We start from the raw sequence: 102,508 nt of genomic DNA on the forward strand, positions 1-102,508 counted from the left end.
GAAGGCCACCCCCTTGCCGACCAGGGTCACGCGCGGCGCATCCGCCGGCCCCCAGGTCAGGTCGATGAGCCGTGGCGCCCGGGGCGAGGCGGCGCCCACCGCGTGGATCAGGGGATACTCCGTGGCGAGCGCCTCGCCCTGCGTGACGGTGACGGAGGCGCCGTGGCGCGCGCCGAGCGTCCGGGCCGCCGCCTCGATCTCGGCGGGGCCGAGATCGTTGGCCGGCGTGTTGACGAGATCGCGGCCCATCGCCACCGCGGCGGCGATCCGCTCCACCTCGGCCGCGTCGATGCCGGCCGGCGCCACGAGCCGGGCCTGGCTCCCGCCGCCGGAGCGGTAGCGGCCGAAGCGGTAGCTCCCCATCAGCCAGGCGAGCGCCGCCTCGGTGGGCTCGGGCGCGTCGTCCAGCCGGAACACGCCCTCCGGCAGCAGCCCCGGCAGCTTGCCGACGAGCAGCCGGTCGTGGGCCGCCGCCTCCGGATCGCCGAGGCCGAACAGAACCCGCGCGAGGCTGCCGTCGGGGCCGGGCAGCAGTGCGAGGCCGCCCGCCTTGGGCTTGAAGCCGATGGCCCGGGCGAAGCTCCGCTGGGTCGGTTCCAGGCCGGCTTCGACCTTTGCCCAGCTCCCGGTCGTGACCAGGCTCACCGGCACGGCCTGCGTGTCGCCGGGCAGGAGCCCGAGGGTCGTCGCCGGAATCTCGGCCTGGGTCATGTGCCTCTCGCATGCCGTCCCGACGGGCGGCTTAACCGGTGGTTAGGGTTAACGCTCTATCACCGGCCGGCCGGGAGCGTGAAGCGCGTGCCATCGCATCCAGGCCAGATGCCGGCGGAGCGTACCATGATGACGGCCCTGATCCGGGTCACACGATCCCAGGCCAATGCCGGTGGCCGCGCCGCTCTGGTGGCGGCCGTCGTCGCGCTGGGGCTTGCCGGCTGCAACACCCGCTCTCCGGAAACGACCGGCTCGATCGGCTCGCTCGGGGGCACACCGGCCGCCGCCGCGGTGCCCGCGCGACAGGACATCGACCGGCTGGCCGAGCGGTTCAACGCCGATCCCACCGACGGCCGCACGGCGATCGCCTATGCCCGCGCCCTGCGGGCCACCGATCAGATCAGCCAGGCCTCGGCGGTGCTGCAGCAGGCGGCCCTGCGCAACCCGCGCGACCGGGTCCTCCTCGGCGCCTACGGCAAGTCGCTGGTCGAGGCGGGCCGATTCCGCGAGGCGATCGACGTGCTCGCCAACGCGCATACGCCCGCCAATCCCGACTGGCGCATCCTGTCGGCACAGGGCTCGGCCTCCGCCCAGCTCGGCGAGCAGGAGCGTGCGCAGAGCTTCTACGAGGCCGCCCTCAAGATCCGGCCGAACGAGCCCTCGCTCCTGTCCAATCTCGGCCTGTCCTACGCGCTGTCGCGCAATCTCGATCTCGCGGAGCAGACACTCCGGCAGGCCGCCGACCAGCCCGGCGCCGACGCGCGGGTGCGGGCGAATCTCGCCATGGTCCTGGGCCTCAAAGGCCGCTTCGCCGATGCCGAGGCGGTCCTGCGCCGCGACATGAGCCCCGAGGAGGCGGCCACGAACGTCGCTTCCCTGCGCCGGCTCGCGGCCCAGCCCAATCGGCCCAAGTCGCTGTCCGGCCTGGGGGCGCCGGGCCAGGGGTGACGCGACGGCCCATCGGCCTGATACTTCGGTCCGATCTGCGCCGAAACCCGTGGCGGCCGGTCACCCCGCCGGTCCGGGCCCGCCCTCAGTGTTCGCGACCGACGATGCACCCGACGCAGAGGTCGCCTGACCCCATGCGCGGAACGGGACGGCGCACGCACCCGCTCACCGCCCTCGTGCCCGCTCCGCACCGTGCCCGACAGGAAAACGCACCTGTCACGACGACCCGGTAGCGGCCAGATTCGAAAAGTTCTATATCCCTCCCCGGCTGCGCCGCGCGGCATCACGGGCGTCCAAATCGCCCCCGCGCATCGTCCTGCCCGGGCACTCCCGGGGCGGCGCGCGCCCGTCGGGCGCTACACAGGCCGAACACGGATCTCGTAGCGCAGGTCTTGCCTGCGCGTGTTCGACAACCCGCAGCGAGGATAGAACCAGCCGTGCCCTCACTCGACAGCTTCAAGGCCCGCCAGACGCTCGAAGCCGGCGGCAAGACCTACACCTACTATTCCATTCCCGCGGCCGAGAAGAACGGCCTCGCCTCGGCCACCGCGCTGCCCTTCTCAATGAAGGTGATCCTGGAGAACCTGCTGCGCTGCGAGGACGACCGCTCGGTCAAGAAGGCCGACATCGCGGCCGCCGTCGGCTGGCTCGACCAGAAGGGCAAGGCCGAGGTCGAGATCGCGTTCCGCCCCGCCCGTGTGCTGATGCAGGACTTCACCGGCGTGCCGGCGGTGGTCGACCTCGCCGCCATGCGCGACGCCATGGTGGCGCTGGGCGGCGACCCGCAGAAGATCAACCCGCTGGTGCCGGTGGACCTCGTCATCGACCACTCGGTGATCGTCGACGAGTTCGGCACCCCGAAGGCGCTCGCCGACAACGTTGCCCTGGAATACTCGCGCAACGGCGAGCGCTACACCTTCCTGAAGTGGGGCCAGTCGGCCTTCGACAACTTCTCCGTGGTCCCGCCGGGCACCGGCATCTGCCACCAGGTGAACCTGGAATACCTCGCCCAGACCGTCTGGACGAAGTCCGAGGACGGGTCCGAGGTGGCCTATCCCGATTCGCTGGTCGGCACCGATTCGCACACCACCATGGTCAACGGCATGGCCGTGCTGGGTTGGGGCGTCGGCGGCATCGAGGCCGAGGCGGCCATGCTCGGCCAGCCGCTGTCGATGCTGATCCCCGAGGTCGTGGGCTTCAAGCTGTCGGGCAAGCTGCCCGAGGGCACCACCGCCACCGACCTCGTGCTCACCGTCACCCAGATGCTGCGCAAGAAGGGCGTGGTCGGCAAGTTCGTGGAGTTCTACGGCCCCGGCCTCGACGACATGGCGGTCGCCGACCGGGCCACGATCTCCAACATGGCTCCGGAATACGGCGCCACCTGCGGCTTCTTCCCGATCGACCAGAAGACCATCGACTTCCTGAAGGTCACCGGCCGCTCCGACGACCGGATCGCCCTGGTGGAGGCCTACGCCAAGGCGCAGGGCATGTGGCGCGACGCCCAGACCCCCGATCCGGTCTTCACCGACACGCTGGAACTCGACATGGGCGAGGTGCGGCCCTCGCTCGCCGGCCCGAAGCGCCCGCAGGACCGGGTGCTGCTCGACGGCGCCAAGCCGGGCTTCGCCGGCTCGATGGAGACCGAGTTCAAGAAGGCCGCCGACATCGCGCGCCGCTACCCCGTCGAGGGCACGAACTTCGACCTCGGGCACGGCGACGTGGTGATCGCGGCGATCACAAGCTGCACCAACACGTCGAATCCCTCGGTGATGATCGGCGCCGGGCTTCTGGCTCGCAATGCGGTGGCCAAGGGCCTGCGCTCCAAGCCGTGGGTGAAGACTTCGCTCGCGCCCGGATCGCAGGTGGTCGGTGAATATCTCGAAAAATCCGGCCTGCAGGACCCCCTCGATGCGCTCGGCTTCAACCTCGTGGGCTTCGGCTGCACGACCTGCATCGGCAATTCCGGCCCGCTGCCGGAGGCGATCTCCAAGGCCATCAACGACAATGACATCGTGGCCGCGGCGGTGCTCTCGGGCAACCGCAACTTCGAGGGCCGCGTGAACCCCGACGTGCGGGCGAACTACCTCGCTTCGCCGCCCCTCGTGGTCGCCTACGCGCTGGCCGGCTCGATGCAGATCGACATCACCACCGAGCCCCTCGGCCTGGGCTCGGACGGCAAGCCGGTCTACCTCAAGGACATCTGGCCGTCCTCGGCGGAGGTGCAGCAGTTCATCGAGGAGAACATCACCTCGGCGCTGTTCAAGTCCCGCTACGCGGACGTGTTCGGCGGCGACCAGAACTGGAAGGACGTCGAGGTCACCGAGGCCGAGACCTTCGCGTGGAACCCGGGCTCCACCTACGTGCAGAACCCGCCCTACTTCGTCGGCATGGAGAAGACCCCGAAGCCGGTCGAGGACATCGCGGATGCCCGGATCCTCGGCCTGTTCCTCGACTCGATCACCACCGACCACATCTCGCCCGCCGGCAACATCCGCGCGGCCTCGCCGGCCGGCGAGTACCTGCAGTCGCATCAGGTGCGCGTGCAGGACTTCAACCAGTACGGCACGCGGCGCGGCAACCACGAGGTGATGATGCGGGGCACCTTCGCCAACATCCGCATCAAGAACCAGATGGTGAAGGACGCCTCCGGCGGCGTGGTCGAGGGCGGGTGGACGCACTTCCAGCCCTCCGGCGAGAAGATGTTCATCTACGACGCGGCGATGAAATACGCCGAGCAGGGCACGCCGCTCGTCATCTTCGCCGGCAAAGAGTACGGCACCGGCTCGTCGCGCGACTGGGCGGCGAAGGGCACGAAGCTGCTGGGCGTCCGCGCCGTAGTGGCCGAGAGCTTCGAGCGCATCCACCGCTCGAACCTCGTCGGCATGGGCGTGGTGCCGCTGGTCTTCCAGGGCGACACGAGCTGGCAGTCGCTGGGCCTGAAGGGTGACGAGACCGTCACCATCAAGGGCCTCGCCGGCGAATTGAAGCCCCGCCAGACGCTCACCGCGGAGATCAAGTCCGCCGACGGTTCGGTGAAGCAGGTCCCGCTGACCTGCCGGATCGATACCCTCGACGAGCTGGAATACTTCCGCAACGGCGGCATCCTGCCCTACGTGCTGCGCTCGCTCGCGGCCTGACCATGCACCGGGCGGTCCTCGGGCCGCCCCCGCGACCGATGAGGCGGCGTCCCCCGGGCGCCGCCTTATTTGTTTCTCAGGGCGATCATTTCGCTTGCGCACAACCTTGTTTCGCGCGCGTGTCGCCCCATAACCGGGCTTCCGCATCCAGGATGGGACCCCGATGAAGCACCTCAGCAAGACCCTCGCCGCCGCCGGCCTGACCGCCCTCCTGTCGAGTGCGGCCTTCGCCGCGCAGGTCGAGCGCGTCCGCGGTACCGTCGACAAAGCCGATGGCAGCACGCTCACGATCAAGACCGACGACGGCAAGACCGAGACGGTGGATGTCGCGGGCGCCAAGTTCGCCTGGGTGGTCCCGTCGAGCCTCGATCAGATCAAGGACGGCGTCTTCATCGGCACCGCCACCAAGGGCGAGAACCCGATGACCGCCCTGGAGGTCGTCCTCTTCCCCGAGTCGATGCGCGGTACCGGCGAGGGCCATTACGGCTGGGATACGATCACCGATCAGACCGCCGGCGCCGGCGCCAAGGTGAAGAGCGCCATGACCAACGGCACCGTAAAGGCCGAGACGTCGGGCGCGCCCAAGGTGAAGAGCGCCATGACCAACGGCACCGTGAAGGCCGACAAGGCGGCCTCGGGCGGCGAGCGCACCCTGACGGTGAGCTACGGCAAGGACGGCTCCAAGGAGATCGTGGTGCCCTCCTCGGCGCCGATCGTCGCGTTCGAGCCCGCCGACAAGGCGATCCTGACGCCCGGCTCCAAGGTCTTCGCCGTGGTCGCCAAGGATGGCGCCAAGGCCGACGGCAAGCTCATCGCGGTCGGCAAGGACGGCCTGACCCCGCCCATGTAAGGCCGGACGGCCCGCCCGACGCACTCCGTCGCGCGGGCCGATCAAGGGCCTGGGGGCGACGTTCGATCTTCGCCTAGCAGCCGCGTCGCGGAGGCTTTCGGCCCGCCGGGAGGGGGCAATCGGTCCGGCCTCGACGCGCGGGGCGAAGGTCCATTCGCCGGGAAGGCGCATACAAACGGCGCGGGAACGGATTAAAATTGCTTCCTCAGCGTGCCACGCGCTGGTGCCGTGCACACAAATCGCGCATCTTCCGCCGCCGAGCGGCCCGTCAACGAGGCTGCGGCGGAGGAATCCAAGATGGGCGCTGGAGTGGCGGGCGCGATCGCGCCTGAGAGAATCCCGAATCTGTTGTCGCGCGAGCGGATCGTCGCCAAGCCGGGCTTCAACCGATGGTTGGTCCCGCCGGCGGCGCTGGCGATCCATCTCTGTATCGGGATGGCCTACGGCCTGTCGGTATTCTGGCTGCCGCTGACCCGGGCGCTCTCCGTGGGTCAGCCGGCTCCTGCCGCCTGCCCCGACATGGGCGTGATGACGGCCCTGTTCACGACGACCTGCGACTGGCGGGTGAGCGACCTCGTCACCGTGTTCTCCATCGGCATCGTCGTGCTCGGCCTCTCGGCCGCCCTGTTCGGCGGCTGGCTGGAACGGGCCGGCCCGCGCAAGGCCGGCATCGCGGCGGCCCTCTGCTGGGGCGGCGGCTTCCTGATCGGCGCCTTCGGCGTCTACGTCCACCAGCTCTGGCTGGTCTGGCTCGGCATGGGCCTGATCGGCGGCATCGGGCTGGGCCTCGGCTACATCTCGCCGGTGTCCACGTTGATCAAATGGTTCCCGGATCGCCGCGGCATGGCCACCGGCATGGCGATCATGGGCTTCGGCGGCGGCGCGATGATCGGCTCGCCCCTGGCGGACAGCCTGATCAAGAGCTTCCGGACCGCGGATTCGGCCGGTGTCTGGCAGACGCTCGCCGTGATGGGTGTCGGGTACATCCTGTTCATGCTGGGGGGCGCCTTCGGCTACCGGGTGCCCCCGGCCGGCTGGCGCCCGGACGGCTGGACCAACCCGACCGCCAAGAACGCCATGATCGCCTCGGGCCACGTCCATCTGCGCGACGCGCACAAGACCTTCCAGTTCTGGATGATCTGGCTCGTGCTGTTCCTCAACGTGTCCGCCGGCATCGGCGTGCTGGCGCTGGCCTCGCCGATGCTCCAGGAGATCTTCGGCGGCGAGCTGATCGGCCTGCCGGGCACCGGCTTCTCCGCCCTCGACGCCGGCCAGAAGGCGCAGGTCGCCGCCATCGCGGCGGGTTTCGTCGGCCTGCTCTCCCTGTTCAACATCCTGGGCCGGTTCTTCTGGGCCTCGATGTCGGACCGGATCGGCCGGAAGGGCACCTACGCGATCTTTTTCGCCCTGGGTGGCCTCCTGTATGCGGCCGCGCCCTGGGCCGCCGGCATCGGCTCGCAGGCGCTGTTCGTCGCGATCTTCTGCGTGATCCTGTCCATGTATGGCGGCGGCTTCGCGACGGTCCCGGCCTACCTCGCCGACGTGTTCGGCACGCAGTTCGTGGGCGCCATCCACGGGCGCCTGCTCACCGCGTGGTCGATGGCGGGCATCGTCGGGCCCTTCGTCATCACCAAGATCCGCGAGGCGCAGGTCGCGGCCGGCGTGCAGGGGGCGGACCTCTACGGCCGGACCATGTACGTGCTCGCGAGCTTCCTGGCGGTTGGGTTCCTCTGCAACCTGCTGGTCCGGCCGCTGGCGCAAAGGTGGTTCATGTCCGATTCCGAGCGGGCCTCCCTGGATGTCCGCTCGGGCGCCACGGCCTCCGGGCCGTCGGGCTCCTTCGGCATCGGCCGCGGCGGCTTCAGCCCCGGCGCCGCCCTGGCCTGGGCGGTGGTCGGCATCCCGATCGTCTGGGGCATCGGCATCACCCTGTCGAAGGCGTTCATCCTGTTCCGCTGAACCCGATCGCTCGGTTGTGGCAGGCACGGCGGGTCGCTAGGTTTCCGGCGCCTCGCCGTGCCGGGATGCCTTCGTCGTGATCGACAAGTTGGACTTCCTGCTCGCGCTCGCCCGCGAGCAGCATTTCGGGCACGCCGCCGAATCCTGCGGCGTGACCCAGCAGACCCTCTCGGCCGGCGTGAAGCAGCTGGAGAACCGCTTCGGCGTGCAGCTCGTGCTGCGCGGCTCCCGCTTCCAGGGCTTCACGCCCGAGGGCGAGCGGGTGCTGGAATGGGCACGGCGCATCGTGGCCGATGCCCGGGCCATGCACGAGGAGGTCACCGGCCTGCGCCGGGGCCTCACCGGACACCTGCGCATCGCCGCCATCCCCACGGCGCTGCCGATGATCGTCAACCTCACCACGCCCTACCGCGAGCGCCACCCGGACGTGCGGCTGACGGTCGAGTCCGCCACCTCGACCGACATCTTCTCCCTGATCGAGAACCTGGAGGCGGATGCCGGCCTGACCTACCTCGACAACGAGCCCCTTGGGCGGGTGGTCTCCGTGCCGCTCTACCGGGAGCGCTACCGCCTCGTCACGGCGATCGGCGGCCCCTTCGACGGCCGGTCCAGCGTCACCTGGGCCGAGACCGGCAGCCTGCCCCTCTGCCTGCTCACGCCGAACATGCAGAACCGGCGGATCATCGATCACCAGATCCGGGAGGCGGGTGTTGACCCCGCCGCAACGCTCGAATCGAACTCGATGATCGTGCTTTTGACCCATGTCCGCACCCTGCGCTGGGCCTCGATCATGCCGGAGATCCTGGTCGATGCGCTGGGGCCCATGGAGGGCGTGCGCACCATCCCGATCACCGCCCCGGACCTGGAGCACACGATCGGCCTCGTCGCTCCGCGGCGCGAGCCGTCCACACCGATGGTGACGGCCCTCGTAGCTATCGCGCGGTCCCTGGCGCGGACGCTCGATCCGGATCTGGCCGCGTCGGGGACCGCCTGAGCGATCGGCTCCGTGCCCGGACCGGGGCGGGGCGTTCCAGGAGCCATCGGCGGGTCGCGCCGAGGGCATGCACCGGCAGCGTCAGTACAAGCCAGATCGCCAGTACCGCCCCGGTGATGAGGATCGCCAGCAGGATCCGCTGCATCGAACCCGCCTTCCGCCCGCCAGGCTGGCCGAAACCGCGGGCCGGAAATCGGCCGGCGAATCGCGCAGCGTCCGGGACGAGTGAGGGTTAACGAGTCGTGCTGGCGTCAGGCTGTCGGCCGCTCGGGCGGCGGCCGGGCAGCTGCCGGGAACGCGCGCCATCGTCGCGCGAGGCGGTGCCGAACAGAAAAAGCCGCCCCGTCTCCGGAGCGGCTTCCCGTCGGCGGTCAGGCTGCGATGCAGCCAGCGACCTTACTTGATCTTGGTTTCCTTGAAATCGACGTGCTTGCGCGCGACCGGGTCGTACTTGCGCATCGTCAGCTTCTCGGTCTGCGTGCGGGAGTTCTTCTTGGTGACGTAGAAATAGCCCGTGTCGGCGGTGGAGACGAGCTTGATCTTGACGGTGACGGCCTTGGCCATGGCGCGGCGCTCCTGCAGGGTGCGGCATTCCGCGTGAGCGAAACGCAAATGGCCGGGAGAGCCCGGCCGAATACGGGCGGGTGAATGCCCGATCGGGCCCGGCAGGTCAAGAGCGTGTGCCCGATCGCTCCGTCGCGGCGAGCCAGCCGGCGAAGGCCAGGAACAGGGCGAGCAGCGCCAGGGCGAAGCCGTGCGGCGGCACGAGGTCGAGCCCGCCGCCGATCACCGGCGGACCCAGCATCAGACCGACATTGTAGAGCACCACGAAGGCCGCGTTGGCCCCCGCGAGATCGTTCGCGGGGGTACGGTCGCCGAGCATCGCGAGGCCGACCGTGTAGAGGGTGCCGGCAATCCCGCCCCAGACGAGGAGGAGCAGGCCGAACGCCACCGGGTTGCCGGCCGCGAATGGGATCAGGGCCGAGCCCGCGGCGCCCGCGAGGCCCGCGCCGAGCAGCACCGCGCCGCGGTCGAGACGGTCCGCGAGCCAGCCGAACGGGATCTGGAACAGCACGTTGCCCAGCGCGATCAGGCTGACGAGGCCGGCCGCTCCTTGCGCGTCGTAGCCGAGGCGCAGGCCGTAGAGGGGCAGGATGGCGAAGATGCCGGTCTCCACCGCGCCGTAGGCGAGGGCCGCCGCCAGGGCGCCGGGGGCGAGCCGGACGTATCCGAGGATGCCGCGGCCGGAGCCCGTCTCGATCGTCGGCGACAGCCCCCGGGCCAGAAGGATCGGCAACCCGCCGGCCAGCATGAGGACGGCTCCCGTCGCGTAGGGCGCCGGTCCCTCGGTCCCGACCAGCGCCAGCAGGAGCGGCCCGACCGCGAAGCCCGCCGCCAGGACGGTGGCGTAGATGCCCATCACGAGGCCGCGGCGCTCCGGCGGGGCGGCGGCGTTGATCCAGTACTCGGAGAGGACGAACAGCGCGCCGAGCGTCATCGAGAAGACGAAGCGCAGGGGGAACCACAGGGCGAGGCCCGGCAGGAGCGGGAACAGGGCGAGGCTGACCGCTCCGACGACGAGCGCCAGTCCCAGCAGAGGCGCGACGCCGATGCGCGCCGCGAGCCGCGGGACGAACGGCACGGTGCAGATGCTGGCGATGCCCGCCACCGCGGTGTTGAGCCCGATCAGCGTGCTCGACGCACCGCGCCGCTCCATCTCGATCGAGAGGAGCGGGATCGACAGGCTCAGGCCGATGCCGACGACGGTGACGCAGGTCACGGCCGCCGCGATCGCCGCCACCTCCTCCGACCTGATCCCGCGCGGCTGGTTCTGCTGCAAGCCGTCTGGACGGCTCACAAGGCCACCCGCTCGCGCCGCCCGTAGCGCTCGTAGTGGAAGGGAATCATCCGGTAGGGCGCGAAATCGGCAGCGATCTGAGCCTCCAGGTCGTCCAGGATCGCGCGGGTTATGTACGGCAGGTCGAGCTTGCGGGCGGCGTCGAGCCGGACCCAGGCCAGTTCGGTGAACTCGGCGTCGGCCTGAATCCGTCCCGGCTCCTCGGCCGCCACCCCGCGGCGGTCGATCGCGAAGAAGCGCGTGTCGAACCGGCGCACGCGCTTCGGCGGGGTGATCGCGCGGGCCACGAGATGGAGCGCTTCGAGATCGGGGAGGACGCCGTGGCGGCCGAAGCCCTCCCAGCCCGCCGGGGGATCCTCGGGAGCGCCGTGCTCGGTCGTGCCGAGCAGCAGGCCGGTCTCTTCGTAGGTCTCGCGGATCGCGGCGAGCGCCAGGGCCCGGCCGAGATGGTGCGGCGGCCGGGAGACCTGCCGGGTCAGCGCCGCCTCCGCGTAATCGGGAAGCGCCCCGGCCACCGGCATGTGGCGGTCGCCGAGTTCGATCCGGCCGCCCGGGAAGACGAACTTGCCCGGCATGAAGGCGAGGTTCGGGTTGCGACGGCCCATCAGGACCTTCGGGCCGCCCTTTCCGCGCCGGTCGATGACGATCATGGTCGCGGCGTCCCGCGGCCGCAGGCGCGCAGCGGCCGGCTTGCCCTCAGGAGCTGTGGCGATCTCGGGCTCCTGCTGCGGCAGCGGCAAGGTGCGTCTCCTCCGGCCCCGGGGCGGGGCGGCTCCGCGGTAGCGTGGCAAAGCCGTGCATGCCAAGGGCGTATTGCAGTCCGACGACGGCGCCCTTCACCGGCTGGAGCAAAACCAGCGCGAACAGGAGCGTGAAGATCGGCCAGACCCCCATCTCCGCCCAGAGAGGCACGTCGTAGGCGCTCTCGGTCTCCAGGATCAGGTAGCCGACGATGTGGGCGACGATGAAGATCACCACGTAGGGCGGCAGGTCGTCGGCCCTGTGGTGGTGCAGCTCCAGGCCGCACACGTCGCATTCCGGCCGCACCTTGAGGAAGCGGCCGAAGATCCGGCCCTGGCTGCAATGCGGGCAGCGTCCGACGAAGCCCCGGGCCAGCGCGGGGATCAGGCGGGTGCGGGCCGGGATCGCATCGGCGGTCATGGAATCGGTGTACATCGGCCGGGTCAGCGGCGCGAGCCGCGGTGGCGCGACCCGGTGTTGCGGATGCCGGGGGGGCGGCCGGGCGGCGCGGGCTTGAAGGGCCGGCCGCCGGATTTCTTGCCGGGCCCGGCGTTCCGGGCGCCGGAGCGGGTCCGCCCCTCGCTGAGCAGCTCGAAGCGCAGAGCCCCGGCCACCGGCGCGGCCTCGACGAGCCGGACCTCGACCCGATCGCCCAGGCGGAACGTCTCTCCGGTCCGCTCCCCCACCAGGGCGTGGCGGCCCTCCTCGTGGCGGAAATAGTCGGCGCCGAGCTGCGAGACCGGCACGAAGCCGTCCGCGCCGGTCTCGTCGAGCTTGATGAACAGGCCGGCCCGGGTGACGCCGGCGATCTGGCCCGCGAAAGTCGCGCCGACCTGGTCGGCGAGGTGGTGGGCGATCAGCCGGTCGATCGTCTCGCGCTCTGCCGCCATGGCGCGGCGCTCCGCAGCCGAGATCTGCTCGCCGATCTGCGCCAGCTCGCCGAGGGAGACGTCGCCCGCGAGCCCGTCCGAGCCGAGCCGGCAGGCGGTGATCAGCGCCCGGTGCACGATCAGGTCGGCGTAGCGCCGGATCGGCGAGGTGAAGTGCGCGTAGCGGCGCAGGTTCAGGCCGAAATGCCCGAGATTCTCGGGGGCGTAGACGGCCTGGGCCTGGCTGCGCAGGATCACCTCGTTGAGGAAGACCCCGTGCTCGGTCTCGGCCGCCGTGGCGAGGATCCGGTTGAACAGGGCGGGGCGCAGCGCCCCTTCCTTGGGCAGCTTGATGCCCACAGAGGCCAGGACCTCGCCCAGCGCCCGCATCTTCTCCAGGGCGGGCTCGTCGTGGACGCGGTAGATCAGCGGCTGGCGGGCGTGCTCCAGGGTCTCGGCGGCGGCGACGTTCGCCTGGATCATGAACTCCTCGATCAGCCGATGGGCGTCGAGGCGCTCCGGCACGATCACCCGGTCGACCGCGCCCTCGGGGCTCAGGAGAACCTTGCGCTCGGGCAGGTCGAGGGCGAGCGGCCCCCGGCGGTCACGGGCCGCGCGCAGGGCCGCATAGGCCGCCCAGAGGGGGCGGAGCGCCGTCTCCAGCAGCGGCCCGGTCGTGTCATCCGGCTGCCCGTCGATGGCTCGTTGCGCCTGCGCGTAGGCGAGCTTGGCCCGGGAGCGCATCATCACCCGGTGGAAGCCGTGGCGGCGCATCTCGCCGTCGGCGGCGATGACCATGCGCACGGCGAGCGCCGGCCGGTCCTCGCCCTCGCGCAGGGAACAGAGATCGTTCGAGATCCGCTCGGGCAGCATCGGCACGACCCGGTCGGGGAAATAGACCGAGTTGCCCCGCTCCAGCGCCTCGCGGTCGAGGCTGGAGCCGGGGCGGACATAGGCTGCCACGTCCGCGATGGCGACGGTGAGGATGAAGCCGCCGGCATTGGCCGGATCCGGATCGGCCTCGGCCATGACGGCGTCGTCGTGGTCCTTGGCGTCCGGCGGGTCGATGGTGAGGAGCGGGCGGTCGCGCCAATCCTCGCGGCCCTTCAGCGTGGCGGGCTCGGCGGCATCCGCCTCGGCCAGGGTCGTGTCGGCGAAGACGTGCGGGATGTTGTGAAGGTGCAGCGCGATCAGGCTGACGGCCTTCTCGGACCCGAGTGAGCCGAGCCGCTCGCGGACCCGGCCCCGCGGCAGGCCGAAGCGGGTCTCGCGCTCCAGGGAGACGCTGACGAGGTCGCCGTCGCGGGCCTGCCCTTCTTCGCCGGGCGGGATCAGGATCTCGCGCCCCTGCGAGCGCTTCTCGACGGGCACGATCCGGCCGCCTTGCGCGCCGGCCCGGTAGACGCCGATGATCTCGGCCTTGTTCTTCCCGATGACCTTGACGACCCGGCCGGTGTAGCCGCCCTCGGCGTCGCGCTCGACGCGGATCAGGGCGCGGTCGCCGATGCCCGGGGCCGGCCGGCTGCCCTTGCGGGGGCCGCGCGGCTGCGTCAGCACGATGGCCGGCGGCTTGCCCGTGCCGATCCATTCCACCGGTATCGCCAAGAAATCGCCGTGGCGGTCGCGGGAGCGGATGTCGGCCAGCACGACCGGCGGCAGATGGCCCGCCGGGGCGAGGCCGCCGCGGCCACGGTCGAGGGCGCCCTCCGCCTCGATCTCCTTGAGGATGCGCTTCAGGTCGATCTTGGCGGCCCCCTTGATGCCGAAGGCCTGGGCGATCTCCCGCTTGCCGACGCGTTCCTTCGACTCGGCCACGAAGGCGAGGATCTGCTCGCGGGTGGGGAGGGGCGGAGGAGCATCGGGCTCGGCCGCGGGGGCGGTGGTGCGTCGTGCCAAAAGGGGGATGCCGAACGGTTCTGCGGTAGACGGGACCCGCGTGCGGGCGCGGGACCGAGGCGTCGGTCCTGTAGGACTAACATGGGGGTCCCGCCCGCCCGCGGCAACGCCGCCCCGGCTTTCCTCAACAGGCGCGATCAGCCGGTCGAGGCGCTCGTCCGGATGCGTGCCACGGCTTGGTCCATGTCGAGGCCGGGTGCGAGCAACTCGTCCAGGGTGAAGGGACAGGCGCGCGGCAGGGTCAGGTTCACCCGTCCTTCCTGCGGCGCCAGCTCCGGCGTCTCGGCCTTCCGGATGGCGAGCGTCCAGGCGCCGTCCATCCGCAGGCTCTCCGGCTCGGGGGGATCGTCCGCGAGGGCCCTGAGCTTGGCGCGACCCGCATCGCGGCACGCGCGGCTCAGGCCGTCGTCGGAGAGAAGGGCGGCCTTGATCAGCTCGGCCAGGGCATCCCTGACTCGTTCGACGCTCGCGTTCATGGGTATCCGTCCCGAAGATCGCGGGTGCGTGGCAAGCCGGATGCCAGCGCGCGCGTCATCCCGTCGCCGATGGTCTCCCGCGCTCCGCCGGGTGTAGAAGGCGCGGATGATCCCGGTCCTGACCCGCCACACCGAGGCCGTGCCGCTCTATGTTGCCGCCTGCGCCGAGTTGCGCCTGCGCGGCTTCGAGGGCGATCTGACGCTGTCGGACGCCGACCGCACGGTCTTCTCCACCGACAACTCGATCTACCAAGTGGCGCCGGGGGCCGTGGCCTTTCCCCGCAGCCGCGACGATCTCGTGCGCATCGCCAAGCTCCTCGAGGATCCGCGCTTTTCCGAGATCGTGATCCGGCCCCGGGGCGGGGCGACCGGCACCAACGGCCAGTCGCTGGGCCACGGCCTCGTGGTCGACACCTCGCGGCATATGAACCGCATCCTGGAGATCGACGTCGCGAACCGCTTCGTCCGGGTCGAGCCGGGGGTTGTGAAGGACCAGCTCAACCGGGAGCTCGCCAAGCACGGCCTGTTCTTCGCGCCGGAACTCTCCACCTCGAACCGCGCCACGATCGGCGGCATGATCTCCACCGATGCCTGCGGGCAGGGCTCGTGCCTCTACGGCAAGACCCGGGACCACGTCCTGGCGCTGACCTGCGTGCTCACCGACGGCACGGTCTGGACCGCCGAGCCCCTCGACGCGGAAGGCCTCGAAGCCGCCAAGGGGCGCAACGACCGGGTCGGGGCGATCCACCGCACCATCGATGCCGTCGTCACCGCGAATGCGGCGCTCATCGCGGAGCGCTTTCCCAAGCTCAACCGCTGCCTCACCGGCTACGACCTCGCCCATCTGCGCGATCCGGCGGGGCGGTTCGACCTCAAGAGCGTGATCTGCGGCTCCGAAGGAACCCTGGCGCTGATCGCCGAGGCGCGGATCAACGTGCTGCCGATCCCGAAGGCCGCGGTGCTGGTCGCGCTGTCCTACGTCGATTTCGATGCGGCGCTCCGCGACGCGCAGGCGCTGCTGCCCTTCGGCGCCGCCTCGGTGGAGACCATCGACTCCACGGTGCTGGCGCTCGCCCGCAAGGATCCGATCTGGGCCGAGGTGCGGGCCTTCTTTCCCGACGATCCGGCCGGACGGCCGGTGGACGGCATCAATCTCGTGGAATTCGTCGGCGACGACGCGGCCTCCGTGGAGGCCGCCCTGGCGCGGCTCACCGGCCTGCTGGAGGCCGAGCGCGGCACCGACACCAAGCGCCTCGGCTTCACCATCGCCCGGGGCGACGCCATCGAGCGGCTCTGGACCATGCGCAAGAAGGCGGTGGGCCTCCTCGGCGCCGCCCAGGGCGATGCCCGCCCGATCCCCTTCGTGGAGGATACGGCCGTCCCGCCGGAACGGCTCGCCGATTTCATCGCGGAGTTCCGGGCGCTCCTCGACGGCAAGGGGCTGCGCTACGGCATGTTCGGCCACGTCGATGCCGGCGTGCTGCATGTCCGCCCGGCCATCGACCTGAAGGATCCGGACCAGAACGGCCTGATCCGCGAGGTCACGGAAGGCGTGGTCGCGCTCACCGCCAAGTATGGCGGCCTGCTCTGGGGCGAGCACGGCAAGGGCTTCCGGTCGGAGTTCGTGCCCGCGACCTTCGGGCCGCTGATGCCGGCGCTGGAGGCGGTCAAGCGCGCCTTCGATCCGGGCGACCGGATGAACCCGGGCAAGATCGCCTCGGCCAAGGGGGAGGGGCTGACCCGGATCGACGGCGTGCCGCGCCGGGGCGAGCAGGACCGCACCATCCCGGCGGCGGTCCGGCGGGGGTTCGACGAGGCGCTCCATTGCAACGGCAACGGCGCCTGCTTCTCGTTCGATGCCGACGAGGCCATGTGCCCGTCCTGGAAGGCGACGCGGGAACGCCGGCATTCGCCCAAGGGTCGCGCCTCGCTGATGCGCGAGTGGCTGCGCCGTGCGGCGGAGGCGGGGATCGACCCGGCCGCCGAGCTGGCGCGGCAGCGCGCCGGGTGGCTGCACGACGTGGCGGCGACCTTGCGGAGCGGTATCCGCCGCCGGTCGGAGGCCGACGATTTCTCCCACGCCGTCAAGGAGGCGATGGATGGCTGCCTCGCCTGCAAATCCTGCACGGGGTCCTGCCCGATCAAGGTCGATGTGCCGACCTTCCGGGCCAAGTTCCTGGCGCTCTATCACACGCGCTACGCCCGGCCGCTGAAGGATCACCTCGTGGCGGCGTTGGAACCGCTGCTGCCGCTGGCGGCCCGGATGCCGCGCCTGAGCAACGTCGTCCTGACCAATCCGGTGGCCCGGCTGCTTCTCGCCCGGGCCGGGCTGGTGGCGATCCCGGCCCTGTCGCCCGTCGCTCTCACGGAGCGGCTGGCGGATCTCGGGGTCGCCGTCGCGACGCCGGACGCCCTGGCCCGGCTGGATGCGCAGGAGCGGGCGCGGGCCGTGCTGGTGGTGCAGGACGCCTTCACCACTCATTTCGACGCGGACGTCGTGGCCGATAGCTGCGCACTCCTCATCGCCCTCGGCTTCCGGCCCTGGCTCGTGCCCTACCGGCCGAACGGCAAGCCGCTGCACGTGCACGGCTTCCTGGCGCGGTTTGCCGCCGTCGCCCGGTCCAATGCCGCGATGCTGCGCGATCTCGCCAGGCACGGCGTGCCCCTGGTCGGGATCGATCCGTCGATGACGCTGACCTACCGGTCCGAATACGCGCAGGCGCTGGGCGACGATCTCCCGAAGGTCCATCTCCTCCAGGAATGGCTGGCCGCCCGGCTCGACCGGATCGCGCCGGGCCAAGGCGGCCGCACGATGCGGCTGCTGCCCCATTGCACCGAGCGCACCAACGCTCCGGGCGCGGTGCGGGACTGGCAGGCCGTGTTCGCCCATCTCGGCCTGCGGCTCGAAGTGCCGGCCGCCGGCTGCTGCGGCATGGCGGGGACCTACGGGCACGAGGCGCGCCAGCGCGCCACCTCCGAGGCGATCTACGGCCTGAGCTGGGCCCGCCACGTGGCCGAGGCGCCCGGCTGCACCCTGCTGGCGGACGGATATTCCTGCCGGTCCCAAGCCACGCTGGTCGACGGCGTGCGGCTGCGACACCCGGCCCAGGCGCTCCTCGAGCATGTCCGTGCGGATGCCGGCGGCGCTGCGGCCTTCCATCCCGCCCGCGCCGCGGCTGCGGCGCCATGAGATCTGCCATGAACGTCGCTGTCGTCGGGGCCGGCGCTGTCGGCTGCTATTATGGGTTTCTCCTGGCGCAGGCCGGCCACGCGGTGACGCTGATCGGACGCCCCGCCCTGGTCGAGGCCGTGGGGGCGGCCGGGCTGGTGCTGGAGCGCGCGGCCGGGACGGCCTCGGTCCCCGTGCGGGCGACCGAGGCCGGCGACGGCGTGTCCGGCGCCGACCTCGTGCTGGTCTGCGTGAAGTCCGGCGATACCGAAGCGGCGGGTGCGATGATCGCAGGCCATCTCGATCCTGCCGCGACGATCCTCAGCCTCCAGAACGGCGTCGACAACGCGGAGCGGCTCGCCGCCGTGCTGGACCGGCCGGTCGTGCCGGTGGCGGTCTACGTCGCCACCGCGATGGCCGGCCCCGGCCATGTCCGGCACAACGGGCGCGGCGACCTGATCCTCGGCGCCTCGAAGACGAGCGACCGCATCGCCGCCGCTTTCACGGCAGCCGGCATCCCCACGACGGTCTCGGCGCGCGCGGTCGACGCGCTCTGGGCGAAACTGATCACGAACTGCGCCTACAACGCCCTCTCGGCCCTGACGCAGCGTCCCTACGGTCGCCTGCTCCAGGGCGAGGGCGTCGTCGCGGCGATCACGGATGTCGTTCGGGAATGCGTCGCCGTCGCCGAAGCCGACGGGGTGTCGGTGCCCCCCGACATCCTCGACACCGTGCTGGATCTCGGTGTCACCATGTCCGGGCAGCGTTCGTCCACCGCCCAGGACCTCGCCCGCGGCCGGGCCAGCGAGATCGACCACCTCAACGGTTTCGTCGTTCGCAAGGGCGCGGCGCTCGGCATTCCGACACCGGCGAACCGGTTGCTGCACACGCTGGTCAAGCTCGCCGAGCACAAGGACTGACATCGCTCTCCGGCGCCCGGACCGTCACCCCGAGCGCAGCGACGCGGCCCGGGGTGGCGCCACGTCGGAGAGTCCGGCGCCGCTGCATTGCTGCGCTGCCCTCGCGAAGACGAGGGCGGCCCGGTGCGCACAGGACGGTTACGCCCGTGCGGCGGCGTTGGCCTTGCGGGTCGCGGCGGCCTTCCTGGCGGAGGCGGAGCGTTCCGCGGCCGTCCGCCCGGCCGAGGCCTTGCCGCCGGATTCGCCGCCCTTGTGGGCGGCCGGATGTCCGGTGGCCTTGCCGCGGCCCGAGCCGCCCGGCTTCTTGCCGCCGCCGTCATCCTTGTTGACGGTGGCCCAGGCCCGGGCCTCCGCCTCGTTCTCCGGCACCCCGCGGGCCTCGTAGGACCCGGCGATGTGCTCGGCCTTGCGCTTCTGCTTGTCGGTGTACTTCGATTTGTCGCCCTGGGACATGGGCCGTCTCCCGAAGCTCAGCCCACCCCGGTCGGACCGTCGAGGATGGCGCGCACGCGGCGGACCAGCTCCGTGCGCCGGTAGGGCTTGTTCAGGAGATCAAACTCCGAGCCGCCGATATCGGTTCGCTCCAGGCTCGCCTCCGCGTAACCCGTGGCGAGCAGCACCTTGAGCTTGGGCTGGCGGCGGCGGGCTTCGCGGGCCAGCAGCACGCCGTTCATGCCGCCGGGCATGATCAGGTCGGTGAAGAGCAGATCGATGCGCTCGCTCGAATCCAGGATCTCCAGGGCCTCGCGGGCATTGCTCGCCACCAGCGTCGTGTAGCCGAAGTCCCGCAGGATGGTGCGGGCGAGTTCGGCCACGTCCTCGCGGTCGTCGACGATGAGGATCGTCTCGGAGCCCTGCCGATCAACGGACCGCAGCGAAACCTTGGCAGGGGCATTGACGTCGCCGTCGGTCGCGGGGAACGACAGGCGCACCGTCGTGCCCGCACCCACCGCCGACTCGATCTGCGCCGCGCCGCCCGACTGCTTGGCGAAGCCGTAGACCATCGACAGGCCGAGCCCCGTCCCCTTGCCCTCCTCCTTGGTGGTGAAGAACGGGTCCATCACCCGGGCGAGCACGGCCGGCGGGATGCCGGTACCCGTGTCCTTGATGGCGATGCTGACATAGCGCCCGTCGCGCAGCGGACCGAGCTCCCGGCCGCGGGCGGCGACCTCGCTGTTCTCCGTGGAGATCCGGACGGTGCCGCCCTCCGGCATCGCGTCGCGGGCGTTGATCAGGACGTTCAGGATCGCGACCTCGGCCTGGGTCGGATCGACCCGGCAGTTCCAGAGGTCCTCGGCAAGATCGAGTTCGACCTTCACGGCCTCGCCGACGGAGCGGGCGACCATCTCGCCCATCCCCTCGATCAGGGTGTTGAGATTGACGGCGCGCCCGTCCAGCCGCTGCTTGCGGGCGAAGGCCAGCAATTGCTGCGTCAGCGTCGTCGCGCGCTCCGCAGCCTGGCGGATGTTCTCGGTGGCGCGGCCGAGCCGGGCGCGGTCGGCATCGGGCTTCTCCAGCCCGGCCGCCAGGATGTCGACGTAGCCGACGATCACCTGGAGGAGATTGTTGAAGTCGTGCGCGATGCCGCCCGTGAGCTGGCCCAGCGCCTCCATCTTCTGAGCCTGACCCAGCGCTTCCTCTGCGTCGCGGCGGCGCGAGACGTCGAGCTGAGAACCGAAATAGTACACGAGCTCGCCGTCGGCATTGTAGACCGGCGAGACGAACAGGGCATTCCAGAAGGTCGAGCCGTTCTTGCGGTAGTTCAGGATCTCGGTGGCGAACTCGCGCTTCTCGGCGATCGCGGCCCGGACCTGCGCGACGCTCTCGCGGTCGGTTTCGGGGCCCTGAAGGAAGCGGCAGTTGCGCCCGATCAGCTCTTCCGGCGTGTAGCCCGTCATCGCCAGGAACGCCCGATTGGCGAAGATGATCGGGTTGTCGGGCTGGCGCGGATCGGTGACGATCATCGGCATGCGCGTCGTCTCGACCGCCGCGAAGAAGATATCGCTGCGGCGGTCGGTCAGGTCACTCGGCGCGCTGTCCCTGATCGGAGGGCTCGGCCCGGAGGGCGGTGTTTCTGGGGTCTCAGACATGCGCGGTGATGTTCAGCCTCCGGGACGTAAAAGCATTTTGCGCGCGCCCGATCACGAAAAGCGGACGGAACACTAGCGGTCGAGAGCGCGATGTCGACGGCCCGTCCTCAGAGGTGGTGTCGCACGGCGCGTCATGCCACTGCCGGCTGCGCCGAACCGGAGCGGGCAGTCACGGGTGCCGGGACGAGCCGGGTGGGTGCGGATTCCTGGCAGGCGCCGAGCACAGCCGAGAGCGCCTCGTTCAGCGATGTCACGAGGAAGTCTGCCGAGGTCGCCCGGCGCAGCCGTTCCAGGGTCGCCGGATCGCGCTCGCGCCAGAAGCCCACGAGGATGCGCACGCCCGGCACCGCCGCACGGGCCTGCCGGACGGTGAAGCGGATCTGCGAGAGGCTCACCGGCTCGAGATACGAGAAGCAGATCAGCGCGAGCCCTTCCGGATTGTCGGGACGCTCGCCGGCGCGGATCGCGGCCATCGAGAGAATCTGCGAGACCAGCCCGTGGCGGGCGAGGATCTGGCTCAGCATCAGCGTCGCCGCCTCGTCGAACGGGCCGCGGCTCGACACGCACAGCACCGGCGTCTCGCTGCGCCAGTTGGGGGCGAGATCCTCGCGCTCGAGGACGATGCCGGCCACTTGCCGGTCGGGCCCAATGGCGGCCAGCGCCGCCGCAGTCTCGGTATCGGGCCCGCGCCCGGAGCCTCGGCGGCTTCGCCGGGTCATCGGAGCGGTCCCGAGGCGGTCGACGACCGTGCGGATCGCCGCCCCGACCTCCGCCTGCCGCTCGCGGTCCAGGGTGCCGCGCGAGAGATCCTCCTGCGCGAGCAGCAGGCCGGCGAGGGCGACCTCGTCGTAGTAGGTGACCAGGGCGCGCTCCTTGAGGAACTGCCAGCCCTGGTCGATCGCCTCGACCGGATCGCCGGCCAGCATGCGCTGGTAGAAGATCTCGGGCGGCGACAAGGCTGGCTGATCGCCCAGCAGGACGTCGAGGTACCAGAGGCGCTCCACGTGCCGGCCGAGGACCACGAGGCACACGGTGAGCGGCGTGGCCAGGACGAGGCCGATCGGCCCCCACAGGAACGTCCAGATCGTCGCCGCGAGGATGACGGCGACCGGCGAGAGGCCGGTGGAGTGGCCGTAGAGGAGCGGCTCGACCACGTGGCCGCAGATCGGCTCCACCACCAGGAACAGGACCGCGGTGGCGATCACCATGCCCCAGCCGGGATCGACGGCGGCGGCGAGGATCAGCGGCAGAAGGGCGCTGATCGCCGCGCCGATATAGGGCACGAACCGCAGGATCGCCGCGAGGACACCGAACAGGGTCGGACTCGGGACGCCGATCATCCAGAGTCCGAAGCCGATGACGAGGCCGAAGGCGATGTTGAGGGCGAGCTGGGCCAGGAAGAAGCGGCTGAGCCGGCTCGTGGCATCGTCGATCGCCGCCGTGGTGCGGCGCAGGTCGCCCGAGCCGCCGGCGAGCCGGATCGCCCGGTTTCGCAGATCCTCCCGCTGGAGCAGGATGAAGATCGTGAAGATCAGGATCAGGCCCGTCGTGGCCAGCGGGTGCAGGATCGGGCCCGCGAAGGTCTGAAGCGTGTCGACCACGCTGGCGCGGGCGGGCGTGAGTTCCACGGTGAGGGGATGCGTGCGCGATCCCGGCTCGCCGCGGACCTCCGCGGCCGGGGGCGGCTGCAGGGTGGCGCTGAGGTCCTGCACCATGTCGACGATCCGCGACAGGGTGCCGGTCCCGGCCGTCGCCCCGCGCAGATCCTTGATCTTGGTACGCATCACCTGCGTGTAGCGCGGCAGGTCCGAGGCGAGCTGGGACGCCTCGCTGGCGATCAGGCTGCCGATCCCGAACAGGGCGCCGAAGACGATCACCACCACGAGGAGGACCGCCGGCGCACGCGGCACGCGCAGCCGCCGCAGGACCCGGACGGCCGGCACCAGCACGAAGCTGAGGAGGATCGCCAGCGTCACCGGTACGAGGATCTCGCGCCCGAGATACAGGGCCGCCAGCGTGGCGACCACGAGGAGGATCGAGGCCAAGGCCACGAAGACCGGCAGGCCCTGCCGCAGGCGCTGGGCAGTGACGGGATCCTCGCTCACGGACACGCTCCACTCACATCAGGTCTCGGGATCGCAATTCGCGCGTCCGCGGTCGGGTCAGCTCGCCGGGGCGGTCTCGCCCAGGGCGGTGCTGATCTGGCTGAGAAGCTTCGAGAAATCGACCGGCTTCGGGTGGTAGTCGTCGCAGCCGGCCTGGATCGCCTTGTCGCGGTCGCCCGACATGGCGTGGGCGGTGAGCGCGATGATCGGGATCGCCCGCGTGTCGGTGCCCGACTTCAGCGTCCGGGCGACGGACCAGCCGTCCAGGACCGGCAGGTTCATGTCGAGCAGGATCACGTCGGGCTGACCCGAGCGGGCTTGTCGGACCCCGGCCTCGCCGTCATGCGCGAGGATCACCTCGTACCCGCGCCGCTTGAGGCGGCGGGACAGGAAGTCCCAGATCTCTTCGTGGTCCTCGACCAGCAGAATCTTCGCCATCAGAACTCATACCCCCGGCTCGCGTCGTGCCGGACGGCAGCTCAACGCGCGGCATCGCACAATCGCCCAACGTTCCTGCCCCGATTCCGGTCCCTGGAGAAGGGCCGCTTCGGTGCGAGGTTGACCCGTCCTCCGGCCGGTATGAGCGTGTGCTTCGGCGAATCGACAATCCTCTGAGGGGGCGGAGCCACCAATATGCCTGACATCGAGTTCTTTCATTCGCCCAATACCCGCTCGTCAGGGGTGCGCGTCCTGCTCGAGGAACTCGGTGTCCCGTACCGGCTGCACGTGCTCAATATGCGCGCCGGCGAGCACCTCGAAGGGGCCTACCGTGCCGTCAATCCGATGGCGAAGGTGCCGGCGATCCGCCACGGCGAGGCCGTGGTGACCGAGCAGGCGGCCATCTACCTCTACCTCGCCGACCTGTTCCCCGAGGCCGGGCTCGCCCCGGCGCCCACCGAGCCCGACCGGGCCGCCTATCTGCGCTGGATGGTGTTCTACGGCTCCTGCTTCGAGCCCGCGGTGATTGACCGGCACCTGAAGCGGGAGCCGGGCCCACGCGCCATGTCGGCCTATGCCGATTACGACAGCGTGATCGCCCGGGTGAAGGAGGCGCTGACTCCGGGGCCGTACCTGCTCGGCGAGCGCTTCAGCGCCGCCGACATCCTGTGGGGCGGCGCCCTCGGCTGGACGACGGGCTTCGGCCTCGTGGAGCCCGCGCCCGTCCTGACGGCCTATGTCGAGCGCATCCGGTCCCGTCCGGCCGCCCGGATGGTCGCGGCGGAGGATGCGCAGCTCGCGGAGGCGCATCAGGCGGCCGCCTCGGCCTGAGCGCCGCCGGGCTCGGGCGGCAGCGATCCCCCGCACCGGATCCGGCGTTCGACGCGCACGGTTCTGTCGCGCAACGGGGTTCCGCTCCGGCGGGGGAGATGCGATGTCGCGAGCCTGGTTTGGCCCGCGTCGCGCAGCGTCCCTCATGACCGACAGCACAGAGCCGGCTCTCGTCCCCGCTGCGACGCTGCCGAAGTCGCCGCCGACGTCGATCCCGCGTCTCATCGTCGTCCTGGCCTGTGCGGGGTTCGGCAGCACCTTCGCGCTCCGCTCGGTCGAGCCTCTCGTCGGCGTGCTCGCCCGGGATCTCGCGAGCGACGCCCACACGGTGGCGCTCCTCTCCACCGCCTTCGCGCTGCCTTACGCCTTCATCCAGCCGGTGCTCGGCCCGATCGGCGACGCGCTCGGCAAGGAGCGGGTGATGAGCACCTGCCTCGCGGTGCTCGCCGTCGCCCTGACCCTGTGCAGCATCGCCCCCGATATCGGCAGCCTGTTCGGCCTGCGCATGCTGGCGGGGGCGGCGGCGGGGGGCTGCATTCCGCTGTCCCTGGCGCTGCTGGGTGACCGGGTGCCGATGGAGGGCCGTCAGGTGGCGATCGGCCGGTTCCTGGTGGCGGTGATCCTCGGCCAGCTTTCCGGCTCGACCTTCGCGGGCCTGATCGAGGCGGCGATCGGCTGGCGCGGTGTCTTCGCGGTCACCGCGGCGGTGGCGGCCATCGCCTGCGCGGCGACCGTGTTCGGGTTCGACCGGACCGGCCGGCCCGCCGCGCGCCGTCCGGCTTTCGGCGAGGCGGTGACCCGCTACCGGACGATCCTGCGCAATCCCCGGGCGCGGGTGCTGTTCTCGGCGGTGTTCATCGAGGCCATCGCGATGTTCGGCGTGTTTCCGCACCTCGCCCCGCTGATCGAGGCCCGCGGGGAGGGGGGGCCGCGCGAGGCCGGCCTCGTGCTGGCGGGGTTCGCGGTCGGCGGCCTGCTCTACTCGGCCCTGGTCGGGCTGCTGGTGCGGCTGCTCGGCCTGCCGCGCATGCTCATCGGCGGCGGCCTGATCTGTAGTGCGTCCCTCACCGTCGTCGGGCTCGCCGGCACGTGGCAGGTCGATTGCGCCGCGCTCACCGCCATGGGGCTCGGCTTCTACATGCTGCACAACACCTACCAGACCCAGGTCACCGAGGTGGCGCCCAAGGCCCGCGCCTCCGCGGTGGCGCTCCATGCTTTCTCATTCTTCTGCGGGCAGGCGCTCGGCGTCGCGGTGATAGGGCAGGCGCTGCTCCGGTTCGGCCAGCTCGGCGCGCTCCTGGGATGCGCCGTCACGATCCTGGCGCTCGGGATCGGCACCGCCATCGCCCTGCGGCAGAAGCCGGCCCCGGTGGCGTTCCCGGGCTGAGCACCCTCAGGGCCGCTGCAGCGCCAGCGCCTTGAGGTCGAAGCCCGGATCCGCCGCCTGATCCGGGCTCAGCGGCGTTCCGGCCGTGAGCAGCCGCCGGGCGATCATGTGGTCGCCCGCCCGGTCGACGGATTCGACGGCGCTCAGGCGTCGGTCGCGGAATCGGAAGACCGAGAAGGCGGAGCCGGAGCCGCGGACCACGCTGGCATCCGTGGGGCCCGCCAATCCGGCGATCTGCAGCTTGTGCCGGCCCTGGTCGCTCCAGAACCAGGGCAGCGCGCCGTAGGCCGCCGGCTTGCCGGTGAGCCGCGCCGCCAGGCAGCGCCCCTGGTCGATGGCGTTCTGCACGGACTCGATCCGCACGGTGCCGTCCGGCGTGAGCCCGTGAGCGAAGGGACTGGGAAACCGGGCGCAATCGCCGATCGCCGAGATGGCCGGATCGGGTGTCGACAGGAACGCGTCGACCCGCACCCCATCCTCGGCCGGCAGGCCCGCTTCCAAGGCGAGCTCCCGGTTCGGCAGCACCCCGATGCCGACCAGGACGAGGTCGGCGGGCAGTTCCCGGCCGTCCGCGAGGGCCACGCCGACGGCACGGCCGTCCCGCCCGAGGATCGCCGTCACGCCGGCACCGAAGGCGAAGCGCACGCCCATCGCCTCCTGCGCACCGCGGAAGAACGCGCCCATCTCGGCCGAGACCGCCCGGGCCATAGGCCGCTCGGCCGCCTCGATCACCGTCACGGAGAGGCCGCGCCCGGCCGCGACGGCGGCGAATTCGAGCCCGATGAAGCCCGCGCCCACCACGACGATCGCCCGGGCCGCCTCGATCTGCGCCCGGAGCGCGTCGGCATCCGCGAGGCCGCGCAACTGGCGCACGCCGTCGAGCTCGGCTCCGGGCACGGGCAGGGGCCGGTTGCGGGCGCCGGTGGCGATCACGAGGTGGTCGTAGGGCAGGTGCCCGCCGTCCGACAGCTGCAGAAGACGTGCCGCCCGGTCGATCGCCACGGCGCGGAGCCCCGGCCGGTGCGCGATGGCGTGCTCGGCGAAGAAGCCGGGGGGGCGCAGGAACAGGCCTTCCTGGTCTGTCTTGCCGGCGAGGTAGGCCTTCGACAGGGGCGGGCGCTGGTAGGGAAGGGCGGCCTCGTCGCCCACCAGGGTGATCGGATCCCTGAACCCACCCTCGCGCAGGGAGGCGGCGAGTTGGAAGCCGGCCTGGCCGGCGCCCGCGACGACGATTCCGACTGGACTCACGCCTTGGCTCCCGCCGGCACGAGACCGCTCTGCGCGACGCCCGGCAGGCTGCGCGCACCCTCCGACATCAGATAGGACCAGACCGCGGAGGCGGCCGGACCCAGCACCTTGTCGGCGCGCCGGACCGCGTACCAGTCGCGCCGGATCGGCAGTCCCTTGACGTTCAGGAGGACGAGGCGGCCGCTCTCCAGCTCGGCCGCCACCGAATGCACCGAGAGCAGCGCGATCCCGAGCCCGGCCATCACCGCCTGCTTGATGGTCTCGTTCGAGCCGGTGTCGATGTCCAGCGGCGCCCGCTTGACCAGGACGCCGCTCATGAACTCCTCGAAGACCATGCGCGTGCCCGAGCCCTCCTCGCGCAGGAAGAACGGCTGGTCGGCGAGATCCTCGCGGTTCAGGCCGGTCTTGCCCGCGAGGGGATGGCTTGGCGGGGCGATCAGCACGATCGGATGCGGCCCGAAGGTCGCCGCCTCGATCGGGAAGTCCCGGGGCGGGCGGCCCATCAGGGCGAAGTCGATCTCGTAACCGCGCAAAGCCTCCACGGTCTGGCCGCGATTGCGCACCGACAGGCTGATCTCGACCCCGGGATGCTTCTTGACGAAGCCCGCGATCACCTGCGGGGCGAAGTACTTGGCGGTGGAGACGACGCCCAGCGCCACGCGCCCGCCCTCGGCGCCCCGCAGGGTGCGCAGGCGGTCGGTGCAGGTCTCCAGCACGGTGTTGATGCTGTCGATCGCCCAGAGCATCTCGCGGCCGGCATCGGTCGGCTTGAGGCCGCCCGGCGTCCGGTCGAACAGCAGCAGCCCGGCCTCCTCCTCCAGCTGGCGGATGCGCGCGTAGAGGGCGGCCGAGGTGACGTTCAGCTCCTGCGCCGCCCGGGTCATGGTGCCGAGTCGGGCCACGGCAGCGACCGCCTGAAGCTGCTTGAGGGAGAGATTGCGCATGGCGGACATCTCGTTTTTTTCGTCCTATGACACAAGATCGCACAGAAATCTTGAAGGCCGCGCCGCGGGTTCCTGTCGATCCGGAGACACAGACCGCTATCTTGGCGGCTAAGCGGCCGCTACAGAGCCGGCGCGGAAGGCGCGATCCCGACGGACGGGATCCGAGCAGGAGGAGTAGGCCGATGGCAATTTCAGCGGCGATCGGGACGCCCCTCGAGACCTGTCTTGCGCAGGCCGTGGACGCCAATCCGGCGCTGAAGGACACCGCCGCGGTGATCGCGGCCGTGGCGCGCTCGGCGGTGGAGATCAGCGAGCGGATCGGGCGCGGTGCGCTCGGCGGCGACCTCGCGGCGGCCGGCGAGCACAACAGCGATGGCGACGTCCAGAAAGCCCTCGACGTCATCGCGCACGAGAGCGTCACCGCAGCCCTGCGCGGTGCCCCGGTCGCCGAGGTCGCCTCCGAGGAGGCCGAGGAGGTGATGCGGCTGAACCCGGACGCGCCGCTCGCCGTCGCCATCGACCCCCTCGACGGCTCGTCCAACATCGGCGTGAACATGGCCGTGGGCCTGATCTTCGGCATCCGGCCGTCGATCAAAAATCCGGCGAATCCGCTCGCCTCGTTCACGACCCCCGGCTCGACGCAGATCGCCGCGGGCTTCGTGACCTACGGCCCGGCCACCGCGCTGATCCTGACGCTGGGGGAGGGCACCCAGTCCTACGTGCTCGACCGCGCCGAGGGTACGTTCAAGCTGACGAGCCCGGCCATGTCGGTGCCGGCCTCCACCAAGGAATTCGCCATCAACGCCTCCAACGCCCGGCACTGGGATGCCCCGGTGAAGGCCTATATCGAGGATTGCCAGCGCGGCACCGAGGGCCCGCGCGACAAGGACTACAACATGCGCTGGCTCGCCTCCCTGGTGGCCGACATCCAGCGCGTCCTGACCCGCGGCGGCGTGTTCCTCTACCCGGGCGACGCCCGGAAGAACTACGCCCGCGGCCGCCTGCGGCTGCTCTACGAGGTCGCCCCCGTGGCGATGCTGGTCGAGCAGGCCGGCGGCACGGCCACCGATGGCCAGACGCGAATCCTCGACCTCGTGGCCACCGGCATCCACGAGCGGGCGCCCCTGGTCTGCGGCTCCACCGAGGAGGTGGCCTGCGTCGCGACCTATTACGCGGGCGGCAAGCCCGATGCCGGCCGCTCGCCGCTGTTCGGGCAGCGCGGTCTGATGCGGTCGTGAGGCACAGCACGAAGTCCGGACGGTAATGTCGGCGCGGCACCCCATCATCTCGGTGACCGGCTCCTCCGGGGCCGGGACCACCTCGGTGCGCAACACCTTCGAGCAGATCTTCCGCCGCGAGGACGTGCGGGCGGTCTTCATCGAGGGCGACGGCTTCCATGCGTTCGACCGCGACACGATGCGGGCGATGATGGCGAATGAACCGACGCTGTCCCACTTCGCGCCGCGCGCCAACCTCCTGCCCGAGCTGGAGGCGGTCTTCCGCAGCTACGCCGAATCCGGGACCGGCCGCACCCGCCACTACGCCCACGATGCCCACGACGCGCAGGCCTTCGGCATTCCGGAGGGGAGCTTCTCGGACTGGGAGTCGTTCCCGCCGGATTCGGACCTGCTGTTCTACGAGGGCCTGCACGGCTGCGTGGCGGATCAGGATGTCGACATCGCCCGCTACGCCGACCTGAAGATCGGCGTCGTGCCGGTGATCAACCTCGAATGGATCCAGAAGCTGCACCGGGACCGCTCGTTCCGCGGCTACTCCACCGAGGCGGTGACCGACGTGATCCTGCGGCGCATGCCCGATTACGTGCAGACCATCTGCCCGCAATTCTCCTTCACCGACATCAACTTCCAGCGGGTGCCCACGGTCGACACCTCGAACCCGTTCATCGCCCGCTGGATCCCCACCGCCGACGAATCGATGGTGGTCATCCGCTTCAAGGACCCGAAGGGGATCGACTTCTCGTATCTCGTCTCCATGATCCACGACAGTTTCATGAGCCGGGCCAATTCCATCGTGATTCCCGGCGGGAAGCTGGATCTGGCCATGCAGCTGATCCTGACGCCGATGATCATGCAGCTCGTCGAGCGCCGTCGCAGGCTGGCCTGAACAATCCCGAAAGCCTCCCATGCTCCCACCCGTCATCGCCCCCTCGATCCTGTCCGCCGACTTCTCGAAGCTCGCCGAGGAGACCCGCGCCGTGGACGCGGCCGGCGCCGACTGGATCCATCTCGACGTCATGGACGGGCACTTCGTGCCCAACATCACCTTCGGGCCGCCGGTGGTGAAGGCTCTGCGCCCGCATACGCAGAAGTACTTCGACGTCCACCTGATGATCGCGCCCGCCGACCCGTACCTCGCGGCCTTCGCGCAGGCCGGGGCCGACGGCATCACCGTCCATGCCGAGGCCGGGCCGCACATCCACCGCTCGCTCCAGACCATCCGCGACCTCGGCAAGCGCGCCGGCGTGGCGATCAATCCGGGCACGCCGGCCGCCCTGGTCGAGCCGGTGCTCGACCTCGTGGACCTCGTGCTGGTGATGACGGTCAATCCCGGCTTCGGCGGCCAGAGCTTCATCAAGAGCACGATGGAATCGGTGGCGCGGGTGCGCGCCATGGTGGCGGGCCGGGACATCCGCATCCAGGTCGACGGCGGGATCGACCCCGAGACCGTCAAGGCGGCGAGCCGCGCCGGGGCCGACACGTTCGTCGCCGGCAACGCGGTCTTCGGCGGCGGTCCGGGCGCCTATGCCGAGCGCATCGCGGCGATCCGCGCGGGCGCGGAGGGCGCCTCCGGTCGCGACCTGTCGTGCTGAGGGCGCTGATCTTCGACGTCGACGGGACCCTCGCCGAGACGGAGGATCTGCACCGGCAGGCGTTCAACCGCGCCTTCGCGGAACTCGGCCTGCCCTGGCGCTGGGACGAGGCGCTCTACGCCGACCTGCTGACCGTGATGGGGGGCAAGGAGCGGCTCGCCCATTACATCGACACCCGGCACGCAGCCGAAGCCGAGGCGCTCCACGCGCTGGCCCCCGAGATCCACGCCCGCAAGACGCGCGCCTACGGCGAACTGGTGGCAGCGAGCGGCCTGCCGCTGCGCCCCGGGATCGCCCGGCTGATTGCCGAGGCCCGGGCGGCGGGCCTGCGGCTCGCCGTGGCCACCACCACGAGCCGGCCGAATGTCGACCGGCTCCTGGCCGCCAACTTCCCGCCGGACGCGGCACCCTTCGACGTGATCGCGGCCGGCGACGAGGCGAACCGCAAGAAGCCCGCCCCCGACGTATTCCTCCTGGCGCTCGCCGGCCTGGACATCCCGGCCTCCGAGGCGGTGGCCTTCGAGGATTCGGCCGCCGGCATCAGCTCGGCCCGGGCCGCGGGACTGCCGGTCCTGGCGACACGGAGCCGCTACACCGAGAGCCACCCGCTCGACGGTGCCTTCTCGGCGGTCTCGGATCTCGGCGAGCCGGAACGGCCGCACCGGCACATCGCGGGCGTCGAATGGCCGGGCGGGGTCGTGGACCTGGCGAACCTGATCCGGGTGCACGCGACCCTGGACGATCAGAGCGCGCCGTTCCAGGCGATGGGCACCAGCCGGTAGCCCGGCCCGTTCCGCTCCACATGGCCGAGGGACGGGAAGGGGAAGTGGTAGCCGACCACGAGGGCCTTCTCGGACGCGGCCATGTCGTAGAAGCGGTGGCGCGTCGCCTGCGCCTGATCGGCATCGTAATCGTACATCACGTGCCAGTCCGGGTGCTGCAGGAAGAAGGCCGGAATGTTGGTCACGTCGGACTGGATCAGCAGCCGGTCCGCCCCCGAAGCGATCGCGAAGGCCGTGTGGCCGGGCGTGTGGCCGGGCGCGGCGAGGGCGGTGATCCCGGGTGCGACCTCCTCGTCCCACGCGAAGGTGCCGATCCGGTCCTTCAGGTCGCCGAGCACCCGGCGGGTGTTGGCGAAGTAGCCTTGCGTCACCGGGTCGGCGGCCTGGGCCATGTGGGCGTCGCTCATCCAGAATGCCCAGTCGGGCGCGCCGGCCCGGATCTCGGCGTTCGGGAAGGCGAGGCTCCCGTCCGCCCTCTTGAGGCCGTTCGTGTGGTCGGGATGGAGATGCGAGAGCAGCACGAGGTCGATCTCCTCGGGTCTGATCCCAGCCGCCGCGAGGTTCGCCGCGAGCCGGCCGACGGGCGCGCCCGGCACCGGACCGTTGCCGGTATCGATCAGGATGAGCTTCGCGCCGGTGTTGATCAGCGTCGGGTTGAACGGCACCGTCACCTGGCCGGGCGGCATGTAGGCCGCCTGCGCGGCGCCGAGTGCCGCGTCCCGGGGAACATTGCGCACGAAGCGGTCCGGCATCGGGAAGCTGCGCGCCCCGTCGTTGAGGATCGTGACCTCGCAGCTGCCGACGCGGGTCCGGTAGAAGCCCGGCGCCTGCGATCCGCCGAAGGGCGCCGCGGCGCGGGCGCCGCCGCCGAGACCCAGGACGGCCCCTCCGGCGAGCGCACCCCGTACGAGGTCGCGGCGGTTCGTTGCCGGCATCGGATCCTCCCTAAAGCCCGGTGCCGCCTGGGGCGCCACACAGCGCGTTCCGCAAGGTTTGCGCAGCCCCGAGGCTGCGCGATGGGCCTGCCTAAACCGGTATCCTAGCGTCTGCCCAGCCGGCGGTCGGCGCGCGCTTCCGCCCGCCCATGCGCCTCGGTGGCGAACAGCATCGTCCCGGCCACGATGCCGAGCGCCGCCGCGATCCCGAACTTGAGCCAGCGCGGGTCTGCCGCGGCGACGTGGCCGGTCGCCCGGGCATCGAAGCGGCCATGGGCGCCGGGATCGGTGTCCACCGGGTCGTAGAGGTTGTCGGGGCGGTTCGTCTGCGCCTGCACGCTGGTCATCTCCCCACGATAGCCGTGCCGGGCGAGGTAGCCGTCGATCCAGCCCGGGATCAGCATGTTTCCGATGATCGCCTTCCAGGCCGAAGCCCCGATCCACAATTCCCGCGGCGCGTCGTGCGCCGCCCGGAACACGTGCCGGGCGATCGCCTCCGGCTGATAGATCGGCGGCACCGGTTCGAGCTTGCGCGGCATCCGCGACCGCGCCCAGTCGAACTGGGGCGTGTTGACCGCCGGGAGCTGGACCATCGTCAGCCGCACCCGACTGCCGTCGTGGAGCAATTCGCTGCGCAGCGAATCCACGAATCCGCGCACGGCGGCCTTGGCGGCACAGTAGCTCGCCTGCAGCGGGATCGACCGATAGGCGAGCGCCGAGCCGATATGCACGATCGTGCCCCGGTCGCGCGGCACCATGTGGCGGAGCGCCGCCAGGGTCCCGTGCACCTGCCCGAGATAGGTGACCTCGGTGGCGCGTCGGAACTCCTCGGGGTCCGTCTCCTGCACGGGCGCGTAGACCGTCACCATCGCGTTGTTGACCCAGACGTCGATGCCGCCGAACGCCTCGGCCAGCGCGTCGGCGGCCTGGGCGACGGCCTCCGCGTCGGCGACGTCGGCCGCAAACGCCAGCGCCCGGCCGCCCGCCCGTTCGACATCGCGGATCGTGCCCCTCAGCCCGGCCTCGCCCCGGGCGATCAGACCGACATTCCAGCCGTGCCGGGCGAATTCATGCGCCACGGCGCGGCCGACGCCGGCGCTCGCGCCCGTGACCATGACCGTGCTGCGTCCGTTCCGGCTCGACATCGGGCTTCCAGCTCAGGGAGAAGTGCAGCGCCAACGCCCGAGGCGGGCATTCTTTCCGCGATCACGGGATTGCGAAGCCTGCGCGCCCCTGTCCCCCTGCGCGGTGCCGAGCGGCGGCGGCCGCGTTGCTTCGTCCGAAGGCGGCGGCCTATATACGGCGCGACCTCACAGCCGCGACGGCGGGGTCCCGGACGCCCGCCCTCGCCAACGAACAAAAGTCTGAACCGTCATGGCAGGCCATTCGCAGTTCAAGAACATCATGCACCGGAAGGGCCGGGTGGACGCAGTCCGCTCGAAGGTGTTCGGCAAGCTCGCCCGCGAGATCACCGTGGCGGCCAAGCTCGGCACGCCCGACCCGGCGATGAACCCACGCCTGCGCGCCGCGATCCTGGCGGCCCGCGCCGAGAACATGCCCAAGGACAATATCGAGCGCGCCATCAAGAAGGCCGCCGGTGCTGACGGCGAGAACTACGAGGATATCCGCTACGAGGGCTACGGGCCCGGCGGCGCCGCCCTGATCGTCGAGGCGCAGACCGACAACCGCAACCGCACCGCCTCGGACGTCCGCTCGGCCTTCACCAAGTCCGGCGGCAGCCTCGCCGAGACCGGCGCCGTCGCCTTCATGTTCGACCGCGTCGGCGTGATCGCCTACCCGGCTTCCGTGGCCGATGCCGACACGATGCTGGAGGCCGCCATCGAGGCCGGCGCCGACGACGTCAGCTCCGGGGAGGACGGCCACGAGGTCGTCTGCGCCCAGGATTCCTACGGCGAGGTCACCAAGGCCCTCGAGGCGCGCTTCGGCGAGCCGAGCCGCACCGGGCTGATCTGGAAGGCACAGAACACGATCGACGTCGACGACGAGACCGGCGAGAAGCTCATCCGCCTCGTCGAGGTGATCGAGGATCAGGACGACGTCCAGCACGTCTACGTCAACTTCGCCCTGTCGGACGCGCTGGTGGCCAAGCTGCAGGCCTGAGCGGGGCCAAGCCGCGGGCGCCGCTCACGCGCCTGCGGCTGCCAGTTCCGCTCCGAAGCGGTCCTGCGCGTAGCGCTCCACCGAGAAGGTGTCGTTGGGCAGCTGGACCATGAAGCGCTCGGCCACCTCGGTCAGCACGATGTCGGGCCGGACGCGCTCGATATACGGCCAGTCCAGGGAGGTGCTCCAGATGAAGTGCACCTCGCGGAACGTCTCGGCCAGCATGATCGTCAGCATGTACGGCATGACGTGCGAGAAGGAATCGCCGAACAGCGCCAGCCGGCGCGGATCGGTGGCCTTGGCGTTCTGGTAGATCACGTGCGCGCCGACATGCAGCGTGTGCAGCAGGCCGGCCTTCTCCCGGGCTTCGACGATCGGGCTGCCATAGGTCCGGACCGCGTCCTGCTGCATCAGGACGGTGCGTGAGCGCGCCCGCCGGGGCGGGTCGAAGGCGCTGCCCAGATCGCCGTCGTGGTCGGTCTCGAAGGACGGCCGCTCCCGCAGATCCGGCCGGGGCTCGGCGCCCAAAGCCCGGCAGATCTCCGCGTAGGCGAGATAGCAGCCGTCGGCGGACCAGTGGGTGTCGGTCCGGCAGTAGAGATCGGCCGTATCGCGCTGCGCCCGCATCGGCGTCACCAGATCGATGCAGGTCTGGCGCCAGCGCGTCCGTCGGCGCCAGGCCGCATAGAGGCCGAAGGGCCCGCGGAAGCGACCCGGCGGGGGCTCGTTGTGCAGGAGCCGATAGGCCGGCGAGGCGCTCGGCCGGATGGTCAGCCCGTCGAGCCGGTGATCGTAGATCATCAGCTTCTCCGGGGCGACGACGTGGCGGTACAGGATTCCCTGGGCGCGCAGGCGCCGCTCCCGCATCGTCACGAGGCTGCGCCACTGCCAGATCAGCTCCGTGGTCTCCTCCGGCCGCTCGTACTGGCCCAGCACGTCGTTGCGCCCGGTCTTCAGGAACAGCCATCCATCCTGGCCGACATGGATGTGGTCGGGCGTGCTCGAAGCCATGGCGCACTCGTGAAATGGCTCCCCGCTCGAACGGCCGCCCGGGACAGCGGATTCGGCAGCAAGGAGCGGGATGCCGGCACGGCGGCGGACGGACAGAGTGCTGCGCGCGTCCTCCACCGCCCGGCAGGCCCCCTCATGCCCCTCCCCAACGCCCACGCCAAGCCGCATAGTGCCGCCGCCATGAACAACGGTCCAAGGTCAGACCTCAGCGACGCCGAGCGCTGGGCGGCCCTCGCCGCCCGCGACGCGCGGGCCGACGGCACCTTCGTGTACGCGGTCCGCACCACGGGTGTGTATTGCCGCCCGAGCTGTGCCGCGCGGGCAGCGCGGCCCGAGAATGTCAGCTTCCATCGAACCTGCGCGGAGGCCGAGGCTGCCGGTTTCCGCCCGTGCCGGCGCTGCCGCCCCGACGAGCCCGGCCTCGCCGCGCGCCGGGCCGAGGCGGTCGTCCGCGCCTGCCGCCTGATCGAGTCGGCCGAGACGATGCCGTCGCTCGCCGAACTCGCCCGCACCGCCGGCCTGAGCACCTACCACTTCCACCGGGTGTTCAAGGCTGCCACCGGCGTGACGCCCAAGGCCTATGCCGCCGCCCACCGCGCCGCCGTGGTGGCCCGGCGGCTGCCCGGCGCCGCCTCGGTGACGGAGACGCTGTACGAAGCCGGCTACGGTGCGGCGAGCCGCTTCTATGCGGGGGGCGCGCCACGCCTCGGCATGGCGCCGGCGGCCTATCGGACGGGGGGCGCCGGTCTGCGCATCCGGTTCGGCATCGGCGCCTGCACGCTCGGCGCGATCCTCGTCGCCGCCACGGAGGCGGGCGTCTGCGCCATCCTCCTCGGCGACGCGCCCGAGCCGCTCCTGCACGATCTTCAGAGCCGCTTTCCCGCCGCGGAGATCGAGGGCGGCGACCCGGCCTTCGAGAGCTGGATGGCGCAGGTCATCGGTCTCGTGGAGGCGCCGGGCAGCGGCCTCGACCTGCCGCTCGACATCCGCGGCACGGCCTTCCAGCAGCGGGTCTGGGCAGCGCTGCGGAAGATCCCGGTCGGATCCACGGCGACCTACGCGGAGATCGCCCGGGCGATCGGCCTGCCGACGGCGATGCGCGCGGTCGCGCAGGCCTGCGGGGCGAATCCGGTGGCGGTCGCCATCCCCTGCCACCGGGTCGTGCGCTCGGACGGCGCCCTGTCGGGCTATCGCTGGGGCGTCGCGCGCAAGCGCGCGCTGCTCGACCGGGAGGCGGAGGGCTGAAGCCCGGCATCGCGCGCGAAGACGATGGTCGGCCTAGCGCCGGCCGCCCCCCGGGCCGCCGAACCCGCCGCCAAAGCCGCCTCCACCGGGGCCCGGACCTGGACCCCCGGGAGGACCGCCGAATCCCCCGGGGCCGCCGGGGAACGCCCCCGGAGCGGCCGGCGGTGCGCCGCCGAATCCGCCGCGGGGCGCCCCGAATCCGCCGGGACCCTCCGCCCCGGGGACGACCGTGCCCCCCGGCCGGGTGTCGATCGCGGGGCCGCGCGGCTCGCCGATGCCGCCAGGGCCGCCGATGCCGCCCTGCCGGCCGCCGGGCTCGGCTCCGAAGCGACCGGGCAGCTCATCGGGGAGATTGCGCAGGTCGAGCCGGTCGCGTTCCCGCTCGAACCGCGGGGCATCCGGCTGTTGCGGCTCGGGCGCGATGCGGTTCTCGATCCGCAGCCGCTCCACCGTCAGGTCGCCGTCCCGCGCGATGGCTGCGGTCAGCACCGCCTTCACGCTCCCGGCGCGCGGAACGCGCGCGCCCGGGCGCCCCGCAACGGCATAGCCCGCGCCGACATCGAACCCGCTGCCGGACCGGCCGATATAGGCCTCGATCGAGACCTGCTTCAGCCCCGGCGGGAATGGCAGGCCGACCTGCGCGGCGTTGGTCACGGTGAGGACGCCGTTCGCCGCCGTGCCCGTCACCAGGGCGCGACGGCCCGTCGGGAGGGTGTCGGCCCCCGCGATGCGCAGGCCGCCGATCCCGAGGCCGCCCGCGATCCGCCGCACCGGCCCGGCGACGCGGTCGGGCCCGGAATCCCGCGCCTCGATCAGGCTCGCCACGATCACGCCGTCGGGCCGCCGCAGCCCGCTCACCGCGACCCGCGCCCCCGGCTTCCAGGCGCCGGCGAGACCCGCCGTCGAGACCCGCTGGCCGAGGACCACCAACCGCCCCGGCGCGACCGATTCCACCGGCCCGACCACCTCGCTGGTCACGTCGATCCGCCCCGTGGCGAGCCCGGCGCCCTCCGGCCGGGCCACCACGTGGACCACCTGCCCGATCTTGAGGTCGGCCGACTTCGCCGCCGTGCCGTCGATGCGCACCTCGACGTCCGGCGGATAGGCGATGCGCAGGTCGTTGACGATGATCGAGCCGAAGCGGCGGATCGTGCCGATCACGCCGGTGCCGCCGATCCCGCGGTCGCCCTCGCCGAGGGGCCCGTTGCGGGGCTCGTCGGTCCGCATCATGCCGGTGCCGCCGATGCCCTGGTCGCGCGGCGCCTCCTGCGGCCGGACGGGGGCCGGCAGAAAGGTCGCGCCGCCCGCGAGCAGGCGCAGGACGAACCGGCGGTTCGGCAAGACGCGCACCGGCCGGCCTCTCACCGCTCGTCCTTGGGTTGCGCTGAGGGCGCCGCTTCCGTGTAGACGTAGAGACCGAAATTCCACCGATGCGTGCCGCCGGGATCGGTCTGGCAGGCGGCGTGCGCTTCCCGGTTGGCTTGCTGCAGCGCCTCCATGGCGATCTCGCGGGCGCGCGCCTCGAGCTTGATCGCGAGGTCCTTGGACAGGCCGTCGTAATGGACCGCCCGCTCCAGGAAGCGCGGCGCGTCGCCGACGATGTTGGCGACGGCGGCCGCGATATGGTCGTGCAGGTTGCGGCCGAAATAGTAGAGCTGCGGCCCCTCGGCGCCGTCGCCCCGCGGCACGTAGGCCGCCTCGGCGAGAACGATCCGGTCCTGTGGATCCGTGAAGGCGAGGCCCCGGTCGAGCCACTCGTCCAGGACTGCCCGAGGCCGCAGATCGCGGGTCACGCCCGAGACCAGGGTCTCGAAGGAGGGGGCGTTGCCGTCGGCGGTCCGCGGCAGCGGCAGGGGATGACCCTGCGGGTCGGTGAAGGCCGGATCGGCGATCCAACGGGCGATGATCCGGCTGGTGCGCGAGACGACCGCCGGCACGGCACTCACCGGGGCGCCGGCCCCGCGCAGGCGCCGCACCTCCTTGCGGTGGATGCCGGTGAGCAGCGAGACGCGGCTGTCGGTCTGCTCCTTGCCGGTGAGGGCGAAATCGTACTCGGCGACGTTCACGTAGAGCTCGCGCAACAGGTCGGTCAGCGCAGGGAAGGTGATTCCACGGGCCACCAGCAGGCGCACGAGGGGGCGCAGCAGCCGCGCCAGCGGCGCGTGCAGGCTCGCGCCGTCCCGCGGAGTATCGGCAGTTTCAGACATGATCGCATGGTGGCGGTTTGTGCCGTGGGATACAATCCCACTGCGTGCGGCGGCGCACCTCGATCCGCTGATTTCGAATTGACGTGGGATTTTTGCACACGTACATCGACGGCGTGGTCAAATTTCCCACGTCAAGCGAGGAGCACAGGACCATGACCGTTCCGACACGCCGACTGGTCCTGGAGACGCTACCGCCCCTCACCCTGCCTCCGGCCTCCGGGTTCCGCCCGCGGCAGAACGACCCCCTTCCGCGGCTCCGGCGCATCGTCTGCGTCGCCGCCGCGCTCACGCTGCCCGTCCTCGGTGTGGCTGTCGCGGAAACGGTCCACCGCGCCGCCGCACCGAAGGCGCCGCAGGCCGCCGCTCCCGTCATCCCCTCAGGCGGGGCGGCGGCACCTGCCGCTCTCGGCGTGCCCAAACGTGCCCTCCGGACCATGAGGACCGCGATGCAGACGCCCGGATACCGGGAGGACCGGTCATGACCACCCTGTCCAGCCTTCGCACCGCGCATCCGGCGCCGACCTGCGGCGGAGCAGCCATCCTCGATCTCGCACTCTGCCTGATTCTGGCGGTGACCGTCGTCGGCCTGCTCCTCCTGACCCTGTGATCCTGCGGCTCCGCCGCCTTCCACGACGAGATGTCCATGACGCTCAAGATCCACGCAGCCCTTACGGGAGCCGCGGCCTGCTGCTTCGCGTTCGCCGCTCAGGCGGCCGATCTGCCGCGCCGTGCGCCGCCCCCGCCGCTGCCGCCGTCGCTGCCGGTCTTCACCTGGACCGGCTTCTACGCCGGCGTGAATGCGGGATACGCCTTCCGCACCGGAAGCAGCGGCTTCACCGATCCGACCTACGGCGCGGTCACGGGCGGCGGCCGGGGCGGCGGCTTCGCCGGTGGCGGCCAGATCGGCTACAATTATCAGTTCACGCCCGGCTCCGGCTTCGTGGTCGGCTTCGAGACCGATCTCCAGGGCACCGCCTTCGCCAAGGCGGATGCAGCCTATCTCGGCACCACGCCGTACTACAGCGTTCGGCCGAGCCTCGACTATTTCGGGACGGTCCGCGGCCGGCTCGGCTACGCTATCGACCGCGTCCTCATCTACGGGACCGGCGGCTTCGCGTATGGCGGCGGCACGCGCTCGACCTATGCGGGATCCTATCCCTACACCCTGCCGGCGACCGATCGGACCGGCTATGCGGCCGGCGGCGGCATCGAATACGCCTTCACCGAGAAGCTTTCCGCCAAGGTGGAGGCCCTCTACCTCCATCTCGGTCGCGGATCGTCCGCTGCTACGTACTACAACGCCAGCGTTCCGGCATATTATGGTGCCGGCAAACAGGAATCTGGTTTCGCCTTGGTCAGGGCCGGCGTAAATTATAGATTCTAACAAATATTCGCTGTCGGAGATCTTGACGCTTCCCGTGGGCTGGGACGCCATACGCGACGTTCGGCTTCGCGAATCCGTCGGCCGCGCGAACGAGGTCATGGCCGGTGCAGGGCGGCGATTCCGAATGTCGCGCGGGCGTTGCCGTGCGGGATCGAGGGTCTTCTCCGACAGGATCGGCCGTGAGCATCCCCAAACCGACCACCCTCACGACAGCTTTGCTCGCCTTCGGGCTCGCGGCCTGCGCCGTAACGGTACGGGCCCAGGAGATCATCCCGCCCGGACCCACCGGGCGCGGTGCCATCCTGATCTACGGAAACTTCTGCGGGCCGGGTAACCGGGGTCCCGGATTCCGGCCGATCGACGCGCTGGACCGTGCCTGCGCCCGTCACGACATCTGCTCGGCCGATCCGATGTCGGGCACGCTTACGAGCTGCGCGTGCAACCGGCGCCTCACGGTCGAGGCCGGTGCGGTCGCCCGGGATCCGCGCGCGCCCGCTCACACCCGGGAGGCGGCGCAATTCATCTCGGATTTCTCCGCGGCGCTGCCCTGCCAATAGGCCGCGCCGCGGGGACGAGCGGCAGTGTCGGTCAGGCGGCGTCCGCCGGGCTGGCCGCCGCCTTCGGGCCGCCCTTGGCGACGCCCACCAGGGCCGGGCGCAGGACGCGATCACCGATGACGTAGCCCGCCTGCACGACCTGCACGACGGTACCGGCCGGAACCTCCGCGTTCGGCACCTCGAACATGGCCTGATGGCGGTTCGGGTCGAACTTCTGGCCCTGGGGCTCGACGATCTTCACGCCGTGGCGCTCAAGGGTCTTGGCGAGGTCGCGCTCGGTGAGTTCGATCCCGTCGATCAGACCCTTCAGGGCGCCGTCGGCCGTGGACTTCGCATCGTCCGGCACGCTGTCGAGGGCGCGGCGGATGTTGTCGGCGACGTTGAGAACGTCCCGGGCGAAGTTGGTCACCGCGTAGGCTCGCGCGTCGGCGACCTCGCGCTCCGTCCGGCGGCGCAGGTTCTCCATCTCGGCGAGCGTGCGCAGCGTCCGGTCCTTGAGCTCGTCGCGCTCGGCGGTCAGCAGAGCCAGGGCCTCCGCGACGGGATCGACGGAGGCCGACTCGCCGCCCTGACCCGCGGGCGCGGAATCCTGGGCCGCGCCGGCACCGGCTTCGACCGTGGTCTGGCGCTGGTCATCCTGAGGCATGTCGTTGCTCGTCATCACGTTTCAGTCGTGGGCGGGAATCGGTGAGGGATCGTGGAATCGGCGCTGATATCTGGCCAAGGGGTCGCGAAATCAACCCGTCCGCTCACGCCTCGCGCGGCGGCGGGGCCGCCACCAGCGCCTCCAGACCCTCGGCCTTCAGCGTGGCGACGTCGTGCGCGAACACGTCCATCACGGCGCTGCGGATCGCGGCCTGCCGGTCGGGCTGCGTCACCCGGGTGCCGGTGAGGTCGGTGACGTAGAAGACGTCCACGGCGCGTTCGCCGAAGGTCGCCACATGCGCCGACGTGATGTTGAGCGACAGCCGGCTGAAGGCGGTGGTGAGCTCGTAGAGCAGGCCCGGCCGGTCGAGGCCGGTGATCTCCACGACGGTCTCCCGGCTCGACAGCGCGTTGTCGATGATCACGTCCGGCGGCACCGGGAAGGTCTTGGCGCGGGTGCTCGCCGTCGGGTGCTTGTCGGCGACGAGGTCGGCGATGCGGATCTCGCCCTTCAGCGCGCGCTCGATCGCCGCCGTGATGCGCTTGGTCCGGCGCAGCTCGTCCTCGTCGCGCTCGAAGGCGCGGGAGATGAAGATCGTGTCGAGGGCAAACCCGTCCGTGGTGGTGAAGATCTGCGCGTCGACGATGTTGCTCCCCGCCGCCGCGCAGGCGCCGGTGACGATGGCGAGCAGGCGGGGATGATCCGGCGAGTAGATGGTGATCTCGGTCACGCCCCGAACCGGATCGAGGGCCACGTCCGTGGCGCTGGTCCGTCCGTCGCGCACCACGTCGCGCAGGAAGATCGCGTTCTTCAACTGGCGCGTGCCGTCGACCTTCAGCCAGTAGGCCTGGCTGTGCCGCGCCGCGTAGATATCGAACTCCTCCGAGGCCCAGCCGGGCAGCTGCTCGCGCAGGCCCATCTGCACGAGGCGCACCCGGTCGGTGCGGGCGATCTCGGAATGGCCGCCTGACAGGTAGACTTCGGTCTCGTCGTACAGCGTGCGGATCAAAGTGCCCTTCCAGGCGGTCCAGACCCCCGGCCCGACGGCGGTGATGTCGGCCACCGTCAGGATGGTCAGGAGTTTCAGCCGCTCCAGGCTCTGCACGCTCGCGGCGAACCGCTCGATCGTCTTGGCGTCCGAGAGGTCGCGGCTCTGCGCCGTCATGGACATCAGCAGATGGTGTTCCACGAGCCAGCGCACGGTCTCGGTCTCGGCTTGGTTCAGGCCGAAGCGCGGGCAGAGCTTCTCGGCGATGGCGGCGCCGGCGATCGAGTGGTCCTCAGGCCGGCCCTTGGCGATGTCGTGCAGCAGGATCGCCACGTAGAGCGCCATGCGGTTGTGGATCGTATGCACGAGGCGCGAGACCAGCGGATAGGTCTCCTGGACCCGGCCCGATTCGATGTCGGCCAGGACGCCGACCGTGCGCAGCAGATGCTCGTCCACCGTGAAGTGGTGGTACATGTTGAACTGCATCATCGCGACGATGCGGCCGAAATCCGGGATGAAGCGGCCGAGCACGCCCGCCTCGTTCATCTCGCGCAGCGCCTCCTCCGGGGCGTTCCGCGAGGTGAGGATCTCGACGAACAGGCGATTCGCCTCGGGGTCCACGCGCAGCGACGGGTTCACGAGGCGCAGGGACCGGTTGGCCAGCCGCTTGGCGTCCGGATGGATCGCGAGGTTGTGCCGGTCGGCGAGCCAGAACAGCCGGATCAGGTTCACGGGGTCGCGCTCGAAGGCGTCCTCCGCCCGCAGGTTCACCCGGCCGTGGTCGATCCAGAAATCCTCCGCCTCCATGGCGGTTGCCCGGAACCGGTCGCGGAACCGGCCGATCCAGCGGTCGAGCACCGGGGTGCGCTTGGCATGGCGCGCCTCCAGCTCCGCGCAGACGATGGCGGTGAGGTCGCCCACGTCCTTGGCGATGCGGAAATAGGCCTTCATGAAGCGCTCGACGCCGGAGAGGCCGCCCCGGGGCTCGTAGCCGAAGCGCTCGGCGATCCGCGGCTGCAGGCCGAAGGACAGGCGCTCCTCCGCGCGCTTCGTCACGAAGTGCATGTGGCAGCGAACCCGCCACAGAAACTCGTCGCAGCGCTCGAACAGCGCGTATTCCTCCGGGGTGAACAGGCCGGCGCTCACGAGTTCCAGCTGGTCGCGGACCCGGTAGGTGTATTTGGCGATCCAGAACAGGGTATTCAGGTCGCGCAGGCCGCCCTTGCCGTCCTTGACGTTGGGCTCGACGAGATATCGGGAGGTGCCGGCCTTGGAGACGCGCATGTCGCGCTCGCGCAGCTTCGCCTCCACGAACTCGGCGGCGGATCCGACCACCAGCTCGGCGTCGAAGCGGGTCACGAGCTCCTCGTAGAGGATCCGGGTGCCGAACAGGTATCGCGCTTCCAGGAGGGCGGTGCGGATCGTCATGTCGGCCCGCGCCTCGCGCAGGCATTCCTCCACCGACCGGGTGGCGTGGCCGACCTTCAGCTTCAGGTCCCACAGGACGTAGAGCATCCCCTCGACGACGCTCTCCGACCACGCCGTCTGCTTGTAGGGAAGCAGGAACAGCAGATCGATGTCCGAGCCCGGCGCCATCGTGCCCCGGCCGTAGCCGCCGGTGGCGACCACCGCGAGCTGCTCACCGGTCGACGGATTGTCGTTGGGATAGAGGCGCCAGACCACGGCATCGTGAATCGCCCGGACCACCGCATCGGTGAGGTTCGACAAGGTCTGCGCGCAGCGCAGCCCGTTGCGGTCCTCGAGGAGCTGCGCTTCGGCGGCGCGGTGGCCCTCTTCGATGACCCGGCGCAGTTGCGGCACGAGCGCGGCCCGGAGCTTCGTGGGCTCACGGGCCTCGCGGTCGAGGTTCTCCAGAACCGTGTTGAGGGCTGCGACGGGATCGAACATGGCTCCCGTTAGCATGATATCCCGACACCGCCAGCCACGCGGCCCCGCCGCTATTCCGCAGCCGGCAGGTCGAGGGCGAGCAGCCGCGCCGTGCGGGTGCGGGTCGCCGCCCGGGGCTCCGCCTCGCTCGCCTGCCGCCGCGCGTCCGCGATCGCCGCATGGACGCCGTCCACCGCCAGGATCAGCGCGCTGACCGTCCGCGCATCGATGCTGCGTTCACGGGCGTAACAGACGACGTCCGCCACCAGCCCGTCGGTCTCGATCGCGATCGCATCGAGTTCGGCGGCGCTGGTCGCCGCCCGCACCTCGCGCATGATGTCGAGGAGCCGGTCGAGGACGAAGTCCACGCGCTCCCGGCGCTTGCGGGCGAGGCGCTGGCCGATCCAGGCGATGCCGGACCCGATCGTGCCGCCGAAGAAGGCGAACAGGTAGATGTAATCCTCGTAGCGATCGAGGAAGGTCTGCTGCTCGCGCTCGAAATAGTCGACGGCGCCGGGGTGGTTCGGCAGGCGCGCCGAGGTCGCCGCCACGGTGGTGTCGAAGTCCGGCGCCTTCATCAGCTTGGCCACCGGCGCCGCCGAGGCCAGACGCGAGCGCCACTCGAACAGGTGCTGCGTCGCCGAGGCGACCGCGACCCGGCTGACCGTGCCCCGCGCCATCAGGCGGTAGGAGGCGCCGACGGTCTTGATCTCCTCGTCGGGGCGCTTCGGCCGGCCGCCGAAGGTGCCGGCCGGAATCGTGACCGCTTGCAATTCGGGGAAGCGCTGCAGGATCGCGTCGCCGTCCGGGATCGAGACGAAGCCGACCTTCCGCTCCGGCGAGCCCAGCTCGACGGCGCGGACCACGGAAGCCGCGGGCTTGGAGGCGGGGCTCGCGATCACCGCCACCGCATCGACGCGTTTGTCGGCGAGGGCGGCGGTCACCTCGCCGATCTTGAGCGGCACCACGGTGACATGACCGGGCTCCGCCTCGGCGGCAGGGCTGGCCTCCGGCGCGTCCGCGCCCGCATTGTCCGGCACGAGGTCGTAGAAGGAGAGCAGGTTCGTCAGGAAGGACAGGTCGGCGCTGTGCCGGACCACGATGCCGAGCCGCTTGCGCGCGAGCGCGGGGATGTCGTCGATATCGGCCGCCTCCGGCGCCGCGATGACCAGGGCCTCGTCATGCAGGATCGCGAGGGTCAACCCGTTCTCGGGCAGGAACACGTCCGGCCGGACCACGGCGAGGTCGGCCTTGTTCCGCTGAAGCGCGAGGGCGCTGTCGCGCACGTCGCCGTAGCGCACGACCTTGAGCCGGACATCCTCGCGTGCCCGGTCGAGGGCGCTGGCATAGGCTTCGATCAGCGCGGCCTCGGGGCCGTCCTGCGGGCCGACCGCCACCGTCAGGGTATTCGGGCGCGACAGATAGACGATTGCGGCCGCGGCCGCAGCGAGCCCCAGGGCAACGAGGACCAGGAGCCATTCACGCCGCATCAGGATAGCTGCCGCACGTGGCTGTCGACGGTTCCGTCGACCCTGCGGATCGCCTGACGAAGAACGGTGGTTCGGGCCATGGCCGAGCCTGTCGCGTTGCGCGCGTTCCATGCCCGAGTCATGGAACGCAAACCTGTCGAGATCGTGAAGAACCGGTGAAATCTCCATTCGTTGCAGGATCCGCGCCAGAAGGTCGCGACCGCGAGATCAAGCCGCCCGGCCCTGTGAGCCCGGCGTGGCTGGAGCGGGCGGCGCTCCATTATCTGGAGCGCTACAGCGCCTCGACCGAGATGCTGCGCCGGACCCTTGCGCGCCGCGTCCAGAAGCGGGCCCGCGCCCGGGGCGAGGATCCCGCGCTCTTCACCGACCTCGTGACGACGACCGTCGCGCGGGCGGTGTCGGCCGGCCTCGTGGACGACGCGCGCTTCGCCGACACCCGCCTCGCCACCCTGCGCCGCCGCGGCACGTCGAGCCGCGGCGTCTCGGCCAAGCTCGCCGCCAAGGGCGTTCCGCGCGATGTCGTCGAGGCCGCGATGCTGGCGGAGCGCGACGCCCTGCCGGACGGTGAGGCGGAGGCGATCGAGGATCAGGCCGCGCGGGCTTACGCCAAGCGGCGGCGCCTCGGACCGTATCGCCGCCCGGATCAGCGGGCGGCGCACCGCGACCGGGACCTCGCCGCCATGGCCCGCGCCGGCTTCGCCTACGACCTCGCCCGCCGGGTGGTCGATCTGGAGCCGGACGACATGGTGTGACGGGTGCGGCATCGCGGCCCGGGGTGAAAGGCGGGGCGGCCTTGCACCTTTGGCCGGGTTGTTCATTGTCTGTTCGATGGACGAGACCCTGGCCAAGAAGCTGCGCATCCTCGCGGATGCCGCCAAGTACGACGCCTCCTGCGCCTCCTCGGCCGCGCCGAAGCGCGCAGCCGGCAAGGACGGGCTCGGGTCGACCACCGGGGCGGGGATCTGCCACGCCTATACGCCGGACGGGCGCTGCGTCTCGCTGCTGAAGATCCTGCTGACCAACTGGTGCCTGTTCGATTGCGCCTACTGCATCAACCGGCGCTCCTCGAACGTGCGGCGGGCCAAGTTCTCCGTCGAGGAGGTCGTGAACCTCACCCTGAACTTCTACCGGCGCAACTACATCGAGGGCCTGTTCCTCTCGTCGGGCATCATCAAGTCGCCGGACCACACCATGGAGCTGCTGACCCGGGTGGCGAAGTCGCTGCGGCGCGATCACGGCTTTGCCGGCTACATTCACCTGAAGTCGATCCCGGAGGCGAGCCCCTGGCTGATCGAGGAGGCCGGTCTCTACGCCGACCGGCTCTCGATCAACGTCGAGCTGCCCACCGAGGCGAGCCTGGAACGCCTCGCCCCGGAGAAGGACGGCGCCGCGATCCAGGGAGCGATGGCCCAGATCGGCGAGCGCATCGTGCAGGCCAAGGCCGAGAAGCGCCGCTTCTCGCCGGCCGGCCACTCGACGCAGGTGATCGTCGGGGCGGACGCCACCACCGACGAGGCGCTGATCCGCAAGAGCGCGCTGCTCTACGGCAGCGTCGGCCTGAAGCGGGTCTACTACTCGGCGTTCAGCCCGATCCCGGACGGGTCCGCGATCCTGCCGCCGAAGCCACCGCCGCTCCAGCGCGAGCACCGGCTGTACCAGGCCGACTGGCTGCTGCGGTATTACGCATTCACCCCCGACGAGGTGGCCGACGCCTCGGAGGGCGGGATGCTCGCCCTCGACATCGACCCGAAGCTCGCCTGGGCGCTGAAGCACCGGGACAAGTTCCCCGTGGATGTGAACAAGGCTGACCGGGAATGGCTTCTGCGGGTGCCGGGGCTCGGTGCCCGGGCCGTGGACAAGATCGTGAAGGCGCGCCGGCACGCGACCCTGCGCCTCGACGACGTCGCCCGCCTGACCTCGGGCTTGAAGCGGGCCCGGCCGTTCCTCGTCGCCGCCGATCATCGTCCGGTGGGGCTCACCGACCGGCTCGACCTGCGGGCGCGACTGGTCGAGCCGGCGGCGCAACTGAGCCTGTTTTGAGAGAGGCCGCAGACGCGATGCTCCGTTCCCCTGCGAGCGGACACGGGAATGCCGGCGCGCCGCGCGCCATGCTCCTGCGCCCGGGTGCCGATCTCGACGGCTTCCGCACCGCCGTCCGGAGCCTCGTCGCGGAGGGTGTCCCACCCGAGAGGGTGACATGGTCGGAGGCGGACTCCCCCGGCCTGTTCGGCACCGGCGCGGCGCATGCCCTCAGCCCGCCGCTAGCCCTGCCGAAGCCCGTCGCCGCTCTGATCCCGCAGGTGATCCCGCACCGCGATCCGGAACGCTATGGCTTGCTCTACGCGCTGATCTGGCGCGTCTGCCACGGCGAGCGGCATTTGATGGAGGTCGGCAGCGATCCGCTGGTCCACCGCCTGCACCGTCTGGCCAAGGCGATCGGGCGCGACCTCCACAAGATGCACGCCTTCCTGCGCTTCCGCCGGGCTGAGGGGCCGGATGGGGAGCGCTACATCGCGTGGTTCGAGCCGGATCACCACATTCTCGAGGCTGCGGCGCCGTTCTTCGTCAATCGCTTCCGCGGGATGCGCTGGTCGATCCTCACGCCGGACGGATCGGCGCATTGGGATACGGAGGCCTTGACCTTCGGACCGCCGGGCGACCGCGCGCAGCTGCCGGAGGGCGACGGGTTCGAGGCCGGCTGGCAGACCTACTACGAGAGCACGTTCAACCCGGCCCGCACCAACCTGAAGGCCATGCGGGCCGAGATGCCGAAGAAGTACTGGCACAACATGCCCGAGACGGCCGCCATCCCCGCCCTCGTCCGCGCGGCGGCCGGGCGCACCGAAGCGATGATCGAGAGGGAGCCGACCATGCCCACACGCCGCGACCCGGCCCGCGCCGTCGCCGCCATGGCCGACCAGGACCCGAAGACCCTGGAGGAGCTGAACGCGATCATCCGACGGACCGAGCCGCTGGTCGCGGGCGCCACCCAGGCCGTGCTCGGCGAGGGGCCCGTGGGCGCAACGATCGCCTTCGTGGGCGAGCAGCCCGGCGATCAGGAGGATCGGCAGGGCCGACCCTTCGTCGGACCGGCGGGGCAACTGCTCTCCCGCGCCATGGCGGAGGCCGGGATCGACCGTGGGGCGAGCTACCTCACGAATGCGGTCAAGCACTTCAAGTTCGAGGAACGCGGTAAGCGCCGCATCCACCAGAAGCCGACGGCGGGCGAGGTCAGCCATTACCGCTGGTGGCTGGACCGGGAATTGGACTTCGTGGCTCCGAAGCTCGTGGTCGCCCTCGGCGCGACCGCGGTGCTGGCGCTGACCGGCAAGGCCGTCCCGATCACCCGGGCGCGGGGCCCGTTCCGGTTCGACCGGTTCGACAACCGCTTCCAGGGCTTCATCACGGTCCACCCCTCCTACCTGCTGCGCCTGCCCGACGAGGCGAAGGAAGAGGCCTACGCGGCGTTCGTGGACGACCTGCGCCGGGTGGAGGCTCTGGGGCAAGAGCTCGCGGCCTGATCCTCCAACCCCGCGGTTCTGCTATGCTGATGGCCGCCGATTCCCTCCGATCCCGCCGCCATGGACAAGCAGCTCGCCCTCGACATCCTCCGCACGAACGAAGCGGAACTGCGCCGCCGCGGGGTGCTGCATGCGGCGCTGTTCGGTTCGGTCGCCCGTGGGGACGCCGGGGACGATAGCGACCTCGACGTGCTGATCGACATCGATGCGCCCGTCGTCGGCGGTCTCTTCGGCTATGTCGGGTTGTGCCATTTCATCGATGATCTGTTTCCGATCCGGGTCGACGTGGCGGACCGGGCGGCCCTCAAGGATCGGGTCCGAAAGCACGCAGAGCGCGATGCCGTTTTCGCTTTCTGAGCGCGAGCGGACCGCCTGCGCCGACATCATCGCCAACGCCGAGCGTGCCGCTCGCTTTGTGGCGGGGTTCACGCTCGAGACTTTCGGGGCGGACGAGCGCACGCACTTCGCAGTCATGCGTTGCCTTGAGATCGTCTCGGAGGCGAGCCGCCGATTGAGCGCCGAGACGAAGGACCGGTATGCGGACGTGCCGTGGCGACAGATCGCGGATGCGGGCAGCGTCTATCGCCACAGCTATCACCGGGTGACGCTGGACATCGTCTGGCTCACCGTCCACCACGAGTTGCCCGTTCTCGTCGCGGCCTGCTGCGCCGAACTCGCCCGCGCGCCCGATTCCTGATCGCCCCGAGCCGCCTGAGCCCATGACCGACGCGAAGCCCGAAATTAAGTCCGTGGGCCCCGGCGATCAGGTGATCCTGGTCGACGGCTCGTCGTTCATCTTCCGGGCCTATTTCCAGTCGATCAATCAGGACCAGAAGTACAATTCGCGCCCCTCCGACGGGCTGCCCACCGGCGCCGTGCGGCTGTTCTGCACGAAGATCGCGCAGTTCCTGCAGGACGGCGCCGCCGGCACGATGCCGACGCATCTCGGCATCGTCTTCGACAAGTCGGAAGGGTCATTCCGCAAGGAGATGTTCCCAGACTACAAGGGCCACCGCCCGGACGCGCCCGACGACCTCAAGCGGCAGATGCCCCTGATGCGCGACGCGGTGCGGGCCTTCGGCCTGCACGCGGTGGAGCTGGAACGCTACGAGGCCGACGACCTCATCGCGACCTATACCCGCCAGGCCGAGGCGCGGGGCGCGGGCGTCATCATCGTCTCCTCCGACAAGGATCTGATGCAGCTCGTGGGACCGCAGGTGCGGTTCTACGATTTCGAATCCGGTGCAAAGGGCAAGCCGGGCTACCGGCCCGAGCGCAACCTCGATGTCGAGGCGATCATCGCCAAGTGGGAGGGGCTTCAACCCAACCAGATCGGCGACGCGCTGGCGCTGATCGGCGACACCTCCGACAACGTACCGGGCGTCCCCGGCATCGGCTTGAAGACCGCCGCGGCGCTGATCAAGGAGTTCGGCAGCCTCGAGGCGCTGCTGGAGCGGGCGGGCGAGATCAAGCAACCCAAGCGCCGGGAAACCCTGCTCGCCAACGTCGATCAGGCTAAGCTGTCTCGAAAACTCGTGGCGCTGATGGAGGATGTGCCGGTCCCGGTGCCGCTCGACGAACTCGGCGTGCCGAAGCCCGACCCGGAGAAGCTCGTCGGCTTCCTGAAGGCGATGGAGTTCAACACCCTGACGCGCCGCATCGCCCAGATGCTGCACGTCGACCCCGAGGCGGTGAAGCCCGATCCGCGGCTCCTGCCCGGCGCCCGGCCGCACGGCTACGGCAACGGGGCCGGCGGCAGCGTCGCGGTGCCATTCTTCGGCGATTCCGTGCCGCCGGATCCCGAGACCGCGGCGGCCGGGGCCGAGCGCCCGCCGGGCGCCGCACCGCCCGAGGGCGGCGCGGTGGACCCCTTCGCGGATCTCGACCTGCCGGACGCGCCCGCCAAGCCCCGGGCCCCCGTCGAGGCGACGCCCGGCAACGTCGTGGCGGCCCGGGCCGCGGAGGCCGTGGCCCCCTTCGACACCGCCGCCTACGAGACCGTCACGTCTCTGGAGCAGCTCGACGCCTGGATCGCCGAGGCCGAGGAGGCCGGTGTGATCGCGGTCGACACCGAGACGGACGCGCTCGACGCCCACAAGGCCGGCCTGGTCGGCGTCTCGCTGGCGGTGTCCACGGGACGGGCCTGCTACATCCCGCTGGCGCACGTGCAGGCCGCCAAGGTGCAGGCCGACGCCACCGACCTGTTCGGCGAAGGGGCCGCGCCCTCCGACGTGGTCGAGCCGGTCCCGGGCCAGATCCCCCTGAAGGATGCCGTCGCCCGACTGAAGCCGCTTCTGGAGAATCCCGGCGTTCTGAAGGTCGGCCAGAACCTCAAATACGATTGGGTCGTGCTCGCCCGCTACGGCGTCGAGGTGGCGCCCTTCGACGACACGATGCTGATCTCCTACGTCCTCGATGCCGGGAAGGGCGGGCACGGCATGGACGAGCTGGCCCGCCGCCATCTCGGCCACCAGCCGATCACGTTCTCGGATGTCGCCGGCACCGGCCGCAACAAGGTGAGCTTCGACCGGGTCGCGATCGACAAGGCCACCGCCTACGCGGCCGAGGATGCGGACGTGACGCTCCGCCTGTGGCGGATGATGAAGCCGCGCCTCGTCGCCGAGCACCGGGTCGCGGTCTACGAGACCCTGGAGCGCCCGCTCCTGCCGGTCATCGCCCGGATGGAGCAGCGCGGCATCCGGGTCGACCGGGACATGCTGAGCCGCCTCTCGGGGGATTTCTCGCAGATCCTCGTGCGCCTGGAGGAGGAAATCCAGGAGGATGCCGGCGAGAAATTCTCGGTGGGCTCGCCGAAGCAGATCGGCGACATCCTGTTCGGGAAGATGGGCCTGCCGGGCGCGAAGAAGACGCCGTCCGGCCAGTGGGCGACGCCCGCCACCCTGCTGGAGGAGCTGGCCCAGGCCGGGCACGAGCTGCCCAAGAAAATCCTGGAATGGCGGCAGCTCTCGAAGCTGAAATCCACCTACACGGATTCGCTCCAGACGCACGCCGACCGGGAGACGGCGCGCGTCCACACCTCGTTCTCGCTGGCGGCGACCACCACCGGCCGACTGTCCTCCTCCGAGCCGAACCTGCAGAACATCCCGATCCGCACCGAGGAGGGCCGGCGCATCCGCCGCGCCTTCGTGGCGGCGCCCGGCAACCGGCTGATCTCGGCGGATTATTCCCAGATCGAGCTGCGTCTCCTGGCCCACATGGCCGATATCCCGGAACTCCGGAAGGCGTTCGCGGACGGGATCGACATCCACGCGGCCACCGCCTCGGCGATGTTCGGCGTGCCGCTCAAGGACATGACGCCCGACCTGCGGCGCCGGGCGAAGACCATCAATTTCGGCATCATCTACGGCATCTCGGCCTTCGGGCTCGCCGACCGGCTCGGCATCGGCCGCGAGGAGGCTTCCGCGTTCATCAAGCAGTATTTCGAGCAGTTCCCCGGGATCCGCGACTACATCGATGCGACCAAGAAGAGCTGCCGGGACAAGGGCTACGTCACCACCCTGTTCGGCCGGGTGTGCCACTATCCGCAGATCCGCTCCAACAACCCGTCCGAGCGCGCCAGCGTCGAGCGGCAGGCGATCAACGCGCCGATCCAGGGCTCGGCCGCCGACATCATCCGCCGGGCCATGACCCGGATGGAAGGGGCTTTGGCCGACGAGAAGCTCGGGGTGCGCATGCTCCTGCAGGTCCACGACGAGCTGGTCTTCGAGGCTGCCGAGGACGAGGTGGAGCGGGCGATCCCGATCATCCGCGGCGTGATGGAGGAAGCGCCGGCGCCGGCCCTGACGCTGCGGGTGCCGCTGGTGGTGGAGGCCAACGCGGCGGGGAACTGGCAGGAGGCGCATTAGCGCGGATGGTGGCTGAACCTGGCCGTCCTCGCGACCGGAGCGGAGCGGGCCGGCACGACGCTCATCGATCCGGTGGGCGCGGGTTCAGGACAGGGGCGATGGCGTCGTCCTCGCGCGTCCGGTAGAGCGCCATCGGCTTGGTCGCGTGCGCCCGCTTGAGGGCGTCGTCGCGCCGTTCAGCACCGGGTTGGCCCGCAGGGTTTCGACGAAAGGGTGAAACCGGTCGCGGGAGCCGCCTCCGGCGGTCCATTGGACACCGAGATGCGCTGTTCGGTGCGCCTCCGTGGAGGACGAGAATTCGTCAGTTCAGCTCGATCCCGCGTTCCGGGCACGGCGAGATCGCCCTCGGTCAGGCACCCGGGTATCGCTGTCGCTCCAACATGCAGGATGCCCGCCGGGACGGGCAGGCTCGTCTGCAGAAGGTCGCTGACGAACGCGAACAGCCGTTCGGCTTCGGCGCGGGCTGCGTCGCTGTCGGCTGAAATGCCGGTCGCCGGTTGTGCCGTCTGCCCGGGCCCGCGCTCTTGCCCGTGCCCGGGTCAACGTATTTCGGCCGCAAGGACCGTCGCCGGTCCAGAGGGCGGTGTTGGAGGCCTGCGCGGAGAGATCAGGTCAACGGATCGCCGCGATCCAGGCCCTGCCGTCCGGCAATCCCAGTCATTCCCGGGCACCCCCGGGCGAGCCCGGAACCCAGAGCCGCCGCCAGCCATGCCGGCACGCGGTCGAGGTCCGGATCCTGCTTCGCAGTCCCGGAATGACGGGGCTGTGACCTCGGGCTGTGACCTCGGGCTGGGCTCCGACCACAGGCATCCACAGGGCCGCCCTGGCTTGGAGATGGCGTCGAAGACGGTCATACGCGGTAAGTCCATGACCTGTATCGCTCAGAACTTGTGATCGATCCCCTCTCCTTCCTATCCGGCGGCGGCGAGGCCGCGCGGATGATCCGCGCACGCGACTGGACCGGCCATCCCCTCGGCCCCCCGGGGACCTGGCCGGCGGAATTCCGCGCGGCCCTTTCGCTCGTTCTCAACTCGCCGGAATCGATGATCCTGGCCTGGGGACCCGATCTCCACTTCTTCTTCAACGACACCTACTTCCCGCTGCTCGGGCCCCGTCTGGCCTGGGCCATGGGCGAGCGGTTCGACGTGGTCTGGGCCGATGCCTGGGATCAGGCCAAGCCGATCATCGACGCGGCCATGGCAGGCAGCCCGGAGCGCTTCATCGATCTGCCCTGGCAGCTCGACACCGACCGGGGCTCCCGGGAGACGTGGTGGACCTTCTCGTACTCGCGGGTCCTCGACGCCGCGGGGCGGGTCACGGGGTTGTTCATCCTCACCAACGAGACCACGGCCCGCGTGCGCGCCGACGCCGCCCTCAAGGAGAGCCAGGGCCGCCTGGAATCCGCCCTCGCGGAGCTGCGCGACCTCAACGCCACCCTGGCCCAGCAGGTCGAGGAACGCACCGCCGATCGCAACGCCCTGTGGACGCTCTCGTCCGACATGATGCTGCGCTGCCTGTTCGACGGCACGATCACCGCGGTGAACCCGGCCTGGACCGAGGTGCTGGGCTGGCGGCCGGACGAGCTGATCGGAACCAAGCTCATCGCCTTCGTCCATCCGGACGATTTCGACCGCACCGTCGAGGGCGCGCAGCAGCTCGCCACGGGATCGAGCCTCGCGCGCTTCGACAACCGCTACCGCCACCGGGACGGCGGATACCGCTGGATCAGCTGGGCGGCCCGGCCGGGGGAGGGGGTGATCAACGCCGTCGGCCGCGATTTCACCGCGGAGCGCGAGCGCGCCGACGCCCTGGCCGCCGCCGAGGAGGCCCTGCGGCAATCGCAGAAGATGGAGGCGGTCGGCCAGCTGACCGGCGGGATCGCCCATGACTTCAACAACCTGCTCGCCGGCATCTCCGGATCCCTGGAGTTGATCCAGACCCGCCTCGGCCAGGGCCGCGTCATGGATGTGGACCGCTACATCAACGCGGCGCAGGGGGCCTCGAAACGGGCCGCGGCCCTGACCCATCGCCTGCTCGCCTTCTCGCGGCGGCAGACCCTCGATCCGAAGCCCACCGACGTGAACCGGCTCGTGGCCGGCATGGAAGAGTTGATCCGGCGGACGGTCGGCCCCGCCGTGATCGTCGAGGTGATGGGTGCGCCCGGTCTCTGGCCGGCCCTGGTCGACCCGCCGCAGCTCGAGAACGCCCTGCTCAACCTGTGCATCAACGCCCGTGACGCCATGCCGGAGGGCGGCCGGATCACGATCGAGACCGCCAATGCCTGGCTCGACGAGCGCGCCGCCCGGCGTCACGACATGCCGCCGGGCCAGTACCTCTCGCTCTGCGTCACCGATACCGGCATCGGCATGCCGCCCGAGATCGTCGGCAAGGTGTTCGAGCCGTTCTTCACCACCAAACCGCTGGGGCAGGGCACCGGCCTCGGCCTGTCGATGATCTACGGCTTCGCCCAGCAATCGGGCGGCCAAGTGCGGATCCATTCCGAGGTCGACAAGGGTACCACGGTCTGCCTCTACCTGCCCCGCCATCGCGGCGCGGTCGCGGAGGAGGATCCGCATACCGCCGTCGGCGCGCCGCCTCGGGCCGCGCCGGGCGAGACCGTGCTGGTGGTCGACGACGAGCCGACCGTGCGCATGCTGGTCACCGAGGTGCTGGAGGATCTCGGCTACACGGCGATCGAGGCCGCCGACAGCGCGGCCGGCCTCAGGGTGCTGCAATCCGACGTGCGCATCGACCTGCTCGTGTCCGATATCGGTCTGCCGGGCGGCATGAACGGGCGCCAGATGGCCGAGGCCGGCCGGGTGACGCGACCGGGGCTCAAGGTCCTGTTCGTCACCGGCTACGCGGAGAATGCCGTCTTGGGCAACGGCCAGCTCGATGCCGGGATGCAGGTCATCACCAAGCCGTTCGTGGTGGAGGTGCTGGGCGCCCGAATCCGCGAGATGATCGGGACGGCTTGACCGCACGGCCGGTTCGGGCCTCATCGGCGGAGAAACGCCGGGGAGGAGACACGGAATGCGGGCGCTGCTGTGCACGAGGCTCGACGGGCCGGAGCATCTGGAGATCGTGGAGCGCCCCGATCCGGTTCCGGGTCCCGGGCAGGCCCTGGTGCGGATGCGGCTCGCGGCGCTCAACTTCTTCGACACGCTGATCGTGGCTGGGCGCTACCAAGTGAAGCCGGCCCTGCCGTTCTCGCCGGGCGGCGAGGGGGTCGGCGTGGTCGAGGCGCTCGGGCCAGGGGCCTCGGGCGTGGCCGTGGGCGACCGGGTGATCGTCCATGCCGGGCACGGTTGCTGCGCCGAACTCATCGCCCTCGACGCCGCCCGGCTCACGCCGGTGCCGGACGCGGTGCCGGACGAGCAGGCGGCCGGGCTCACCATCACCTACGGCACCTCGCTCCATGCCCTGGCGAACCGTGCCCGCCTGCAGCCCGGCGAATGGCTGGCGGTCCTCGGGGCCTCCGGGGGCGTCGGTCTCGCCGCCGTGGAGCTGGGGCGGCTGATGGGCGCCCGGGTGATCGCCTGCGCCTCCTCGGAGGAAAAGCTCGCCGTCGCCCGCGCCCACGGCGCCGAGGCCGGCCTCGTCTACGATCCCGCGACGCTCAAAGACGAGTTGCGCCGGATCTCCGGGGGCGGGATCGACGTGGTCTACGATGCGGTCGGCGATGCCTACGCGGAGCCGGCCCTGCGGGCGCTCGGCTGGCGCGGCCGGTTCCTCGTCATCGGCTTCGCCGCCGGGGAGATCCCGCGGCTGCCGTTGAACCTGATGCTCCTGAAGGAACTCGACGTGCAGGGCGTCCACTGGGGCGCCTTCCTCGAACGCGAGCCGGAGGCGCATCGGGCCGACCAGCGTCGGCTCCTCGACTGGGTGGCCGAGGGCAAGCTCACCGCGCAGGTCCACGGCGTCTACCCGCTGGCGGACTTCCCGGAGGCCTTCGGCCTGCTGACCCGCCGTGCGGCCGTAGGCAAGGTTCTCCTGCGGCCCTGATCGGGCCGCGGCCGCCCGCCTTCGACTGGATCGGCGCTCGACCCGCGGCACGGCCTTGGCGGGCGACGCGTCATGCGTTCCGCGCTGATCTGCGGCGCAGATCACTTCCGAAGTAGAGGTTGCGAAAAATCTGTCCTTCATCTTCGTGTGCCACGATGCGCCGGTGTCGTCCTCTGTGGTGCCCGAGATGAGCTTTCGAAGAAGTATCGTTTCGAAGCTGATACTGCCATCGATAATCGGCTTTTTGCTGTTTATCGCAAGCTCGACCATCGGCTTGATGCAGATACAGGCCATCAATGCCGCCGCCGTGGAGACCCGCGACGTCTGGGTGCGCAAGGACAACGATCTCCATACGATTCGATTCCTGATGCTGCGGTACCACACGACGACGATCCGCAAGGTGGTCGCCGTCGACGACGGTGAGAACCGGGACCTCGATGCCGAGTTCGTCGAGATGGATCGGACCATCCCCGAGGCCTTCCAGAGCTATCGCGTGCGCGCGACGACGCCCCGGGAGCGCGCGCTCTGGGACGCATTCGAGGGGCGGTGGAAGGTCTATCGCACCGCCCAGGAGGCGATCCTCGCCCCGCTCAGGCGCGGCGACCGGAACGCGGCCCGCGACGCCATCGCGCCCGCCCGCCCGCCTCTGGTGGCCGCCTTCGATGCCCTGGCGGATCTCGCCCAGGTCACCGCCGAGGGCACGAACGTCTCGGTCCAGCGCTCCGAGGATGCGTTCCGGACGGCGTGGTCCGTCACCATCACGCTCTCCGTGATCGGAGCGATCATGACCGGCGCGGCGGTCTGGTGGGTCTGGCAGCGGGTCGCCCGCCCGATCCGGTCCCTGGCCGAGATCATGGGTCGGCTCGCGGCCAACAACCTCGACGTGGCCGTCGGCGGCTCCGAGCGAGCGGACGAGGTCGGGGTCATGGCGGCCTCCGTCCAGGTCTTCAAGGACGGCCTGATCCGCGCGCGCACGCTCGAGCACGAAGCGGCACAGGCCCGCGCCGCGGCCGAGGCGCGGCGGCGGAGCGGCATGCAGCAGATCGCCGACGCCTTCGAGGGCACGGTCGGCGGCATCATCGGCACGGTCTCGGCCGCCGTCGCTGCGCTGCAGGACACGGCCTCGGCCATGAATGAGGCGGCCGCCGACACCGCCGATCGCTCCGGCCGGGTGGCGAGCGCGGCCGAACTCGCGGCCAGCACCGTCAACGTCGCGGCGGCGGCGGCGGAGGAACTCGGCGTCTCCGTCCAGGAGATCAGCCGCCAGGTCGCGGGCTCGACGGCGCTGACCCAGTCGGCGGTCGCGGACGCGGAGGCGACCGCGCACTTGGTTCGGGATCTGAACGGGGCGGCGGTCCAGATCGGTCATGTCGTGACCCTGATCTCGACCATCGCCGAACAGACGAATCTCCTGGCGCTGAACGCCACGATCGAGGCGGCGCGGGCCGGCGCGGCGGGCCGCGGCTTCGCCGTCGTGGCCGCAGAGGTGAAGGCGCTGGCCGGTCAGACCGCGCGGGCGACCGACGAGATCGGCGGCCACGTCGCCCGGATCCAGTCCTCCACCGGCGACGCCGTCTCGGCGATCGGGCGCATCGGCGGCCGAGTCCAGGAACTCAGCGCCGTGGCGACGCGGATCGCCAGCGCCGTGGAGCAGCAGGGCGCCGCGACGCAGGAGATCGTCCGCAACGTCTCCCAGGCCGCCCAGGGGGCGGCTGACGTCACCAGCACCATCACGGGCGTCGCCGACGCGGCGAAGGCAACCGGAGCGGCGGCCGATCAGGTTCTCACGGCAGCCTCGGAGTTGTCGCTCCGGTCCGGGCATCTCAGGGACGAGGTGACGCGCTTCCTCGCGACCGTCCGCGCGGCCTGAGCGGGCGGGATCGGAGCGGACGCAACCCTCCGACCGCGCGCCCGACGCGCCGGCTCAGAGGAGCCCGCGCGCCTTGGCCAAGCCGACCAGATCCGCCTGCGGGCGGGCGCCGATGTGCTGGATGACCTCGGCCGCCGCGAGCGTGCCGAGGCGGGCGCTCGTGACGTGGTCGAGGCCGCGGGCGTGGCCGGCCAGGAAGCCGGCCGCAAAGAGGTCCCCCGCCCCCGTCGTGTCGACCACCTCGTGGACCGGGCTCGCCTCGACGGCGCGGACCTCGCCACCCTGCACCACCAGGGCACCGTCGGCCGAGCGCGTCACGAGGCCGAGCAGGTGACGGCCGCGGGCGTTGCGCTCGTCCCGCAGGGCCGCCACCGCGGCCTCGGCATCGTCGGTCTGGAAGAGGCTCTGCAACTCGCCGATGTTGGCGAAGAGGATGTCGATGGTGCCGTCGCGGATCAGACCGAGGAATTCATCGCGGTAGCGACCGACGCAGAACGCATCCGAGAGGGTCAGCGCAACGGCGTTGCCGGCCTGGTGGGCGATGTCGGACGCCTTGCGGAACGCCTCCTTGGCGGCCGGCGGATCCCAGAGGTAGCCCTCGAGATAGACGACCCGGGCGGAACGCACGAGAGCCTTGTCGACATCGTCGGGCGAGAGTCCCTGGCAGGCGCCCAGATAGGTGCTCATCGTGCGCTCGCCATCCGGCGTCACCAGCACGAAGCATCGGGCGGTGGCTGGTCCCTCGGCCGCCGCAGGGACGCTGAAGTCGACGCCGGTCGCCTTGAGATCGTGGCTGAACAGGCCACCGAGCTCGTCGTTCCGGACCTTGCCGACGAAGCCGGTCTTGGCTCCGAGCAGGGCCGCGCCGACCGCGGTGTTGGCGCCGGAGCCGCCCGACACGATCGTGGCCGGGCCCATGGCCTCGAACAGCGCCTCGGCCCGCGGCTCGTCGATGAGCTGCATCGCACCCTTGGTGACGCCCTGCGCCGCCAGGAAGGCATCGTCCGTCCGTGCGATCACGTCGACGATCGCGTTGCCGAGCACGAGGAGATCGAGAGGTTCAGTCATCCGGGCGTCCTGATTCGCGTTCGCGCCGCTGTGGCATCCACCTCGGATCGGATCAAGCTCCGTCGTCGTCGGACGCGCGGTCGGCGAACAGCTCCGGGACGGGCAGGCGCAGGCCGGGCGGCGTCAGGTCCAGCGTCTCCTGGGTCGCCATGCGGGTCTCGATCAGGCCGCCCTGCGCGCGGCGGTGATGGATGACGAGGCGCTTGACCGGATCCACGATCAGATAGTGGATCACGCTCTCGAGACTGAAGTAGCGGGTCAATTTCAAACCCGAATCGACGGAACGTGTGCTCGGCGACTGCACCTCGACGACGATGACGGGATCGGTGATCTCCGTCGCATCGGGGTCGGCGCGCATTCCGCAGTAAACGAGGGCGTCGGGCTCGAAGACCGTATCCTGATCGACGCGAACGCTGATGCCATCCGGCAGCGCGTAGCAGGCGCTCTTCGCTTGCTTCAGTGCGGACCGGAGCGCCAGATAGGTGGCAGCCTTGACCTCGGCATGCCGAACGCGCTCCGGCGACATCGCGAACACCTCGCCATCGACCAGCTCGAAGCGCCCCGGCTGCCCATCGGCCCAGGTGAGAAACTCGTCGACCGTCATCCGGGATTTCGGCTGAGCGACCATGCCCGAGGCTAGCACGGATTCGGCCTCCTGGGAGCCGAGCCCGTGACGGGCCTCACCCCGCGATCTTCTCCAGCGCGACGTCCCGTGTCCGCGGACCCAGGAGCCCGACGAGCAGGCCCGCGGCCAGCATCGCGGCCGAGATGAACAGGAACACGCCCGGCGTGCCGGCCTCCCGCAGGACGAACGCGATGACGAAGCCCGTGAAGATCGCCGAGAAGCGGCTCCAGGAATAGACGAAGCCCACCGCCCTGGCGCGGATGCCCGTGGGGAACAGCTCGGCCTGATAGGCGTGGAAGCTGTACGACATCACGTTCGAGGCGAGCGTCAGGCCGATGCCGAGCGCCACGATGATCGGGACGTCCCGCGTCTGCGCGAAGGCGAGGCCGCAGCCGATATAGACGAGGGCGGCGGCCACGATGACGTGCTTGCGCTCGAACCGGTCGGCGATGGCGAGGCCGATCAGCGGGCCGACGGGGGCGGCCAGCGCGATCAGGGCCGTGTAGGCGAGGCTCGACGTCACCGTGATGCCCTGGCCCACCAGCAGGGTCGGCACCCAGTTGGCGAAGCCGTAGAAGCCCACCGTCTGGAAGACGTTGAATCCGGCCATCATCAGCGCCCGGCGCCGATAGGGCCGGACCCACAGGTCGCGGAAGGCGCCACGCGGCTGCACCAGCTCCGGCGCGGCTGGCGCGGGCAGCGCGCCGCCATGCTCGGCCGCGATCCGCGCCTCCAGCTGCCGCAGAATCGCGTCGGCTTCCGCCAGACGCCCGTGCTCGACGAGCCAGCGCGGGCTTTCCGGAAGGCCCGCCCGCATCCACCAGACCACGATCGCCGCCGAGGCGCCGATCAGCACCACCCAGCGCCACCCGTCGATGCCGAGGGGGGCGATCGGGATCAGCAGGTAGGAGAGGAACGCCACCACCGGCACGGCCGTGAAGCCGATGCCCTGGCACAGGGCGAAGGCCCGGCCGCGGATCGCCTTCGGGACGAGTTCGGAGAGGTAGCTGCCGATCGTCACCATCTCCAGGCCGAGGCCGATCCCTGCGACGAGCCGCCAGAGGTTGAGGCCGAAGGCGTCGCTCTGGCAGGCCATCACGACGTTCGCCGCGGTGTAGGCGAGGAGCGACCACGTGAAGATCGCCCGGCGCCCGAACCGGTCGGCGAGCCAGCCGCAGACGAGGGTGCCGATGAACAGGCCCGTGAAGAGGGCGGCCACGAAGCTCGCCACACCACTGGCGCCGAACAGGCCGGGGGTCGTCGGCGTCAGGATCCCGGCCTTGACGAGGCCGGGCGCCACGTAACCGGTGAAGAGCAGGTCGTAGAGTTCGAAGAAGAAGCCGAGGCCGAGCAGCGCCACGAGGCGCCAGACCGTCGGCGTGGCCGGAAGCCGGTCGAGACGGGCCAGGATGGCACCGGGATCCAGACCGTCGTCGGCAGCCCGGACCGCCACACTCGTCGCCATGCCGCTGAGTCTCGCTTCGGCGCCGCAACGCCCCGGCGGCGCAGTGCCGCGGAAGTGGGCGCCGCGCAAGAGGGCAGGGGAAGGGGGGCAGGGAAGAGGGGCAGGAAAGGGGGGCAGGGGAAGGGACCCGCTCAGGATCCGAAGACGGACCAGCCCATGCGCTGCGTCAGCCGCTCCAGGGCGATGCGGCCGAGATGGGAATTGCCCGCCGCGTCGAGACCGGGCGACCAGACGGCGATGGAGGCCTTGCCGGGTGCGATCGCCAGGATGCTGCCGCCGACTCCGCTCTTGCCCGGCAGGCCCACGCGATAGGCGAACTCGCCCGACCCGTCGTAGTGGCCGCAGGTCAGCATGATCGCGTTGATGCGGCGCGCGCGCTCCGCCGAGACCACCGAATGGCCGGTCGACGGGTTGATGCCGTTATGCGCCAGGAACCGGCCGGCGCGTGCGAGCTGGCGGCAGTTCATCGCGATGGCGCAGTGGTGGAAGTAGACGCCGAGCGTGTAGTCGACCGGATTGTCGATGACGCCGAAGGACTTCATGTAGTTGGCGAGCGCGGTGTTGCGGAAACCCGTGCGCTTCTCCGAGGCCGCCACGGTCTCGTCGATCGCGATGCTCGAATCCTGGGCCAGGAACTGCATGAAGCGCAGGATCTCGCCCAGCGCCTCGCGGGGCTCGTGGCCCGAGAGGATCACGTCGGTGACCGCGATGGCGCCCGCATTGATGAACGGATTGCGCGGCACGCCGCGCTCCCGCTCCAACTGGACGATGGAGTTGAACGGGTTGCCCGAAGGCTCGCGGCCGACCCGTTTCCACAGCCGGTCGCCGACCATGCCGAGGGCGAGGGTGAGGGTGAAGACCTTCGACACGCTCTGGATCGAGAAGGGCGTCTCGCTGTCGCCCCCGGCGAAGACGCGTCCCGCAGCATCGATCACCGCCATGCCGAACTGACCGGGATCCACCCGCGCGAGTTCGGGAATGTAATCCGCGACCGCCCCCCGATCGGAGCGCTGGGCCATCTCCTCGGAGATTTCCCGGATGACGAGGGCAAGGTCAGGCACGGTGGGGCTCGGGCATCGAGACGCGTCGGAACCGGGCCGGTTCGCGACGTCCAGGCGATGCAAGGTCCGGTCCGGCGGGCCGATGATCTACCAGTGCCGATCGGGCGTGAAAACCGGAGCGGCGGAACTGCGCCGCCGTCCCGGCGCGGCGATGCCGGGACGGGTCCACGAGGGCGAAGTCAGGCGGCGGCGAGGGCCATCGCCATGGATTCCTTCTTCATCAGCTCCCGGAAGAAGCCGTCGAGATGGGTCAGCTTGTCGGGCGAGCCGTCCTGCGCGATGCGGCCGCCGTCGAGCACGACGATCCGGTCGAAATCCTGCAGCGTGGAGAGGCGGTGCGCGATCGCGATGACGGTCCGGCCCTTCATCAGGTTGGCGAGGGCCTGACGGATCGCCTGCTCGGATTCCGCGTCCAGCGCCGAGGTGGCCTCGTCGAGCAGCAGGATCGGCGAGTTCTTCAGGATCGCCCGGGCGATGGCGATCCGCTGACGCTGGCCGCCCGAGAGCTTCACACCGCGGTCGCCGACGATCGTGTCGAAGCCTTCGGGCAGGGCCTTGATGAAGTCGGTGCAATGCGCGGCCTCGGCGGCCTGCCAGACCTCCTCGTCCGTCGCCTCGGGCCGGCCGTAGCGGATGTTCTCCCGCAAGCTGCGGTGGAACATCGAGACGTCCTGCGGCACCACCGTGATCGCCTCGCGCAGGGATTCCTGGGTGACCCGCTCGACGTTCTGGCCGTTGATGCGGATGGCGCCACTCTGCACGTCGTAGAAGCGCTGAATCAGCGAGAACAGGGTCGACTTGCCGCCGCCGGACCGGCCCACCAGACCGACGCGCTGGCCCGGCTCGATGACGAGGTCGAAATCCGTGAAGACGGGGCGCCCGTCCGGATAGCTGAAGGCGACGTGCTCGAACTCGATCTTGGCGCCCTGGCCGGTGAGCGGCTGCGCTTCCGGATGATCCACGAGATCGTGGGGCTGAAGCAGGGTGTGCAGGGCCTCGGCCAGCCGGGCGGTGTGCTGGGTCGCATCGACGAGCGCGACCGCGAGGTCGCGGGTGGCCGCCAGGATGCGGATGCCGAGCGTGCAGACCAGCACGACCTGACCGTTCGTCGCCTGTCCGGCCTCCCACATCTGGATCGCCCAATAGAGCAGGCCGAACACGGCAAGCACGGTCAGCACCGCGTGCACGATGCGCAGCTTCTCGAGGTAGAGGAGCGACGAGCGCCGCGCCCGCATCTCGGTGGCGATGGTGCCCTCGAAGCGCTGCCCCTCGCGCTTGAAGGCCGAGAAGGCGCGCACGAGCGACATGTTGCCGACGAGATCGACCATCTCGCCGTCGACGCTGGCGGCCTTGGCGGCGAAGTCGTGGTGCAGCGGCTTGCCGGCCGAGGCCATCTTGAACATCAGCACGACGACGGCCGCGAACACGCCCGCCAGGATACCCGCCATGGTGAGGTTGACGGTGGCGATGTAGGCGATCGACCCGAAAGCCGCGACCGTCGGCGGCATCACGTTGAACACGAACATGTTCTCGACCGTGAAGATCGCGTTCGAGGTCGCCGTGATGCGCGACGCCAGGGTGCCCGGCTGGCGGTCGGAGAAGAAGGTCGGGGAATGGCCGGTCATGTGCCGGAACAGGTCGCGCCGGATGTCGCCGGTGATCCCCACGAAGGTGAAGGCGCCGGTCAGCGCCGCCACGCGCCAGAGCATGTTGTCGGCGGCGATGAAGGCGACCAGGACCGCGAGCGCGCTCCAGACGACCGTGTTGCCCGGGCCGGGCCCCTTCGTCAGCGCGTCGACCACGCCCTTGAGGGCGTAATCGGTGGAGACCGAGAAGCCGACGGCGCCGAGCACGGAGATCAGGATGACCAAGTGCGGCAGCCAGCGGCGGCGGAGATACCGCGCGACGAAGGCGAAGGGCCTGTCGGCGTATCGGTGCAGCTCTTCCATCGCGGTGACCATTCCGTATTCGCGCGGCTTTGGCTTACGGGCTGAGGCGGCGTGCAGAGCGGGCGCAGTCTGACCCGCAGCGGCAACGCGAGAGCGTTGCCATATGTTTCACCGGCCCGCACCTTCCGTGCGCTTTTATCCGCAGAACCTGAACGTCGCTTGAGCGGCGCGGAAACACCCTTGCGAATCCGATGCCGCGGCCGGTCAGGCCGTGTGCTCCGTCGGACGCGTCTCCGGCATGATCAGCGCCACCAGCATGAAAGCCGCGAACCCCACGATCGCGAGCCCCAGGAAGGCGCTGTGGCTGCCGAGATGGTCGGCCATGATGCCGGCAAGCGAGGTCGAGAGGGCGGCGCCGATGCCCATGGCCGTGCCGACCGCGCCGAGGGCGAGGTTGAAGCGGCCGGTGCCACGGGTGAGATCCGACACGATCAGCGGCACCATCACGCCCAGCACCGACGCCGAGATGCCGTCCAGCACCTGGATGGCGACGAGACCGTAGGGGTTGGTCGTGTAGGCGAGCAGCAGGCCCCGGACCGGCAGGGCGCCGAATCCGAACAGCAGCACCGGGTAGCGGCCGAAGCGCTCGGCGGCCCGGCCGACCGCAGGGGCGCTGACCGCAAGCACCGCCTGCGGGACCATGATGCAGGCGGCGACCAGCGCGGTGGCGGTCTCGCTCGCCCGCAGGGTCAGGACGCTGCCGACCAGGGGCAGCATCGCGGCGTTGGCGAGGAAGAACAGCACCATGCAGGCCGCGAAGCACAGGAGGCTCCGATTGGTCAGCAGGGCGCGGATGCTGTCCTTGCCGGTCGACGGCGCCGTTTGCGCCGTGGCCGGCTCCTTGAACACGTTGGAATCGATGTCTTGGGCGCGGATGCGCGCCAGCGCGATCACCGTCGGGATACCGAGGGCGGCGGTGAGGTAGAAGACGGCGCCGTTCGACAGGTAATATCCGATGGCGCCCATCCCGGCCGCGCCGAGGGCGTTGCCGAGGGCCGCGAAGCTGGCATTGCGGCCGAGACGCTCGCCAGCGTGGGCACGCCCGACGAGTCCGATGCTGATCGCCGCGATGGCCGGTGTGAGCACGCAGCTCGCGGCCGAGTGCAGTGCCATTGCCAGGAGCACGATCAGGAAGCTCGGCCAGACCGCCAGCGCGAAGGCGCTGCCGGCGATCCCGATCACCGCCACGGCAGCGGCGAAGCGCTTCGAGCGCACGACGTCGACGAAGGCGCCGCCCGGGACCTGGCCCAGCAGCGCCACGAGGCTCCCCACGGTCAGGGCGAACCCGATGTCGGACTGGGTCCATTTCGCCTGGGAGAAGTAGACGGCCAGGAAAGGGCCGAACCCGGTCTGCAGGTTGGCCACGAAGAACGCGAAGGCATCTAGGCCGTAGCGGCTCGTTGCCGAGATCACGCGTCCCCCCTGTGCGGCAGGAACCGCCGACGCGCGCGCGGCCTCGCCCGCCGGATCCTTCAGGCGGCCCGGACGGGAGCGGATGTCCTGACGGGACAGCTCACGTTCGCGCGGAGTGGCGGCGGTTCGGGCCTTCGACCGGGCCACCGTCACTTATCCGGTGCCTTCTCCGGAGGGCGGGCGGGCGCGGTCGCGGCCGGCGCCGCCGCGCCCGAGGCCGCACTACCCGGAGCGGGCGAGGTCGGAGCCGCCGCGGCGGGGGCCGGTTGCGACGGTGCCGCCGAGCCCGGCGCCGCATTGGCCGGCGGCGTGGTCGCCTGCTCGCCCTCCGCCGCCGGCGCGGCGGGGCTGGCGGGCCCGAGAACCACGATCGGCTCCCCGGCCTTGTATTCCGGTGACACGCGGACTTGGTTGCGGGTCAGCGCGACCGAGAGCTTGCGCTCCTTGCCGCCGTCCGGCGTGAAGCGCAGGGCGCGCCAATCCACCGCGATCTTGCGGGTTCCGACCCCGAGGAAGCCGCCGAAATCGATGATGGCGGCCCTGGGATGGCCCTCCTTGTCGATGATGATGTCGATGACGCGCCCCAGTTCGTCGCCGCCGGCGCTGCGCACGCTGCGACCGAGCAGGCTCTCGTAATCCTGCGTGTCGAGGACCGTGGCCGGTGTTCCCTGCTGCTGCGCCTGGGTCGTGGAAGGCGGCGAAGTCCCGGCGGCCGGCGGTGCGGCCGGCGCCGCCGCGGGCGGAGAAGTCGGCGGTGTCGGAGTTGGCGCCGGAGCCGGAGTCGCGGACGGAGGCGTGGCCGGTGCGTGCGGCGCTGCCTGCCCGGCCGCACCCTCGCTGCCGCTCACCTGCGCCGCAGCCCCCGACGCCCAGAGGGCGAGCGTCACGGCCGCGATCATCCGGTTGGTTCTGAACACGCTTCGTCCTCTGAGGAAGGGCCGGGCTGCACCGGCGCGCCGGCGCGTCCACGACCATATCGGCCGGTTCCGGGTCCGCCGCCGGCTGGACCCCGCCTGCGGAGGGCGTCATGCCGCAGGACCTGGGCGAAGTTATGGACCGCAGCGGCCAGACAGCAAGACGCGAACCGCGCGCTTCGGCGGTCTGCCACAAAGGATACGGCGATGATGACCGGGGGCGCGACGGCACTGTCTGGTTTTCGCCGCATCCCCGGCGTAGACAACCGCTCATAAGCCCATGCGAGCCGCGGACGGCACCGCGGCCACTGTCGAGGACCACACGATGTCGACCCTCCCCACGTCGAGATGCGCCGCAGCGCGCGGCCTTGCGCTCGGCGCTGCCCTGGCCGGCCTCGTGGCCGGCTGCCAGGCGCTCGGTGGCGGCGGCGGCGTGATGCCCGCGACAGAGGTCGGCCTGCCGCCCTCGCTGCGCGGATCTCTGCCGAACCGCGAGCCGCGCAATGCTGCGGTCGATGCCGATGGTCAGCCGCTCCAGACCGCTCCGACGAAGCAGCTGGCGATCCCGAAGACCGCCGGCGGGGCGACCCGCACCGCCGATAGCGGGGAGCGCCGGATCCGGCGCGAGGATCTCGACGGCGGCAATGCGGCGGTCGGTGGCAGTGGCAGCAGCGGCGCAATGGGTCCGATGCTGTCGCCCGGCGGCAGCGTCGGCCTCGGCGGGAAATTCTGAGCCGTCAGGCCGAGACCGCCGCGCCCGCTCAGGAGGGGCGCGCGTACGGGCCGTCGAAGGCCTAGATCCGGGCGCGATAGCTCGGATCGGCGACTTCGTCTTCGCCGGCGCCGGAGCTCGATGCGCCTGCGAGGACCGCCGGATCGATGTCGATCACGTAGCCGCCGAATTCGGTGCTGTAGGTCAGAGCCTTCCAGGGAAGCGGGTGGTGGGTCTCACCCAATCCGAGGAATCCCCCGAAGGCCAGCACCACGTAGGCGACCTGTCCGGAAACCTTGTCCACCATGAAATTGTGGACGGCGCCCAGGTGGCGGCCGCTGCTGTCGTACACGGCGGTGCCTTCGACCTTGTTCGACGCGATCAGCCGGGGGCTCTCGTCGATGGCGATGCCCTCGCCGGCGGGATCGAGCTCCAGGGTGCCGGGCTTTCTCAAGGCGCGTTCGTTGGGCAGGTCCGTCGGCATGATGTCTCCCGATCCATGAGCGGGATCGTGCCCGCGTGGCGGTCCCTGGCTCACTAAGCGCGTGGGCCGGGACGGGTTCCGCCTCCTGAGCCGGTGGCCGGGCGAGCGCCGGCCTCTCAGAGGTCGGGTGGTATCCCGGCGCTCCTCCGCCGCTGATTGATCCGGTCGCGGACCGATCGGCTGGCCAGCAGCATCTCGAACCCGAAGGCCACGAGGGCGCACAGGGTGCAGAGGATCGCCGCGCCGAACAGACCGAACAGCAATGTCGTGACCGTGCTGTCGCGCATGGCTCCGACGAACAGGGTCAGCACCGATCCGCAGGTCGCCACGCCGCCCAGCGCGGCCAGGAACACGGCGGCATCCAGGGCCAGCGAGCGCCGGTGCAGCCGATCCAGGCGCCGTCCGAGGAGGATGCGCTCCGCATCGCCGGCGCCCGCGAGGAGCCCGGAGACGTGGTCGGCCTGATCGGCCACGCGCGCGAGCCGCGCGCCGAAGACGTTGAGCAGCGTCGCGATGCCCGACAGCAGGAACACGGGGCTCAGCGCCACCTGGACGACGTGGGCGGTGCTTTCCGGGCTGGCGAGGGTGATCGGATCGGTCATGCGGTCGGGCTGATGCACCCGGTGGACGGGCGCTGCAATCCCGGCGCGTTCAGACCAAGCCGCGGCCCGGCGCGATGCCCGGCACAGAAGGCTCGGCCCGCACCAGGAGCCCGAGACTCGTGACCAGTCCGGTGGCGAGCAGGAGCGCGAGGGTGAGGGTCGGGGCAAACATGCCTGTACTTCACGTGCAGGATTGTTAAAGGCAGGTTTCACGCCCGGCGGTCGGCCGAATAATCTTGGCGGCGGCGTCCATCCGGCGATCCCGCAGGGGATTTCTGCGCCTGCCTTGTGGATGAGGCGTTTCCAAAGGCAATTTCCCCTTGGAACGGCGGCGGCACCGCTTAGTTGCTGCTATGCTGGCTCGGCCGTGGGGCGATCATGCCCCGGCCTGCGGCCCGAGAACCGGAGGATGTTGATGGCCACAAAGACCGAGAAGGCTGCGCCCAAGGCGGCCAAGACCACCAAGACTGCGGAGAAGGCCGCCCCGGCCAAGGCTGCGAAGCCCGCCGCCGAGAAGTCGGCCGGCGCCAAGCCGAACGCTCTGCAGCAGCCGCTGAAGCCGTCGGCCGAGCTCGGCGCCATCGTCGGGACCAGCCCGCTGCCGCGCGGCGAGGTGGTCAGCAAGGTTTGGGACTACATCAAGAAGAACAACCTTCAGAACCCGCAGAACAAGCGTGAGATCCTCGCCGACGACAAGCTCAAGAAGGTCTTCGGTAAGGACAAGTGCACGATGTTCGAGATGAACAAGCATCTCGCTGCGCACCTGAAGGCCTGATCGCGCCCTAGAGCCAAGTCCGGCATTCTCTCCGGGCCGACGGCTCTAGGAGCCCTGCGGCGTTCCCCGTCGTACGGGAAGACCGGCCGTGTGGCTTGGTATGACGCGGACGCGAGTCCGGCATCCAGAGCCGCCGGTCCGATCCCTCGTGGCGAACGCACCGCCTGAACCCGAGGCGCCCGACGTATCGCCAGCGCGGGCTTGTCGATGCGCCGCCGCGCGGATTTTGCCGTCCCAGACCCGCACGGTTCGAGCCCCGCTTCGGCGGTGGCCGGCGTTGCCCCCACCGATCCCGCCTTCAAGCGAGGCCCTGCAGGACCCCTCCGTCGACCCTCAGGGCGGCGCCGGTGGTGGCGCTCGCGGCCGGGCTGCAGAGATAGGCGACGAGATTGGCCACCTCGTCCACCCGCGCCAGCCGCTGGATCAGCGACGAGGGGCGATGCTCCGCGACGAATTTCTGGCCCATGGCCTCGAGGTCGGTATCGGCTGCGCCTCCGGCCATCTGCCGCATGAAGTCCGCGACACCCTCCGAGAGGGTCGGGCCGGGCAGGACACTGTTGACCGTCACGCCGCTGCCGGCCACCGTCTGCGCCAGACCGCGGGAAATCGCGAGCTGCGCCGTCTTGGTCATTCCATAGTGGACCATCTCGGTCGGCGTGTTGATGCCCGACTCGCTGGAGATGAAGATCACCCGTCCCCAGCCCCGCTCCGCCATGCCGGGCGTGTAGGCCCGCGACAGGCGCACGCCGCTCATCACGTTGACGTCGAAGAAGCGCTGCCAATCGGCATCCGGGATCTCGAAGAACGGCTTCGGCTCGAAGATCCCGGTGTTGTTGACCAGAATGTCGACCGCCGGGACAGCCTTGACCAGGGCTGAAACGCCCTCACCGGTGGCGATATCGCCCGGTGCCGCAAAGGCGCGGCCGGCCCGCGTCTCGCCCCGCAGCTTCGCGAGGGCGGCCTCGACCCGCTCGGGCGTGCGACCGTTGATGCCGACCTCCGCACCGAGATCGCAGAGTTCCTTGGCGATGGCGTAGCCGATGCCGCCGGTCGACCCGGTGACCAGGGCCTTCCGGCCGGTGAGATCGAGATCCATGGGGCGCTCCAGCATGGGATACACCCCATCAACGCAAGCCGGCGTCCCGGGTGGCATACGCGATCCGGTTAGCCGCTCCGACTCCGCCGCAGGACGCTGGCGCAGCCGCCGATCACCGAGAGCGCCACCGCGCAGGAGAGCGACAGGGTTACCGCCCGCTCGGCCCCGAGACCGTGGGTCAGGCCGAAGATCACCGCCACCAGAGCTGCGCCGAGCGACTGGCCGGTGAGCCGCGCCGTCGACTGCATCCCGCTCGCCCCCCCAGCCCGTTCGCGCGGCGCCGACGTGACGATCACCTTGTTGTTGGGGGACTGGAACAGGCCGAAGCCGAGACCGCACAGGGTCAGCCGCCAGACGATATCGAGGGTCGTCGGAGCGGCCGGCAGGATCGTCACGCAGACCAGACCGACGGCCATCATGGCCAGGCCGATCCCGCCCAGGATCCCGGGCGGATACCGGTCCGCAAGGCGGCCGGAGATCGGCGCCATCGCGGCGACCGCGATCGGCCAGGGGGTGAGCAGGAAGCCGGTCTGCGTGCTGGAGAGGTGCAGCACGTCCTGGAAATAGAAGGGCAGCGCCACGTAGGAGACCATCTGGGCGCAGAACGAGGCGACGGAGGTCGCCATCGACAGGGCGAAGGCTGGGATCCGCAGCAGGTCCACGGGCAGGAGCGGCGCGGCCAGCCGGATCTGGTGCCGGACGAACACCGCGCCGACCGCGATCGCGGCCGCGAGTTCGAGGACGGCGATGCCCCGGGCTTCCGGATCGCCAAGCCCGTCGATGCCGATGATCAGCAGGCCGAAGGTCAGGGCGTTGAGGACCGCACTCACGAGATCGAAGGGGCGGCCGCTCGCCGGCGTCGCCGGCAGGGTCCGGGACGCCACCGCCAGGGCCAGCAGGCCCACGGGGATGTTGACGAGGAACAGCCAGGGCCAGGTCGCCACCGACAGGATCGCGGCCGCCACGGTCGGGCCGGCGGCCGAGGCCACCGCCACCACGAGCGCGACGTTGGCGACCCCCTGGCCGATCATCCGGTGGGGGTAGATGAAACGGACGAAGCCGATGTTCACGCTCATGATCGCCGCGGCGCCGAGCCCCTGGACGATCCGGGCGGCGATCAGCAGCGGCAGGCTTGGCGCCAGCGCGCAGGCCAGCGAGGCGGCGACGAAGACGGCCAGACCCGGCAGGTAGACGCGTCGGAAGCCGAAGATGTCGCCCAGCGCCGCGAACGGCAGGAGGGTGGCCGTGACGGCGATCTGATAGGCGTTGACCACGAAGATCGCGTCGGCCGGCCTGACCGCCAGATCCTTGGCCATGACGGGCAGCGCCACGTTGACGATGGCGCCGTCGAGGACCGCCATGGTCATGGCCAGCGCGATCGCCGCCATGGCGAGGACGCGCTCGCGGGGCGGCAGGCCATCGTGCGAAGGCCCCTGCGGGTGCCTCTGCGGGTGTCCGTGACGGCCGCCGGCTGGACCGAGCGGGACCTGCGCCATTCCTGCGCGCTCCTGCGGCGTCCCGGCGGGTCCGTGACGTCGATGGCTGGGAAAATCCGGACGCAGGACGCGCCGCGGACGCTGTTCCCTGTCGCGCAGGCGGCACGGCACGTCGAGGGGCGTCGTGTGTCCTATGTCACGGCACGGGCAGGTTTGTTCGCGTCGGACGGGTGCCGCGTCGGGGGCTCGTGCTCCGCCGCGGGGCGACCCATCCCTTGTCCGGCCGGGGATCGGCTTTCCCGAAGGTCCGCCTGTCCGCAGGCAGCGCGAGGCGTGCCGCCGGTCGAAGCGCGGACCGCCGCGGGCCGCTCAGGCGAGCATGTAGGTGAGCAGGGAGCGGAGCTGCGCCGGCTTGATCGGCTTGTGCACGAGTTCCGCCCCGGCGGCGGTGACCCGGTCCTCGACGGCCTCGGAATGGTCGGCGGTGGTGACGATGACCGGGACCGGATCGGCGTGCGCGGTCCGGAGGTAGTTGGCCACGTCGAGGCCGCAGGCGCCGTCGTCGAGATGGTAGTCGAGCACCAGGATGTCCGGCCGCGGGGCGCCGGCCTCTACGGCGGCCCGCACCCCCGCGAGGTCGCGGAAGGTCGAGACCCGGGCATCCCAGTTCTGGAGGAGGCGGGCGAGGGCGTCGGACGTGGATGGGTCGTTCTCCACGACGAGCACGTGCGCGCCCGAGAGCCGGGTCGCCACCGGAGCGGGCGGGGCGACGGCCGCCGGGATCGTGCTCACGGGCAGCGTCAGGGCGACTCGGGTGCCGTGGCCGATCCGGGAGCGCAGCCGCAGGGGGTGGTCGAGGGCCTGGGCCATACGGCGGACGATCGATAGGCCGAGGCCGAGGCCCGGCTCCTCGCCGCTGCCGGTCCGGGCGCCGCCGCGGAAGAACTCGTCGAAGACGAGGTCGCATTCCTCCGCGGCGATGCCGCAGCCGGTATCGGTCACCTCGATCCGGATGCCGCCGGACCGCCGACGGGCCGCGAGAACGATCCCGCCGACGCTTGTGTACCGGACCGCGTTGGAGACGAGATTCTGGAGGATGCGCTGCAGGAGCATCACGTCGCTGGTGACGGTGACTTCGGGGCAGCGCAGCGACAGCCGCAGGCCCTTGCGCTCCGCGAAGGGCTTGAAGCTCTCGGCCAGCTCCGCCAGCAGGTCGGGCAGGAACACCGGCTGGATCTGCGGCCGCACGATCCCGGCATCGAGCTTCGAGATGTCGAGCAGCGTCTTGATCAGATCCTCGATGGTCTGCAGGCCGCGATCCACCTGGCCCGCGATGATGCGCGCCTCCGGCGGCACGTCGAGATCGGCCAGCGCCGAAATCGACAGGCGGGCGGCGTTGACCGGCTGAAGCAGGTCGTGGCTCGCCGCGGCCAGGAACCGGGTCTTGGAGCGGTTGGCGGTCTCGGCCTCCTCCTTGGCGGCGGCCAGCGCCTCGTTGGAGCGCTCCAGCCGGTGCATCAGCCCGGTCAGCTCCTCGGTGCGGGTGCGGACCCGGCCCTCCAGCATGATCGCGGTCTGGAACAGCGAATAGGCGCTGCCCCGCTGATCCATGGAGCGCTCGACATGGGACATCAGCGCGGCATTGATGCGCTCGAGCTTCTCGATCCGCCGGTGCAGGGACGCGTCGGTCTCGAGACCGTTCGGATGCAGGGTCACGACGCGACGGGGGTGGCTTCCGCCCCCGGGGCACTGCCGGCGAGGGTCTTGCCGATGGCGATGCCCGTGAAGGTCTGGTTCAGGTGCATCGCCCTGTACTGCTCGCCGAAGGTCTCGAAGCCGACGACGTTGTAGCGGCGATAGAGGTCGGCAATGCCGTGGCGCACCTGCCGGCTCTCGGCGTCGAGCCGTCGCAGCACGCATTCGAAGCCGATGATCAGGTCGACGCCGCCGAGCACCGCGTCGAGGCGCGCCAGCTCGGCCCGCGTCGAGGCGACGATATCGCGCGGTTCGGCGAGGGTCAGCACAACGCCCTCGTCCACCGCACAGAAGAAGCTGAGCGACCCGTCCTCGTTCATGCGCCGGATCGAGCGGCAGAAATACTCGCCGCCGACCTTCACAGCCAGCGGGTAGGCGGCGAAGCTCATCGGCGACAAGCCCTCGGGGTCGAGGCCGATCGCCATCGCGTATTCCCGGGCTGCCGGCTCGGCGTTCAGCTCGTGCACGGTCCGGCGCTCGCCATCGGAGGCCGTCACCACGAACTTGGTCTGGGTCGGCTCGAAATTGTCGCTCTTGAAGATCTCCACCGAGAAGTCGGTCTCCACGAGGACCAGGACCGCCGCCTTCCGGTGGATCTTCCCGCCGTGGAGCAGGACGGCGTCGCGGAAGCGCAGGTCGTCGCCGGCCGAGCCGCCGACGATCGGGATGCCGTCGAGTGCCCAGGCGATGGCCGAGACGACCGTCTCCTCGGCGTTGGCGAGCCCGTCGATCAGCGACAGGGCGAAGCGGTGGCCGGACGCGGCCATGTCGACCTCGCGGCACCGGTCCAGCGGGTCGAGGGTCCGGCGCAGCGCCCGGACCGCGGAGGCCGTCCGCTCCACGTCGAGGTGGTCGATGGCGTCGAGGACCGTCGAGACGATGCGGAAGCGCTCCGCCGGGAACGCGATGGCCACGAGGCCGCGGTCGAGGCCTCCGGCCGGGGCGATGCCTCCCGACATCGAGCAGCCCGCCACCGGGACGTCGGGGAACCAAGTTTCCAGCGCGCGGGCCAGGATCTCCGCGTCGTAATCCGCCGAGAAGAACACGACGATCTGTGACAGGGCCGAGCCCCCGACGGCCCGGGCGACCTCAGCGGCCGCGTCGGCGGCCCCGGCCGCATCGGTCCAGGCCGTCCAGATGCCGCAGAGATGGCGGCGCACTCCCGATCCTTGAGCCACGTTCCATCCCCTGCGACCCCCTCGGCAAGCTTGGCGCCTGCTCTTCAGCGTCTTGTGCAGAGTATGTCGTGCGCAACCGAGCGGTGCAACGGGGCGTGTCGCCCCCCGGGCAGGTTCAATCTCGGTCCGAGGCCCGGGAGGCGGCGTTCACTTCATGCAGGCGTCCTCGGCCTTCTCGAAGGCAGCGGGCTTGGGCTCGTGCTCCGGCGGTCTGTTGCGACCGAGCGCTCCGTCCGAACGGGCGCGGAGATACGTGAATATGTCCGGCAGGTAGCACATGACGTTCTTGTTATCGCCGAAGGCGGGCATGACCAGCTCCTGCGAGGCGTTCACGTCCTTCTTGCCGCCCACGACGATGCCGGCGAAGTGCGCGTAGTCCATGCCCTTGAGGGCATCGACAAGCGACGGTGCGTAGGTCGAGCCCATCCCGTCGGGGCCGTGGCAGACGATGCAGTTGGAATTGTACCGCACGTAGCCGGACATGGTGTACCAGTCGACCTTCTTGCCGCCGTCCGTGACGTGGTAGGTCGGATCGCCGTTCTTGTCGGTGTACTGGCCGTCCTGGACCTTCGCCGGCTGCGTCGGTCCCTCGCTCTTCAGGTCGGTCGATGCCGCGCCGGCTGGGGCGGCGGATGTCGAAACGGCTCCGAGGGTTCCTGCTGCAAGTCCGGCCAGAATGAGCCCGGCGATCCTGTCTGCTGCGCGCCGCATAAGTCGTCCTCCTGCCGCCCACAGGCTTCTTCTCGGTGGAGCGACGCCGGGATAACGACGGATCTCGGAAACGAAGACCTTGGTGCGCCTTCACGATTTCGCGCATCGCGGGGACGTGCCGGCTCGGAACGACGACTGAACGATTATCCGCGTTGCGCACAGCATTAACCTTTTGTTAATCGGCGCATTGCCGCCGGCCCGCCGGCGTGAGAGCTTTCGTTAACGAGAGCTTAACGGTTGGGTCCGGCGATGCGGTTCGCGGTTTCCATGATGCAGAGACGGGTCGAGGCACCCGCAGCGCGTCGGCTGCCCCGGAGCCGCCGCGCCGCCGCCGCCGCCCTCGCGGTCTTCGGCATTGCGGGCCTCGCCACGGGCGTCCAGGCGCAGACGCTTGCGAGCCTGCCGACGGAAGCCGGTGCCCGGGTGCAGGGCGATGCCAAGCCGATCGCGGCCTGGACGACCTTCTGCCAGACCTACGCGGCCGAATGCGCGCTCGACCGGGGCGAGCCGGCCCGGATCAGCCTGACGCCCGCCACCTGGGCGACGATCGTGTCGGTGAACCGGCGGGTCAACAAGGCGGTCGAGCCGATGACCGATCAGGACCACCTGCACGTGGCCGACCGGTGGGATCTGGCCGAGGACGGCATCGGCGACTGCGAGGACTTCCAGCTGCTCAAGCGCCATCTGCTGGCCCAGGCCGGCCTGCCGCGGCGGGCGATGCGCATGACCGTGGTGATCGACGAGAAGGGCGAGGGCCACGCGGTGCTCACCCTGATCACGGACCGGGGCGACCTGGTGCTCGACAACAAGACCAACGCGATCCTGCCCTGGCACAAGACCGGCTACGTGTTCATCAAGCGCGAGAGCCAGGACGCCGTCGCCTGGGTTTCGCTCGGCGGCGTCACCTCCCCGGTCACCACCGCCAACCGCTGATCAAGGCCCACCTCCGGCAGTGGAACCCGCGCCGCGGGCACCACATCTTAACGGATTGATAACCCTGCGCCGCCACTCTGTCGGGTGACGGAGTGCCTGAACGATGCCGCGAGCCCGCCACGTGATGCCGGCCCCGCTCCTCGCGATCGTCCTCGTCGCCGCGGCCTGCGGCACCGCGCGGGCCGCGAGCGAGACCGAGCTCCGCCACGCTGCGTGGCGCGACTGCGTCAGCCGCAACTTCGGGATTCAAGCCGCGCTGACAGACCGGGATCTGGCCGTAGACGCTGCCTTCCGCGCCTGCCGCAGCGCCGAGGACGCCTATCTCGCGACGCTCGCAGACTCGCCGCTCCTCGACGGCGACGACGTCATTCGCGCCCGGCCGCTCGTCGCCGGCCGGATCCGGGCCTGGCTGGTGGGCGATCGCGGCTGACGCGGCGGACCCGCGGAACCCCGCGCGCGACAGTCCGCAGGCACGGCATCGGCGATCCGCCGCTCGGCGATGCGCGATCGTCAGGAAGAGACGCCGCCCGTCTACGCCTTCAGACGGGCCTTGATCCGCCGGGTGAGCCCGTCGCGGACCTCACGATAGGCCTCGAGACGCTGCTCCCGGGACGCGTCCTGCACCAGCGTGGGATCCGGGGTCGGCCAGTATTCGACATCGGCCGCGAGCGTGTGCGTCAGGGCCAGCGCCCGGTGATGGGCCTCCGGCGCCAGGGTGATGATCAGGTCGAAGTTCAGCCCCTCCCAATCCTCCAACTCCTCGATGGTGCGGGGGCGGTGTCGGCTGGCATCGATCCCGATCTCGTCGAGGGCCGCGATCATGAACGGATCGGTGGGCTCGCCGGACCGGACTCCGGCCGACTGCACATAGGTGGACTTGCCGAAATAGGCGCGCGCGATCGCTTCCGCCGCGACGGAGCGCACGGCGTTGTAATTGCACATGAACAGGACGGACTGCACCCGCCGCCTCTTCGGAGAGGCGTCGGGAGGAGGCTCTGGAACGGGCTCAGCCATCGCCGGTCGGCGCGGAGGGCGCCCTAGCCCTTCCAGTGCAGCGCGAAGATCAGGGTGAACAGGCGGCGGGCCGTGTCGTGGTCGAGGTCGACCTTGCCGTCGAGCCGCTGCTTGAGCGTCTCGGACGCCTCGTTGTGCAGGCCCCGCCGACCCATGTCGATCGCCTCGATCTGCGATGGCGAGGCGGTGCGGATCGCGTTGTAGTAGCTCTCGCAGATCATCTCGTAGTCGCGGATCACCCGACGGAATGGCGTCAGCGACAGGAGGTGCGTCATCACCGGCTCGCCCTCCACCGTGGTGATGGCGAAGGACAGCTTGTTCTCGACGAGGCCCAGCGTCAGGGCGTAGGGGCCCTCTCGGCCCGGGATCGCGAAGACATTGTCTTCCAGGATGTCGAAGAGCGCGATGGCCCGCTCGTGCTCCTGATCCGGGTTGCCGCGGGCGATGGACGCCTCGTCCAGGCTCACCTTCGCGAGGCGGTTCGGCCCGCGCTGCTTCTCCGCCATCCCCAAAACCTCACAGGTTCAACCGGATCGCGACGGAGCGGGCGTGCCCCTCCAGGCCCTCGGACCGGCCGAGGTTTATCGCCGCCGGGCCGAGCGCCCGCAAGCTCTCCGGCGTGCAGGCGAGGATCGTCGTCCGCTTCATGAAGTCGAGCACCCCGAGGCCGGAGGAGAACCGGGCGGACCGGGCGGTGGGCAGGACGTGGTTCGGGCCGCCGACATAGTCGCCGATCGCCTCCGGCGTGTGCGAGCCGAGGAAGATCGCCCCGGCATTGCGCACCTTGGCGGCGAGCGCCTCCGCATCCTGCGTCTCGATCTCCAGGTGCTCGGGGGCGAGGCGGTCGACGAGGGGGACGGCCTCGTCGAAGGTCCGGACCCGGATGACGGCGCCGTAGTCGCGCCAGCTCGCCCGGGCGATCTCCTGACGGGGCAGGGTTGTGAGGGCGCGCTCGACGGCCACCTCGACGGCGTCCGCCAGGTCTGCGCTGTCGGTGATCAGGATCGCCTGGGCGGCGACGTCGTGCTCGGCCTGCGCCAGCAGGTCGGCGGCGACCCAGTCCGAGTTGGCGTGGCCGTCGGCCAGGATCAGCACCTCGGAGGGGCCGGCGATCATGTCGATCCCGACCTGGCCGAAGACCCGGCGCTTGGCCGCGGCGACCCAGGCATTGCCGGGCCCGACGACCTTGGCGACAGGAGCAATGGTGGCGGTGCCGTAGGCGAGGGCGGCCACCGCCTGGGCCCCGCCCACCCGGTAGACCTCGTGGACGCCGGCGAGCTGCGCGGCGGCCAGGACCAGCGGATTGATCTGGCCGTCGGGGGTCGGCACGACCATGACGAGCCGCGGCACGCCGGCGACGCGGGCGGGGAGCGCGTTCATCAGCACCGAGGAGGGATAGCTCGCCGTCCCGCCCGGGACGTAGAGCCCCACCGATTCGAGCGCCGTCCAGCGCCAGCCGGCGGTGACGCCCAGCGCGTCGGTGGCGCGATGGTCCGTGGGCCGCTGCGCCCGATGGAAGCTCTCGATCCGCTCGGCGGCGAGGCGCAGGGCCTCGAGGGACTCCTGCGGACAGGCGGCGACCGCCGCGGCGATCTCCGCGTCGGTGACCCGCAGGTGCTCGGCTGAGAAATCGGTGCCGAGCCGGTCGAAGCGGCGCGTGAAGTCGACCAGGGCCGCGTCGCCGCGTGCGACGACGTCGGCGATGATGGCGCGGACCGCTTCGTCCACGTCCTCGGCGATCTCACGCTTCACCGTCAGGAGATGCGCGAAGGCGGTGGCGAAATTCGGATCGCTGCTGTCGAGCCGGACCATCGGAAAGCTCTCTGTCTCGCGTCAGGCCGCCGGGCCGGCGGTCGTGTCGGTGTCGATGTCGTGGCCGGGACGGGTGGCCGATTCCCAGACCGGGCCGAGATCCTTCATCCGGACCTCGATGCACTCGACCTCCAGCCGAAGGGCCGCACCGCCCGAGAAGACGAGATCGATGTGACCCGACGGCGCATCCGTCTGTTCGAAGGTCAGCGCGAGCAGGCTCATCGGCGTGGCGTCGCCCGGCTTCAGGCCGCGGCTCTTCACGCCCCGGACGCGCTCAATGTGCAGGCCGGCGAGGCGCCGCCGGGGCGGGGCGTCCGGTGTCCAGTCGAAGCGTCGCACCGCCATGAGGAAGCGCTGCTCACCGGCGAGATAGGTCAGATCCTCCGGCCGGAGGATCGCGTCCTGCAGGTGGGCTGAGATCACGGTCAAGTCCTCGATGTCGAGGGCGGCGAGCTTGAGCAGCTCCATGCAGAGGGTCCTCGGCGAACGCGGGGCGTGGGCCGGTCGGCGAGGGGCCCCGCGGCAGGGCGTAGGTAGCGGCGCAGCCCCGTTCGGGCAACGCCCGACCTGAGGATGCCGGGTGCGGACGGGGCACAGGCTCGACCCAGCGCCGTGGGCTAGAGGCGCGGCGGACGGATCGAAGCAGGGTCGAGGCAGGGTCGAGGATGGCCAAGTTCACGACGCACGCGACTCTGGCGGCGCTGGCACTGGGGATTCACGCGGCCGGTCCCGCGGGTGCGCAGGTCGGCCCCGACGCGCGGCCCTACATCTACGGCCGACCGGGTCCGGACCGGGACGTCTACGCCCCGCCGCCCCGAGATCGCCGGCCGCCACCGCCCGCCGACGATGGCTACGGCTGGCCTCCGCCCCCGCCGCCATTCGACGATGCGTCCGACCGGATCCGGCCTCAATGGCGCACCGGCCCGGGGCGGTCGTGGGATGACAGCGTCTGCGTGACCGCCCGCGGCACATGCCTGACGCGCCCGGCGCCGCCCAATGCGCCCTGCGGCTGCGACATACCCGGCTTCGGCTACAGGCGCGGGCAGATCGAGGATTGAGCATCCGCTGTCGTGCATGACCTGCGGGGCATGGCCCGCCTCGGCCGCCGCGTCCGGAGGCTCTCGGCGTGGCCGCCGAGATGCCGGGCCAGGATGGCCTCCGCCCGGGCATAGAGAGCGAGGCGGTTCTCGGGCCGCACGAAGCCGTGGCCCTCGTCCGGGAACAGCGGATCGCTCACCGTGAGGCGCTTCGCATCGAGGGCTGCGACCCTCTGGTCGGACTCGGCCTGCTTCCCCCGGGGGGCGGTGGCGCTTTGCGCGATCAGGAGGGACGCCCGGATCCCGCCGGCCCGGTGAACCGGCGAGCGCGCACGCATCAGGTCCAGCCCCGCCGCCGTGTCCGGATCGCCGATCGCCCGGATCACCTGCGCGCGGAACGCATCCCAGTAAAGGGGGATCGTGCGCCTGACCCGGACGAGCCCGGCCGCTCTGCCCGGGATGAACGTCAGGTCCCGGTTGGTCCCGGCGATCGACCGCACAGACGTGCCGGTTCTCGTCTCCGCCGCCATTCGGCAGATCGAGCAGAGGCCGCCCGTCCTGGGCCCGGGCGTGGAACCGGATCCCGCGCCCCGGATCGGCGGTCAGGGTTCTGACGACATCGGCGGCCCGCCGACGTCCATCGACGTCCCGGACCGCAGGGGTCGCTCAGGCCCGGACGCGCTCGATCTGCGCGCCGCAGCGGCCGAGCTTGGCCTCAAGCGCCTCGAAGCCGCGGTCGAGATGGTAGACCCGGTTGATCTGGGTCTCGCCTTCGGCGGCGAGGCCCGCGATCACCAGGGACACCGAGGCGCGCAGGTCGGTGGCCATGACGGGTGCCCCCCTCAGCCGCTCCACGCCCTCGACGATGGCGAGGTCGCCCTCGAGGCGGATCTTCGCGCCGAGCCGGGCCAGTTCCTGCACGTGCATGAACCGGTTCTCGAAGATCGTCTCGCGGATATGCGACTGGCCCTTGGCCAGCGTCATCAGTGCCATGAACTGCGCCTGCAGATCCGTGGGGAAGCCCGGGAACGGGTCCGTGGTGACGTCGACCGCCGCGATGCCGGCGCCGTTGCGGCGCACGCGGATGCCGCCCTCGACCGGGGTGATCTCGGCGCCCGTGGTCGACAGGATGTCGAGGGCCGCGTGCAGCAGATCGGCTCGCGTATCCTTCAGGACGACGTCACCGCCGGCCATCGCGACCGCCATGGCGTAGGTGCCGGTCTCGATCCGGTCGGGCAGGACCGCGTGGCGGGCGCCGTTCAGACGGGCCACGCCTTCGATCTCGATATGGGGCGTGCCGGCGCCGCGGATCTTCGCGCCCATCTTGTTCAGGCACTCCGCGAGGTCGACGACCTCCGGCTCGCGGGCGGCGTTCTCGATCACCGTGGTCCCGTAGGCGAGCGCAGCCGCCATCAGCGCCACATGCGTGCCGCCGACCGTGACCTTGGGGAAGACGATCTCGGCGCCGCGCAGGCCGTTCTTCGTGCGGGCGACCACGTAGCCGGCGTCGATCTCGATCTCGGCCCCGAGCTTCTCCAGGGCCATGATCAGCAGGTCGACCGGCCGGGTGCCGATGGCGCAGCCGCCGGGCAGCGACACCTTGGCCTCGCCGAACCGGGCGAGCAGCGGCGCGATCACCCAGAAGCTCGCCCGCATGGTCGAGACGAGGTCGTAGGGCGCGGTGGTGTCGATGACGTTCGAGGCGGTGAGCCGGATGGTCTGGCCCGTCTCGGTGGTCTGACCGGGGCGCTTGCCGACCACCATGTGGTCGACGCCGTGGTTGCCCAGGATCCGCGTCAGCGCGGCGATGTCGGCGAGCCGCGGCACGTTGATCAGTTCCAGCGTCTCGCCGGTGAGCAGGCTGGCGATCATCAGCGGCAGCGCCGCATTCTTGGCGCCCGAGATCGGGATCACGCCGTTGAGCGGCGCGCCGCCGGTGATGTGGATGCGGTCCATCGTGTGTCCTTGGGCGGCGCATCCCCGATGGCGCGCGGCCGGCCGTGCTGATCGCGGGCGCGGAAGCGCCCAGGCTTGGCCGTGCCCTATAGACCGGATTTGTCGGAATCAGGACCGTTGATCGCGGCCTCGGACGTGCAGGACCGGTCCGCGTCAGGAGCCGGTCTCGTTTCGGTCCGGCCCCGATCCTGCGCCTTGCGGCGCCGCAGGTTCTGCCGCAGGGCCGCCTTCAGGCGCTCCGTGCGCGCATCCTTCGCGTCCGTCTTCGCGTCCGTCATGGCGCGACCCTTGGTCGCCGCAAGCTCGGGACACGGACGTTCCGGTGGGAGGAGCCATCTGCGGGTTGAAACATGGGATTCGGAAGGGCGCCGGAGCCAAGTTCGGAGGGAAAGATCCTGACGGACGCTACCGGGTTCGTGCCGCCCTCTCAACGGATGCAACGCAGCGATGTCGGAACCTTACCTTGAACCAGTTCCAGATCCGCGCGTATCTTCCGGTCCTCACGCGAAGGACTGACCGAGGCCAGACCTCAGATCGCGGGACCCGGTGCTTCAAGGCGCCGCCCGCGTGGCCGAATACGCGAAGGACGCTCGATGACCGTGACCCGGATGCCCAGCACGACGCTCGCCCCAACGGGATCGACGCGCGCCGGTTCCGGCTACGAGCGCTACTTCCGCGGCGCGCTGGATCAGCTGCACGGCGAGCGGCGCTACCGTGTCTTCGCCGATATCGAACGCATTTCCGGGCGGTTCCCGACGGCCAAGTGGCGTCAGCCCGATGGCAAGACGACCGAGATCACCGTGTGGTGCTCGAACGACTACCTCGGCATGGGCCAGCACAAGGAGGTGGTGGCCGCCATGACCGAGACCGCCGCCCGCTGCGGCGTGGGCGCGGGCGGCACCCGCAACATCGCCGGTAACAACTCGCCCCTCGTCGATCTCGAGCGCGAACTCGCCGACCTGCACGGCAAGGAGGCGGGTCTGGTCTTCACCTCGGGCTATGTGTCGAACCAGGCCGGCATCTCGACCATCGCCAAGCTGATTCCGGATTGCCTGATCCTGTCCGACGCCTTCAACCACAATTCGATGATCGAGGGCGTGCGCCATTCAGGCTGCGCGAAGAAGATCTTCCGCCACAACGATCTCCAGCATCTGGAGGAGCTGCTCCAGGAGGCCGGCGACCGGCCGAAGCTGATCGTCTTCGAGTCGGTCTACTCGATGGATGGCGACGTGGCGCCGATCAGCCGGATCTGCGACCTCGCCGACCGCTACGGCGCGATGACCTATCTGGACGAAGTCCACGCCGTCGGTCTCTACGGTCCGCGCGGCGGCGGCATCGCCGAGCGCGACGGGGTGATGCACCGGGTCGACGTGATCGAGGGGACGCTGGCCAAGGGGTTCGGCTGCGTCGGTGGCTACATCACCGCCTCGGCGGCGATCTGCGACGCCGTGCGCAGCTTCGCGCCGGGCTTCATCTTCACCACCGCGCTGCCGCCGGCCGTGGCGGCGGCGGCACGGGCGTCGGTGCGCTACCTCAAGCGTTCCAGCGCCGAGCGGGAGGCGCACCAGAGCCAGGCGGCGGCCACCAAGGCGGCCCTGGCCGCGGCGGGCCTGCCGATCCTGGAGACCGAGACCCATATCGTGCCGGTGATGGTCGGCGATGCCGAACTGTGCAAGGCCGCGGCCGACCACCTGCTGGAACACCACGGCATCTACATCCAGCCGATCAATTATCCGACCGTTCCGCGCGGCACCGAGCGCCTGCGGATCACGCCGTCGCCGTTCCACGACGCGGCGCATATCGAGCGCCTCGCCGCGGCCCTCAGCGAGACCTGGGAGGCGCTGGATCTGCCCCGGGCCGGCACGGTCTTCGTCGAGGCCGCCGAGTAGGGCCTCGGGTCTCCGTATCGACCCCCACGGCCTGGCCCCACCGAGGGGCCGTGGCCTCTATCACAGGGCGCGATCGGCTCACCCTTCCCGCTGAGGGAGGGTAGGTTCCGGATCAGGCGTGCCGGTGACGCGCGCTCAGGTCGCGCCGCCTCCGGCTGACGCACGCCCCTCATCCCGTCCCTCTCGCCCGAGGGAGGGGCCGCGCCGCGACGACGATCCGTGGGACCCGGTCCGGGCCGGCCCCCCGCCGCACGGCGCCCATGTCCTGCCCCCATCTCGTCTTTTCCGGCGCCGGGCTGTAACGACGGCGTCAATCCTCACCCGCGAAAAGTCCGACCATGATCTCCTCCCCGCTCATGACCGTGATGGTCGATGCCGTGCGCAAGGCCGCGCGCGGCCTGCGCCGCGACTTCGGCGAGGTCGAGAACCTGCAGGTCTCGCGGAAGGGCCCGGGTGACTTCGTCTCCGCGGCCGACCGCAAGGCTGAGGAGGTGCTGCGCGACGCCCTGATGAAGGCGCGCCCGGGCTACAGCCTCGTGCAGGAGGAGAACGGGATCATCGAGGGGACCGACAAGAGCCACACCTGGCACATCGACCCCCTCGACGGCACCTCGAACTTCCTGCACGGCGTGCCCCATTTCGCCGTCTCGGTCGGCCTCGAGCGCGAGGGCCAGATCGTCGCCGGTGTGATCTTCGACCCGATCAAGGACGAGCTGTTCGTCGCCGAGCGCGGGAAGGGGGCCTATCTCAACAACCGGCGCCTGCGCGTCTCCGGCCGTCAGGACATGGCCGACGCGCTGGTGGGTTACGGAACGCCCTATCTCGGTCGCGGCAGCCATCCGCGACTCCTGCGCGAGCTGGGCGCCGTCATGGCGGTGGCCGGCGGCACCCGCCGGATGGGATCGGCGGCTCTCGACATGGCCTATGTCGCCTGCGGGCGCCTCGACGCCTATTGGGAGCGCGATCTCCAGACCTACGATTTCGCCGCCGGCGTGATCCTGGTGCGCGAGGCGGGCGGCTTCGTGACCTCCGCGGATGGCGCCGCCGAGCCGCTCGCGCCCCGGTCGGTGGCCTGCGGCAACGAGGAGCTGCACCGGGAACTCGTCGCCATCCTCAAGAAGGTCCAGGCGGCCTAGCGTCCTGTCATCCCGGGACCGTGCGGCGAAGGCCGGCATCGAGGCCCGCCGAAGCGCCCCGTCTCGACGCCCGCGGCGATCAGGGATTGCCCGCCACAAGCAGGCTTCCTCGGTGTCAGGCGCACCCGCGGCGACCGGACCGCTCGCGCCGCGTGGGACGGTCGTCGGAGCGCCGCGACGCACCGAACGCGGCCTGAACCGCCCGGCCTGCCCGCCGGAAACTGGTCAGGACCGCAACCTTCTGCTTTAAGCCCGCGGTTCTCCACGGAAGGCCGAACGCATGGAAGCCCGCCGCCACGTCGCGCTGAAGGAATCGATCCGCTCGATTCCCGATTACCCGAAGCCCGGGATCATCTTTCGCGACATCACCACGCTGCTCAGCGACCCGCGCGCCTTCCGGCGGGCGGTGGACGCGCTGGTTCACCCCTATGCGGGCGGGCAGATCCACCAAGTGGCCGGCATCGAGGCCCGGGGCTTCATCCTGGGCGGGGCCATCGCCCATCAGCTCTCCTGCGGCTTCGTGCCGATCCGCAAGAAGGGCAAGCTGCCCCACACGACGGTTTCGATGGCCTACGCCCTCGAATACGGCACCGACGAGATCGAGATCCACGTCGACGCGGTCCGGCCCGGCGACAGGGTGCTCCTGGTCGACGATCTGATCGCCACCGGCGGCACCGCCACGGCGGCGGTGAACCTGCTTCAGAAGATCGGCGCCGAAATCGTGGCCGCCTGCTTCGTCATCGATCTGCCCGAGATCGGCGGGGCCCAGCGCCTGCGCGACATGGGCGTCGAGGTGCGGACCCTCATGCAGTTCGAGGGGCATTGAGCCCCGCCGAACGTTGACTTCGCGGGACCCATCCGCCATAAGCCCGCCACTCGCGACGTGGCGCCCCGCATGGGCGCCCTTCGTGTTTGCAGACAACCAAGGACGCGTGAAGGTCGGGTGCGGCATCAGCCGCCCGCGAGCGCGCCTCGACCTTTGAAGGCTCTGAGCCATGAAGAGAACCTACCAGCCGAGCAAGCTCGTCCGTAAGCGCCGCCACGGTTTCCGTGCGCGCATGGCCACCGCCGGCGGCCGCAAGGTGATCGCGCGCCGTCGCGCCCACGGCCGCAAGCGCCTGTCGGCCTGAGGCCGGATCCTCTCGGGCGCGGAGGCCTTCGCGCATCCGCGCCGTGAGGCAAGTGGTATCGGCCGGGATCGAACCATCGATGGCGACGATCGAGCGGCTCAAGAAACGACCCGACTTCCTGGCTGCGGCCGAGGGGCGTCGCTTTCACACCGAGCGCATGACCGCGCAGGGGCGCCTCCGGAATCCGGAGGCCTGCCCCGGCCTCCGTCTCGGTTTCACCATCACGAAGCGCGTGGGTCACGCGACGGAGCGCAACCGCATCCGGCGCCGTCTCCGCGCCGCGTTGGGGCTGGTCGCGGCCGATCTGCCGACCGAACTCGCGACCCTGCCGGCCGACATCGTACTGATCGCCCGGCGCCCGGCGCTGGACGCCCCCTTCGCGTCGCTGGCCGAGGACCTGCGGCGTGCGATCCCGACGGTGACCCGGCCTGCGGCGCCCCGGAGCGACAGGCCGTCCGGCCGATCCGGCAACCGACGGTCCAAGACCACACCTCAAACCTCATCTCTCCAGCAGGAAGCGGGCGCCTCCGCGCAGCCCGCGCCCTCCGGCCGCGCCGACATCGGCCCGTCGCAGGGGTGCGACAGAGATCACCGAATCACCGGCGCGCGCAGGTCCCCCGGGGCCGGCGCCGGTCTTGATGCCACTCCGAACGCGTGCGGCGGTGTCCCTGATGGGCAATGACAAGACGAACATGTTCGTGGCCATCGGCCTGTCGCTGCTGGTGCTGCTCGGGTGGCAGTACTTCGTGGCCGGCCCGCGCATGGAGCAGCAGCGGCTGATCGAGGCCCAGAACAAGGCCGCGCAGCAACAGCAGCCCCCGGGCGTGACCCCGGACGGCGTGCCCTCGCCGTCCCCCAAGGAGGGCGGCCCGGCCGCGCCGGTGCCCGGCACGCTGCCCACGCCGCAGGGCGGCCCGGTCTCCCGCGAGGCGGCGCTCGCCCGCTCGCCGCGCATCCGGATCGAGACCCCGGCGCTATCCGGCTCGATCGCCCTGAAGGGCGGCCGCGTCGACGACGTGTCGCTCAAGAACTACCACGAGACCGTCGACCCCAAGAGCCCCGAGATCGTGCTGTTCTCGCCGGCCGGCAGCGAGACGCCCTATTACGCCGAGTTCGGCTGGGTCGGCGCCAATGCCGGGCCGCTGCCCAACAACGACACCCTCTGGACCAGCGAGGGCAAGACGCTCCAGCCGGGCATGCCCGTGACCCTGACCTGGGACAACGGCGCCGGCCTCGTCTTCAAGCGGATCATCGCGGTCGACGACAAGTACATGTTCACGATCCGCGACGAGGTCGAGAACAAGGGCTCGGGCGCGATCACGCTCTACCCCTACAGCCTCGTCTCCCGCTGGGGTAAGCCGCACACCCAGGGCTATTACGTCCTGCACGAGGGCATGATCGGCTATCTCGGCAACGACGGGCTCCAGGAATTCACCTACGACAAGCTCGCCAAGGAGGGCGCCTACGGCGGCGCCAACACCAAGGGCAAGGCCTGGACCGGCGTGACCGGCGGCTTCGTGGGCATCACCGACAAGTACTGGGCGGCCGCCGCGATCCCCGATCAGGACACGCCGTATACCGGCGCCTTCACCGACCGGACCGACGGGACCACCAACGTCTATCAGGCGAGCGTGCGCGGCGACGCCGTGAACGTGGCGGGCGGCACCTCCGTCACCGCGACGCAGCGGCTGTTCGCGGGCGCCAAGGAAGTCAACGTCATCAACAACTACGAGAAGGACTTGGGCATCAAGCACTTCGATCTGATGATCGATTGGGGCTGGTTCTTCTTCATCACCAAGCCGATGTTCCGGGCGCTGGACTTCTTCTATCACCTGTTCGGCAATTTCGGCGTCTCGATCCTGGTTGTCACCTTCTGCCTGAAGCTGCTGTTCCTGCCGATCGCGAACCGGTCCTACGTCTCGATGGCCAAGATGAAGGCCGTGCAGCCGGAGATGGCCGCCATCCGCGAGCGCTACAAGGATGACCGCCTGAAGGCGCAGCAGGCCACGATGGAGCTGTACAAGAAGGAGAAGATCAATCCGGTCGCCGGCTGCTGGCCGGTGCTGATCCAGATCCCGGTCTTCTTCGCGCTCTACAAGGTGCTGTTCATCACCATCGAGATGCGGCACGCGCCGTTCTTCGGCTGGATCCACGACCTCGCGGCGCCGGATCCGACGAGCATCGTGAACCTGTTCGGACTGCTGCCCTTCCCGGCGCCCGACTTCGTCCACCTGGGCGTCTGGCCGCTGATCATGGGCGTGACGATGTTCGTGCAGATGAAGATGAACCCCGCGCCGCCGGACCCGGTCCAGGCGCAGATCTTCACCTTCATGCCGATCGTGTTCACCTTCATGCTGGGGTCGTTCCCCGCCGGCCTCGTGATCTACTGGGCCTGGAACAACACGCTGTCGGTGATCCAGCAGTACGTCATCATGCGCCGCAACGGCGTGAAGGTGGAGCTGTGGGACAACCTGCGATCGACGTTCCGGCGCGGCAACGGCACCAAGACGGCCGCCACCAAGAGCTGACAGGCAATGTGCCGTGACTGAAACCAACGACGATGCGGCCGACCTTCTTGAGGCCGGCCGCCTTCTCTTTGCCGGCGCCGCCGACTTCTACGCGGCTGCCCAGACGCTCGATCGGCTGCCGCCCATGGAGGGCGTGGAGATCGCCTTCGCGGGACGGTCGAACGTCGGCAAATCGAGCCTGATCAATGCCCTCACCGGGCGGAACACCCTGGCGCGGACCTCGCACACGCCCGGGCGCACGCAGCAGCTGAACTTCTTCCGGATCGGCGAGCGCCTGTCCCTCGTCGACATGCCCGGCTACGGCTACGCCGCGGTCGAGAAGGCCAAGGTCGAGGCCTGGACGCGGCTGATCCATTCCTACCTGAAGGGGCGCGCCAGCCTCGCCCGCGTGTTCATGCTCATCGACGCCCGGCACGGCTTCAAGTCGATCGATACCGATGTGCTCGACGGCCTCGACAAGGCCGCGGTGAGCTATCAGGTCGTGCTGACCAAGGGGGATTCCCTCAAGAAGGGCGAGGTCGCGAGCCGCATTGCCGGGATCGAGGCCGGGCTTGCCAAGCGTCCTGCGGCCTATCCGCAGGTGATCCTCACCTCGAGTCGGGACGATTCCGGCGTGCCGGAGCTGCGTGCGGCCATCGCCAGGCTCCTCGTGGAGCGCGGCGCGTGAGTGTTGCGGGTGTCGATCGTGCGCTCGCGGCGCTCGCCTGCCTCGCCGGCCTGCTCGGTGTGGCGTTGAGCGCCGCCGCCGCGCACATCCCCGGCGCCGATTCGCTGAAGACGGCGGCGCAGTTCCTGCTGTTCCACGCCCCCGCCATTCTGGCGCTCATCGGCTTCGGCACCGCCGGCCTCGCCCGGACCGGCCTTGCCCGGACCGCTTCGGGGCTCCTGGTCCTCGGTCTGATCCTGTTCTGCGGCGACCTCTCAGTGCGCACGTGGCTCCAGCGCCCGCTCTTTCCGATGGCTGCGCCCACCGGCGGCGTCGTCCTGATGGGCGGCTGGCTCGTCGGGATCCTGTGCGCCCTCGTCCCCGCGCGTCGAACCGTCTAGGCCGGCGCCCGGACCTGCAGGAAATGCAGCGCCGGGCCCTGCGCGGCGGAGAAGACGCCTGCCGTGAGGGCTCCCCCGTAGACCGCTCCGGTGTCGAGGTTCGTGCGGAACCGGCGGATTTCGGGCCGTCCGTTGCGCTGGGGGGTATGGCCATGGACCACGTGGCGGCCGAAATCGTGGTCGCCCTCCAGGAACGGCTCGCGGATCCAGAGCCGATTGTGATCGTCCGGATCCGGGATCGCCGCGCCGGGCCGGAAACCGGCATGGACGTACCAGCGGGCGTCATCCCCATGCAGGGTGGGGAGACCTTCGAGCCAGTCGAGGGTGTCGCGTGGCAGATCGCCCGCCTCCCGGGCGCCGAAGGAGGCGAGCGTCGCCTCCCCGCCGTTGTAGAGCCAGTGTTCCGCGGCCTGAGGGGTCTGCAGCGCATCGAGCAGCATCCGCTCGTGATTGCCCATCAGGCAGATGACATGCTCGGGCTCGGCCCAATTCAGCCGGCTCACGGTGCGGAGAACCGCGGCGCTGTCCGGCCCGCGGTCGATATAATCCCCGAGGAAGACGAGGCGGCGGCCGCGGTCGGCGGCATGGTCGGCGATCCGCTCCAACAGCGCATCGAGGAGGTCGGCGCAGCCGTGGATGTCGCCGATGACATAGGTGAGCGGACCGGATTCCATCGCGCCATCGTCCACCGGGCCGTCCCGCTCCGCAAGGGTACATGATCGGGACGGGCTGCTCCCCGTCGCCGGGTCAGCCTCAGCGCGTGGCGATGGTCAGCAAGGCCGTCGCCGACCAGAGCGGCGCTGAGGGGCGCCCCCGCATCGACGGCGGGTGGCGATGTGGTGCCCGCGACATCGGCCGCGACGTCACCCGGGCGTCTTCGCTCCCGGATCCGGTTCGATCAGTGATCGGCCGCCGGAACTGTTCCGGCGCCGCCGCCGGTCGCAAGCTTGCGGCGCGCGTCGGCCTGCCCGCTGGTCGTGCCGAAATAGCTCGCCGAGTCGCCGAGCTGTACCGACGGTTGGCAACTCGGCGTGCAGGACAGGGATTCCCGGTCGAGACCGCGCTGGACCGTGATGGTCGAGTCCCGCGACGCCTCGACCCGGATGGTCGTCTCGGCGATCATGGCGCCGCCGTTGTCGAGGGCGATGAGATTGGTCGATCCGAAGCTCTTGCCGGTGAGCACGAGGACGCCGTTCTTCTGCGGCGTCACCTCGGCGATGATCGGATTCCCGACGATGATGGTCGAGGTCTTCTCCGGCAGGCGGAGGACCTTGGCATTGTCCACCAGAACGGTCACGACCGGCAGCAGCTCGGGCTGACCCGCCACGGCTGTGGCGCCCGTCATCAGGACGATGAGGCCGGCTCGGCCCGCAATCGACAGGGTGCGGCGCATCGGGTTTCCTCAAGACGACGGGTAGCGGACGAGATCCGACCCGAAGCCCGAGGCTATCGCGGGATGGGTGAAGGAAGCGCTAAGCAAGACCAAGAGTCCGCGCACTGCCGTATCGAAGAAACCCAACCTTCACCAATCTCGCAACGAGACGGCATTTTACGACGCTCCGGGATCGATTTAACCGATTTTCAAGGCGAAATCGCCAGTCTGTGCAGGCCGCCGATCGAGACAAGAAAAATCTTCATCGGTCATCGCGCAAGTTTTGCCTCGCTCTATGTTGATCGAAGGATCGCTCTCCATGAAGACCCTGTTCACGCGCTTCGCCTCGGACGAGTCCGGTGCCACCGCGATCGAGTACGGCATGATCGCGGCCCTGATCGCCGTCGCCATCATCACCGCGCTGAAGACCGTTGGCACCAGCCTCACCAGCAAGTTCAGCCAGATCTCCGGCAACCTGAACTAAGCGAGACGGCTCTGATCTGCGGCAGGTGCGAGACACCCCGGCTCTCGGCGAGAGACCGGGGGCTCGGCCGGCCGGGATCGTTCTCGTTCGCGGCGGCACAGGCCGTCTGGTAACGCGCGGATCCATTCCGGCCGACGGATGGCCGGGTCGGATCGTTGGCCGGTGATGCGACAGGTTTCGACGAAATGGGCGCCGAGATGGTCGGTTCAGCGACGGCAAGCCTCGGCCTGACAGGTCTGGGCCCGGCCGGATTCGGCCTGTTGATCCTCTTCCCGTTCCTGATGGCGTACGCAGCCGCCAGCGATCTTCTGACCATGCTGATCCCCAACCGGATCTCCCTCGGCCTCGTGGCGGGGTTCGCGCTCCTCGCCCTGACGGGCCCGATGAGCTGGGCCGAGATCGGCTTCCATTGCGCGGCCGGCGCGGTCGTTCTGCTCGTCACCTTCGCGCTCTTCGCCTTCGGTGTCATCGGCGGCGGCGATGCCAAGCTCGCGGCCGCCACGGCCCTGTGGCTCGGCTTCGATGGACTCGGCGATTACCTGCTGGTGGCGTCACTGTTCGGCGGTGCCCTGACGCTGGGGATCCTGTTCGCGCGGACGCATCCGCTGCCCGTCCGGATTGCGCGCATGCCGTTCGCACTGCATCTGCACGACGCCAAGACCGGGATCCCGTACGGGATCGCCCTGGCGGCGGCCGCTCTCCTCGTCCTGCCCGACACCGACGTCTGGACCCGGGCCCTCGCTGGCTGAAGCCGCGGCGCTTCGGGCCGGCGGGATCTGGAGCCGCGCGTCCGGCCCAGCTAGAAGTCGCGCATGCCCTTCGCGCTGCTGCGTCGCCCCGATCCCGATCATCTTGAGGTCCAGCACGAGGGGGCCAGTTTCCGCGTTGCCCTCCGGCGGCGGGAGACCGCGCGCCGCATCACCCTCCGGGTCTCGGCCGCCACCGGCGAGGCGGTGATCACCCTTCCGAGCCGCACCGCCGTCAACACCGCACAGCGCTTCGCTGCGAGCCATGCGGGCTGGATCGCAACGCGTCTGGCCCGTGTGCCGGCTCGCGTGGCCTTCGAGCCTGAGGCCAGCCTGCCGCTCCGCGGCGAGCCTCACCGGATCCTCCAGCGCGGTACCCGCAGCGGTCCGGTACGGGTCGAGTGCGTCGCCGGAGAGCCGGCCATCTCGGTGTCCTGCGACGCAGCCCATGTGGCGCGCCGAATCCGCGACTTCCTGGCCCGTGAGGCGAAGCACGACCTCGCCGAGGCGATCGAGCGTTATGCGGTGCAACTCGGGCAGAGGCCGGTCCGCGTCACCCTGCGCGACACCCGCAGCCGCTGGGGCTCCTGCACGGCCCGCGGCGAGCTGAACTTCTCATGGCGCCTGATTCTCGCGCCGCCGATGGTGCTCGACTATCTGGTCGCTCACGAAATGGCCCACCTGCGCGAGATGAACCATTCCCCACGCTTCTGGGCTCTCGTGCACGCCCTCTGTCCGAACACCGACGCCGCCGAAGCGTGGCTCAAGCGCCACGGCACCGGCCTGCATCGGTACGGCTGATCCGCCGACCGGAGAGACGGCGTGACCCGCGTCACCCCTTGGCGCGCAGGACGCGCTGGCGCGCCACGGCGTCGGCCGGCCAGCTCGGGCGGGGATCGACCTCGCCGGGACTGAGGGTACGCGGCGCGACGCTGTCGCACACCTCCCGCTGGCGGATGATCACCGGGTTGCCGAACTCGTCACGCCGCCGGATGAGACCACCGTCCCGGCAATAGCCGGCGATCGCGGCATGTCCGTTGCGGCGGCCATACGGGTTCGCCGCCACCGGCGGATGCTCGATCACCAGCGTGTCGGTGTGATTGAGCGAGCGCTCGATGTAGGTGGTCTCCCCGACCGGCAGGGACTGGGCCCCCGCCTGCGCGAGGGTGGCCATCAAGCAGGCGGCCGAGAGAGTGAGCAGGCGCATCACGGCGGGATCCGGCGCAGGAGGAGTGTTCGATCACAATCTAGGCCGCAGACACCCGCGCGGGTAGCGCCGACGCGCAACACCGCGACCGCATCGCTTGACAGCGCGGGCCGGACCATGGTCGGAACACGCCCGATTGTACGGCTCCCGCCGGTCCTCGGCCGGAGCGTTCCGAAGGGATCGGTGGTGCCGCTTCACGCGAGGCTCGTTCGTTTCCGGCGCGCCGTCCGGCGCGCCGCGCTGCCGGTTTTCCTCGCCCTCGTGGCGGCCGCGCTCGTGCCCGCCGGGCCGGCCGCGGCCCAGGGTATGGTGCGCAAGACCTTCGAGGATTGGCAATTGCGCTGCGAGACGCCGGCCGGCGCGAAGGCCGAGCAATGTGCCCTCGTCCAGTATCTCGCCGCCGAGGACCGGCCGAATCTGACCCTGGTGGTGATCGTCCTGAAGACGGCCGACAACCGCGGCTACCTTCTGCGGGTGGTGGCGCCGCTAGGCGTCCTCCTGCCTTCCGGCCTCGGCCTCAAGATCGACCAGACCGATATCGGCCGCGCGGGCTTCGTCCGCTGTCTCACCACCGGGTGCGTGGCCGAGGTCGTGATGGATGACGGTCTGATCCGCCAGTTCAAGAACGGCACGCAAGCCACCTTCATCGTGTTCCAGACGCCCGAGGAAGGCGTCGGGATCCCGCTGTCGATGAAGGGCTTCGCGGCCGGGTTCGATAGCCTGAAATGACGGTGCCGCTCGGGAGCCGTGCGATGATCGGACTTCAAGACAGGACTCCGACGCGGTCCCCGGGCGTCTCCCGGCTGCCGAACACCCTGCTCCGGCGGGGCGGTCTCGTGCTTGCCCTGTCCCTCGCCGCTGCCGCTCCGTGCCGGGCCGAGGAGGGGAACATCTTCTCCAACCTGTTCAAGTACGGAGGCACGACGGTGCCGCCGTCGCAGCCCGAAACCCTCGATCCACCCTATTGCCCTCCGGTGGAGGTCGTCGAGGGTGCCGCCGCCTCGCGAACCCTTGCGGGCGATACGGTGCGCACCCAGTACGCCCTCGCTCGGCTTGCCCGCGAATGCACGCGGCGTCAGGACGGCTCGATCACCGTCAAGGTGGGCGCGGAGGTCAACGTGCTGCTCGGGCCGGCCGGTGCGCCGGGCCGGTTCGATGTGCCGGTGACGTTTCAGATCCGCTACAACGGCAAGGTCGTCTCAAGCCGCGCCGAGCGGGTCAGCGTCACGGTCGGACCGGGTGAGGCCCAGGGCTTCGCCACGGTCGTCGCCGATGATCTGCAGGTTCCTGCCGCGATGACGGCCGAGTACGACATCGCGGTGGGGGTCGGCGCCGGCAAGGGGGCCGGGAAGGCCGCTGCGAAGCCGCGCCGCCGGAAACCGGCGGTCGCCGCAGCACCCGCCGGCGGAGGCGACGCTGCCCAGTGACGCCGCGGCACGCTTCGGCGATCCGAACCGACTGATTGCGAAGACCAGTCACGGCGAGATCTGGCTTGGCCGGGCGACGCGGTTTCGCCTCGAACCGGTGGCCGATCCCGAATACGACCGCCGCCTCGTGCTCCCCGATCATCCTGTCGGCTGGATCGTACTGAGCTACAGCGGCGATCCCGCGGCGCCACCCCGGCGCCCGATCCTCCGCGTCCTGCGGGGTCCGGACGATGCCGTTCAGGATTTCGTCCTGCCGGGCGCCTCTCAGGGGCTCGCCCACTGGCTGGGGTTGATCCCCTCGGATGCGCGCGAGATCCGCCTCTCGGCCGGTGCCGATTTCAGTCTGGAGCGGGTCGGTGCCCGGCACGAGGCCGGGGTGCTCGCACAATGTCTCCTCCGCCGGCCCTGGCGCTGCCTCGCCGCGCTCTACGAGCGCGCCCGCGGCTCGGACCGGCGCTACCGGGACATCCTGCGCGGCACCTGCGCGGTGACGCCGATGGTCCGCTTCCCATCCTGGGCCGCTGCCCGATCCCGGCCCGCCGGCCTTCCACCCTCCGCGCTGCGGATCGGCTGTCTCCTGCTCGCGCGACCCGGCGAGGCGGCGGTGCTGGGCGCCGCGCGCGACGCGCTGGCCGCGCAGACGCACCGGCCAGAGTGGGTCTCGGTCGCATGGTCGGGCGCGCCGCCTCCATCGGAGGACGGGCCCGTGTCGCACCGTGCCTGGGACGATGCTGCCGGCTTCGACGATCTTCTCCGCGATGCGGACGCCCTGTGCCTGCTACGCCCCGGCGACGTCCTAGAGCCTGAGGCCCTGGCGCTGCTGGCCCACACCCTCTCGGACGCGGACCTCGCCTACGGCGACGCGATCGGCCCCGACGGTCGCCCGCAGCTGAAGCCTGACTGGAGCCCGGATCTTGCCCTGGCGACGGGCTATCCGGGTTTCCCCCTGCTCCTGTCGAAGACGTGGCTCTCCGCAAGTCCGGGGCGCCCCGTCGGCCCGATGGAGGAGATCGGTTTGGCCATCGCGGCCGCCGCGACGACCCGCGCCGCGCGGGTGGCGCATGTCCCGCGGATTCTCGCCCGGACCGTCGGCGATGGGCTCGACGCGTCCGCCCGGGCGGCAGCCCTCGACGCGTGTCGGTCCGGGTGGCCTTCGCTCCGTGCCGAGATCCACGACGGCGCCGTTCACCTGAAATGGCCGCTTCCGGATCCGGCGCCGCTGGTGAGCATCGTGATTCCCTCGCGCGACCGCCTGGACCTGATCACCCGCGTCTGCCGCGGCGTGCTCCACGAGACCGCCTATGCGGCGATCGAGCTGATCATCGTCGACAACGGTTCCACCGATCCCGCGGTGCTCGATCACTACGCAAGCCTGCGCGACGATCCGCGCGTGCGGATCCTCATGGACCCTCAACCCTTCAATTTCGCCGCGATGGTCAATGCCGGCGTCGGCGCGGCGTCGGGCGCGATCGTCGTGCTCCTGAACAACGATGTCGCCGTCCTGGAGCCCGGCTGGCTGGAAGCCATGGTCCGGCAGGCCTGCCGGCCGGATGTCGGCGCCGTCGGGGCAAAGCTTCTCTACGGCGACGGCACACTGCAGCATGCCGGCGTCGTCGTCGGCCTCGGCGGTCGGGCGGGCCATATCCTGCGCCGCCGGCCCGGTGACACGCCGGGCCATCTCGGCCGGCTGCGTGTGGCGCACGAGGTCTCGGCGGTGACGGCCGCCTGCCTCGCCGTCGCGCGCGACAAGTATCTGGCGGTGGGGGGCTTCGACGCCGAGTCCTTTCCGGTCGATTTCAACGACGTGGATTTCTGCCTGCGCCTCGGGGCCGCCGGCTGGAAGACGGTCTGGACGCCGGCCGCGACCCTGGCCCATCTCGAATCCGTCAGCCGCGGTCCCTCCGTCGGTGCCAAGCGCACGCGCTTCGAGCAGGAGGCGGCCCGCTTCTCCGAGCGCTGGCGCGCCGTGATCCGGCACGATCCGTTCTACCATCCCGCCCTGTCGGTCACGACCTTCGGCGAGGACTTGGAATGACGCCGTCGGACGGGGCATCGGGCCGCGAAGGCATCCCGTATCACGGATCGCCGCGCCGCTCCTGGCGCACGCTTTTGGGGACAGCCCGCCAGATCCTCGTTCACCCCCGGGCCGCGGCTGCCATCGTGCGGGCGCGCCTGATGGGGAAGCGCCTGCGGGCCCGGCAAGCGCTCGCGGCCTTGATCGGAATCGACCACCGGCTTTCGCTGCCGCCCGCGATTCTCGACCGCTTCCCGCCGGCGCCGGCCGGTCCGGGGGACACAATCCGTCTGATCGGTGACGGCATCCTCGTGACCGGCGCACCCGAGCGGATCGCCGCCCGCTTCGCCGCGGAGCCCGACCTTCAAGCCCTCTATGGCGATGCCCTCGTGCAGGAGCGGCCCGGCGGTGTGGTGGTGCCGCTTCTGCCACCGGTCTTCGACGCCGACCGGCTCGTGGCATTCGATTATCTCGGGCCCGTGTTGGCCTGCCGCGGCAGCGCCCTTGACCCGGCCGCCGCGCCCCGAAGCCCGGCTGAGGCCGCGTTCCGGATTGCCGAGCGCTTCGGCCCGGGCGCGATCGGCCATATCCCGGAGCTTCTGTCCGTGCGGCGTGCCGGACGTCCGGTCCCGCCGCCGGAAGGCGCGGGGGCGCGCGCGTCCCATCATGCGATCGTGCGGGATCACCTGGACCGAACGGGGCGGTCGGCCGTCCGGGTCGCGGTGGGGCCCGACAGCCTCGTGCAGGTCGAACATCCCCTTCCCGGGACCCGGCCCCTGGCCAGCCTGATCGTGCCGACCCGCGATCGCCTGGATCTCCTGCGCCCCTGTCTCGAAAGCCTGCGGTCTTGCACCGACTGGCCGTCGATCGAGATCCTGGTCTGCGACAACGACAGTCGCGAGCCGGAGACTCTCGCCTTTCTGCGCGCTTTCGAAGGGGAGGGGAGGGGGCATGTCGTGCCCTGTCCCGGGCCGTTCAACTTCGCCGCCATGAACAACGCGGCCGCGGCCCGCGCCCGCGGCCGGCTCTTGGTCTTCGTCAACAACGACGTCGAGGCGTTCCGGCCCGACTGGCTGTCTCTGATGGCCCGTGAGGCCCTTCGACCGGATGTCGGCGCCGTCGGCGCCAAGCTCCTCGACGGCGAGGGACGGATTCAGCACGGCGGCATCGTGCTCGGGACCGGCGGCCTTGTCACCCACGGGCACCGCCACTTCCCGGGGGACGCGTCCGGCTATCTGGCGGCGTTGCGCGTCACGCACGCGGTCTCCGCGGTCACGGCCGCCTGCCTGGCGGTCGAAGCGGACAAGTTCCGGGCGGTCGGCGGCTTCGACGAGGCGGTCTTCGCGGTGGACTTCAACGATGTCGATCTCTGCCTGCGCCTCAACGCGGACGGCTATCGCACGCTGCTGGTCCCCGGAGCGGTTCTGCACCACCGAGAGGCGGCGAGTCGCCGCTGGACTCCGGAGGCCCGCGCCCGCCACCAGCGCGAGATCGCGGCGCTGAAGAAGCGATGGGGGCCGCTACTGGTGCAGGACCCCCATTATCACCCGGGCTTCGATCCGGACCTCTCGACCCACGCCCGGCTGCGGCCGGGCTTTCCGGAGGCGGGGCCGACGCACCTGCGCCGCCCACCCGCCTGAACGCGCTTACTGGACGAGGCGCGGGCCGCTGCCCTGGACCTTCTCGTTCTCCGACATGATCCCAAGCCGCTTGGCGACTTCGGTGTAGGCCTCGATCAGGCCGCCGAGATCCTTGCGGAACCGGTCCTTGTCGAGCTTGTCGGAGGACTTGATGTCCCAGAGCCTGCAGGAATCCGGGGAGATCTCGTCAGCGACCACGATGCGCATCATGTCGCCTTCCCAGAGGCGGCCGGTCTCCATCTTGAAGTCGACCAGTCGGATGCCGACGCCGAGGAAGAGGCCCGACAGGAAGTCGTTGACGCGGATCGCCAGCGCCATGATGTCGTCGATCTCCTGGGGCGTCGCCCAACCGAAGGCCGTGATGTGCTCCTCGGAGACCATCGGGTCGTTCAGCGCGTCGTTCTTGTAATAGAACTCGATGATCGAGCGCGGCAGCTGGGTGCCTTCCTCCAGGCCCAGCCGGGTCGCCAGCGAGCCGGCCGCGACGTTGCGCACCACGACCTCGAGGGGGATGATCTCGACCTCGCGGATCAGCTGCTCGCGCATGTTGAGCCGGCGGATGAAATGCGTCGGCACGCCGATGTCGTTGAGGTGCTGGAAGACGAACTCGGAGATCCGGTTGTTCAGGACGCCCTTGCCGTCGATGACCTCGTGCTTCTTCGCGTTGAAGGCCGTCGCGTCATCCTTGAAGTGCTGAATGAGCGTGCCGGGCTCCGGCCCCTCGTAGAGGACCTTCGCCTTGCCCTCGTAGATGCGACGGCGGCGGTTCATAGGCGTGTACCGTGGTTTGAGGAAGTCCATGGGCCGAGGCTCCTGATGCGCGACGATTGGGAGGAATCCGCGGCGCGGCGACCGGACGCGAGGTCGGGCCGCCGGACGGCCTCTGCCCAAGGGCCCCGGCGACCGGCCGCCAAACTAGCGGAAGCGGGCTTCCAGCACAACGCGTTAGCCTGCAGGGCGGGATTGCGGAGGGCGCTCCGGACGTAGCCGGAACGCGGTTCGCGGTCGCGCCGCCGCCTAGGATCCACCGGTCAGGCGGACGTCTTGGACGGGTAGCGGCAGAGGTCCGCGATGAGGCAGCGCGGGCATTCGGGTTTGCGCGCCTTGCAGGTGTAGCGGCCGTGCAGGATCAGCCAATGATGGGCGTGCCGGCGGTAGGGTTCCGGCACCAGCGCCTCGAGACCGGCCTGGACCTTATCGGTGGTCGAGCCGACGAAGAGGGGGATCCGGTTCGAGACCCGGAAGATATGGGTATCGACGGCGATCCGCGGAACCCCGAAGGCGATATTCAGGACGACGCTCGCGGTCTTGGCGCCGACGCCGGGCAGCACCTGCAGGGCCTCCAGGCTCGCCGGCACCGTGCCACCGTGCTGCTCCACGAGCATGCGCGAGAGGGCGACGACGTTCTTCGCCTTGGTGTTGAACAGCCCGATCGTCCGAACGAAATCGCGGACCCGGTCCTCGCCCAATGCCAGCATGGCCTCGGGTGTGTCGGCGACCGCGAAGAGCGGCCCTGTGGCGAGGTTGACCCCACGGTCCGTCGCCTGGGCCGAAAGCACGACGGCGACCAGAAGGGTGAACGGATTGACGTAGTGGAGCTCGCCCTTCGGCTCCGGCTCCGCCGCGTGGAAGCGGCGGAAGATCTCGGCGAGGGTGGCGGCATCGACCGCCTCGGGGGCGGTGTCGCCATGCCCCGAGCGTGCCGTCCCGATCGGACCGCCGCGGCGGACCGCGGCCGCGCTCTTCAGCGCGCTTTTCGAGACGACCGGATCCGCTTTCCTGGAATCGCCCTTGGAAGCGCCCTTGGATGCGCGCTTTGGCGCGGCCCGGGACGGCACCGTCGCCCGGATTGCGGCATCGCCACCGGAGCGATCCGTCACGGGAGTGGGAGTCTTTCTGGCGGACATCGGCGCGTTATATGGATCGCATGGCGAGCGGCAATCCTTCCGTCCATCCCTATGGGCTCGATCCAGACACGATCGACCGGCCCGTCTTCACCGCGACGATCCGGCCCCATCAATCCCTGAGCCGGCTCGGCTTCCGGGTGGTCATGACGGGCTGCTGCGCGGTCTCGCTCGTCGTCTCGATCTGGGCCTGGCGCATGGGTTTCTGGCCGGTGGCAGGGTTCTTCGGCCTCGACATGCTGGCGATCTACGCGGCCCTGAAAGTCAGCTTCCGCCGCGGGCGCTCCTTCGAGGAGGTCATGATCTCGCAGATCGAGATCCTGCTCGCCCGGGTGAGCCATCGGGGCGAGCGGCGCGAGTGGCGGTTCAATCCGCTCTGGACCAAGATCGAGACGGTGGAGGATGACGAGTACGGGCTTCAGCGCCTGACCCTGGTCTCACGTCGGCAGCAGGCGCTCGTGGCCCGGGATGCCGGGCCGGACGAACGGGCCCGGATCGCGCAGGGTCTCAGTGCGGCGCTCGCCCAGGTGAAGAAGGGCTACTGACCCAACCGCCGACGCCCTGCGCATCGCACACGAGACAAGCGAGCCTCCGCCGGGAGGTGCGCATAAAAATCGACGGCGTGTGTGACGGGCTGTTGACGGCCCGGAACGGTGGGCCTATACCCCGGCTCATCGGCGCCGGCCGCGGAAGTGGACCGGGCGCTGAGGCATCTTCTGACAAGCGGCGGGATTGGCCGGCGGGTTTAGCCGGGCGGCCTTCTGTTTTCTGCGAGATGCCGGCTCTGCGGAGGGCCGCTACGGCGGATCCGAGGTGGGGTTGACAGGAGGATCGGCGGGCTCTAGACGCCCTCCACCGCTGAGGCGGACCACTGAACAGTCGGTCCGGTATCACGGTTCCTCCAGTCGAGCAAGGGTCCCTCGGGCGTCAGCCCGGACGGTCTGTTGCCGGCGCGGGCTTCGGGTGACCGGAGCCGCTCTTTGACAAGTTGGAATTGAGGAAGGGAGACGCGGGCGGCGTTTGTCCTTGCGGCCAGGCCTTAGGGTCTGGCGTGAGAGACTTGTGCCGATCT

Annotated in this window: 95 protein-coding genes (1 of these 95 running past the window's edge); 48 read left to right on the forward strand and 47 right to left on the reverse strand. The window is 70.5% G+C overall.

Translation table 11 applies throughout. From position 1 onward, the window contains the following. Positions 1-711 carry the 5' portion of a leucyl aminopeptidase family protein gene (locus GGQ91_RS22305; RefSeq protein WP_043381109.1) on the reverse strand. 690 nt of this gene lie to the left of the window's left edge, so 711 of the gene's 1,401 nt are visible here — the first part of the coding sequence; it begins with the start codon at positions 709-711; the stop codon falls past the left edge of the window. Between the two features lie 129 nt (positions 712-840). On the opposite strand from GGQ91_RS22305, the gene GGQ91_RS22310 reads away from it, so the two are divergent. The 5 genes from GGQ91_RS22310 to GGQ91_RS22330 all read left to right on the forward strand — a co-directional run bounded on the left by GGQ91_RS22310 (position 841) and on the right by GGQ91_RS22330 (position 8,599). Continuing rightward, entirely contained in the window at positions 841-1,659 is an 819-nt protein-coding gene (locus GGQ91_RS22310; protein WP_053609072.1) for a tetratricopeptide repeat protein, read from the forward strand. A 437-nt stretch (positions 1,660-2,096) separates the two neighbouring features. Continuing rightward, the gene (gene acnA, locus GGQ91_RS22315; protein ID WP_043356884.1) at positions 2,097-4,796 is read left to right on the forward strand and encodes an aconitate hydratase AcnA; all 2,700 of its coding nucleotides are present in this window, start codon (positions 2,097-2,099) and stop codon (positions 4,794-4,796) included. 163 nt (positions 4,797-4,959) lie between these two features. Further along, positions 4,960-5,646: a metal ABC transporter permease gene (locus GGQ91_RS22320; protein WP_182592860.1), complete on the forward strand. Its 687-nt coding sequence runs from the start codon at positions 4,960-4,962 to the stop codon at positions 5,644-5,646. Positions 5,647-5,943: 297 nt separating this feature from the next. Continuing rightward, positions 5,944-7,605: an OFA family MFS transporter gene (locus tag GGQ91_RS22325; RefSeq protein WP_182592861.1), complete on the forward strand. Its 1,662-nt coding sequence runs from the start codon at positions 5,944-5,946 to the stop codon at positions 7,603-7,605. Between the two features lie 76 nt (positions 7,606-7,681). Further along, complete coding sequence (locus GGQ91_RS22330; RefSeq protein ID WP_043381106.1) at positions 7,682-8,599, forward strand: LysR family transcriptional regulator; 918 nt, start codon at positions 7,682-7,684, stop codon at positions 8,597-8,599. A gap of 396 nt (positions 8,600-8,995) precedes the next feature. On the opposite strand, the gene rpmG is transcribed toward GGQ91_RS22330, so the two are convergent. The 6 genes from rpmG to GGQ91_RS22360 form a co-directional block, all read right to left on the reverse strand. Continuing rightward, positions 8,996-9,163 (reverse strand): 50S ribosomal protein L33, encoded by a 168-nt coding sequence (rpmG, locus tag GGQ91_RS22335; protein ID WP_020092568.1) that lies wholly within the window; start codon positions 9,161-9,163, stop codon positions 8,996-8,998. A 106-nt stretch (positions 9,164-9,269) separates the two neighbouring features. After that, positions 9,270-10,457: an MFS transporter gene (locus GGQ91_RS22340; RefSeq protein WP_343066839.1), complete on the reverse strand. Its 1,188-nt coding sequence runs from the start codon at positions 10,455-10,457 to the stop codon at positions 9,270-9,272. After that, complete coding sequence (locus GGQ91_RS22345; protein ID WP_053609058.1) at positions 10,454-11,197, reverse strand: NUDIX hydrolase; 744 nt, start codon at positions 11,195-11,197, stop codon at positions 10,454-10,456. The genes GGQ91_RS22340 and GGQ91_RS22345 overlap by 4 nt, the downstream gene beginning before the upstream one ends. Next, on the reverse strand, positions 11,154-11,618 hold the full coding sequence (locus GGQ91_RS22350; RefSeq protein WP_182592898.1) for a DUF983 domain-containing protein: 465 nt from the start codon (positions 11,616-11,618) through the stop codon (positions 11,154-11,156). The genes GGQ91_RS22345 and GGQ91_RS22350 overlap by 44 nt, the downstream gene beginning before the upstream one ends. Before the next feature lie 23 nt (positions 11,619-11,641). Next, on the reverse strand, positions 11,642-13,963 hold the full coding sequence (gene rnr, locus GGQ91_RS22355) for a ribonuclease R (RefSeq protein WP_182592862.1): 2,322 nt from the start codon (positions 13,961-13,963) through the stop codon (positions 11,642-11,644). A 137-nt stretch (positions 13,964-14,100) separates the two neighbouring features. Further along, complete coding sequence (locus GGQ91_RS22360) at positions 14,101-14,439, reverse strand: hypothetical protein (RefSeq protein WP_043355289.1); 339 nt, start codon at positions 14,437-14,439, stop codon at positions 14,101-14,103. Between the two features lie 106 nt (positions 14,440-14,545). Between GGQ91_RS22360 and ydiJ the strand changes: the two genes are divergently transcribed. Next, positions 14,546-17,629: a D-2-hydroxyglutarate dehydrogenase YdiJ gene (gene ydiJ / locus GGQ91_RS22365; RefSeq protein ID WP_182592863.1), complete on the forward strand. Its 3,084-nt coding sequence runs from the start codon at positions 14,546-14,548 to the stop codon at positions 17,627-17,629. 8 nt (positions 17,630-17,637) lie between these two features. Further along, positions 17,638-18,528, forward strand: a complete 891-nt coding sequence (locus GGQ91_RS22370; protein ID WP_043381100.1) for a ketopantoate reductase family protein — start codon at positions 17,638-17,640, stop codon at positions 18,526-18,528. Between the two features lie 138 nt (positions 18,529-18,666). On the opposite strand, the gene GGQ91_RS22375 is transcribed toward GGQ91_RS22370, so the two are convergent. The 4 genes from GGQ91_RS22375 to GGQ91_RS22390 all read right to left on the reverse strand — a co-directional run bounded on the left by GGQ91_RS22375 (position 18,667) and on the right by GGQ91_RS22390 (position 23,161). Further along, on the reverse strand, positions 18,667-18,981 hold the full coding sequence (locus tag GGQ91_RS22375) for a plasmid stabilization protein (RefSeq protein ID WP_182592864.1): 315 nt from the start codon (positions 18,979-18,981) through the stop codon (positions 18,667-18,669). A gap of 17 nt (positions 18,982-18,998) precedes the next feature. Further along, positions 18,999-20,618: a hybrid sensor histidine kinase/response regulator gene (locus tag GGQ91_RS22380; RefSeq protein ID WP_043381097.1), complete on the reverse strand. Its 1,620-nt coding sequence runs from the start codon at positions 20,616-20,618 to the stop codon at positions 18,999-19,001. A gap of 131 nt (positions 20,619-20,749) precedes the next feature. Next, positions 20,750-22,723, reverse strand: a complete 1,974-nt coding sequence (locus tag GGQ91_RS22385) for an AI-2E family transporter (RefSeq protein ID WP_182592865.1) — start codon at positions 22,721-22,723, stop codon at positions 20,750-20,752. A gap of 57 nt (positions 22,724-22,780) precedes the next feature. Further along, positions 22,781-23,161 (reverse strand): response regulator, encoded by a 381-nt coding sequence (locus GGQ91_RS22390; RefSeq protein WP_043355299.1) that lies wholly within the window; start codon positions 23,159-23,161, stop codon positions 22,781-22,783. 195 nt (positions 23,162-23,356) lie between these two features. Between GGQ91_RS22390 and GGQ91_RS22395 the strand changes: the two genes are divergently transcribed. Together GGQ91_RS22395 and GGQ91_RS22400 are read left to right on the forward strand one after the other, a co-directional pair. Then, entirely contained in the window at positions 23,357-23,992 is a 636-nt protein-coding gene (locus GGQ91_RS22395) for a glutathione S-transferase family protein (protein WP_182592866.1), read from the forward strand. Positions 23,993-24,137: 145 nt separating this feature from the next. Continuing rightward, positions 24,138-25,379: an MFS transporter gene (locus tag GGQ91_RS22400; protein ID WP_182592867.1), complete on the forward strand. Its 1,242-nt coding sequence runs from the start codon at positions 24,138-24,140 to the stop codon at positions 25,377-25,379. Between the two features lie 6 nt (positions 25,380-25,385). On the opposite strand, the gene GGQ91_RS22405 is transcribed toward GGQ91_RS22400, so the two are convergent. Together GGQ91_RS22405 and GGQ91_RS22410 are read right to left on the reverse strand one after the other, a co-directional pair. Continuing rightward, entirely contained in the window at positions 25,386-26,627 is a 1,242-nt protein-coding gene (locus tag GGQ91_RS22405; RefSeq protein ID WP_182592868.1) for an FAD-dependent oxidoreductase, read from the reverse strand. Continuing rightward, positions 26,624-27,571, reverse strand: coding sequence for a LysR family transcriptional regulator (locus GGQ91_RS22410; RefSeq protein WP_043349301.1), 948 nt, complete (start codon positions 27,569-27,571; stop codon positions 26,624-26,626). Before GGQ91_RS22410 ends, GGQ91_RS22405 begins: the two co-directional genes overlap by 4 nt. Positions 27,572-27,753: 182 nt before the next feature. On the opposite strand from GGQ91_RS22410, the gene GGQ91_RS22415 reads away from it, so the two are divergent. Genes GGQ91_RS22415 through GGQ91_RS22430 form a run of 4 tightly spaced genes read left to right on the forward strand, consistent with a single transcriptional unit; the run spans position 27,754 to position 31,183 of the window. After that, on the forward strand, positions 27,754-28,809 hold the full coding sequence (locus GGQ91_RS22415) for a class 1 fructose-bisphosphatase (RefSeq protein ID WP_182592869.1): 1,056 nt from the start codon (positions 27,754-27,756) through the stop codon (positions 28,807-28,809). Positions 28,810-28,834: 25 nt separating this feature from the next. Next, positions 28,835-29,695 carry a phosphoribulokinase gene (locus tag GGQ91_RS22420; protein WP_043349274.1) on the forward strand — a complete coding sequence of 287 codons (861 nt, stop codon included), beginning with the start codon at positions 28,835-28,837 and terminating at the stop codon, positions 29,693-29,695. Between the two features lie 19 nt (positions 29,696-29,714). Further along, positions 29,715-30,401 (forward strand): ribulose-phosphate 3-epimerase, encoded by a 687-nt coding sequence (gene rpe, locus GGQ91_RS22425; RefSeq protein ID WP_043349271.1) that lies wholly within the window; start codon positions 29,715-29,717, stop codon positions 30,399-30,401. Beyond that, positions 30,395-31,183: an HAD-IA family hydrolase gene (locus GGQ91_RS22430; protein ID WP_043349270.1), complete on the forward strand. Its 789-nt coding sequence runs from the start codon at positions 30,395-30,397 to the stop codon at positions 31,181-31,183. Before rpe ends, GGQ91_RS22430 begins: the two co-directional genes overlap by 7 nt. On the opposite strand, the gene GGQ91_RS22435 is transcribed toward GGQ91_RS22430, so the two are convergent. After that, a complete protein-coding gene (locus GGQ91_RS22435; protein WP_182592870.1) occupies positions 31,144-32,118 on the reverse strand; it encodes an MBL fold metallo-hydrolase in 975 nt (324 codons plus the stop codon). The genes GGQ91_RS22430 and GGQ91_RS22435 overlap by 40 nt on opposite strands. A 104-nt stretch (positions 32,119-32,222) precedes the next feature. Then, the gene (locus tag GGQ91_RS22440) at positions 32,223-33,263 is read right to left on the reverse strand and encodes an SDR family oxidoreductase (RefSeq protein ID WP_043349265.1); all 1,041 of its coding nucleotides are present in this window, start codon (positions 33,261-33,263) and stop codon (positions 32,223-32,225) included. A 229-nt stretch (positions 33,264-33,492) separates the two neighbouring features. On the opposite strand from GGQ91_RS22440, the gene GGQ91_RS22445 reads away from it, so the two are divergent. After that, positions 33,493-34,239 (forward strand): YebC/PmpR family DNA-binding transcriptional regulator, encoded by a 747-nt coding sequence (locus GGQ91_RS22445; protein WP_043349263.1) that lies wholly within the window; start codon positions 33,493-33,495, stop codon positions 34,237-34,239. 24 nt (positions 34,240-34,263) lie between these two features. Here GGQ91_RS22445 and GGQ91_RS22450 read toward each other — a convergent pair whose 3' ends face one another. Continuing rightward, on the reverse strand, positions 34,264-35,250 hold the full coding sequence (locus GGQ91_RS22450; RefSeq protein ID WP_182592871.1) for an alginate O-acetyltransferase AlgX-related protein: 987 nt from the start codon (positions 35,248-35,250) through the stop codon (positions 34,264-34,266). Between the two features lie 180 nt (positions 35,251-35,430). Here GGQ91_RS22450 and ada point away from each other — a divergent pair, with 180 nt between their 5' ends. Next, entirely contained in the window at positions 35,431-36,495 is a 1,065-nt protein-coding gene (ada, locus tag GGQ91_RS22455) for a bifunctional DNA-binding transcriptional regulator/O6-methylguanine-DNA methyltransferase Ada (RefSeq protein WP_053610465.1), read from the forward strand. Between the two features lie 33 nt (positions 36,496-36,528). Here the strand turns inward: ada and GGQ91_RS22460 are convergent, their stop codons facing one another. After that, positions 36,529-37,845, reverse strand: coding sequence for a DUF5666 domain-containing protein (locus GGQ91_RS22460; RefSeq protein ID WP_182592872.1), 1,317 nt, complete (start codon positions 37,843-37,845; stop codon positions 36,529-36,531). 11 nt (positions 37,846-37,856) lie between these two features. Next, on the reverse strand, positions 37,857-38,702 hold the full coding sequence (locus GGQ91_RS22465) for a DUF6502 family protein (RefSeq protein ID WP_043349250.1): 846 nt from the start codon (positions 38,700-38,702) through the stop codon (positions 37,857-37,859). Between the two features lie 478 nt (positions 38,703-39,180). Here GGQ91_RS22465 and GGQ91_RS28450 point away from each other — a divergent pair, with 478 nt between their 5' ends. From GGQ91_RS28450 to GGQ91_RS22475, 3 genes are all read left to right on the forward strand, one after another. After that, positions 39,181-39,309 (forward strand): hypothetical protein, encoded by a 129-nt coding sequence (locus tag GGQ91_RS28450; protein ID WP_257787384.1) that lies wholly within the window; start codon positions 39,181-39,183, stop codon positions 39,307-39,309. Positions 39,310-39,345: 36 nt separating this feature from the next. Beyond that, positions 39,346-40,086 (forward strand): outer membrane protein, encoded by a 741-nt coding sequence (locus tag GGQ91_RS22470; RefSeq protein WP_043381071.1) that lies wholly within the window; start codon positions 39,346-39,348, stop codon positions 40,084-40,086. A gap of 179 nt (positions 40,087-40,265) precedes the next feature. Then, complete coding sequence (locus tag GGQ91_RS22475; protein WP_182592873.1) at positions 40,266-40,643, forward strand: phospholipase A2 family protein; 378 nt, start codon at positions 40,266-40,268, stop codon at positions 40,641-40,643. A gap of 31 nt (positions 40,644-40,674) precedes the next feature. Here GGQ91_RS22475 and grpE read toward each other — a convergent pair whose 3' ends face one another. The 3 genes from grpE to GGQ91_RS22490 all read right to left on the reverse strand — a co-directional run bounded on the left by grpE (position 40,675) and on the right by GGQ91_RS22490 (position 45,654). Beyond that, positions 40,675-41,289 carry a nucleotide exchange factor GrpE gene (gene grpE / locus GGQ91_RS22480; protein WP_043381244.1) on the reverse strand — a complete coding sequence of 205 codons (615 nt, stop codon included), beginning with the start codon at positions 41,287-41,289 and terminating at the stop codon, positions 40,675-40,677. A 103-nt stretch (positions 41,290-41,392) separates the two neighbouring features. After that, a complete protein-coding gene (locus GGQ91_RS22485) occupies positions 41,393-44,185 on the reverse strand; it encodes a [protein-PII] uridylyltransferase (protein WP_182592874.1) in 2,793 nt (930 codons plus the stop codon). 50 nt (positions 44,186-44,235) lie between these two features. After that, positions 44,236-45,654 carry a TAXI family TRAP transporter solute-binding subunit gene (locus GGQ91_RS22490; RefSeq protein ID WP_043349228.1) on the reverse strand — a complete coding sequence of 473 codons (1,419 nt, stop codon included), beginning with the start codon at positions 45,652-45,654 and terminating at the stop codon, positions 44,236-44,238. 224 nt (positions 45,655-45,878) lie between these two features. On the opposite strand from GGQ91_RS22490, the gene GGQ91_RS22495 reads away from it, so the two are divergent. From GGQ91_RS22495 to GGQ91_RS22535, 9 genes are all read left to right on the forward strand, one after another. Beyond that, positions 45,879-46,406 (forward strand): regulatory protein RecX, encoded by a 528-nt coding sequence (locus GGQ91_RS22495; RefSeq protein ID WP_043381066.1) that lies wholly within the window; start codon positions 45,879-45,881, stop codon positions 46,404-46,406. A 76-nt stretch (positions 46,407-46,482) separates the two neighbouring features. Continuing rightward, complete coding sequence (locus tag GGQ91_RS22500; RefSeq protein WP_043381242.1) at positions 46,483-47,694, forward strand: putative DNA modification/repair radical SAM protein; 1,212 nt, start codon at positions 46,483-46,485, stop codon at positions 47,692-47,694. 17 nt (positions 47,695-47,711) lie between these two features. Beyond that, positions 47,712-49,175 carry a UdgX family uracil-DNA binding protein gene (locus tag GGQ91_RS22505; RefSeq protein ID WP_182592875.1) on the forward strand — a complete coding sequence of 488 codons (1,464 nt, stop codon included), beginning with the start codon at positions 47,712-47,714 and terminating at the stop codon, positions 49,173-49,175. A 60-nt stretch (positions 49,176-49,235) separates the two neighbouring features. Further along, the gene (locus tag GGQ91_RS22510) at positions 49,236-49,532 is read left to right on the forward strand and encodes a nucleotidyltransferase family protein (RefSeq protein ID WP_043356924.1); all 297 of its coding nucleotides are present in this window, start codon (positions 49,236-49,238) and stop codon (positions 49,530-49,532) included. After that, on the forward strand, positions 49,513-49,872 hold the full coding sequence (locus GGQ91_RS22515; protein WP_182592876.1) for a HepT-like ribonuclease domain-containing protein: 360 nt from the start codon (positions 49,513-49,515) through the stop codon (positions 49,870-49,872). The genes GGQ91_RS22510 and GGQ91_RS22515 overlap by 20 nt, the downstream gene beginning before the upstream one ends. 22 nt (positions 49,873-49,894) lie before the next feature. Further along, positions 49,895-53,041 carry a DNA polymerase I gene (gene polA, locus GGQ91_RS22520; RefSeq protein ID WP_182592877.1) on the forward strand — a complete coding sequence of 1,049 codons (3,147 nt, stop codon included), beginning with the start codon at positions 49,895-49,897 and terminating at the stop codon, positions 53,039-53,041. Positions 53,042-53,931: 890 nt separating this feature from the next. Continuing rightward, the gene (locus GGQ91_RS22525) at positions 53,932-56,019 is read left to right on the forward strand and encodes a hybrid sensor histidine kinase/response regulator (protein WP_182592878.1); all 2,088 of its coding nucleotides are present in this window, start codon (positions 53,932-53,934) and stop codon (positions 56,017-56,019) included. Positions 56,020-56,074: 55 nt separating this feature from the next. Then, positions 56,075-57,046, forward strand: a complete 972-nt coding sequence (locus GGQ91_RS22530; RefSeq protein ID WP_043381055.1) for an NADPH:quinone oxidoreductase family protein — start codon at positions 56,075-56,077, stop codon at positions 57,044-57,046. A gap of 187 nt (positions 57,047-57,233) precedes the next feature. Continuing rightward, positions 57,234-58,916, forward strand: a complete 1,683-nt coding sequence (locus tag GGQ91_RS22535; RefSeq protein ID WP_182592899.1) for a methyl-accepting chemotaxis protein — start codon at positions 57,234-57,236, stop codon at positions 58,914-58,916. A gap of 54 nt (positions 58,917-58,970) precedes the next feature. On the opposite strand, the gene GGQ91_RS22540 is transcribed toward GGQ91_RS22535, so the two are convergent. From GGQ91_RS22540 to GGQ91_RS22570, 7 genes are all read right to left on the reverse strand, one after another. Continuing rightward, positions 58,971-59,984 (reverse strand): adenosine kinase, encoded by a 1,014-nt coding sequence (locus tag GGQ91_RS22540; RefSeq protein WP_043381053.1) that lies wholly within the window; start codon positions 59,982-59,984, stop codon positions 58,971-58,973. Between the two features lie 52 nt (positions 59,985-60,036). Then, on the reverse strand, positions 60,037-60,588 hold the full coding sequence (locus GGQ91_RS22545; protein ID WP_403091524.1) for a Uma2 family endonuclease: 552 nt from the start codon (positions 60,586-60,588) through the stop codon (positions 60,037-60,039). Between the two features lie 76 nt (positions 60,589-60,664). After that, the gene (locus GGQ91_RS22550; RefSeq protein WP_182592879.1) at positions 60,665-62,074 is read right to left on the reverse strand and encodes an MFS transporter; all 1,410 of its coding nucleotides are present in this window, start codon (positions 62,072-62,074) and stop codon (positions 60,665-60,667) included. Between the two features lie 131 nt (positions 62,075-62,205). Further along, the gene (locus GGQ91_RS22555; protein ID WP_043356938.1) at positions 62,206-63,135 is read right to left on the reverse strand and encodes a glutaminase; all 930 of its coding nucleotides are present in this window, start codon (positions 63,133-63,135) and stop codon (positions 62,206-62,208) included. Between the two features lie 179 nt (positions 63,136-63,314). Then, a complete protein-coding gene (locus GGQ91_RS22560) occupies positions 63,315-65,084 on the reverse strand; it encodes an ABC transporter ATP-binding protein (RefSeq protein WP_043381239.1) in 1,770 nt (589 codons plus the stop codon). Positions 65,085-65,288: 204 nt separating this feature from the next. Beyond that, positions 65,289-66,650 (reverse strand): MFS transporter, encoded by a 1,362-nt coding sequence (locus tag GGQ91_RS22565; protein ID WP_182592880.1) that lies wholly within the window; start codon positions 66,648-66,650, stop codon positions 65,289-65,291. Next, the gene (locus tag GGQ91_RS22570) at positions 66,647-67,396 is read right to left on the reverse strand and encodes a PRC-barrel domain-containing protein (RefSeq protein ID WP_182592901.1); all 750 of its coding nucleotides are present in this window, start codon (positions 67,394-67,396) and stop codon (positions 66,647-66,649) included. Before GGQ91_RS22570 ends, GGQ91_RS22565 begins: the two co-directional genes overlap by 4 nt. Before the next feature lie 340 nt (positions 67,397-67,736). Here GGQ91_RS22570 and GGQ91_RS22575 point away from each other — a divergent pair, with 340 nt between their 5' ends. Further along, positions 67,737-68,144: a hypothetical protein gene (locus GGQ91_RS22575; protein WP_043356959.1), complete on the forward strand. Its 408-nt coding sequence runs from the start codon at positions 67,737-67,739 to the stop codon at positions 68,142-68,144. A gap of 61 nt (positions 68,145-68,205) precedes the next feature. Here the strand turns inward: GGQ91_RS22575 and GGQ91_RS22580 are convergent, their stop codons facing one another. The 3 genes from GGQ91_RS22580 to GGQ91_RS28455 all read right to left on the reverse strand — a co-directional run bounded on the left by GGQ91_RS22580 (position 68,206) and on the right by GGQ91_RS28455 (position 69,381). After that, complete coding sequence (locus tag GGQ91_RS22580; protein WP_179697061.1) at positions 68,206-68,607, reverse strand: PRC-barrel domain-containing protein; 402 nt, start codon at positions 68,605-68,607, stop codon at positions 68,206-68,208. A 116-nt stretch (positions 68,608-68,723) separates the two neighbouring features. Continuing rightward, on the reverse strand, positions 68,724-69,209 hold the full coding sequence (locus GGQ91_RS22585; RefSeq protein WP_043356961.1) for a DUF2721 domain-containing protein: 486 nt from the start codon (positions 69,207-69,209) through the stop codon (positions 68,724-68,726). 49 nt (positions 69,210-69,258) lie between these two features. After that, a complete protein-coding gene (locus tag GGQ91_RS28455) occupies positions 69,259-69,381 on the reverse strand; it encodes a hypothetical protein (RefSeq protein ID WP_281375139.1) in 123 nt (40 codons plus the stop codon). A gap of 243 nt (positions 69,382-69,624) precedes the next feature. Between GGQ91_RS28455 and GGQ91_RS22590 the strand changes: the two genes are divergently transcribed. Continuing rightward, positions 69,625-69,984 carry an SWIB/MDM2 domain-containing protein gene (locus tag GGQ91_RS22590; protein WP_043356955.1) on the forward strand — a complete coding sequence of 120 codons (360 nt, stop codon included), beginning with the start codon at positions 69,625-69,627 and terminating at the stop codon, positions 69,982-69,984. A 298-nt stretch (positions 69,985-70,282) separates the two neighbouring features. Here the strand turns inward: GGQ91_RS22590 and GGQ91_RS22595 are convergent, their stop codons facing one another. The 5 genes from GGQ91_RS22595 to GGQ91_RS22615 form a co-directional block, all read right to left on the reverse strand. Further along, on the reverse strand, positions 70,283-71,080 hold the full coding sequence (locus GGQ91_RS22595) for an SDR family NAD(P)-dependent oxidoreductase (RefSeq protein ID WP_182592881.1): 798 nt from the start codon (positions 71,078-71,080) through the stop codon (positions 70,283-70,285). 68 nt (positions 71,081-71,148) lie between these two features. Next, positions 71,149-72,576 carry an MFS transporter gene (locus GGQ91_RS22600; protein WP_075380738.1) on the reverse strand — a complete coding sequence of 476 codons (1,428 nt, stop codon included), beginning with the start codon at positions 72,574-72,576 and terminating at the stop codon, positions 71,149-71,151. 309 nt (positions 72,577-72,885) lie between these two features. Next, positions 72,886-74,232, reverse strand: a complete 1,347-nt coding sequence (locus GGQ91_RS22605; protein ID WP_182592882.1) for an ATP-binding protein — start codon at positions 74,230-74,232, stop codon at positions 72,886-72,888. Next, the gene (locus tag GGQ91_RS22610; RefSeq protein WP_403091526.1) at positions 74,229-75,431 is read right to left on the reverse strand and encodes an FIST signal transduction protein; all 1,203 of its coding nucleotides are present in this window, start codon (positions 75,429-75,431) and stop codon (positions 74,229-74,231) included. Before GGQ91_RS22610 ends, GGQ91_RS22605 begins: the two co-directional genes overlap by 4 nt. 165 nt (positions 75,432-75,596) lie before the next feature. Beyond that, entirely contained in the window at positions 75,597-76,160 is a 564-nt protein-coding gene (locus GGQ91_RS22615; protein WP_043358028.1) for a c-type cytochrome, methanol metabolism-related, read from the reverse strand. A 249-nt stretch (positions 76,161-76,409) separates the two neighbouring features. Here GGQ91_RS22615 and GGQ91_RS22620 point away from each other — a divergent pair, with 249 nt between their 5' ends. Together GGQ91_RS22620 and GGQ91_RS22625 are read left to right on the forward strand one after the other, a co-directional pair. Next, positions 76,410-77,093, forward strand: coding sequence for a transglutaminase-like cysteine peptidase (locus GGQ91_RS22620; RefSeq protein WP_107646919.1), 684 nt, complete (start codon positions 76,410-76,412; stop codon positions 77,091-77,093). Positions 77,094-77,196: 103 nt separating this feature from the next. Next, a complete protein-coding gene (locus GGQ91_RS22625) occupies positions 77,197-77,523 on the forward strand; it encodes a hypothetical protein (protein ID WP_075380736.1) in 327 nt (108 codons plus the stop codon). A gap of 101 nt (positions 77,524-77,624) precedes the next feature. On the opposite strand, the gene GGQ91_RS22630 is transcribed toward GGQ91_RS22625, so the two are convergent. Genes GGQ91_RS22630 through GGQ91_RS22645 form a run of 4 tightly spaced genes read right to left on the reverse strand, consistent with a single transcriptional unit; the run spans position 77,625 to position 80,387 of the window. Continuing rightward, positions 77,625-78,107: an arsenate-mycothiol transferase ArsC gene (locus tag GGQ91_RS22630; protein WP_043387536.1), complete on the reverse strand. Its 483-nt coding sequence runs from the start codon at positions 78,105-78,107 to the stop codon at positions 77,625-77,627. Positions 78,108-78,130: 23 nt separating this feature from the next. Further along, positions 78,131-78,613, reverse strand: coding sequence for a UPF0262 family protein (locus tag GGQ91_RS22635; protein WP_043387537.1), 483 nt, complete (start codon positions 78,611-78,613; stop codon positions 78,131-78,133). Positions 78,614-78,623: 10 nt separating this feature from the next. After that, on the reverse strand, positions 78,624-79,919 hold the full coding sequence (gene hisD / locus GGQ91_RS22640) for a histidinol dehydrogenase (protein WP_182592884.1): 1,296 nt from the start codon (positions 79,917-79,919) through the stop codon (positions 78,624-78,626). Between the two features lie 21 nt (positions 79,920-79,940). Then, positions 79,941-80,387, reverse strand: coding sequence for a DUF2948 family protein (locus GGQ91_RS22645; RefSeq protein WP_043351500.1), 447 nt, complete (start codon positions 80,385-80,387; stop codon positions 79,941-79,943). Positions 80,388-80,584: 197 nt separating this feature from the next. Between GGQ91_RS22645 and GGQ91_RS28660 the strand changes: the two genes are divergently transcribed. Then, positions 80,585-80,977 carry a hypothetical protein gene (locus GGQ91_RS28660; RefSeq protein WP_043758854.1) on the forward strand — a complete coding sequence of 131 codons (393 nt, stop codon included), beginning with the start codon at positions 80,585-80,587 and terminating at the stop codon, positions 80,975-80,977. Here the strand turns inward: GGQ91_RS28660 and GGQ91_RS22650 are convergent. After that, on the reverse strand, positions 80,950-81,456 hold the full coding sequence (locus tag GGQ91_RS22650; RefSeq protein WP_182592885.1) for an alpha/beta hydrolase family protein: 507 nt from the start codon (positions 81,454-81,456) through the stop codon (positions 80,950-80,952). The genes GGQ91_RS28660 and GGQ91_RS22650 overlap by 28 nt on opposite strands. A gap of 166 nt (positions 81,457-81,622) precedes the next feature. Beyond that, positions 81,623-82,912, reverse strand: a complete 1,290-nt coding sequence (murA, locus tag GGQ91_RS22655) for a UDP-N-acetylglucosamine 1-carboxyvinyltransferase (protein WP_043357121.1) — start codon at positions 82,910-82,912, stop codon at positions 81,623-81,625. Between the two features lie 593 nt (positions 82,913-83,505). On the opposite strand from murA, the gene hemA reads away from it, so the two are divergent. The 8 genes from hemA (at position 83,506) to GGQ91_RS22695 (ending at position 90,642) form a co-directional block, all read left to right on the forward strand. Beyond that, a complete protein-coding gene (gene hemA, locus GGQ91_RS22660) occupies positions 83,506-84,801 on the forward strand; it encodes a 5-aminolevulinate synthase (protein ID WP_043357125.1) in 1,296 nt (431 codons plus the stop codon). A 338-nt stretch (positions 84,802-85,139) separates the two neighbouring features. Further along, positions 85,140-85,937, forward strand: a complete 798-nt coding sequence (locus GGQ91_RS22665) for an inositol monophosphatase family protein (protein WP_043357127.1) — start codon at positions 85,140-85,142, stop codon at positions 85,935-85,937. 280 nt (positions 85,938-86,217) lie between these two features. Continuing rightward, the gene (locus GGQ91_RS22670; RefSeq protein ID WP_043387545.1) at positions 86,218-86,763 is read left to right on the forward strand and encodes an adenine phosphoribosyltransferase; all 546 of its coding nucleotides are present in this window, start codon (positions 86,218-86,220) and stop codon (positions 86,761-86,763) included. 169 nt (positions 86,764-86,932) lie between these two features. After that, positions 86,933-87,067: a 50S ribosomal protein L34 gene (gene rpmH / locus GGQ91_RS22675; protein WP_007558110.1), complete on the forward strand. Its 135-nt coding sequence runs from the start codon at positions 86,933-86,935 to the stop codon at positions 87,065-87,067. 79 nt (positions 87,068-87,146) lie between these two features. Then, a complete protein-coding gene (rnpA, locus tag GGQ91_RS22680) occupies positions 87,147-87,749 on the forward strand; it encodes a ribonuclease P protein component (RefSeq protein ID WP_043357132.1) in 603 nt (200 codons plus the stop codon). Further along, entirely contained in the window at positions 87,739-89,595 is a 1,857-nt protein-coding gene (gene yidC, locus GGQ91_RS22685) for a membrane protein insertase YidC (protein ID WP_182592886.1), read from the forward strand. The genes rnpA and yidC overlap by 11 nt, the downstream gene beginning before the upstream one ends. Before the next feature lie 13 nt (positions 89,596-89,608). Further along, entirely contained in the window at positions 89,609-90,262 is a 654-nt protein-coding gene (gene yihA / locus GGQ91_RS22690; RefSeq protein WP_043387550.1) for a ribosome biogenesis GTP-binding protein YihA/YsxC, read from the forward strand. Then, entirely contained in the window at positions 90,259-90,642 is a 384-nt protein-coding gene (locus tag GGQ91_RS22695; RefSeq protein ID WP_111473665.1) for a DUF423 domain-containing protein, read from the forward strand. Before yihA ends, GGQ91_RS22695 begins: the two co-directional genes overlap by 4 nt. Here GGQ91_RS22695 and GGQ91_RS22700 read toward each other — a convergent pair. Both GGQ91_RS22700 and GGQ91_RS22705 read right to left on the reverse strand, forming a co-directional pair. Further along, positions 90,639-91,316 carry a metallophosphoesterase family protein gene (locus GGQ91_RS22700; protein ID WP_182592887.1) on the reverse strand — a complete coding sequence of 226 codons (678 nt, stop codon included), beginning with the start codon at positions 91,314-91,316 and terminating at the stop codon, positions 90,639-90,641. The two genes, GGQ91_RS22695 and GGQ91_RS22700, sit on opposite strands and share 4 nt — an antisense overlap. 224 nt (positions 91,317-91,540) lie before the next feature. Continuing rightward, a complete protein-coding gene (locus GGQ91_RS22705; protein WP_043357447.1) occupies positions 91,541-92,035 on the reverse strand; it encodes a pilus assembly protein N-terminal domain-containing protein in 495 nt (164 codons plus the stop codon). A gap of 298 nt (positions 92,036-92,333) precedes the next feature. On the opposite strand from GGQ91_RS22705, the gene GGQ91_RS22710 reads away from it, so the two are divergent. The 3 genes from GGQ91_RS22710 to GGQ91_RS22720 all read left to right on the forward strand — a co-directional run bounded on the left by GGQ91_RS22710 (position 92,334) and on the right by GGQ91_RS22720 (position 94,045). Beyond that, positions 92,334-92,498, forward strand: coding sequence for a Flp family type IVb pilin (locus GGQ91_RS22710; RefSeq protein WP_012320434.1), 165 nt, complete (start codon positions 92,334-92,336; stop codon positions 92,496-92,498). A gap of 197 nt (positions 92,499-92,695) precedes the next feature. Continuing rightward, positions 92,696-93,247: an A24 family peptidase gene (locus GGQ91_RS22715; RefSeq protein ID WP_051045115.1), complete on the forward strand. Its 552-nt coding sequence runs from the start codon at positions 92,696-92,698 to the stop codon at positions 93,245-93,247. A gap of 63 nt (positions 93,248-93,310) precedes the next feature. Further along, positions 93,311-94,045, forward strand: a complete 735-nt coding sequence (locus GGQ91_RS22720; RefSeq protein WP_043758838.1) for a M48 family metallopeptidase — start codon at positions 93,311-93,313, stop codon at positions 94,043-94,045. A gap of 31 nt (positions 94,046-94,076) precedes the next feature. On the opposite strand, the gene GGQ91_RS22725 is transcribed toward GGQ91_RS22720, so the two are convergent. Beyond that, entirely contained in the window at positions 94,077-94,451 is a 375-nt protein-coding gene (locus tag GGQ91_RS22725) for a hypothetical protein (RefSeq protein WP_043387560.1), read from the reverse strand. A gap of 183 nt (positions 94,452-94,634) precedes the next feature. Here GGQ91_RS22725 and GGQ91_RS22730 point away from each other — a divergent pair, with 183 nt between their 5' ends. The 4 genes from GGQ91_RS22730 (at position 94,635) to GGQ91_RS22745 (ending at position 99,532) form a co-directional block, all read left to right on the forward strand. Beyond that, positions 94,635-95,180, forward strand: a complete 546-nt coding sequence (locus GGQ91_RS22730; protein ID WP_091995268.1) for an invasion associated locus B family protein — start codon at positions 94,635-94,637, stop codon at positions 95,178-95,180. A 23-nt stretch (positions 95,181-95,203) separates the two neighbouring features. Next, entirely contained in the window at positions 95,204-95,878 is a 675-nt protein-coding gene (locus tag GGQ91_RS22735) for a hypothetical protein (protein WP_246410847.1), read from the forward strand. Between the two features lie 97 nt (positions 95,879-95,975). Further along, positions 95,976-97,913: a glycosyltransferase gene (locus GGQ91_RS22740; RefSeq protein WP_182592888.1), complete on the forward strand. Its 1,938-nt coding sequence runs from the start codon at positions 95,976-95,978 to the stop codon at positions 97,911-97,913. After that, the gene (locus tag GGQ91_RS22745) at positions 97,910-99,532 is read left to right on the forward strand and encodes a glycosyltransferase (protein WP_182592889.1); all 1,623 of its coding nucleotides are present in this window, start codon (positions 97,910-97,912) and stop codon (positions 99,530-99,532) included. The genes GGQ91_RS22740 and GGQ91_RS22745 overlap by 4 nt, the downstream gene beginning before the upstream one ends. Positions 99,533-99,538: 6 nt before the next feature. On the opposite strand, the gene purC is transcribed toward GGQ91_RS22745, so the two are convergent. Beyond that, positions 99,539-100,333, reverse strand: a complete 795-nt coding sequence (purC, locus tag GGQ91_RS22750; RefSeq protein ID WP_043350657.1) for a phosphoribosylaminoimidazolesuccinocarboxamide synthase — start codon at positions 100,331-100,333, stop codon at positions 99,539-99,541. Between the two features lie 230 nt (positions 100,334-100,563). Beyond that, on the reverse strand, positions 100,564-101,244 hold the full coding sequence (gene nth / locus GGQ91_RS22755; protein ID WP_182592903.1) for an endonuclease III: 681 nt from the start codon (positions 101,242-101,244) through the stop codon (positions 100,564-100,566). A 215-nt stretch (positions 101,245-101,459) separates the two neighbouring features. Between nth and GGQ91_RS22760 the strand changes: the two genes are divergently transcribed. After that, entirely contained in the window at positions 101,460-101,981 is a 522-nt protein-coding gene (locus tag GGQ91_RS22760) for a DUF2244 domain-containing protein (protein WP_043387564.1), read from the forward strand. Positions 101,982-102,508 lie beyond the last annotated feature (527 nt).

Source organism: Methylobacterium fujisawaense, from assembly GCF_014138435.1.
Classification (GTDB): Bacteria; Pseudomonadota; Alphaproteobacteria; order Rhizobiales; family Beijerinckiaceae; genus Methylobacterium; species Methylobacterium fujisawaense.

Excerpts from the sequence above, each read along its gene's own strand:
- GGQ91_RS22580 (WP_179697061.1), bottom strand. The coding sequence starts at position 68,607 with ATGCCGACGGACCTGCCCAACGAACGCGCCTTGAGAAAGCCCGGCACC.
- GGQ91_RS22320 (WP_182592860.1), top strand. The coding sequence starts at position 4,960 with ATGAAGCACCTCAGCAAGACCCTCGCCGCCGCCGGCCTGACCGCCCTC.
- GGQ91_RS22535 (WP_182592899.1), top strand. The coding sequence starts at position 57,234 with ATGAGCTTTCGAAGAAGTATCGTTTCGAAGCTGATACTGCCATCGATA.
- GGQ91_RS28455 (WP_281375139.1), bottom strand. The coding sequence starts at position 69,381 with ATGTTTGCCCCGACCCTCACCCTCGCGCTCCTGCTCGCCACCGGACTG.
- GGQ91_RS22615 (WP_043358028.1), bottom strand. The coding sequence starts at position 76,160 with ATGCGGCGCGCAGCAGACAGGATCGCCGGGCTCATTCTGGCCGGACTT.
- yidC (WP_182592886.1), top strand. The coding sequence starts at position 87,739 with ATGGGCAATGACAAGACGAACATGTTCGTGGCCATCGGCCTGTCGCTG.
- GGQ91_RS22350 (WP_182592898.1), bottom strand. The coding sequence starts at position 11,618 with ATGACCGCCGATGCGATCCCGGCCCGCACCCGCCTGATCCCCGCGCTG.
- GGQ91_RS22625 (WP_075380736.1), top strand. The coding sequence starts at position 77,197 with ATGCCGCGAGCCCGCCACGTGATGCCGGCCCCGCTCCTCGCGATCGTC.
- GGQ91_RS22705 (WP_043357447.1), bottom strand. The coding sequence starts at position 92,035 with ATGCGCCGCACCCTGTCGATTGCGGGCCGAGCCGGCCTCATCGTCCTG.
- GGQ91_RS22360 (WP_043355289.1), bottom strand. The coding sequence starts at position 14,439 with ATGAACGCGAGCGTCGAACGAGTCAGGGATGCCCTGGCCGAGCTGATC.
- GGQ91_RS28660 (WP_043758854.1), top strand. The coding sequence starts at position 80,585 with ATGGCCAAGTTCACGACGCACGCGACTCTGGCGGCGCTGGCACTGGGG.
- GGQ91_RS22635 (WP_043387537.1), bottom strand. The coding sequence starts at position 78,613 with ATGGCGGAGAAGCAGCGCGGGCCGAACCGCCTCGCGAAGGTGAGCCTG.
- murA (WP_043357121.1), bottom strand. The coding sequence starts at position 82,912 with ATGGACCGCATCCACATCACCGGCGGCGCGCCGCTCAACGGCGTGATC.
- hemA (WP_043357125.1), top strand. The coding sequence starts at position 83,506 with ATGACCGTGACCCGGATGCCCAGCACGACGCTCGCCCCAACGGGATCG.
- GGQ91_RS22490 (WP_043349228.1), bottom strand. The coding sequence starts at position 45,654 with ATGCGGCGTGAATGGCTCCTGGTCCTCGTTGCCCTGGGGCTCGCTGCG.
- GGQ91_RS22380 (WP_043381097.1), bottom strand. The coding sequence starts at position 20,618 with ATGTCTGAGACCCCAGAAACACCGCCCTCCGGGCCGAGCCCTCCGATC.
- GGQ91_RS22665 (WP_043357127.1), top strand. The coding sequence starts at position 85,140 with ATGATCTCCTCCCCGCTCATGACCGTGATGGTCGATGCCGTGCGCAAG.
- GGQ91_RS22745 (WP_182592889.1), top strand. The coding sequence starts at position 97,910 with ATGACGCCGTCGGACGGGGCATCGGGCCGCGAAGGCATCCCGTATCAC.
- grpE (WP_043381244.1), bottom strand. The coding sequence starts at position 41,289 with ATGCCTCAGGATGACCAGCGCCAGACCACGGTCGAAGCCGGTGCCGGC.
- GGQ91_RS22505 (WP_182592875.1), top strand. The coding sequence starts at position 47,712 with ATGCTCCGTTCCCCTGCGAGCGGACACGGGAATGCCGGCGCGCCGCGC.
- GGQ91_RS22575 (WP_043356959.1), top strand. The coding sequence starts at position 67,737 with ATGTCGACCCTCCCCACGTCGAGATGCGCCGCAGCGCGCGGCCTTGCG.
- GGQ91_RS22410 (WP_043349301.1), bottom strand. The coding sequence starts at position 27,571 with ATGCGCAATCTCTCCCTCAAGCAGCTTCAGGCGGTCGCTGCCGTGGCC.
- GGQ91_RS22530 (WP_043381055.1), top strand. The coding sequence starts at position 56,075 with ATGCGGGCGCTGCTGTGCACGAGGCTCGACGGGCCGGAGCATCTGGAG.
- GGQ91_RS22760 (WP_043387564.1), top strand. The coding sequence starts at position 101,460 with ATGGCGAGCGGCAATCCTTCCGTCCATCCCTATGGGCTCGATCCAGAC.
- polA (WP_182592877.1), top strand. The coding sequence starts at position 49,895 with ATGACCGACGCGAAGCCCGAAATTAAGTCCGTGGGCCCCGGCGATCAG.
- GGQ91_RS22485 (WP_182592874.1), bottom strand. The coding sequence starts at position 44,185 with ATGTTCGATCCCGTCGCAGCCCTCAACACGGTTCTGGAGAACCTCGAC.
- GGQ91_RS22400 (WP_182592867.1), top strand. The coding sequence starts at position 24,138 with ATGACCGACAGCACAGAGCCGGCTCTCGTCCCCGCTGCGACGCTGCCG.
- GGQ91_RS22630 (WP_043387536.1), bottom strand. The coding sequence starts at position 78,107 with ATGGCTGAGCCCGTTCCAGAGCCTCCTCCCGACGCCTCTCCGAAGAGG.
- GGQ91_RS22715 (WP_051045115.1), top strand. The coding sequence starts at position 92,696 with ATGGTCGGTTCAGCGACGGCAAGCCTCGGCCTGACAGGTCTGGGCCCG.
- GGQ91_RS22395 (WP_182592866.1), top strand. The coding sequence starts at position 23,357 with ATGCCTGACATCGAGTTCTTTCATTCGCCCAATACCCGCTCGTCAGGG.
- GGQ91_RS22510 (WP_043356924.1), top strand. The coding sequence starts at position 49,236 with ATGGACAAGCAGCTCGCCCTCGACATCCTCCGCACGAACGAAGCGGAA.
- GGQ91_RS22440 (WP_043349265.1), bottom strand. The coding sequence starts at position 33,263 with ATGTCGAGCCGGAACGGACGCAGCACGGTCATGGTCACGGGCGCGAGC.
- GGQ91_RS22420 (WP_043349274.1), top strand. The coding sequence starts at position 28,835 with ATGTCGGCGCGGCACCCCATCATCTCGGTGACCGGCTCCTCCGGGGCC.
- GGQ91_RS22600 (WP_075380738.1), bottom strand. The coding sequence starts at position 72,576 with ATGGCGCAGGTCCCGCTCGGTCCAGCCGGCGGCCGTCACGGACACCCG.
- ada (WP_053610465.1), top strand. The coding sequence starts at position 35,431 with ATGAACAACGGTCCAAGGTCAGACCTCAGCGACGCCGAGCGCTGGGCG.
- GGQ91_RS22515 (WP_182592876.1), top strand. The coding sequence starts at position 49,513 with ATGCCGTTTTCGCTTTCTGAGCGCGAGCGGACCGCCTGCGCCGACATC.
- rpmG (WP_020092568.1), bottom strand. The coding sequence starts at position 9,163 with ATGGCCAAGGCCGTCACCGTCAAGATCAAGCTCGTCTCCACCGCCGAC.
- GGQ91_RS22735 (WP_246410847.1), top strand. The coding sequence starts at position 95,204 with ATGATCGGACTTCAAGACAGGACTCCGACGCGGTCCCCGGGCGTCTCC.
- GGQ91_RS22325 (WP_182592861.1), top strand. The coding sequence starts at position 5,944 with ATGGGCGCTGGAGTGGCGGGCGCGATCGCGCCTGAGAGAATCCCGAAT.
- hisD (WP_182592884.1), bottom strand. The coding sequence starts at position 79,919 with ATGGTCCGGCTCGACAGCAGCGATCCGAATTTCGCCACCGCCTTCGCG.
- GGQ91_RS22500 (WP_043381242.1), top strand. The coding sequence starts at position 46,483 with ATGGACGAGACCCTGGCCAAGAAGCTGCGCATCCTCGCGGATGCCGCC.
- GGQ91_RS22375 (WP_182592864.1), bottom strand. The coding sequence starts at position 18,981 with ATGTCCCAGGGCGACAAATCGAAGTACACCGACAAGCAGAAGCGCAAG.
- rpmH (WP_007558110.1), top strand. The coding sequence starts at position 86,933 with ATGAAGAGAACCTACCAGCCGAGCAAGCTCGTCCGTAAGCGCCGCCAC.
- GGQ91_RS22710 (WP_012320434.1), top strand. The coding sequence starts at position 92,334 with ATGAAGACCCTGTTCACGCGCTTCGCCTCGGACGAGTCCGGTGCCACC.
- GGQ91_RS22590 (WP_043356955.1), top strand. The coding sequence starts at position 69,625 with ATGGCCACAAAGACCGAGAAGGCTGCGCCCAAGGCGGCCAAGACCACC.
- GGQ91_RS22585 (WP_043356961.1), bottom strand. The coding sequence starts at position 69,209 with ATGACCGATCCGATCACCCTCGCCAGCCCGGAAAGCACCGCCCACGTC.
- GGQ91_RS22725 (WP_043387560.1), bottom strand. The coding sequence starts at position 94,451 with ATGCGCCTGCTCACTCTCTCGGCCGCCTGCTTGATGGCCACCCTCGCG.
- GGQ91_RS22310 (WP_053609072.1), top strand. The coding sequence starts at position 841 with ATGACGGCCCTGATCCGGGTCACACGATCCCAGGCCAATGCCGGTGGC.
- rnpA (WP_043357132.1), top strand. The coding sequence starts at position 87,147 with ATGGCGACGATCGAGCGGCTCAAGAAACGACCCGACTTCCTGGCTGCG.
- GGQ91_RS22470 (WP_043381071.1), top strand. The coding sequence starts at position 39,346 with ATGACGCTCAAGATCCACGCAGCCCTTACGGGAGCCGCGGCCTGCTGC.
- GGQ91_RS22570 (WP_182592901.1), bottom strand. The coding sequence starts at position 67,396 with ATGATCGCGGCCGTGACGCTCGCCCTCTGGGCGTCGGGGGCTGCGGCG.
- GGQ91_RS22540 (WP_043381053.1), bottom strand. The coding sequence starts at position 59,984 with ATGACTGAACCTCTCGATCTCCTCGTGCTCGGCAACGCGATCGTCGAC.
- GGQ91_RS22550 (WP_182592879.1), bottom strand. The coding sequence starts at position 62,074 with ATGGCGACGAGTGTGGCGGTCCGGGCTGCCGACGACGGTCTGGATCCC.
- GGQ91_RS22465 (WP_043349250.1), bottom strand. The coding sequence starts at position 38,702 with ATGTCTGAAACTGCCGATACTCCGCGGGACGGCGCGAGCCTGCACGCG.
- ydiJ (WP_182592863.1), top strand. The coding sequence starts at position 14,546 with ATGATCCCGGTCCTGACCCGCCACACCGAGGCCGTGCCGCTCTATGTT.
- GGQ91_RS22370 (WP_043381100.1), top strand. The coding sequence starts at position 17,638 with ATGAACGTCGCTGTCGTCGGGGCCGGCGCTGTCGGCTGCTATTATGGG.
- GGQ91_RS22595 (WP_182592881.1), bottom strand. The coding sequence starts at position 71,080 with ATGGATCTCGATCTCACCGGCCGGAAGGCCCTGGTCACCGGGTCGACC.
- GGQ91_RS28450 (WP_257787384.1), top strand. The coding sequence starts at position 39,181 with ATGACCACCCTGTCCAGCCTTCGCACCGCGCATCCGGCGCCGACCTGC.
- GGQ91_RS22415 (WP_182592869.1), top strand. The coding sequence starts at position 27,754 with ATGGCAATTTCAGCGGCGATCGGGACGCCCCTCGAGACCTGTCTTGCG.
- purC (WP_043350657.1), bottom strand. The coding sequence starts at position 100,333 with ATGGACTTCCTCAAACCACGGTACACGCCTATGAACCGCCGCCGTCGC.
- GGQ91_RS22645 (WP_043351500.1), bottom strand. The coding sequence starts at position 80,387 with ATGGAGCTGCTCAAGCTCGCCGCCCTCGACATCGAGGACTTGACCGTG.
- GGQ91_RS22620 (WP_107646919.1), top strand. The coding sequence starts at position 76,410 with ATGCGGTTCGCGGTTTCCATGATGCAGAGACGGGTCGAGGCACCCGCA.
- rpe (WP_043349271.1), top strand. The coding sequence starts at position 29,715 with ATGCTCCCACCCGTCATCGCCCCCTCGATCCTGTCCGCCGACTTCTCG.
- GGQ91_RS22720 (WP_043758838.1), top strand. The coding sequence starts at position 93,311 with ATGCCCTTCGCGCTGCTGCGTCGCCCCGATCCCGATCATCTTGAGGTC.
- GGQ91_RS22700 (WP_182592887.1), bottom strand. The coding sequence starts at position 91,316 with ATGGAATCCGGTCCGCTCACCTATGTCATCGGCGACATCCACGGCTGC.
- GGQ91_RS22445 (WP_043349263.1), top strand. The coding sequence starts at position 33,493 with ATGGCAGGCCATTCGCAGTTCAAGAACATCATGCACCGGAAGGGCCGG.
- GGQ91_RS22450 (WP_182592871.1), bottom strand. The coding sequence starts at position 35,250 with ATGGCTTCGAGCACGCCCGACCACATCCATGTCGGCCAGGATGGATGG.
- GGQ91_RS22390 (WP_043355299.1), bottom strand. The coding sequence starts at position 23,161 with ATGGCGAAGATTCTGCTGGTCGAGGACCACGAAGAGATCTGGGACTTC.
- GGQ91_RS22545 (WP_403091524.1), bottom strand. The coding sequence starts at position 60,588 with ATGACGGTCGACGAGTTTCTCACCTGGGCCGATGGGCAGCCGGGGCGC.
- GGQ91_RS22670 (WP_043387545.1), top strand. The coding sequence starts at position 86,218 with ATGGAAGCCCGCCGCCACGTCGCGCTGAAGGAATCGATCCGCTCGATT.
- GGQ91_RS22435 (WP_182592870.1), bottom strand. The coding sequence starts at position 32,118 with ATGCCGGCAACGAACCGCCGCGACCTCGTACGGGGTGCGCTCGCCGGA.
- GGQ91_RS22560 (WP_043381239.1), bottom strand. The coding sequence starts at position 65,084 with ATGGAAGAGCTGCACCGATACGCCGACAGGCCCTTCGCCTTCGTCGCG.